This window comes from Paenibacillus sp. FSL H8-0332 (genome assembly GCF_037963835.1).
In the GTDB taxonomy this organism is placed as follows: domain Bacteria; phylum Bacillota; class Bacilli; order Paenibacillales; family Paenibacillaceae; genus Paenibacillus_AQ; species Paenibacillus_AQ rhizoplanae.
The window spans coordinates 5361429-5476771 of the sequence record NZ_CP150145.1; the positions used below are offsets into that span (position 1 = coordinate 5361429).

General features: G+C 53.4%; 88 protein-coding genes (2 of these 88 cut by a window edge). 21 read left to right on the forward strand and 67 right to left on the reverse strand.

What is annotated here, in order from left to right; genetic code table 11:
- From NST43_RS23150 to NST43_RS23170, 5 genes are all read right to left on the reverse strand, one after another.
- Nucleotides 1–77, reverse strand: the beginning of a protein-coding gene (locus tag NST43_RS23150) for an RNA polymerase sigma factor (RefSeq protein ID WP_339219628.1). 481 nt of this gene lie to the left of the window's left edge; the window shows 77 of its 558 coding nt (coding positions 1–77); it begins with the start codon at nucleotides 75–77; the stop codon falls past the left edge of the window.
- A gap of 188 nt (nucleotides 78–265) precedes the next feature.
- Nucleotides 266–1177, reverse strand: coding sequence for a methyl-accepting chemotaxis protein (locus tag NST43_RS23155; protein WP_209987750.1), 912 nt, complete (start codon nucleotides 1175–1177; stop codon nucleotides 266–268).
- Between the two features lie 111 nt (nucleotides 1178–1288).
- Complete coding sequence (locus NST43_RS23160) at nucleotides 1289–1648, reverse strand: hypothetical protein (protein ID WP_339219630.1); 360 nt, start codon at nucleotides 1646–1648, stop codon at nucleotides 1289–1291.
- Between the two features lie 122 nt (nucleotides 1649–1770).
- Nucleotides 1771–1950, reverse strand: a complete 180-nt coding sequence (locus NST43_RS23165) for a YfhD family protein (RefSeq protein WP_339219632.1) — start codon at nucleotides 1948–1950, stop codon at nucleotides 1771–1773.
- A 45-nt stretch (nucleotides 1951–1995) separates the two neighbouring features.
- On the reverse strand, nucleotides 1996–2355 hold the full coding sequence (locus NST43_RS23170; protein WP_209987741.1) for a hypothetical protein: 360 nt from the start codon (nucleotides 2353–2355) through the stop codon (nucleotides 1996–1998).
- A 573-nt stretch (nucleotides 2356–2928) separates the two neighbouring features.
- On the opposite strand from NST43_RS23170, the gene NST43_RS23175 reads away from it, so the two are divergent.
- Nucleotides 2929–7008, forward strand: coding sequence for a S8 family serine peptidase (locus NST43_RS23175; RefSeq protein ID WP_339219634.1), 4080 nt, complete (start codon nucleotides 2929–2931; stop codon nucleotides 7006–7008).
- A 317-nt stretch (nucleotides 7009–7325) separates the two neighbouring features.
- Here NST43_RS23175 and dnaJ read toward each other — a convergent pair whose 3' ends face one another.
- The 10 genes from dnaJ to gpr form a co-directional block, all read right to left on the reverse strand.
- A complete protein-coding gene (gene dnaJ, locus NST43_RS23180) occupies nucleotides 7326–8453 on the reverse strand; it encodes a molecular chaperone DnaJ (protein WP_209987739.1) in 1128 nt (375 codons plus the stop codon).
- 118 nt (nucleotides 8454–8571) lie between these two features.
- Entirely contained in the window at nucleotides 8572–10419 is a 1848-nt protein-coding gene (gene dnaK, locus NST43_RS23185; RefSeq protein ID WP_209987736.1) for a molecular chaperone DnaK, read from the reverse strand.
- Nucleotides 10420–10493: 74 nt separating this feature from the next.
- The gene (gene grpE / locus NST43_RS23190) at nucleotides 10494–11081 is read right to left on the reverse strand and encodes a nucleotide exchange factor GrpE (RefSeq protein ID WP_339219635.1); all 588 of its coding nucleotides are present in this window, start codon (nucleotides 11079–11081) and stop codon (nucleotides 10494–10496) included.
- 49 nt (nucleotides 11082–11130) lie between these two features.
- Nucleotides 11131–12162, reverse strand: coding sequence for a heat-inducible transcriptional repressor HrcA (hrcA, locus tag NST43_RS23195; protein WP_209987733.1), 1032 nt, complete (start codon nucleotides 12160–12162; stop codon nucleotides 11131–11133).
- 287 nt (nucleotides 12163–12449) lie between these two features.
- Entirely contained in the window at nucleotides 12450–12959 is a 510-nt protein-coding gene (locus NST43_RS23200; protein ID WP_209987730.1) for an N-acetyltransferase, read from the reverse strand.
- 74 nt (nucleotides 12960–13033) lie between these two features.
- Nucleotides 13034–14218: a radical SAM family heme chaperone HemW gene (hemW, locus tag NST43_RS23205; RefSeq protein WP_339219637.1), complete on the reverse strand. Its 1185-nt coding sequence runs from the start codon at nucleotides 14216–14218 to the stop codon at nucleotides 13034–13036.
- A gap of 144 nt (nucleotides 14219–14362) precedes the next feature.
- The gene (lepA, locus tag NST43_RS23210) at nucleotides 14363–16174 is read right to left on the reverse strand and encodes a translation elongation factor 4 (protein ID WP_209987723.1); all 1812 of its coding nucleotides are present in this window, start codon (nucleotides 16172–16174) and stop codon (nucleotides 14363–14365) included.
- 225 nt (nucleotides 16175–16399) lie between these two features.
- On the reverse strand, nucleotides 16400–16912 hold the full coding sequence (locus NST43_RS23215) for a hypothetical protein (RefSeq protein ID WP_339219639.1): 513 nt from the start codon (nucleotides 16910–16912) through the stop codon (nucleotides 16400–16402).
- A 30-nt stretch (nucleotides 16913–16942) separates the two neighbouring features.
- Complete coding sequence (gene spoIIP, locus NST43_RS23220; RefSeq protein ID WP_339219640.1) at nucleotides 16943–18316, reverse strand: stage II sporulation protein P; 1374 nt, start codon at nucleotides 18314–18316, stop codon at nucleotides 16943–16945.
- Between the two features lie 193 nt (nucleotides 18317–18509).
- Complete coding sequence (gene gpr / locus NST43_RS23225) at nucleotides 18510–19520, reverse strand: GPR endopeptidase (RefSeq protein WP_209987717.1); 1011 nt, start codon at nucleotides 19518–19520, stop codon at nucleotides 18510–18512.
- Nucleotides 19521–19700: 180 nt separating this feature from the next.
- On the opposite strand from gpr, the gene rpsT reads away from it, so the two are divergent.
- Entirely contained in the window at nucleotides 19701–19973 is a 273-nt protein-coding gene (rpsT, locus tag NST43_RS23230; protein WP_209987712.1) for a 30S ribosomal protein S20, read from the forward strand.
- Nucleotides 19974–20162: 189 nt separating this feature from the next.
- Here the strand turns inward: rpsT and holA are convergent, their stop codons facing one another.
- From holA to NST43_RS23255, 5 genes are all read right to left on the reverse strand, one after another.
- A complete protein-coding gene (gene holA / locus NST43_RS23235; protein ID WP_209987711.1) occupies nucleotides 20163–21182 on the reverse strand; it encodes a DNA polymerase III subunit delta in 1020 nt (339 codons plus the stop codon).
- Between the two features lie 298 nt (nucleotides 21183–21480).
- The gene (locus tag NST43_RS23240) at nucleotides 21481–22725 is read right to left on the reverse strand and encodes an anti-sigma factor (protein ID WP_339219643.1); all 1245 of its coding nucleotides are present in this window, start codon (nucleotides 22723–22725) and stop codon (nucleotides 21481–21483) included.
- Complete coding sequence (locus NST43_RS23245) at nucleotides 22722–23273, reverse strand: sigma-70 family RNA polymerase sigma factor (protein WP_036690462.1); 552 nt, start codon at nucleotides 23271–23273, stop codon at nucleotides 22722–22724. The genes NST43_RS23240 and NST43_RS23245 overlap by 4 nt, the downstream gene beginning before the upstream one ends.
- A gap of 191 nt (nucleotides 23274–23464) precedes the next feature.
- The gene (locus NST43_RS23250; RefSeq protein WP_339219645.1) at nucleotides 23465–23725 is read right to left on the reverse strand and encodes a hypothetical protein; all 261 of its coding nucleotides are present in this window, start codon (nucleotides 23723–23725) and stop codon (nucleotides 23465–23467) included.
- A 543-nt stretch (nucleotides 23726–24268) separates the two neighbouring features.
- A complete protein-coding gene (locus tag NST43_RS23255; RefSeq protein ID WP_209987703.1) occupies nucleotides 24269–24910 on the reverse strand; it encodes a bifunctional 2-keto-4-hydroxyglutarate aldolase/2-keto-3-deoxy-6-phosphogluconate aldolase in 642 nt (213 codons plus the stop codon).
- A gap of 340 nt (nucleotides 24911–25250) precedes the next feature.
- On the opposite strand from NST43_RS23255, the gene NST43_RS23260 reads away from it, so the two are divergent.
- Nucleotides 25251–26210 (forward strand): sugar kinase, encoded by a 960-nt coding sequence (locus tag NST43_RS23260; RefSeq protein WP_339219647.1) that lies wholly within the window; start codon nucleotides 25251–25253, stop codon nucleotides 26208–26210.
- 141 nt (nucleotides 26211–26351) lie between these two features.
- Here NST43_RS23260 and NST43_RS23265 read toward each other — a convergent pair whose 3' ends face one another.
- From NST43_RS23265 to NST43_RS23275, 3 genes are all read right to left on the reverse strand, one after another.
- Entirely contained in the window at nucleotides 26352–27377 is a 1026-nt protein-coding gene (locus NST43_RS23265; RefSeq protein WP_339219649.1) for a LacI family DNA-binding transcriptional regulator, read from the reverse strand.
- Nucleotides 27378–27875: 498 nt separating this feature from the next.
- Nucleotides 27876–29048 carry a hypothetical protein gene (locus tag NST43_RS23270; RefSeq protein ID WP_339219651.1) on the reverse strand — a complete coding sequence of 391 codons (1173 nt, stop codon included), beginning with the start codon at nucleotides 29046–29048 and terminating at the stop codon, nucleotides 27876–27878.
- Nucleotides 29045–29581, reverse strand: a complete 537-nt coding sequence (locus NST43_RS23275) for a sigma-70 family RNA polymerase sigma factor (RefSeq protein WP_339219652.1) — start codon at nucleotides 29579–29581, stop codon at nucleotides 29045–29047. The genes NST43_RS23270 and NST43_RS23275 overlap by 4 nt, the downstream gene beginning before the upstream one ends.
- Nucleotides 29582–29777: 196 nt before the next feature.
- Between NST43_RS23275 and NST43_RS23280 the strand changes: the two genes are divergently transcribed.
- The 7 genes from NST43_RS23280 (at nucleotide 29778) to NST43_RS23310 (ending at nucleotide 39425) form a co-directional block, all read left to right on the forward strand.
- Nucleotides 29778–30815 carry a LacI family DNA-binding transcriptional regulator gene (locus NST43_RS23280; RefSeq protein WP_209987687.1) on the forward strand — a complete coding sequence of 346 codons (1038 nt, stop codon included), beginning with the start codon at nucleotides 29778–29780 and terminating at the stop codon, nucleotides 30813–30815.
- Between the two features lie 199 nt (nucleotides 30816–31014).
- Nucleotides 31015–32634, forward strand: coding sequence for an ABC transporter ATP-binding protein (locus NST43_RS23285; RefSeq protein ID WP_339219655.1), 1620 nt, complete (start codon nucleotides 31015–31017; stop codon nucleotides 32632–32634).
- Nucleotides 32576–34378: an ABC transporter ATP-binding protein gene (locus NST43_RS23290; protein ID WP_339219656.1), complete on the forward strand. Its 1803-nt coding sequence runs from the start codon at nucleotides 32576–32578 to the stop codon at nucleotides 34376–34378. Before NST43_RS23285 ends, NST43_RS23290 begins: the two co-directional genes overlap by 59 nt.
- A 403-nt stretch (nucleotides 34379–34781) precedes the next feature.
- Nucleotides 34782–35141, forward strand: coding sequence for a class Ib ribonucleoside-diphosphate reductase assembly flavoprotein NrdI (nrdI, locus tag NST43_RS23295; protein ID WP_209987678.1), 360 nt, complete (start codon nucleotides 34782–34784; stop codon nucleotides 35139–35141).
- Nucleotides 35128–37212, forward strand: a complete 2085-nt coding sequence (gene nrdE, locus NST43_RS23300; protein WP_339219657.1) for a class 1b ribonucleoside-diphosphate reductase subunit alpha — start codon at nucleotides 35128–35130, stop codon at nucleotides 37210–37212. The genes nrdI and nrdE overlap by 14 nt, the downstream gene beginning before the upstream one ends.
- Nucleotides 37213–37249: 37 nt before the next feature.
- On the forward strand, nucleotides 37250–38209 hold the full coding sequence (gene nrdF / locus NST43_RS23305; RefSeq protein ID WP_339219659.1) for a class 1b ribonucleoside-diphosphate reductase subunit beta: 960 nt from the start codon (nucleotides 37250–37252) through the stop codon (nucleotides 38207–38209).
- Between the two features lie 436 nt (nucleotides 38210–38645).
- The gene (locus NST43_RS23310; RefSeq protein ID WP_339219661.1) at nucleotides 38646–39425 is read left to right on the forward strand and encodes an alpha/beta hydrolase; all 780 of its coding nucleotides are present in this window, start codon (nucleotides 38646–38648) and stop codon (nucleotides 39423–39425) included.
- Between the two features lie 22 nt (nucleotides 39426–39447).
- Here the strand turns inward: NST43_RS23310 and NST43_RS23315 are convergent, their stop codons facing one another.
- From NST43_RS23315 to NST43_RS23345, 7 genes are all read right to left on the reverse strand, one after another.
- Nucleotides 39448–40209, reverse strand: a complete 762-nt coding sequence (locus tag NST43_RS23315; protein WP_339219662.1) for an ABC transporter permease — start codon at nucleotides 40207–40209, stop codon at nucleotides 39448–39450.
- Nucleotides 40202–41128 carry an ATP-binding cassette domain-containing protein gene (locus NST43_RS23320; protein ID WP_339219663.1) on the reverse strand — a complete coding sequence of 309 codons (927 nt, stop codon included), beginning with the start codon at nucleotides 41126–41128 and terminating at the stop codon, nucleotides 40202–40204. The genes NST43_RS23315 and NST43_RS23320 overlap by 8 nt, the downstream gene beginning before the upstream one ends.
- 80 nt (nucleotides 41129–41208) lie before the next feature.
- Nucleotides 41209–41916, reverse strand: a complete 708-nt coding sequence (locus tag NST43_RS23325; RefSeq protein WP_339219664.1) for a response regulator transcription factor — start codon at nucleotides 41914–41916, stop codon at nucleotides 41209–41211.
- Nucleotides 41894–42844, reverse strand: a complete 951-nt coding sequence (locus NST43_RS23330) for a HAMP domain-containing sensor histidine kinase (RefSeq protein ID WP_339219666.1) — start codon at nucleotides 42842–42844, stop codon at nucleotides 41894–41896. Before NST43_RS23330 ends, NST43_RS23325 begins: the two co-directional genes overlap by 23 nt.
- A 29-nt stretch (nucleotides 42845–42873) precedes the next feature.
- On the reverse strand, nucleotides 42874–45582 hold the full coding sequence (locus NST43_RS23335) for a ComEC/Rec2 family competence protein (protein ID WP_339219668.1): 2709 nt from the start codon (nucleotides 45580–45582) through the stop codon (nucleotides 42874–42876).
- A gap of 178 nt (nucleotides 45583–45760) precedes the next feature.
- On the reverse strand, nucleotides 45761–46279 hold the full coding sequence (locus NST43_RS23340) for a dCMP deaminase family protein (protein ID WP_076082103.1): 519 nt from the start codon (nucleotides 46277–46279) through the stop codon (nucleotides 45761–45763).
- A gap of 407 nt (nucleotides 46280–46686) precedes the next feature.
- A complete protein-coding gene (locus NST43_RS23345) occupies nucleotides 46687–47562 on the reverse strand; it encodes a helix-hairpin-helix domain-containing protein (protein ID WP_339219670.1) in 876 nt (291 codons plus the stop codon).
- 138 nt (nucleotides 47563–47700) lie between these two features.
- Here NST43_RS23345 and comER point away from each other — a divergent pair, with 138 nt between their 5' ends.
- Entirely contained in the window at nucleotides 47701–48552 is an 852-nt protein-coding gene (comER, locus tag NST43_RS23350; protein WP_209987646.1) for a late competence protein ComER, read from the forward strand.
- A gap of 140 nt (nucleotides 48553–48692) precedes the next feature.
- On the opposite strand, the gene leuS is transcribed toward comER, so the two are convergent.
- A complete protein-coding gene (leuS, locus tag NST43_RS23355) occupies nucleotides 48693–51125 on the reverse strand; it encodes a leucine--tRNA ligase (protein ID WP_339219672.1) in 2433 nt (810 codons plus the stop codon).
- Nucleotides 51126–51934: 809 nt separating this feature from the next.
- Complete coding sequence (locus NST43_RS23360; RefSeq protein WP_339219674.1) at nucleotides 51935–53002, reverse strand: AI-2E family transporter; 1068 nt, start codon at nucleotides 53000–53002, stop codon at nucleotides 51935–51937.
- A gap of 192 nt (nucleotides 53003–53194) precedes the next feature.
- Between NST43_RS23360 and NST43_RS23365 the strand changes: the two genes are divergently transcribed.
- The gene (locus NST43_RS23365; protein WP_209987637.1) at nucleotides 53195–53920 is read left to right on the forward strand and encodes a glycoside hydrolase family 16 protein; all 726 of its coding nucleotides are present in this window, start codon (nucleotides 53195–53197) and stop codon (nucleotides 53918–53920) included.
- A 279-nt stretch (nucleotides 53921–54199) separates the two neighbouring features.
- On the opposite strand, the gene NST43_RS23370 is transcribed toward NST43_RS23365, so the two are convergent.
- Nucleotides 54200–55780, reverse strand: coding sequence for an extracellular solute-binding protein (locus NST43_RS23370; protein WP_339219677.1), 1581 nt, complete (start codon nucleotides 55778–55780; stop codon nucleotides 54200–54202).
- Between the two features lie 118 nt (nucleotides 55781–55898).
- On the opposite strand from NST43_RS23370, the gene NST43_RS23375 reads away from it, so the two are divergent.
- Both NST43_RS23375 and NST43_RS23380 read left to right on the forward strand, forming a co-directional pair.
- On the forward strand, nucleotides 55899–57647 hold the full coding sequence (locus tag NST43_RS23375; protein ID WP_339219679.1) for a sensor histidine kinase: 1749 nt from the start codon (nucleotides 55899–55901) through the stop codon (nucleotides 57645–57647).
- Complete coding sequence (locus tag NST43_RS23380) at nucleotides 57625–59232, forward strand: response regulator (RefSeq protein WP_339219681.1); 1608 nt, start codon at nucleotides 57625–57627, stop codon at nucleotides 59230–59232. Before NST43_RS23375 ends, NST43_RS23380 begins: the two co-directional genes overlap by 23 nt.
- Nucleotides 59233–59241: 9 nt before the next feature.
- On the opposite strand, the gene NST43_RS23385 is transcribed toward NST43_RS23380, so the two are convergent.
- The 6 genes from NST43_RS23385 to NST43_RS23410 all read right to left on the reverse strand — a co-directional run bounded on the left by NST43_RS23385 (nucleotide 59242) and on the right by NST43_RS23410 (nucleotide 69790).
- Nucleotides 59242–62211, reverse strand: coding sequence for a hypothetical protein (locus NST43_RS23385; protein WP_339219683.1), 2970 nt, complete (start codon nucleotides 62209–62211; stop codon nucleotides 59242–59244).
- Between the two features lie 200 nt (nucleotides 62212–62411).
- Nucleotides 62412–66968 carry a carbohydrate binding domain-containing protein gene (locus NST43_RS23390; protein ID WP_339219685.1) on the reverse strand — a complete coding sequence of 1519 codons (4557 nt, stop codon included), beginning with the start codon at nucleotides 66966–66968 and terminating at the stop codon, nucleotides 62412–62414.
- A 232-nt stretch (nucleotides 66969–67200) separates the two neighbouring features.
- Nucleotides 67201–67410 carry a hypothetical protein gene (locus NST43_RS23395; RefSeq protein WP_036690502.1) on the reverse strand — a complete coding sequence of 70 codons (210 nt, stop codon included), beginning with the start codon at nucleotides 67408–67410 and terminating at the stop codon, nucleotides 67201–67203.
- Between the two features lie 14 nt (nucleotides 67411–67424).
- Entirely contained in the window at nucleotides 67425–67946 is a 522-nt protein-coding gene (locus tag NST43_RS23400; RefSeq protein WP_339219686.1) for a PRC-barrel domain-containing protein, read from the reverse strand.
- Nucleotides 67947–68035: 89 nt separating this feature from the next.
- Entirely contained in the window at nucleotides 68036–69187 is a 1152-nt protein-coding gene (locus NST43_RS23405) for a cysteine desulfurase family protein (protein WP_339219688.1), read from the reverse strand.
- A gap of 132 nt (nucleotides 69188–69319) precedes the next feature.
- A complete protein-coding gene (locus tag NST43_RS23410; protein ID WP_339219690.1) occupies nucleotides 69320–69790 on the reverse strand; it encodes a DUF523 domain-containing protein in 471 nt (156 codons plus the stop codon).
- 101 nt (nucleotides 69791–69891) lie between these two features.
- Between NST43_RS23410 and NST43_RS23415 the strand changes: the two genes are divergently transcribed.
- The 3 genes from NST43_RS23415 to NST43_RS23425 all read left to right on the forward strand — a co-directional run bounded on the left by NST43_RS23415 (nucleotide 69892) and on the right by NST43_RS23425 (nucleotide 73107).
- Nucleotides 69892–70590, forward strand: coding sequence for an SOS response-associated peptidase (locus tag NST43_RS23415; protein WP_339219692.1), 699 nt, complete (start codon nucleotides 69892–69894; stop codon nucleotides 70588–70590).
- 112 nt (nucleotides 70591–70702) lie between these two features.
- Nucleotides 70703–72517, forward strand: coding sequence for an alpha-glycosidase (locus tag NST43_RS23420; protein ID WP_339219694.1), 1815 nt, complete (start codon nucleotides 70703–70705; stop codon nucleotides 72515–72517).
- A 185-nt stretch (nucleotides 72518–72702) separates the two neighbouring features.
- Nucleotides 72703–73107, forward strand: coding sequence for a GNAT family N-acetyltransferase (locus tag NST43_RS23425; RefSeq protein WP_339219696.1), 405 nt, complete (start codon nucleotides 72703–72705; stop codon nucleotides 73105–73107).
- Between the two features lie 6 nt (nucleotides 73108–73113).
- On the opposite strand, the gene NST43_RS23430 is transcribed toward NST43_RS23425, so the two are convergent.
- From NST43_RS23430 to NST43_RS23445, 4 genes are all read right to left on the reverse strand, one after another.
- Nucleotides 73114–73593: a hypothetical protein gene (locus tag NST43_RS23430; RefSeq protein ID WP_209987604.1), complete on the reverse strand. Its 480-nt coding sequence runs from the start codon at nucleotides 73591–73593 to the stop codon at nucleotides 73114–73116.
- Nucleotides 73590–74849: a DNA polymerase IV gene (locus tag NST43_RS23435; protein ID WP_339219697.1), complete on the reverse strand. Its 1260-nt coding sequence runs from the start codon at nucleotides 74847–74849 to the stop codon at nucleotides 73590–73592. The genes NST43_RS23430 and NST43_RS23435 overlap by 4 nt, the downstream gene beginning before the upstream one ends.
- A complete protein-coding gene (locus NST43_RS23440) occupies nucleotides 74842–75039 on the reverse strand; it encodes a hypothetical protein (protein ID WP_339219699.1) in 198 nt (65 codons plus the stop codon). Before NST43_RS23440 ends, NST43_RS23435 begins: the two co-directional genes overlap by 8 nt.
- 608 nt (nucleotides 75040–75647) lie before the next feature.
- Nucleotides 75648–75938 (reverse strand): hypothetical protein, encoded by a 291-nt coding sequence (locus NST43_RS23445; RefSeq protein WP_339219700.1) that lies wholly within the window; start codon nucleotides 75936–75938, stop codon nucleotides 75648–75650.
- Between the two features lie 174 nt (nucleotides 75939–76112).
- Between NST43_RS23445 and NST43_RS23450 the strand changes: the two genes are divergently transcribed.
- Nucleotides 76113–77114, forward strand: a complete 1002-nt coding sequence (locus NST43_RS23450) for a VanZ family protein (protein ID WP_339219702.1) — start codon at nucleotides 76113–76115, stop codon at nucleotides 77112–77114.
- Nucleotides 77115–77222: 108 nt separating this feature from the next.
- Here the strand turns inward: NST43_RS23450 and NST43_RS23455 are convergent, their stop codons facing one another.
- From NST43_RS23455 to NST43_RS23490, 8 genes are all read right to left on the reverse strand, one after another.
- On the reverse strand, nucleotides 77223–77711 hold the full coding sequence (locus NST43_RS23455; protein WP_339219704.1) for a DUF4358 domain-containing protein: 489 nt from the start codon (nucleotides 77709–77711) through the stop codon (nucleotides 77223–77225).
- Between the two features lie 22 nt (nucleotides 77712–77733).
- Complete coding sequence (locus NST43_RS23460) at nucleotides 77734–78882, reverse strand: DHHW family protein (protein ID WP_339219706.1); 1149 nt, start codon at nucleotides 78880–78882, stop codon at nucleotides 77734–77736.
- A 15-nt stretch (nucleotides 78883–78897) separates the two neighbouring features.
- Nucleotides 78898–80304 (reverse strand): MBOAT family protein, encoded by a 1407-nt coding sequence (locus NST43_RS23465; protein ID WP_339219708.1) that lies wholly within the window; start codon nucleotides 80302–80304, stop codon nucleotides 78898–78900.
- Between the two features lie 35 nt (nucleotides 80305–80339).
- Nucleotides 80340–81026, reverse strand: a complete 687-nt coding sequence (locus NST43_RS23470; protein ID WP_209987584.1) for a GDSL-type esterase/lipase family protein — start codon at nucleotides 81024–81026, stop codon at nucleotides 80340–80342.
- Between the two features lie 141 nt (nucleotides 81027–81167).
- The gene (locus tag NST43_RS23475) at nucleotides 81168–82985 is read right to left on the reverse strand and encodes a HAMP domain-containing sensor histidine kinase (protein ID WP_339219710.1); all 1818 of its coding nucleotides are present in this window, start codon (nucleotides 82983–82985) and stop codon (nucleotides 81168–81170) included.
- A complete protein-coding gene (locus NST43_RS23480) occupies nucleotides 82982–83659 on the reverse strand; it encodes a response regulator transcription factor (protein WP_339219711.1) in 678 nt (225 codons plus the stop codon). The genes NST43_RS23475 and NST43_RS23480 overlap by 4 nt, the downstream gene beginning before the upstream one ends.
- A 375-nt stretch (nucleotides 83660–84034) precedes the next feature.
- Entirely contained in the window at nucleotides 84035–84151 is a 117-nt protein-coding gene (locus NST43_RS23485; protein ID WP_339225513.1) for a helix-turn-helix domain-containing protein, read from the reverse strand.
- A 534-nt stretch (nucleotides 84152–84685) separates the two neighbouring features.
- Entirely contained in the window at nucleotides 84686–85105 is a 420-nt protein-coding gene (locus NST43_RS23490) for an Rrf2 family transcriptional regulator (protein WP_036690517.1), read from the reverse strand.
- 276 nt (nucleotides 85106–85381) lie between these two features.
- On the opposite strand from NST43_RS23490, the gene mnmA reads away from it, so the two are divergent.
- Nucleotides 85382–86503, forward strand: coding sequence for a tRNA 2-thiouridine(34) synthase MnmA (mnmA, locus tag NST43_RS23495; protein WP_339219714.1), 1122 nt, complete (start codon nucleotides 85382–85384; stop codon nucleotides 86501–86503).
- Nucleotides 86504–86731: 228 nt separating this feature from the next.
- On the opposite strand, the gene NST43_RS23500 is transcribed toward mnmA, so the two are convergent.
- From NST43_RS23500 to NST43_RS23515, 4 genes are all read right to left on the reverse strand, one after another.
- Nucleotides 86732–89620 (reverse strand): glycoside hydrolase family 48 protein, encoded by a 2889-nt coding sequence (locus tag NST43_RS23500; RefSeq protein ID WP_339225514.1) that lies wholly within the window; start codon nucleotides 89618–89620, stop codon nucleotides 86732–86734.
- Nucleotides 89621–89650: 30 nt separating this feature from the next.
- Entirely contained in the window at nucleotides 89651–92389 is a 2739-nt protein-coding gene (locus NST43_RS23505; protein WP_339219716.1) for a glycoside hydrolase family 9 protein, read from the reverse strand.
- Nucleotides 92390–92748: 359 nt separating this feature from the next.
- Complete coding sequence (locus NST43_RS23510) at nucleotides 92749–94053, reverse strand: replication-associated recombination protein A (protein ID WP_209987567.1); 1305 nt, start codon at nucleotides 94051–94053, stop codon at nucleotides 92749–92751.
- A 206-nt stretch (nucleotides 94054–94259) separates the two neighbouring features.
- Nucleotides 94260–94550, reverse strand: coding sequence for a CD3324 family protein (locus tag NST43_RS23515; RefSeq protein ID WP_209987564.1), 291 nt, complete (start codon nucleotides 94548–94550; stop codon nucleotides 94260–94262).
- A gap of 612 nt (nucleotides 94551–95162) precedes the next feature.
- Between NST43_RS23515 and NST43_RS23520 the strand changes: the two genes are divergently transcribed.
- Nucleotides 95163–97178, forward strand: a complete 2016-nt coding sequence (locus NST43_RS23520) for a methyl-accepting chemotaxis protein (protein WP_339219718.1) — start codon at nucleotides 95163–95165, stop codon at nucleotides 97176–97178.
- A 1051-nt stretch (nucleotides 97179–98229) separates the two neighbouring features.
- Here NST43_RS23520 and NST43_RS23525 read toward each other — a convergent pair.
- The 10 genes from NST43_RS23525 to NST43_RS23570 form a co-directional block, all read right to left on the reverse strand.
- On the reverse strand, nucleotides 98230–100434 hold the full coding sequence (locus NST43_RS23525; RefSeq protein ID WP_339219719.1) for a UvrD-helicase domain-containing protein: 2205 nt from the start codon (nucleotides 100432–100434) through the stop codon (nucleotides 98230–98232).
- Nucleotides 100435–100643: 209 nt separating this feature from the next.
- Nucleotides 100644–101945 (reverse strand): NCS2 family permease, encoded by a 1302-nt coding sequence (locus tag NST43_RS23530; RefSeq protein ID WP_209994235.1) that lies wholly within the window; start codon nucleotides 101943–101945, stop codon nucleotides 100644–100646.
- A gap of 189 nt (nucleotides 101946–102134) precedes the next feature.
- Entirely contained in the window at nucleotides 102135–102893 is a 759-nt protein-coding gene (locus NST43_RS23535; protein ID WP_209994234.1) for a tRNA threonylcarbamoyladenosine dehydratase, read from the reverse strand.
- Nucleotides 102894–102912: 19 nt separating this feature from the next.
- On the reverse strand, nucleotides 102913–104691 hold the full coding sequence (gene aspS, locus NST43_RS23540) for an aspartate--tRNA ligase (protein WP_209994233.1): 1779 nt from the start codon (nucleotides 104689–104691) through the stop codon (nucleotides 102913–102915).
- A 50-nt stretch (nucleotides 104692–104741) separates the two neighbouring features.
- Nucleotides 104742–106001, reverse strand: coding sequence for a histidine--tRNA ligase (gene hisS / locus NST43_RS23545; RefSeq protein ID WP_209994232.1), 1260 nt, complete (start codon nucleotides 105999–106001; stop codon nucleotides 104742–104744).
- Nucleotides 106002–106935: 934 nt separating this feature from the next.
- Nucleotides 106936–107397, reverse strand: a complete 462-nt coding sequence (locus NST43_RS23550; protein ID WP_209994231.1) for a hypothetical protein — start codon at nucleotides 107395–107397, stop codon at nucleotides 106936–106938.
- A gap of 50 nt (nucleotides 107398–107447) precedes the next feature.
- The gene (locus tag NST43_RS23555; protein WP_209994230.1) at nucleotides 107448–107954 is read right to left on the reverse strand and encodes a type 1 glutamine amidotransferase domain-containing protein; all 507 of its coding nucleotides are present in this window, start codon (nucleotides 107952–107954) and stop codon (nucleotides 107448–107450) included.
- A gap of 193 nt (nucleotides 107955–108147) precedes the next feature.
- Complete coding sequence (locus NST43_RS23560) at nucleotides 108148–108303, reverse strand: hypothetical protein (protein WP_209994229.1); 156 nt, start codon at nucleotides 108301–108303, stop codon at nucleotides 108148–108150.
- 162 nt (nucleotides 108304–108465) lie between these two features.
- Nucleotides 108466–108909 (reverse strand): D-aminoacyl-tRNA deacylase, encoded by a 444-nt coding sequence (gene dtd / locus NST43_RS23565; protein ID WP_339219722.1) that lies wholly within the window; start codon nucleotides 108907–108909, stop codon nucleotides 108466–108468.
- 28 nt (nucleotides 108910–108937) lie between these two features.
- Entirely contained in the window at nucleotides 108938–111121 is a 2184-nt protein-coding gene (locus NST43_RS23570) for a bifunctional (p)ppGpp synthetase/guanosine-3',5'-bis(diphosphate) 3'-pyrophosphohydrolase (protein ID WP_339225515.1), read from the reverse strand.
- A 312-nt stretch (nucleotides 111122–111433) separates the two neighbouring features.
- On the opposite strand from NST43_RS23570, the gene uraA reads away from it, so the two are divergent.
- Nucleotides 111434–112744, forward strand: coding sequence for a uracil permease (gene uraA, locus NST43_RS23575; protein ID WP_209994227.1), 1311 nt, complete (start codon nucleotides 111434–111436; stop codon nucleotides 112742–112744).
- Between the two features lie 96 nt (nucleotides 112745–112840).
- Here the strand turns inward: uraA and NST43_RS23580 are convergent, their stop codons facing one another.
- Together NST43_RS23580 and recJ are read right to left on the reverse strand one after the other, a co-directional pair.
- Entirely contained in the window at nucleotides 112841–113359 is a 519-nt protein-coding gene (locus tag NST43_RS23580; RefSeq protein WP_209994239.1) for an adenine phosphoribosyltransferase, read from the reverse strand.
- A gap of 82 nt (nucleotides 113360–113441) precedes the next feature.
- Nucleotides 113442–115343, reverse strand: partial view of a single-stranded-DNA-specific exonuclease RecJ gene (recJ, locus tag NST43_RS23585; protein ID WP_209994226.1) — the 3' portion only. It continues 501 nt past the right edge of the window; 1902 of the gene's 2403 nt are visible here — the last part of the coding sequence; its start codon lies off the right edge, out of view — the gene reads right to left on this strand; its stop codon occupies nucleotides 113442–113444.

Here is a 115343-nt window from a genome sequence, read left to right on the forward strand (position 1 = left end):
GCAGCATCATGCACCATATAGTAGCAGGTGCGATACACCTCCTTGCTGTAGGTCTGGAATAATTCTTTGTTGTCCACTTGAGCGTGCCCTCCTTTCTTGTTTGGATACCTTTATAACAACCCCGGGCTTCAAAAGGTTCATTTTCTGCTTCCCCCATCTGCAGGAAATTCAAAAAAAGCAGCATGTCCGCCCAAAGTTCATGGGTTCCATGTTGCTTTCAGAATGTTATGGAATCAATCAGAGTAACCCTTCAGTCCGGCAGACCTCAGATAATGCTCATCACTTCACGTGCCTGATCGTCCAGTTCCTGCGCTGAGCTTGCAATCAGCGTGAATTCATCCAGCGCCACTTGAATCTGCTGCTGGCTGAGCTGCACATTATCCTGCACCTGGTTCAGGCCCGTGGATATTCTGCCTACCTCTTCCGTTATGGCCTGGACACTGTCCCGCACTTCGGTAATCTGATCCTGCACCATTGCGGACAGCTTTCTTACTTCTTTAGCCACCACATCGAATCCCCGGCCGAATTCTCCGGCATGTGCAGCCTCAATCGCTGCATTCAGGGCAAGCAGATGGGTCTGGGACGCAATATCACGGATTGTCTGCACTACACCGCGGATCGCTGCCGCCTGCTTTTGCAGATTCACCAGTGTTTCGGTATTCTCACTCGACACCTCAGCAATCCTGTCAATACTCAGCAGCAGCTCCTGGCTCCGCTCAATTCCTTTATCCGCACGCTGATTGAGGCTATCCGCCATCCCCTGCATCCGCTCCACGACATGGCTCATATTATTCTGTCTCTCCGTGATATTGGTGGCCACCTTGGACACGCCAATGACATGGGTCTCTGTCTCATCAAACACCGGCATATATGTAGCTTCCAGCCAGACCGAATTCCCCTCTGCGTCCATCCGTTCAATTTTGTCCTGGAAGCTCCGGCCAGCCATTAGATTCTGCCAGAACAACTCATAATCCGGACTGTTCACGAATGAGGGGAAGCATAGCTGCCTATGCTGCATGCCGTACATATCCTCCACTTTATATTTCACTGACCGGGCAAAAATCTCATTGACATAGGCGACACGGCGATCCAAATCGAACCGGATCATAGCAAGATTCTTTTCCAAAGCTTTGACAACCAGTTGGTCTGTAACTGTCTGGTCTGCTAGATTTTCCATGTTGACTGCTCCCTATACATCTCAATTTTTAACTGATATACGAACGGTATTCTCTTATTTCTATATACTCCTATTAACGGCTGTTCGGGCTTTTAAAATGATATGATTTTCTTAATTCCCTATCTTAATCCCCCATACGCTGTCCTTCCGGTATGCAGCTGCTTCCTGCAGCTCTGGAAGTCTCGTATCCTGCGGATAATGCCGCTCCAAATACTGGACGAAGACCTGGCGCAGGCCGATCTCCTTGTCCAGCTTGTTGAATTCATTGGGGTGCTTTTCCATTTCAGCGATGGAAGCTTCCCAGCCTACCAGATCTCCCGCCGCCGACTGCTCTGAGCGGACCTTCTCTGCAAGCCTTCTTAGCTCCCGGTAAGCTTGTTTTACTTTGGAGGAATAGACCTGTTTCTGGTTCAGCAAGGTTAACAGCGCCACCAGCAGCGCCAGTCCCACCCACATAATCACTGTATTCACTTATGTATCCTCCCGGCTTCGCATATCTCTCCATTATACACGCCACAACACAAAAATACCCCACTTGCGCAGGGTATCCACAGCAACAATTCGACTGCTCATCTCTTCTTGACTTCACCGAATTATTCCTTCTTCATGATCTCTTCCAGCTGCCGCTTGTCAGCTTCCCGGGAACGGTCCATGGCCTCTACATCTTCCTGATCTGCTTCAGCTGCTGAGAATTCAACATCCTCGGCCTTCGCCTCATAGAGCATTTTCATTTTTTCGGTTTTGGAAAAGATTTTCGAGTTCTCTCTGTCCATAGCTTGCCATCAAGCCTCCAATGTATTTATCTGATTGTCTAAGCTTCAAATCATTCCGCCAGCTTCCTCAATGAGCGACATCGCCTGACCATGGACAGCCGCATCTACAATAACTGTCAGCAGAATATTTCTGCCTGTCGGTCCGCCATCCCCGCCGTGACTCATCCCGCTCCCGCTCGTATGCGCCGCAGCTAAGATGCCCGTATGGTCACTAACCGCCGTCATCGAATCCATGCCCGCCAGATTGCCGGTAACCGGATTCACTCCCGGCTCCTGCCCGCTCCCCCCAAACCTGCTGAACCGGTCAATGGAAATTTCCTCTGCACGCAGGGCCTGGAGCTTACGGGAGACCCCTTCCGCTTCTTCCGGAGTCTTGAAGTAGGCCAGTATACTTTTTTCAGACATGGGAATTCCCCGCTTTCTGCCTGGTATTCATTCGTTCAGGCTTACTTGGGTATTTTGGATTTTTGGACAGGAATTTATACATTTAGGGTTGGCTGCGACTCCAGAGAAAATTCGGACTTCCACCCGCTGTTGTCTACAGATTTCAAGATTCTGAAGCTACACTTCTAAATTACTGCTCATATTTTTCGTTCAGCATACATGTCAGTATTTATGACGAAAATTGTTTTTTTGTCTGTTATTTTGTATTTTTTTGTCTTCAAAGATTCCTGTAGTAGTTTTAAAAATCTGTTTGTGTCACATAACATTCCACAATAAATGAAAACATTCTCAAATCTCTATAAATTTTGTGTGGATTTTACAAATAACCAGTGGTAAAATCTTCTTAATATTTTTCCTAGTAATCTTGACGGAAATAAACCGGATTAATAGAAAAGGAGAATCCGCCTACTGTCTATAGCAGGAGAGATGTAAGCCAGAACAAACATCATATTGTGGAGGGGATTACATTTGGAGTGGACAAAATTACCTCGTAAGCTATCATTACTAACTTTATCATTAGGTGTGGCTGCAAGTATGATTCCAGGCGCGGCATTCGCCGCCAGCAGCTTGAAGACACCCGTATCAGGCAATCATCTTCCAGCCTTAATTCCAGCGAATCAGTCTTATATTTCTCCACAGATTAACACCAAATCATCAAATCTTGTCCGGGTTATCGTTCAACTCAGCGGTCAGCCTGCCGCCGTCGGCAAATATGCTGCCAGACAAGGAATTACAGCGCTCGCCAATACAGCGACTGAAGCTGCGGTGAACAGCCAGCAGGAAGAAGTACTTGATAAGGCTGAAGCCAAGAAGATTGACCTCACTGTCAATTACAAGTACGACACGATTCTGAACGGCTTTGAAGTCACCGTTCCGGCTGACCGAATCCCTGAGCTGGCGAAGATCTCCGGCGTGTCTTCCATTTATCCGAACAGCACCTGGTATGCGCTCCCTGATCAGACAGTGACCGAAGTGACTTACAGAAACGATAATGCTCCCCTGAAGCAGATTCATGCAGACTGGGCGGCAGACCAAGGGATTAACGGAGCCGGACTGAAAGTCGGTGTGATTGACACCGGTGTTGACTACACGCACCCGGATATTGCCCCGGCTTATAAAGGCGGTTATGACTCCTTCTACCAGGACAATGACCCCTATGAAGAAGTCCCGCTTACTCCGGAAGAAGATACCGAATATGGCGTAGGCTATGCGGGTACTTCTCACGGTACACATGTATCGGGAACCATCATTGGTCAGTATGCAGCAACAGGCGATGTTGCGCAAAAGGGCGTTGCTCCGGGAGCGGAACTGTACGTCTACAAAGTATTGGGGCGCAATCTTGAGAAACCGAACACTTCCTCCGGATCTTCCGCTCAAGTCATTGATGGGATTGAACGTGCGGTTAAGGATGGCATGGATGTCATCAACTTGTCGCTCGGCTCCGATTCCGAGAAGGACGTGAATTCCCCTGACTCCATTGCGATTAATAACGCTGTACTCTCTGGAGTGACTGCTGTAATTGCTAATGGGAACAACGGAGAAGCGGGTTATTTCTCCATGGGCTCCCCGGCGGCCTCCCAATTGGGCATTTCAGTAGGTTCAGTGACCAGCCCTATTGACGCTTACTCCGGCGAATTCAAGGCAGAAATTGCAAACTCGGTAACTTCTGTTACTTACGATACCTACTTTCCATTCCATATGATGGCGTATGAGCTGGCAAATGATGATTTCGCCACTATCATTGGTACTAAGCCAGTACGTGTTGTGTACGCTGATCTTGGAGCAAAAGAAGATTACCCTGCTGAAGATATCAGCGGTTCCATCGTATTGGTATCACGTGGTGAACTGGGCTTTGTAGATAAAATTGCGAATGCTAAAGAGCGTAAAGCTAGAGCAATCGTAATTTTTAACGGAAATGCCCAAAAGGTGGATGGTAAGAGTGAAGCTATTCTAGACGAAGACTACAAAGACCGTAGTGACTTCATCGGTGTGAATTTAGGCAATGGATATCAGAACATTCCTACGTTTGACATCGAAGGCTCCAAAGGGCGCAAGTTAGCCAGAGCAATTCTGGCAAATGGTGATAATCCAACATATTTCACCTTTGGTTCAGAATATAACCATGAAATGACAACTGGTGATACAATGAGTAATTTCTCTTCATTAGGACCGAACTTTGACGGCAATCTGAGCATCAAGCCGGATATTGTAGCTCCCGGTGACGGAGTGCTGTCTACATGGCCAGCTTATGGCAAAGGTCATCCGGAAACAGATTATTCCAAAGCATACAATCGCATTAGCGGCACAAGTATGGCAACTCCGCATGTGGCTGGTTTGGCGCTGCTAATCAAACAGAAACATCCAGAGTATACACCATTCGATATTCGGGCCGCTCTGGCGAACACTGCAACTCCAATCCTTTACGAAGGCTCTCCTGAAGATTTATATCTTCAAGGTCCAGGACGCGCTAATGTTGAAGATGCCATTAACACTCCGGCACTACTGCAAGCCCTGGAGCCAATATCTATTCTGGACAAGAACTTTGTCCCTCAGAACGTAATTAACTACAATCCGTCCACAAGCTTTGGCACATTGCTGCCAGGTTCTGAAGCTACGAAAGTTCTGCAGTTGAAGAATATGAGCAATAGCACGCTCACCTATTCCGCTTCTGTGGAATGGAACTATGGTGATCCCAAGCATGTATCTGCGACTCTAGACAAGTCATCGGTAACTGCTGCTGGGAAAGGTGCCTCCACGTTCAACCTTAAGGTTAACATTGCTGCTGATACTAAGCCGCAAATGCTGCAGGGTAATATTGTACTGAAGGCAGATGGACAACCAAATCTTCCCGTTCTTCACTTGCCGTTTGCAATTAGTGTAGACAAGACAACAGAACAGCCTAGCTGGGGTACAGGCATTCAGGAAGCTGCACTAAGCCAGCCGATTGTCTACACCAATTCAGGTGCAGTTCTGAACTACAAGCTGAAAGCCAAAGATATTAACTACTATGAAGTAAATCTTATTGGCCTGGATGATATTAAGAAAGGCTCCTTCCAGGTATCCACCACAGGATCACCGGATCAATTCTTTGAGCCTGGCAACTATAGCACGGTTATATCATCCACCTATCACCCATATGACCACAATGGTGATCCAATTTTGGATGCTAACGGCAACCCTGCAGTAGCCGGTCTGACTGATGGGGTCTACAAGCTTGAGATTCTTGGAATCACTGCAGAGGACAACACGAAGACACCAATTAAGATCGACTACAACAATGATAAATACTACAGCACCTACACCTCATTCCGCTTTATCACTGTTTCTGACAGTGGAAGCGGCGGAAGCGGCGGTGGTGGAGGTGGCGGTACAGTAGTAACGCCGACTCCTGTAGTGGTTCCAGCTCCTGTGAAGTCCCTTGTTGAAGAAGGGGTTCAACAGGTAACGGTAACACCTCTAACTGCATCGAAGGATGGTGTAACGACAGTAACCGTCAGCGACAGCGATCTGAAGGCCGCTCTGGCCAAAGCCGCTACTGTCAAGACAGCCGTTGTTATCTCTCTTATCAGCATCTCAGATAAGTCTGCTGAACTGAGCCTGACTGCTGATCAGGTGAAATTACTGGCCGCCATTCAAGCAGGCAGCACCATTATCGTGAATATTGGCGGATCTGCTGTAGCCTTGCCGGTATCCTTACTTGCTGCTTCCCCTGCAGGCCAGAGCTTGAAGCTAATAATCAAGCAAGAGCCGGATGCAGCCAGCAAGCTGATTGCAGGTACTCCGGGTGCCAAGGTCATCGGAACCCCGGTATCCTATGAAGCTTCATGGACTACAGCTACAGGCAGCACTTACTTGAACGTTCCAACCAACGTATTCATCAAGCGCACCTTTACTGTACCTGGCAAGATTGAATCGAAGACCGCAGGTGTACTGTTTGAGAAAGATGGACTGGTGACCCCGGTTGCTTCTGTCTTCACACCACAGGCAGACGAAACAACCCTTGTGACAGTAAGCCGTCCTGGCTTCTCCGTGTATGCAGCAGTCAGCAAACCGGCAGCAGCCTTCACTGACATCGCTAACTCCAAATCAGCTGTTGCCATTCAGACGTTGGCCGACAAGCTGATCATCCAGGGAACCTCGGCAACTACTTTTGCGCCGCAGAGCAACCTGACCCGTGCTGAGTTCACAGCACTCTTGACCCGTGCACTGGGCCTTCGTACCGATACCAGCGTAACCTTCTCCGATGTGAAATCAACGGACTGGTACGCTAAGGATGTCGCCGCAGCCTCCAAGGCCGGTCTGATTCTGGGCATCGGCAATGGCAAGTTTGCACCTACGCAAAAAGTAACCCGTCAGGAACTCGCTGTCATTCTGGACAGAGCGGTGAAACTGACAGGCACTGAACTGAAGGCTGTTGCTAATCCTTCGTTCACAACTTACTCCGACAGTGCTAAGGTAGCCCCTTATGCCAAGGACAGTCTGCAAGCTCTGACCAAAGCCGGTATCTTCGCCAGCGAATCAGGCATTGCCTTCAATCCGGCCGCTCCGGCAACCCGTGAGACAGCAGCCGCTGCACTCTATGAATTGCTGAGCAAGAGCGGATTGATCGAGTAGTAGAATAAGCTTAAGAGGCTGTCTCAGTAGTCATTACATGACTACTCGGGACAGCCCTTTTTGTTTGGTTAAGACCCGCTTGAGTACTTGAACAGACGCTGCTACCATAATGTGCATACTACCTCTGATTGTATTTCCTACATTTGATTCTTAGATTTCCGCTTGATAATGCCCATTTAGAGAATTTCTACTGTTACAATGTGCAACAGATTCAAAAAAGAATAATCCCAGCAAAAAGCAGCGCACCGCCTCCAACAATAGAGACGGTGCGCTGCTTTACAAGCTTTTAAAGTCCTTATTTCATGCTATCTAAAAGTTCAGTCTCCCCGGAACGCCCGCTTCACGCGGTCGAAGAACGACTGCTCCTGCTCATGTGTGTTCTCTCCGTTGAAGGAAGCAAACTGGCGGAGCAGGTCCTTCTGCTCATCGCTGAGCTTGCTAGGCGTGACTACAATGACGCGGACATGCTGATCGCCGACGCCGTTGCCGCGCAGATGCGGAACCCCTTTGCCTTTGAGGCGGAAGAAGGTGCCAGTCTGGGTGCCTGCCGGGATCTTGAGCTTCACCTTCTCGGTCAGCGTTGGGATCTCAATCTCGTCACCAAGCGCCGCCTGAGCGAACGTCAAGGGAACCTCGCACATAATATCGTTGTTCTCGCGCTCGAAGAAATCATGATTCTTCACGCGGATCACAATGTACAGGTCTCCGGCCGGACCGCCGCGTGTGCCGCCTTCGCCTTCACCAGTCATGCGCAGCTGCGCGCCGTCATCGACACCGGCAGGGATACGCACATGGATCTTGCGCTGTCTCTTCACTTTGCCTTGACCTGCACAGGTGGTGCATTTCTCTTTGATGATTTTGCCTGTGCCGCTGCAATGGGAGCAGGGACGGCGGTTACGCATCTGTCCAAGCGGTGTATTCTGCACGAATTCCTGTTGCCCGCTGCCATGGCAGACGGAACAGGTCTCCGGCTTCGTACCCGGCTTGGCTCCGGAGCCAAAGCAGGTATCGCAGGTCTCCGTGCGCGGAATGGTAATATCGGTCTCTTTGCCGAACACCGCTTCCTTGAATTCAATGGTCATTGTATACTGCAAATCGCCGCCGCGCTGTGGCGCATTCGGATCACGCCGCCCACCGCCGCCGCCGAAGAACATATCGAAGATATCACCAAGACCGCCGAAATCTCCGCCACCGCCGCCAAAGCCGCCGCCCATTCCCTGATTAGGGTCAATATGCCCATATTGGTCATACCGCGCCCGCTGTTGCCCGTCACTCAGGACATCATAGGCTTCCTTAACCTCTTTGAACTTGGCCTCAGCATCACTGGCTTTATTCACATCGGGATGGTACTGGCGCGCCATCTTGCGGTAGGCCTTCTTCACTTCGTCTTCTGAAGCATCTCTTCCGAGGCCCAGAACCTCATAATAATCACGTTTATCTGCCACTGCTTTCACCTCCGTACATCGTTAATTTCCCCTATATACATGGTAAAAGGAAAGCCAAAACCCGGGATGCCCCGGTCTTGACCTTCCCTCTCACCACATTAGAATTTATCGTCTAAGGTTACCCTTGATTCTTCTCATCGTCAACCACTTCGTAATCCGCATCTACCACGTTATCCTTCTTGGCATTGCCTTCAGAAGCATCCTGACCCGCTTCAGCGGCCTGCTGTTCCTGTGCAGCCTGCTCATACAGTTTGACGGACAACTGCTGTACAATCTCATTCAGCGCCTCTGTAGCGGCAGTGATTTCTTCCAGGTTGTCGGTTTCCAGCGCAGCCTTCACCTTGTCCTTGGCTTCATTAGCTTTGTCGATCTCGGAAGCATCGACCTTGTCGCCCAGATCCTTGATTACTTTATCTGTGGAGTATACGAGCTGGTCAGCACCGTTCTTGGCTTCAACCAGTTCTTTACGCTTACGGTCTTCTTCAGCGTGCAGCTCGGCATCCTTCATCATCTGTTCCACTTCTGCGTCACTCAGACCGCTGGAAGAAGTGATGGTGATCTTCTGGCTCTTGTTGGTACCTTTATCTGTAGCAGAGACATTAACGATACCGTTGGCGTCGATGTCGAAGGTAACTTCGATCTGCGGTACGCCGCGCGGTGCCGGTGGAATCTCGTTCAGCATGAAGCGTCCCAGCGTCTTGTTGCCGTTCGCCATCTCGCGTTCACCCTGCAATACGTGGATTTCCACGCTAGGCTGGCTGTCTGCGAAGGTCGAGAACACCTGCGATTTGCTTGTAGGGATCGTAGTGTTGCGCTCAATCATCTTCGTGAACACGCCGCCTGCAGTTTCGATACCGAGGGACAGCGGAGTTACGTCGAGGAGTACTACGTCTTTTACATCCCCAGTCAGTACGCCCGCTTGAACAGCAGCACCCAGGGCTACTACTTCATCCGGGTTAACACCTTTGTGCGGATCTTTGCCTGTAAGTTTCTTAATCGCATCCTGTACGGCAGGAATACGAGTCGATCCGCCGACCAGTACGATTCTGTGCAGATCAGCAGGCGTCATACCAGCATCCTTCAGCGCTTGACGGGTAGGTCCCAGCGTGCGCTCAACCAGGCTTGCAGTCAGCTCGTCGAACTTGGCACGGGTCAGGTTGATCTCCAAGTGCTGAGGCACTCCGTCAACTACCGTGATGAACGGAAGCGATACTGTAGTTGTAAGTACGCCGGACAGCTCTTTCTTCGCTTTTTCCGCAGCATCCTTCAGACGTTGAACAGCCGCTTTGTCCTTGCTCAGGTCAATGCCCTGCTCTTTCTTGAATTCAGCTACGAGGTAATCCATAACCAGTTGGTCAAAATCATCCCCGCCCAGACGGTTGTCACCGCTGGTAGCCTTTACTTCAAAGAAGCCGTCGCCCAGTTCAAGAATGGATACGTCGAAGGTACCGCCGCCAAGGTCATAGACCAGGATGGTGTGATCTTCGGATTTCTCCAGACCGTAAGCAAGAGCAGCTGCTGTTGGCTCGTTGACAATACGCAGCACTTCAAGGCCAGCGATTTTGCCTGCATCCTTGGTAGCCTGACGCTGGCTGTCATTGAAATAAGCAGGAACTGTAATAACCGCCTGAGTTACCGTCTGGCCCAGATAGGCTTCAGCATCGGATTTCAGCTTCTGAAGAATCATAGCCGAGATTTCCTGTGCAGAATAGTCTTTGCCGTCAATGCTTTCTTTGTGGCCTGTACCCATGTGGCGCTTGATCGAAGCGATCGTACGGTCCGGGTTCGTGATGGCCTGGCGTTTTGCCGTTTCACCGACGATACGCTCGCCGTCTTTCTTGAAGCCTACAACCGATGGGGTTGTACGCGCGCCTTCCGGATTCGGGATAACGACGGCTTCGCCGCCTTCCATAACGGCAACGCAAGAGTTCGTGGTTCCTAAGTCAATACCGATAACTTTACTCACTGTAATGTGCCTCCTCAGAAATAATGTGAAGCCCGGGGCTTCATCCATTTTTTATTATCTTATATAGAACAGAACTACATGCTGACTTTGACCATGGCCGGACGAAGAACCTTATCCTTCAGGAGATAGCCCTTCTGGACCTCTTCCGTCACGATGCCTTCCTCGTGCTCCTCGCTCTCCACCTGCATGATCGCCTGATGATATTCAGGGTTAAATGGCTGTCCTACCACTTCCATGGCTGTAAGTCCTTCAGACATAAGGACTCCCTCCAGCTGCCGGAAAATCATATTCACGCCTTTGATGAACGCTTCAGCGTCTGCACCTGCTGCAGGAGTCGCCAGTGCGCGTTCAAAGTTATCCATTACCGGAAGCAGCTCGGTTACAAGCTTAGACGTTGCGTACTTCGCCAGCTCTTCCTTTTCTTTCTGGGTCCGGCGGCGGAAGTTATCGAAATCAGCCTGCACACGCAAAGTGCGCGCCTGATGTTCATCTGCAAGCTCCTGCAGCTTTCTGTATTCCTCATTGTCTGAAGCCGCCTCGCCGGCCTCTTCAGCCGTAAATGAGCCGCTGTCTGCTCCAGCTTCAGCCTCATCGGCCGCCTGGTTCTCATTCACCTTAGGATCATTCTTCTCATTCATTTCTTGAACCTTTTCCTCTTTCAAGTTGTCTTCACCTCCTTAATATCATTCACGATGGACTAGTACACTCTGTTCACTTATACCAGTGTGCCAGCATCGCTGTCAAATCCCGGGATAGAATCCCCAGAATACCCATTACTCGCGCGTACTCCATACGGGTCGGGCCGAGGATGCCGATGCTCCCAAGCGGCTTACCGTCCAGTGAATAGGTCGCGGTAATCAGACTACAGTTGGCAAAAGCCTCATGCTTATTCTCTGTACCTATGCGCACTTGCATTCCTGTTCCGCCGCTGGCCGGGGTAAGCATTTTGAGCAGGGTAGGTGTCTCTTCCAGCAGATCCAGAATAGTCTTCACCTTATCGACGTCCTTGAACTCCGGCTGGGTGAGCATATTCGTAGCTCCGCTTAGGTAGATACGCTGTTCATGGTCGCTCTCAAGCGCCGTATCCAGCACCTGCATTAATTCTTCATAGTGGGAGATGTGGCGCTGCATTTCTTCACCCAGCTCGGAATAGAGCTGACTCTTCAGCTTGTAGAGCGGTACATTGACCAGCTTGCTGTTCAACAGATTAACGACCTTCTCCATCTCGGATACTGATATCTCCGGAGGAAGGCTTACGGTCTTGTTCTCTACCTGCCCGGTGCTGGTAACGATAATCGCCACAGCGGTCTTGTCATCGAGCGGAAGCAGCTGGAAATGGCGCAATGAAGTATGAAAAACCTCCGGTCCAAGCAGGATGGAAGTATAATTCGTCATATTGGAAAGAATCATTGCCGCATGTTGGATGACCTGCTCCGTAGCATTCAGCTTCTCTGCGAAAAAAGCGCGGATCGTGCCCAGTTCGGCCGTTTCGGCGGAATTCCACGGTACCAGATGATCCACATAATAGCGGTAGCCCTTATGGGACGGGATTCTCCCCGCCGAAGTATGAGGTTGCTCCAGATAACCCAGATCCTCCAGATCGGCCATTTCGTTGCGGATCGTGGCAGGACTGTAGCCCACATCCCCGCGTTTCGAGATACTGCGCGAGCCTACCGGCTCAGCGGAAGAAATATAATCATCGACAATGGCATTCAGTATCATTCTCTGGCGTTCAGTTAACATGTTATTCCCTCCTATCCGGCTGTGGCTCCGATTCGTTAGCACTCTAACGAGATGAGTGCTAACCACTAATACAAAAATACCAAACTGACCTCGGCATTGTCAAGTGAGTTCAGCAACTTGATTGCGCCTATTTTAGTTAAAGCAATATAACATCCATACATCCATCAGGCATCATTGTTGTACGTTGTGCTTGTATCTGCAAAAAACCACTGTTCTCCGGGAAGCTGATGCTTCAGGGTGACAGTGGTTTCTTATTATATAGTTTACCGGGGCTATGGCCCGCCGGATTAGTCCAGTCTCTTCAGCACGGCGATCTCGTCGCAGGCATGCTGCTTCTTGCAGTTCACACAATCGGTCCAGACCTTCTCGGGGAAAATCTCCTTCTGCACCACATCGAAGCCGTTCTTAAGGAAGAAGTCCACGGCATAGGTCAGTGCCATAATCTTCGGGATTCGCTGCCGTCTGGCTTCTTCAACCAGCTTCTCCAGAATCATCGTGCCTACGCCCTTGCCCTTGCCTTCATCACGCAGTCCAATGGAACGGACCTCAACAAGATCACTTCCGAGCCGGAACAAGGAACCGCAGCCGACAAATTTTCCGCCGATCTCGGCGATCACGAACTGGTCGATCTGGCGGGTCAGTGCTTGCCTTGAACGGGGCAGCATAATCCCCTGCCTGGCATACTCCTCTATCATCAGATACAGCGGCTCTACATCTTCCACCGTAGCATTTCTGCATATCACTTGCTGCTCCCCCGCAGGAGAAGCCTTTTGGAAATGATCCGTTTTGACAAGCACCTTGACTCACCCCTCGTTGTTAATATGAATAAATATACAACAGAGTGAATTACAATTCAAGAGGTATTTCAAAATTAAACCTCTGTCAAAGCACCGACAAATTCCCCGAAAACATCGTTGCCAAACAGGATTCCCTGCTTGCTCAGGCGATAGGTGTCCCCGGCCTGCTCCAGCAGTCCTGCCTTCAGCATTTTATGCAGCGGTGCGGCAAAAACAGCCTCCAGCGGCTTCCCGAACTGCGAGCGGAACGCTGCATCCGATACCCCTTCGCGCATCCGCAGGCCGACCATCATGAAATCCTCCATCGCCTCCTGCTCGGAGATCTCAAAGCTGTCCAGACGTGGCAGCCCGCTGCGCGAAGCCTCGTTATACGGGTTCACGCCCTTGATATTCATGTGCCGCTGCCGGCCCACATATCCATGTGCCCCTGCTCCAAGGCCATAATAATCCTCGTTGCGCCAGTACGTTATATTGTGGCGGCTCTCCAGCCCCGGCTTGGCAAAGTTACTGATCTCATACTGCGTATACCCTGCGGCCTCCATAGTAGACATAAGCAGCAAATACATCGCCAGCTCATCCTCTTCATTCGGCAGCGGAAGCTTGTTCTTGTTGAACAGGGTGTGGAACAGCGTGTTCTCCTCCACCTTCAGGCTGTAGATGGAATAATGCGGAAGATCCAGCGCCAGCGCCTTGTCAATGCTCTCTCTGAGCATATCCACCGTCTGGTTCGGCAGGCCGAACATCAGATCCAGCGACAGGTTATCCAGACCAACCGCACGGGCATTCTCCAGACTGCGGTATACGTCGTTCACATCATGAATCCGGCCGATTCCGCTCAGCAGCTCATTCTGGAAGGCCTGCACCCCGAAGCTGACCCGGTTGACGCCGCCTTCCTTCATGACTCTGAGCTTGTCGATATCCGTTGTGCCAGGATTAGCTTCCATCGAGAATTCAATATGCTCATCCCACTGCGGGAAATGCCTGCGGACCGATTGCAGAAAATAAGCCATCTCATCAGGCTTCAGTACAGTAGGCGTACCCCCGCCGACAAAAATCGTCTTGATCACACCAGGAGGCGTATGTTGCACGGTCAGTTCCATTTCACGGTCAAGTGCATGGAGATAGTCCATCACCGGCTGGTCCTTCAGCACATAAGAATTGAAATCACAATAGAAGCATTTATTGGTGCAAAACGGAATGTGAATATATACGGCCTCAGGGGGACGGCCATTGTGTGCAGTGTTCGTAGCTGTATTCATGAGCTGTCTCCTTTGTTCTATTAATATACAGGCCTTCCACAGCACCTGCTGCTGAAAAGCAAGAAGAAACGGCTGCACCGCCCTGCGTAGGACGGCACCCGTTTCTGTGATAAACCGAAAGCTCCGGGAGGAGCTTATATGCTGCTACTCAATCTGAAGCACAGCCATGAACGCTTCCTGCGGCACCTCGACGCTGCCGACCTGCTTCATGCGCTTCTTGCCTTCCTTCTGCTTCTCCAGCAGCTTCCGCTTACGCGAAATATCGCCGCCGTAGCATTTGGCTAATACGTTCTTGCGCATCGCCTTAACAGTCTCACGCGCGACCACCTTCGTGCCGACGGATGCCTGAATCGGCACCTCGAACATCTGGCGCGGGATAATGCCGCGCAGCTTCTCACAGATGACCCGGCCGCGGTTATAGGCGCGGTCGCGGTGAACGATGAAGGACAGTGCATCGACCTGCTCATTATTCAGCAGGATATCCATCTTGACGAGATTGGACTGGCGGTAACCGGAGATCTCGTAATCATAGGATGCATAACCCTTCGTGCCGGATTTCAGCTGGTCGAAGAAGTCGTAGACGATCTCGGATAACGGAATCTCGTACGTAATGGTTACACGGTTGCTGTCCAGATACTCCATATTGACGAATTCGCCGCGTTTGTTCTGGCATAGCTCCATAACAGTACCCACGAAGTCGTTAGGCACAATAATTCCCGCTTTGACATACGGCTCTTCGATGAAGTCAATCGTCCCGATCTCCGGATAATGCGACGGATTGTCGATCTGGATGGTCTCCCCGTTGGTCAGCTTAATGCGGTAAATTACGCTCGGCGCGGTAGTAATCAGCGGCAGATTGAACTCGCGTTCGATCCGCTCCTGAATAATCTCCATATGCAGCAGTCCCAGGAAGCCGCAACGGAAGCCAAAGCCCAGGGCACTGGAGCTCTCCGGCTCGAAGCTCAGGGAAGCGTCGTTCAGCTGCAGCTTCTCCAGCGCTTCACGGAGATCATTATAATCGGAAGTCTCAATCGGATAGAGACCGCAATAGACCATCGGATTAATCCGGCGGTAGCCCGGCAGCGGTTCAGCGGTCGGATTCTTGGCATCCGTCACCGTATCCCCGACACGGGTGTCGCCTACGTGCTTGATCCCGGCCACAATGAAGCCGACATCGCCGATGTTCAGCTCCGGCACAATGGTCATGCGCGGCATGAAGGCTCCGACCTCGATAACCTCAAAGGTCTTGTCGGTAGCCATCATCTTAATCTTGGAACCGGCACGGATACTGCCGTCCATTACACGGACATAGACGATAACGCCCTTGTACGGGTCAAAATGGGAGTCGAAGATCAGTGCCTTGAGCGGCTCTTCCGAGTTGCCTGTCGGCGCCGGAACCTGCTTCACGACCTGCTCCAGTATCTCCTTGATGCCGATGCCTGCCTTGGCGGAAGCCAGCACAGCTTCACTGGCATCCAGCCCGATGACATCTTCAATCTCCTGCTTCACGCGTTCGGCGTCTGCATTCGGAAGATCGATTTTGTTGAGTACCGGAAGAATCTCCAGATTGTTGTCGAGCGCCAGATACACGTTAGCCAGCGTCTGGGCTTCAATCCCCTGCGCCGCATCCACTACCAGCAGTGCGCCTTCACAGGCTGCCAGACTGCGGGATACCTCATAGGTGAAATCGACATGCCCCGGTGTATCAATCAGATTCAGATAATAATCCTGTCCGTCATCGGCACGGTACGTCAGGCGTACGGCCTGCAGCTTGATAGTGATGCCGCGCTCGCGCTCCAGATCCATCTGATCCAGAACCTGCTCCTGCATTTCACGTGAAGTGAGCGCACCCGTATACTCCAGAATGCGGTCAGCCAGTGTCGATTTGCCATGGTCTATATGTGCAATAATCGAGAAATTGCGAATTTGTTGTTGTCGTTTCTGAACGTCAGTCATTCCTTACCCCCACAGACAGCCTAATTTTAATCCACTTATTATAACAGTACGGGCTTCGCCCATCAATCCCGCCAGCCGCTGGAAAAGAAAGAAACCGCCTGGACCCTCTACAATCGCAGGCTGAATCCTGCAAAAAAACACAAAAACGGGTGCGGGCTTCCATCCTCCGCAACCGTTTGTGTCCTAAACCTCATTCCGGCCCGGGGGATTCCGGGCAATTCCCGCTCACTCCTCCGAAGAGTCGAAGAGTGAGACCACCCAGCGGATGCCCTTCTGCGAAGCCTGCTGAAGCAGGCCGGCAGTCTTATCCGCCAGCACATCCACAGTCGGCTTCTGCTCCTCCGGAATCAGAATCTGCTCGGGACTGAGCGCAGAGTAGTCCTTCACCTCCTGCTGCGGGAGACTGCCTGTGCCGCCAGCCGTCTGCGCCGGTGTACCTGCAACCGGCTGCTGGATGGGCAGTGCGGTGTAAGCACCCGTTACAGGATCAATAGTTACGGGCACGTATACATAAGCCTGACCACCCGGGGTCGTACTGGCAGCCGGAACATACGCTGTCCCGGCCGTGCCGTTCTGTCCAGCCGGAAGCTGCCTGCCAGCCGCGCTGCTCCCGGCTGGCTTGCTCCAGTCCGGCAGGATGCCGGAGACTCCCGAACCGCCGCCGAACTGCAGGCCGACCAACAGCCCCACGCCCGCCCATATTCCGACCATTACCAGCTTTTTACCGAACCGTGTCATAGTCTCCGCTCCTTTTCAGCTATAATCCGTTCAGGAACCTGTTGATGTCTCTGCCCCGGTGCCTCCAGACTGCGTACTGCCCTGATCTGGCGCAGCCGCCTTCTCGGCATCCCGGCTGCTCCAGTACACATCAGCAATCGCATCCGCCAGAAGATCCGCCGTCCGCTTCAGTTCATCGGCGCTGTTGTCAATTCCGCCTACCTCAATCAGCACACTGTTCGGGGACAACGTCTGGTTATATTCCCCATTATTCCCGTTTCCGGACGATTTCCCCCATATCCCGCGTGAAATTCCAGGATAATTTTTCTCCAGCAGCTGATGGATTTTATTTGCGAAGGCCTCGTTTTGTTTCCAGTTTTTATTCGCATGCCCCAAAATAAAATACACCTGGGCATAATTTTTACCGTTAATCACGGCCGTTGTTTTGCCGTGCCGCTGCGAATCGCGGTGGATATCAATCAGCTCACTCATCTTCTGATTGGAGGCCATGGCCGATTTCACGGTCATACGTGAATATTTATAAGAGAAGTTCCAGTTGTAGCCCGGTACCGCCGTAGCATAATCCTCCTGCGCATGGACCGTCCCGATCCCGCGTTCTTCCAGTCTCTTGGCAATATAGGAGCCTACCAGCATGACATTCTTGGAAGGAACCGCCGAGCTTGGGTTGTCGTTCTGTGCGCCAAGCAGTGGATTATACGCCTCCCGGGGATGGGAATGATAGACGAGAATACGCTTGACCGAAGTATCTCCCGTGCCGTTCTCGGCATCTCCGCTTCCGGAGTAACCCTCGTCAGGTTCTGTACCGGGCGGGTCTGGAATAGGCGAAGCCTCGGGCTGTACCACTCCTTCCCCTGGACTGTCATGGCCATTACCAGTCTCTGTACCATTCCCTGAATCCGGGAGGGCTCCAGGGTTGCCCCCTGCTCCCGGCTCTTCTCCGGTAGCCAGTTCATCTCCCCCCGGATGATAGTCCGCCGGCGCTCCTGTACTTCCTCCTGAGCCTTGCCGCAGCAGGAAGGGATCTTCGGCAGCTAGTCCGGGCATCTCACGCGAGACCAGACTCTTGGGATCACCGGGATCGACACTGGTCAGCAGCCGGAATACGAAGGAGGTCACCTTGTCCCCGGAGAAGGCTGAAGGCTCCTCGCCCTTCGGCAGATGGGGAACCTCCATGCCCAGCAGCTCCATGAAGAATCCGCTGGACAGCGAAGCAGCGAGACCCTTCATAGAAGGAATGGGTGAAGAGTTCAGCTTTTGCCCGGCCAATCCGCCAGCTCCAAGCAGCATGAACAACACAAGCGAACCTCCGGCCAGCAGCAGCATCGTCCTTCCCAGCGACAGAATATCCATCAGCCGTCCGCGCAGCCGCCCTATATTCCATAGCTGAAACCATTTTCTGTTCATGATTGTTATGTCCTCCTCTAAGCCCTCTGTAATCTCTCATACTCCAAATCTATGAGCGGAAGGGTTATGCTAGAACCACAGAATGAGAGATAGCAGGGAGCATAATAGAGAGGCGAAGCGTCGACACTTGCAAAAAGCCCGCAACCGGCTCTGCCTTGCGGCAGACGGTGCGGGCCAGGTGATAAGTTACAAATCAGTGAGTGTAAGCTCCGACATTGCCCGGATCTACCGCTTCATGCAGTGCAGCGTTAAGGCCGCTTGCCACAATATTGGCGATATCTTCAATGAATTCATCAATCTCCTTGGGGGTAACAATCAGGTCATGCCCCAGAGGTTCGAGCACTTCCTTCACCAGGGCCAGCCGCTCCTGCTCAGAGATATCGTCAAGGAGACCCATGATCTCTTTGGTATGGGCACCCCCGTCAGCCATCTGCCCGAAATGCGTCCGCATCATCTCAAGCACATTGTTGACGATGGTGGAGGCATAGCAGACTGTAGGAACGCCGATGGCGATGCAGGGAACGCCCAGCACTTCCTTGGTCAGCCCCCTGCGCTTGTTCCCTATGCCTGAGCCGGGGTGAATACCGATATCGGCAATTTGGATCGTTGTATTAATTCTTTCCAGCGAACGGGAGGCCAGCGCATCAATGGCAATAATGACATCCGGACGGGTCCGGTCCACAATCCCCTGAACGACTTCACTCGATTCAACCCCTGTCAGCCCAAGCACTCCGGGTGCTATCGCACTCACATTCCGGTAACCGGGCGAGATCTGATCGGGCATCAGCTCATAGAACTGCCGGGTAATCAGCGCATTCTCCACGACCAGCGGCCCCAGCGAGTCTGGCGTCACATTCCAGTTGCCGAGGCCTACGATCAGCACCTTGGAATCGCGGCCGATGCCGATTTTGTCCAGGAACTGCTCGAATTCACGGGCAAACACAATGGAGACCTTCTGCTGCAGACCGGTGTCCCCTCCGCGCAAACCAGGCACCTCAAGGGTCACGTAATTGCCGATGGCCCGTCCGATAGCCTGAGAACCGGCAGGGTCCGCTACAGAAAGCCTGGTAACCTTGATACCATCCGCTTCTTCCACTTCTTCATTAACGCCGGGGATCGGAGCATTGGCGTGCCGCTCTGCCATTTCCTTCGCTTCCACCGCCAAATCCGTCCGTACCGAATACAGCTGAAGATCCAGTTCCATTCTTAGTTCAGCCTCCTTTTGCATATTGCTGATAGTGTGCGAGAGAAAGCCTCTGTTTATACAAACCGCTCTGAGGGAATTACAATGCTTTTTATATTGCTTTTTGCCACCCTTCATGCTAAACTATTTTAAGTTGTGAATCATTTGTTGATTTCGAATGTCTTTCAGGAGGTGAATGCAATGCCAAATATCAAATCCGCGGTAAAACGTGTCAAGACGATCGAGAAACGTCGTGCACTGAACGCTTCCCAGAAGTCCGCGCTTCGTACAGCTGTGAAAACTGCTGATGTAGCACTGACAGGTACGGAAGTTGAAACTGCTCACGCTGCTTTCCAAGTGGCTTCCAAAAAGCTGGACAAGGCTGTTTCTAAAGGTCTGGTTCATAAAAATGCGGCTGCCCGCAAAAAATCCCGCTTGGCTAAGAAATTGAACGCTCTTAAGGCTCAAGCCTAAGCCAAGGGCGACAATCATAACGAGCAATTGAAGAACCTGACCGCTATGCTGCATACGGTTAGGTTTTTTTATGCTCGTTATGTTCATTCATTGAATTCCGCCCTACAATCAAAGAGCCTGCCCGCCCGCGTCTATCACGGGATGGGCAGGCTCTTTGATTAACTACAGGAGATGCCGCCTTCGCTTTATTCAGGCTCCAAGGCGCAGCATGAACATCTCCAGCCCCAGCACCTTATCGATGGCCCCCGTCTTCATCTGATAATCCAGATCGGCCAGAACACTCAGGATCTGCCGCAGCCGCTGGCTTCCGAACTTATGGGCCTGCTCGCCGGCCAGCTTCACTGCATACGGATGCAGTCCAAGCTGGGAGGCAATCTGTCCTTGCGAATAGCTCAGGGCTGACAAATCCTTGACCTGCAGGATGATTCTGAACTGCCGGGCAATCAGCGAAGCAATCTTGATCGGCTCCTCCCGCTGCTTGAGCAGCTCATAGAGCGTATTCAGCGCCTTGTCCAGGCGCAGATTTGCAATATCCTCCACCAGCGTGAAAATGTTCTGCTCAGTCCCCCGGTGAACCAGACTCTCCACTGCTGCCGCATCCACCCGCCCGCCAGTACCGGCGAACAGGCACAGCTTGTCCATCTCCGCAGACAGGCCCTGGAGTCCGGTTCCGCTGCTTGCGATCAACGCTTCCGCCGTCCCCGGCGCAAGGGAGCAGCCGCGTTCGCGGAAGCCTTTCTCCACCCAGCGCAGCAGCTCCTCTGCACCCAGGGGATTGAAGGCCAGCACGGTGCCGGTGGCCTTGATGCTTTTGACGATTTTTTTGCGTTCATCCAGCTTATCGCCGTTCACCATAAATACAATCACGCTGAATTCGGCAGGGTGCTGCATATATTCGCTCAGCATCTCCACGTTATGTTCCAGCTTGGCCTTCTCCTTACCTGCCGTGAACAGGGCCGCATCCCGCACCAGCAGGAGCTTGCGTTCTACCATGAACGGAACCGTCTCCGCCTCTTCAATGACAGCCTGAACCGGAGTTTCGGAGAGATCGAACGGGATTACCGCGAAATCGCGGTCTTCTTTGGCTATCAGGTGTTCCTCCAGCATGGCCGCGAATTCATTCATCCGGAACTTCTCACTGCCGTACAGCAGGTACAGCGGGGAGACCTTTCCTTGCTTGATGTCTTTGGCCGCCGTTTTGGCATCCATCCTGCCACTTCCTTTTTTATGTTCTTGAGTGATACATTCGTACATTTTAACAAAAAAACGGCTGAAAACATAGGCATCTTTATCACGCTGCCCAGCCTCACGGCGCAAGCAAAAACGGAGCAACCTCGGCAGCCAGGGCCAAAGTTACTCCGTTTCAGCGGCGCATCTATATAAACGACGGAGGGAGCAGCTCTAGAAACTCTCCCGGCCGCCGGTCATACCGATGATGATACTCGCAAAGCCTGTAATTCCTGTCCTCTTGCCTTAGCATATTCCGCAGGCCGGAAGAACGTTCCGGTTATTTAACGGACGTTGCCGCGTCCGGGGAGATAGCCGGGCTGGGGATGGATGAAGCAGACGCCGCCGGGGAAGCGGCAGGAGCCGGAGAAGCGGATGGAGCAGGTGTTGCAGCCTCTGCCGGAACCGTGTATACGTTAGTCGCCTGCGTACCATCCTCAAGCTGTGACACATAAGTGAACTGGGTGCCATCTTCTGACCAAACTCCTGAGACCCAGGTGCCTTCTATAGGAAGAGAGGTCAACGCAGTCCGTTCTCCCGCACTCTCTGCGGGCGAGCTGTAAATCACAACCTCTTGGCCTGCCAGCTCAGCCGTATGCTGCCCGTCGGGTGATGTCCACGAGGACTCCGCGACCATCAGCATGGCTCCTGCCTCGTTAGCGGCTGGAGTCGGCGCTATCCGTGCATCCCCCGCAGCCGCCTTATCATCCGCTATATGCTCTTGTGTTGGTGCACTCGACTTCGTGCTTTGGGGCTCCGCCGACCGGCTATCCGCTTTCTTGGTGCTCTTGGGGCGGTCCTCCGGAGGCGCAGTAGCGGCGCGGTTGCTGATCGGAGCTTCGCTTACCGCAGGCACCTTGTCTGAAGCCATACCACCGCCGGCTGCGGCTGGTTGATCAGCACCCTCACTGGGAGCAGGCGGTGCAGATTTCAAATTAACGTCTGCAGATTCACTAGGCGTGGCCTGGTCCATCTTATTAAGATCACTGCTGCTGCCGCTGTTATTCTGTCCGTCCGCCTGCGGGGTATCTGCACTGTCTGCACTGCTCTCCGTACTCAGGCTGGAGTTCGCCGCTCCGCCGCTCATTAATTGGGATGACATATCCACATCCGCGCCCGGCAGGCTCTTCGGCATATTGAATACGGCGATGAGCAGAATCACCGCTGCCGCCGCAGCACCAATGCCTGTCCGCGAAGCCAGTGAAGCGCCCTTGGACTTCTTGCCCCGGGTGCTTGCACGTGTAAAGGGAATAATCTTCGGATCTTCCGGCTCCATTACCGCAGGCTCTTCCGGAACACCACGGTCCAGCAGTTCAAGCTGAGGCAGGATAGAGTCAACCAGACTGAAGGGGGGCTTCACATCCGGAAGCTGCTCCAGCTGCTGGGAGAGCAGCGTCAGCCGGTCCAAGACTTCCGCGCAGGAAGGACAATCGTCGATATGACGGAACATTTCAAGCATTTCTTCCTGACTGAGATCATGATCTAAATAGCGATGCATCCATTCCATCACCTCCGCGCATTTCATCCTGACACACCACCTTTCTGATACTCCTGAAGTCTATTCTGCAGCTGCTGCCGCGCCCGGAACAGGTACGATTTGACCGTGTTCAGAGGCAGATCCAGACAGTCTGCAATCTCGTTGTAAGAAAAATCCTGTAAATAGCGGAGCACGATTACCGTCCGGTGATGCTCCGGAAGCTGGTCGATGGCCTCACGGATATCCTCCGCCAGATAACCCGACATCACTTCGCGCTCTACGTTATGTTTTTTATCCTGGAACACCATTTCGTGTTCATCGATAGAAACGGTAGGCTTCGTTCTCCGGAATTTGTCTATACATATGTTGGTTACTATTCGCTGAACCCATGTTTTGAACTGCGCCTTCTCCTCATAGGAGCCGATCTTGGTGTACACCCGGATCAACGCTTCCTGGGAGGCATCCAGTGCATCCTGTTCATTATGCAGAATGTAGAAGGCCGTCTTATATACATGCCCTTCAATTTCTCGCAATAGGGTGATTAGAGCGTCGCGATCGCCCGCTTGAGCGGCTCTGATGAGTCCCTGCTCCACCACGAAGGTTCCCCCTCTCTATGCAATCTTACTGACGCGCAAGACTGCGAATTTGTTGCAAGCTGTAATCATTTTTTTATAGTCCACAATCCCTACTAAGCATACAAGGGATGCTGCAATCATTCAAATACTCTTTTTATAGAAGTTAGTTACAGAAATGACATGACAAGCCGTCCGCTCCGTACCAGACCTGGCTAGGAAGAAGACGGCTCCTTCAATGTATATAATGTTGTGGCACACAGCAGGAGCACGGCATAATTCTCTCTGAAATCATCATCAAGCACATATACTTCACCCTGCTCAAAAAGTTGCGGATGACTATAGTTACGGTGCAGTTGATAAATCGCTCCCACGCTCACCCTGCAGCCGTGCACTGTAGTTCTGATTCCCACATAATCGGCTTCTTCCATTATTAGTGTCGGGTACAGCTTGCTGCGAAGCTCATCGCCGGTCATGGCATCACCTTTCAGGTCAACTTCTCAAATATTGGCAGGCGCTTAAGCACCCTCCCTATAGGCTAAGTATTGCCCTGATCGGCAGCAATTCCATCATTTACAGCCGCTGTTTATCTCCTCCGCCCGGAGGCTCGTCCAACGGTGAGAAACAGCAACCCTTGAGAAACGGAAGGAGACACAGCCCCCCGGCAACAAGCAAATGGAAAAACGTATCTTAATTCCCTGATTTCCGAGCATGATAGGTAAGAAAGTGGAAAAAGAGCACCTATTGTTATTGATTTTACCCTTTCAGCATAAATCATGAGAAATTAAGTGCTGTTTATCCAACTGCTGTCCCATCAGAGTTCTTCCATTCATCAGCAAGTGTAGAAAATCCAACTACTGCCCGCTTCCTTAGCTCTCACGAACAGTCAAGTGGAAATGGCTTTGCCGTCCTTTAATGGATGGTACCGTTTCAACAAAAAATGCCCTGCCCCATAAGGCAAGACATTTCTATTATAGATGAGTCACCAGATCCGCGAACGAGTCCGGCTCAGTTCTAGGTTACAGGCCTTTGATCTCCTTGAACTTCGCTACATACTGAGCAGCCAGCTCTGTGATCTGGTCATAGCGGCCTTCCTTGGCCGGTGCGGTCAGGTTGCCGCCGATGCCGACAGCGATGCAGCCGTTCTTGATCCATTTCTCCATATTGTTCAGATCCACGCCGCCGGTAGGCATAATGTTGACATGCGGCATTGGCCCCTTAACCGCCTTGACATAGTCCGGTCCGAACGCACTGCCAGGGAACAGCTTCAGCACATCCACACCCAGCTTCAGGGCTTCCTTCATCTCATTCAGCGTCATGCAGCCCGGCATGTAAGGAATGCCGTACAGATTACACATCTTAGCAGTATCCTCTTCAAAAGACGGGCTGACCACAAATTCCGAACCAGCCAGAATAGCAATTCTTGCCGTCAACGGGTCAAGCACGGTACCGGCACCAATCACGGCGCGTCCTCCATATTCAGCCACTAGGCGCTTGATCGCTACATCGGCTCCTGGCGTCGTAAAGGTAACTTCGATATTGTTCAGTCCACCCTCGATACAAGCCACTGACATGGCATAAGCATCATCGGCATTATCCGCACGGATAACAGCTACTACACCAACAGAGGTAATATTCTGCAAGACTTTGATTTTCTTCATGGTAGTTACTTCCTCTCTGATTATATTCCAGTTAAGAATATTTATTTAGATAAACTAATTTATCTTTTTACTAACATCAGGCTTTATCCTGCTAATAAAATAGTAATAATATTGCCGCTAACAGTCAATATATATTTATTCGGGAAGCGGTAATAAACTCTGAACACTCGCCAAAAACACCTATGTATCAACGATTTTCGAACCACATCGGCTATATACCGTACAAAACAAGCCCGCTGAATGAGCATTGCTATATTGTACAAAACCGTTTTATGTGATAATTTCAACTTATATTCTATCCCAAACCATAATAACGTGTTCATTTTAGGAGGAACTATTCATGAATAAACAGCTGGATGCAGTCACCTTCGGGGAGCCGATGGCTATGTTCTACGCCAATGAAGCCGGGCCCCTGCATGAGGTCACTTCCTTCTCCAAGGCGCTGGCAGGTGCGGAGAGCAATGTAGCCACCGGATTATCACGTCTGGAGCATCTGACCGGTTATGTGACTAAGCTTGGCGAAGACAACTTCGGCCAGTTCATCACCTCGGCGCTGAATAAGGAGAAGATTGATACCGCGAGCATCACAACGACCAAAGAATTCTCCACCGGCATGCTGATCAAATCCAAGGTACTGAGCGGAGATCCCAAGGTTGAATATTTCCGCAAAAATTCCGCCGCCTCCAAGCTGAATCTCGCCGACTTCGATGAAGATTACTTCGCTTCCGCCGGCCATCTGCATGTGACCAGCATCTCTTCCGCACTCTCGGCCTCATGTCACGAATTCTCGCTGCATGCCATGGAGTTCATGAAGCAGCACGGCAAGACTGTATCGCTCGATCCGAATCTGCGCCCAACCCTGTGGCCGGACACTGAAACTATGGTTAATACAATCAACGACCTGGCTACCCGCTGCGACTGGTTCCTGCCCGGCCACGGAGAAGGCAAAATCCTCACCGGCCTTGAGACTCCGGAGGAGATTGCCGGGTACTATCTGGAGCGCGGCGTATCCCTTGTAGTCATCAAGCTCGGTCCTGAGGGCGCTTACTATAAGACCTCCGCTGGTGAAGAGGGTTATGTGGACGGCTTCAAGGTCGAGCAGGTTATCGATACGGTCGGCGCCGGAGACGGCTTCGCGGTTGGGGTGATCAGCGCCATGCTGGAGAAGCTCAGCGTAGCGGAAGCCGTGAAGCGCGGCAATGCGATCGGCGCACTGGCCGTGATGTCGCCTGGCGATATGGACGGACTGCCAACCCGCGACGCGCTGGAAGCCTTCATGAGCACAGGCGTTAAGAAATAAACAGTCTCCCCGTAAGGGCGAAACTGTAACAGAAACTCCAAAAAGGTGTCCCAGAAGCCGGCCGGCTTGGGACACCTTTTTGACATGAACCTTAAGCAATAGAATTACAACCACTGCCTGCGCCAGTCATACCGCCAGTTGCTATTCCGGCTTAGCCGGAGACTGCACCGAATCGCCCTGCTGCAAGGAAGGCGGGAATCTGTAGGTGATGGGTATCGCGCTATCCTTATCGTTGATCAATGAGAGCATGATCTTCGCTGCCTGCATCCCCATCTCGTAGGCGGGCTGGCGGATCGTAGTAATATCAGGATTATAAATCCGGGCAAATTCCGCATCGTCAATGCCGATCACTGACAATTGTCCGGGGATGGAGATGCCCTTGCGGTTCGCATATTTAAGAATCTCGCCCAGCACCAGATCATTGGCGGCAAGCAGCGCTGTCGGCGGCTGAGGCAGCTGTAACAGCTCGTCCAGAGCAGAAGCGATATCTTCGCGTGACACACTGCGCATATACGAATCCTGCAGCGGCAGACCTGCTTCCTCCATCGCTTTTTTGTAACCACTCATTCGCTCCTTGCGCGGGGTAATCGCATGTACGCCAAGCGGCAGGGATAGAATAGCAATCGCTTCATGGCCGTAGCTGCTCAGCTCCCGGACGGCTGTCTTCACCGCCATCTCGTTATCTAGCAGCAGGCTCTGGGTAGTGATTCCGTCTACCAGCCGGTCCATGAACACCAGCGGATATTCCGCTTCAATTAACCGGGTGTAGGGTGCAGGCTGATCACCAGCTGGAAAAATAATCAGGCCATCCACCTGCCGGGCGACCAGGGTCTCCACATAAGTATTCTCCTTATCGGCGTTCTCGTCCGAGTTGCAGATAATCACCTGTATCCCATGGCGCTGCAGCTCATTCTCAATGGCCCGGATACACTGGATGGACAGCGAATAATCTATATTGGCCACAATAATGCCAACCATATGCGTGCGGTTCTGCTTGAGGCTGCGGGCAAGTCCGTTGGGCTGGTAGTTCAGCTCATCGATAACCTCGGCAATGCGGTTTTTGGTCGCCTCACTCATATACTTGAACCGTTTATTCAAAAATTGCGAGACTGTGCTTTTCGATACGCCCGCCTTTTGGGCCACATCCTCAATAGTCAGCTTCTTCATTAATCCCGCTCCACTCTTCTATATCGAACCCCAGAAGTAAACACACACTAATTTTACTTGGAGATATTATCAAAATTATAGCTTTATTTTAGTAAATTATCCATATGATTAGATTGAAAATACGAAATAAGTAGATACGGCCTCTAAAGCGTGAGACAAATACACTAAATGGCTGGGCCGCAAGATGGTACCGGACTGAGACGCGCTTATTTCCCCGAAAAGCAGCATTAAAGCAGGCTTGCGGACTCCAGTGCTCTTATTTACTGTTACTCACCCGATTAAGACGCATTCGCACTACAATAAGAGCCTTGTAGTCCGTAAGCGTGGTCAAATGTGCCAAATCGAGAATATAAAGGCTTCACAGTCCGCAAGGGACATAGATAACAGGCAAATTGGAGGACTCCCTGCCTTCACAGGAATTCCTCCATCGACCGAATGGAACATCTCATGATTAGCAAACTATTCCAGCACACATCCTGCACCTTTACTCTAAGATGATCATTTTTCTATTGAGGAGGCATCAATTTTCACACCGTATTCCTCATACCACCAGTCGTAGAACCACTGGCCGCCCGTCTTCATATCAACCTCTGTGCTCCGCTGCTCTCCGTTAACTTCGTAATGGACAATGGTCACAAGATCTTTAGAATCAAGGGTAAGCGCTCCATAATGGAGCTTGGAGGGTCTTTCTGCATTTTCAGTAGTGATTTCGCCCGAAAGTACCTGAGCACTGCCAGTTGCAATATCATACAGCTTATTATGCTGTATGTAACCGCCCTTTCCATCATTGGTATAGTAAACAACCAGAAGCTCTGCTTTATCGGAATTAAGAGCCATGAAGGACTTATAGACTTGAGACGCTTCATCTGTGATTAGTAATTCTCGGGGAATAGGAATCTTCCCCTCGCCAGCCTGTCTGACATCCATCACAAACAGCTTAGCTCCTGACCTTTTCTGATTCTCTCCAATTTTATAGCTGCCGCTGAAATACAAAAGATAATCTCCAACTCCAAATAAACCTCCCAGCGACAAATATGACTGCGCACCTCCTGCATACAAAGGAAAGACATACAACCGCTGTGCTGAATCCGCAGATAGCTCTGCATGCCCTTTTGGAGTCAAATAAAGAGTATATGGCTCTGTATTGTGTGTGTATTTAGGCTTTAGGTAGTCAACCATTGGCGGCGGAGGCGACCAGACGATTCCGGCGGAAGTCTCAACAGCCATTGCAGCACTCTTATTACGGTCTAGCGGTAGGGGCATATAATACTTAAGCCCGCCTAGTTCAAACTCTGCCGATATCTTGTACAGGCCCAGTCCTTGCGGAGAAGCCGAAGGAGACACCGACGGCGTAACTACAGCCGCTCCCGAGCTTGGCTTGAAGAGCGAGGCCAGCCTCCCTGTCGAATCAAGCCCGGCTCCCGGGCCAAATGGCCAGACCAGTGCGCCAAGCAGCAAGATGGCTGCCAGTCCGCCGAGGGCGGCCATACGGCTGAAGCGGCGGTGTAGTCCGCTTGTACGGGTAGAGGTTTCATTAGCAGCCTCTTCAATCCGCGCCATGAGCTGTGGCGTGAATCCCGGCTCTACAAGCGGGTTGCGCCCGGCTCGCTTATACCAGTCCTTCTCCCCGCTCATCACCTTCACTTGTTCATCCTCATATCTCGTCTTCACAGGTCTTCCTCCTTTATCGCCGTTCTCACTTTCTCTCTGGCCCGTCCCAACCGGGATTTGACCGTGCCTTGCGCAATACCGAGCAGCGCGGACAGTTCAGCGACCGACAAATCCTGCTGGATATCCAGCACCAGTATCTCCCTGTACTTGTCAGGCAGCTCCATGATGATCTCCCAGATGCGGTTCGCGTACTGATTGCCGATAGCCTCTTGTTCTGCGGACAAGGCGCCTCCCTGATCCTGATGGCTTCCCAGCGGAGTGAATCTCCGCCAGAAGCTGCTCTTCCGTAAGCTGAACGCGGTGTTGCGGGTAATGGTAAGCAGCCAGGTTTTCAGAGTGGACTGCCCCCGGTACTTGCCGATGCTCTTGTAGGCCTTGAGGAATACCTCCTGGCTGATATCATTCGCCTGCTCTCGGCTGCGGGTTAAGAAAAAAGCATAATTCCATACATCCGGTCCGTAAGTCTCCATCATCTCGCGAAGCGATACCGATGAGGCACAGGTCATGCTATACATTAGTTCTTTACTTTGCATGTTCTCTCCCCTCTCGCCCAATAAGACTCACGCGGGCAGAAATGGTTCCCAAGGATTCTTATTTTATTTCCAAAATGTATGATGCAAAAAAACATGAACACGATCGCTCTTAAGTTTACGTTAAAAAATAAACTTTTTTACGTGGTTTTTTCGTTTTTTATCGTAGATTCAAAATTAGTGGGTGATTATAATAACAGTGCCAGGAACAATATGCTGCGGCAGCACGATAAAGAGGGGGATTCTTCTGAAGACAAAAAAGGTAACCATTACACATATTGCCGAGGCTATGGGACTCTCACCCGTATCCATCAGCCGGGCACTCAGCAATCAGGCAGGCATCAGCGATGAGCTGAAGGCAGCTATTGTGAAAAAAGCGGCGGAAATGGGCTATATCAAGCCCAAAAAGCATACGCCTGCACGAATTCTCGTGCTGCACCAGAAGCCCTATTCGCATGATAACAGCAATTTCAGCTATATGGTACAAGGGATTGAGCTCTTCTTACAGAAGGCGGAGACGGATTACAGCATCGAATTTCTGGATAAGGACCATCAGAATAAGCTGATCCTGCCTTACCGTCTGAGCCGGGGCTTCAAGTTCGACGGGGTGATTCTGATCGGCAGATTTAATCTGGAGTATGCCGCCTTTATCCAGGAGCAGATCGCGAATCTGATCTTCTATACCGGCTACTCTCCGGCCTATGACTATGACAGTGTATGGTTCAGCTTCCTTCATGCGGGCTATAAGGAGTGCAAATATTTGCTGGACCGGGGGCACCGCCGGATCGGCTTCATTGTAGACCAGGGTACCTACCGCAATAAGGAGATGAAGACAGGCATCATCTCCGCTCTGGAGGAGCATGGGGTGGCTGTGGAGGAGGAGCTTTTTGTACAGAGGGATGAGACTCTTCGCACAAGACTGTCCAAACTGATTAGCGGCGGTCAGCTTCCAAGCGCCTTCCTCTGCGATCATGACTTCACCGCGGTCGAGCTGATCCGTGAGCTGCAGGAGTATGGCATCAAGGTCCCTGGAGAGGTGTCGATTCTCAGCATCGGCAATAGCGAGGTCTCAGCCTTCTCCTTGCCAGCGCTGACCACAATGGATCTGAATATTGATTATTCATGCCGCACCGTCGTCGCCACGCTCCTCAAACGAATCGCCGAGCCCGGCAAGCCTGCGGAGAATATCGCCATTCTAGGCACACTGGTGGAGCGGGATTCTGTACGTGAGGTGTAAACTGTAACTTTTGGAAACTCGGGTACTTTATTTAACAAGGGTACTGTAAAGGTGGGGAATCGATCGATGAATTCATCTGTATTACTGCGTTTCTTCAAGTCGCGCAAGCTCAGCTACAGTATAGGCTTTGCCTTCATGTTCGCCGCTTCCTTCATTCAGACGTTATTTCCCAAAGTGTTGGGGGGGTGCGGTCGATCTGATGAAGGATAATGGTTTTGAGCCGGAGCAGGTGCTGACCCGGGTGCTGTGGATGGTGCTGATTGCGGCTGTCGTCTTCCTCTGCACCTTCCTCTGGAGAAACATCATTATCGCGAACGGCCGGAACCTGGAATGTTACATACGGGAGGAGCTGTACCGGCATTTCCTCAGACTCTCCCCCGGCTTCTTCAGCAGCCGCAAGACCGGCGACCTGATCGCTTATGCCATCAATGACATCTCAGCGGTGCGCATGACCTTCGGTCCGGCCACGGCTATGTCTTTTAACGGAATTGTTATCTGTATCTCCTCGGTCTACTTCATGTTCGCGTCAGTCAGCCCCAGTCTCACCCTGATTACCCTCTCCCCGCTCCCCTTCATCATCCTGCTGATGCTCTTCAGCGGCCGCAAGGTTAAGACCCGGTTCCGGATCGTTCAGAAACAGTTCGGCACTGTCTCTGACAAGGTTCAAGAGAATATTTCCGGCATCCGCGTCATCAAGGCTTATGTGCAGGAACGTCCGGAAATGGAGAAATTCAGTGAGCTGAGCAGCCGGATGAAGCAGGCCAACCTCGATCTGATCAGAATCTCCGCCGCTCTGCCCGCGATGGTCGAGTTCGGCTTCGCCGTCTGTTTCGTAATGAATCTGATGTTTGGCGGCCGGATGGTGCTGCGGGGAGAGATCAGTATCGGTGACTTTGTCGCTTTTAACGGGTATCTCAGCCTGATTGTAAGTCCCATAGTGTCGATTGGCCGGATCATCACCATTGTTCAGGGCGGGGTCGCTTCCCTCGGAAGACTGAATGACATTCTGCGGGTTCAGCCGGAGATACTGGAGTTGCCCCACGCTGTACGCACGCAGCCGGAAGGCTCCCTGGAGCTGCGCAATCTGACTTTCTATTATGAAGGCTCTGAGGTTCCGGCGCTGCAGGATATCTCGCTTGTTCTGCCTAAAGGCCACACACTGGGCATCATCGGCCGCACCGGCTCCGGCAAAAGCACCCTGGTCTCCCTGCTCTTCCGCTTCTTTGGCGTGAAGCCGGGGCACATCCTGCTGGATGGACGGGATCTTAACGATTATGCGCTGGATAGCCTGCGGGAAGGACTCGGTGTTGTGCCGCAGGATACCTTCGTGTTCGCCGCTTCCGTGACGGACAATATCGTCCTGTTCAAAGACGGCTATACAGACGCGGATGTGCAACATGCCGCAGCGCTGAGCCAAATCGCCGCAAGTATCGAGAAGCTCCCGGATGGCTATGATACCCAGCTGGGTGAACGCGGCGTGAACCTGTCCGGCGGGCAGAAGCAGCGGCTGGCCATTGCAAGAGCGCTGATCCGGAAGCCGGCGGTTCTGATTCTGGACGATGCGCTGTCAGCAGTCGATGCCGTAACGGAAGGACAGATTCTGAACAGCCTGCGGCAGACCCGCAAGGGCAAGAGCAATATCCTGATCTCGCACCGGGTCTCAGGCATTATGGAAGCCGACGAGATCATTGTGCTCGATAAAGGGCGTATCGCCGAACGGGGCACCCATGAGCAGCTACTGAAGAAAGGAGGGATGTACTATGACATCTATACCGGACAGCTTGACGAAGAAGGAGTCTGCGAGACGGAAAAAGTCTGAAGCGGGCGCTATGAAGCTGCTGCTGCGGTTATCCGCCCCTTATAAGTTCCAGCTCCTCCTTGCATGTCTGTGCGTGGTGATTGTAAACGGAGCTTTCCTGATCCAGCCGCTTATTCTACAGCGTGTCATCGACCACTTCCTGATTGGACGCGCCGCTCAAAGCGGATTGGATTCGATTGGAGGCTTAGCGCTGCTCTATGTGGCGGTAGCTTCGGCCGGGGGAATCTTCTCGTATCTCCAGGCGCTGATTGCCGGAAAAGCGGGACAGAGCCTGATCCATGAGCTGCGGGTACGGGTATTCTCTATCATTGAACGGCTACCGCTTCCGTATCTGGACCGTACCTCCTCCGGAAGGCTCATTACGCGGGCTACCAACGACACCGCTGAGATCAGCGAATTATATACGGATGTGGTCATCTCACTGGTCAAGGACGTACTGCTGCTGCTGGGGATCATCTACGCCATGCTGCTGCTAAGCCCGCCGCTTACGCTGGTTTCGTTTACCGTCATTCCCGTGATGGCCTTCCTGGTCCTCTTCATTAAGAACAAAATTAAAAAGAACTTCTTCCATATGAAGCACTATATCGGACAGATTAACGGTTTCTTTGCCGAGAGTCTCTCCGGGATGCGGGTCATTCAGAGCTTCCGCGCCGAAAAGGAAAAAGAGGATCAATTCCTGAAGCTGAACGGGGAATATTTCAAAACCACCCTGATTCAGGTGCGCCTTAACAGTGTACTGAAGCCGGCTTCGGATATGTTCCAGAGTCTGGCCGTTGCCATTCTGGTCTGGTACAGCATTGGCCGAATCTCCGGCGGCACCCTGCAGATCGGCGTACTGTTTGCGTTCACCACGTATATCAGGCAGTTCTTCGCGCCCATCTCCGATCTGGCTGACAAATATACGTCTATACAATCTGCCCTTGTATCCACCGAGCGCATCTTTGAGCTAATCCGTGAGGAGGACCGCCTGGAGCAGCCGGACCGCGGCTTGCCGATGGAACGCCTGCACGGTACCATTGAGTTCCGCCATGTCTGGTTCTCTTACAATGATGACGACTGGGTGTTGAAGGATGTAAGCTTCGTGATCGGTAAAGGACAGACTGCCGCCTTCATCGGAGAGACCGGAGCGGGCAAAACGACAATTATCAGCCTGATCAACGGCTTCTACCGCGTGCAGAAAGGCGAAGTTCTGATTGACGGCGTCAATGTGAACGACATCCGGCTGAATGATCTGCGGCGGAACATTTCCGTCGTCCTCCAGGATGTTTTCCTGTTCTCCGGCTCGATCCGCGACAACATCACCCTCGGTGATGACATCGCGGAGGAGAGCGTGCAGGAGGCGCTACAGGCCTCCTGCGCAGAAGAGTTCGTGCTGAGTTCGCCTGGAGGCCTCGACGAGCCTGTAACCGAGCGGGGCGGCACCCTGTCCGCAGGCCAGCGCCAGCTCATCTCCTTCGCCCGGGCGATCGCCCATAATCCTGCGATCTTCGTGCTGGATGAAGCTACCGCCAACATCGACACGTATACTGAGAAGCTGATTCAGAAGGCGATCGACAATGCGGCCAGCGGCAGAACAACACTGATTATCGCCCACCGGCTATCCACCATTGCCGAAGCGGATCTTATCCTTGCGATGAAGGAAGGCCGGATCGCCGAAGCTGGCTCGCCCAGCGAGCTGCTGAAGCGTGGCGGATATTACGCCGAGCTGCTGGAGGAGAGCAGGAGTCATATTATGACCTCCTGAGGCATTTTAAGCAGGGGGGATGGCTGACAGCCTATTGCTTGGGAGATGGTCTGCGCAATTATTCGGGTGTCCCTTGGCTGAGAATCAGCGGCTGCAATGGATGGTTCCTCGTCCTTGAGGAACCCAATTCCCGCAGGACAGAGGCCTAGCAAAATGCTTAAAAAAAATACTAATTAATTATAAGAGAATAGAATGCAGGCGGGGCGTGGGATTGGCGGTTTTCACCGGCAATTTGAGAGGCTGGAGAGGGCTGTTCATCTCTTGACTTTTCAATATATGGTAGTAAAATGATTAAACGTTACTAAATATAGTGTATATAAGTGAAAAGCCAATAAATCTAGTGAAATGGCCCATCATCATTTGTCAAGTAGAATGGGCTACATGTTATAGGAGGTTAGAGACCATGTTGATTGCTTACGATTCCAAGACCGGCAACGTTAGAAGGTTCATCAATAAGCTGAAGCTTCCCGCTGTTCAAATCGAAGAGCATATGATGATCGACGAGCCTTACGTGCTTGTTACATACACCACCGGATTTGGACAGATTCCAGCGAAGGTGGCTACGTTCCTTGAGCAGAATCATTCCAGACTCAAGGGTATTGCCGCGAGCGGCAACAAAAACTGGGGTGAGCTATACGCGCACAGCGCAGATCTGATTGCACAGCGTTACAACGTACCTGTTGTCGGCAAGTTTGAATTGTCGGGAACATTTGGTGATGTACAGCGCATAAAACAGGAGGTGGACCGGGTTGCGGCATATTGAACTGAACAACATGTTGATGAAGAGAGACGAAAGCGGCTTTTTCCAATTGGATAAGGACCAGGAGGCAGTAGCCGAGTTCATGCGGGATGTGGAGCGGCGCAGCCTGACCTTCACAACTACCAAAGCGAAGATTGATTATATGATTGCCAATGATTACTACGAGGACCTGTACGACCGTTACTCCGCTGCTGAGATGGAGGATGTCTACCGGATCGCCCATGAATATAATTTCCGCTTCCCTTCCTATATGGCGGCTTCCAAGTTCTATACAGATTATGCCGTCAAAAGCAATGACCGTAAGCAGTACCTGGAGCATTATCCGGACCGCGTAGCGGTAGTGGCTCTGCATCTGGGACGGGGCAACGTGGAAACTGCCCGTACACTGGCCCGCTCGATGATGGAACAGCGCCTGCAGCCGGCGACACCAACCTTCCTCAATGCCGGCAAAAGCCGCCGCGGGGAGATGGTCTCCTGCTTCCTGCTGGAGATGGACGATTCGCTGAATTCGATCAACTATGTGCTGAACACCTGCATGCAGCTGTCGAAGATCGGCGGCGGTGTTGCCGTCAATCTGTCCAAGCTGCGCTCGCGCGGTGAGACGATTAAGGGTGTAGAGGATGCAGCCAAGGGTATCATGCCTGTCCTGAAGCTCATGGAAGACGGCTTCTCCTACGCTGACCAGATGGGTCAGCGCAAGGGTTCGGGCGCGGCTTATTATAATATTTTTGGCTGGGATGTACTCGAATTCCTGGACAGCAAGAAGATTAACGCCGACGAACGGACACGCCTGAAGACGTTGTCTATCGGCCTGATCGTGCCTAACCGCTTCTACAAGCTCGCACAGGATAATCAGCCGCTGCATGTGTTCGCTCCTTACACAGTCTATCAGGCGTATGGTACGCACCTGGATGACATGGATCTGGACGTAATGTATGACACCCTGCTCGCTGATCCGCGCGTGAAGAAAAGAATCGCCATGAGCGCACGTGACATGCTGACCAAAATCGCCATGATCCAGCTTGAATCGGGCTATCCATATATTATGAACAAGAGCAATGCCAACGCTGCTCATGCCCTGCGGAATGTGGGTCAGATTAAGATGTCCAACCTGTGCACCGAGATTTTCCAATTGCAGGAGACTTCGGAGATTAACGATTACGGACAGCAGGACGAGATCCGCCGCGATATTAGCTGCAACCTGGCTTCGCTGAATATCGTGAATGTGATGGAGCACGGCAAGATCCGTGAATCCGTCCACGAAGGTATGCTCGCACTGACGGCTGTCAGCGATATGACAACTGTCTCCAACGCTCCAGGCGTGGCTAAGGCGAACAAAGAAATGCACTCCGTGGGTCTGGGCGTAATGAACCTGCACGGTTATTTTGCCAAGAACAAGGTGGCTTATGAGAGTGAGCAGGCCCGTGATTTCGCACGCACCTTCTTCATGACGATGAACTATCATTCGATTGAGAAGAGCATGGAGATCGCCGCCGAGACAGGTGAGACCTTCTATGGCTTCGAGCAGTCCGACTACGCCAGCGGCGTATATTTCGAGCGCTATATGACTACAGACTACCGTCCGGTTACGGCAAAAGCGCAGGAATTGTTCCAAGGCATCTATATTCCTACTCCTGAGGACTGGAAGCAGCTGCGTGAGCAGGTTATGCAGAACGGATTGTACCATGCCTACCGTCTGGCGATTGCGCCGACCGCAAGCATTTCGTACATCCAGAATGCCACCTCCAGCGTAATGCCGATTGTAGAGCAGATCGAGACCCGCACCTATGCCAACTCGACAACCTACTACCCGATGCCTTACCTGCGTCCGGACAATGTGTTCTATTATAAATCCGCCTACCAGATGGACCAGTTCAAGGTGATTGATCTGATTGCGGAAATTCAGCCCCATATCGACCAGGGCATCTCGACGGTCCTGCATGTGAACAGTGATGTAACGACCCGTGAGCTGGCCCGCTCTTACCTATATGCGGCGCATAAAGGGCTGAAATCCCTGTACTACACCCGGACCAATAAACTGTCTGTCGAGGAATGCCTGTCCTGCTCTATCTAAGAGCGGGCACGGGTACAGAAAGGGAGAATATACGATTATGAGCGCAATCCAAGCCGTGAACTGGAACCGTCCCGACGACGATTTCTCGCTGATGTTCTGGAATCAGAATATTATGCAGTTCTGGACCGACGACGAAATTCCATTATCCGATGACAAAATGTCCTGGCTCACGCTGAGTGAGATTGAAAAGGACTCCTATATGAAGGTGCTGGGCGGATTGACCCTGCTGGATACGATTCAGGGCGGCGTAGGTATGCCGCAGATTATGGAGCATGTGGACGGCTTGCAGCGCAAGGCGGTCCTCGGCTTCATGGGGATGATGGAGCAGATTCATGCGAAATCCTACAGCAGTATTTTCACCACACTGGCTTCCACCGAGCAGATTGACGGGATCTTCCGCTGGGTGGAGGACAACACGTTCCTGCAGTTCAAGGCCCAGACGATCTCGGAGTATTATCAAAAGATTGAAACGAAGAAAGACCTCTATCTGGCGATGTCCGCATCGGTTCTGCTGGAGAGCTACCTGTTCTATAGCGGCTTCTTCTACCCGCTCTATCTGGCCGGACAAGGCAAAATGACCTGCAGCGGCGAGATCATTGACCTGATTCTGCGCGATGAGAGCATCCACGGCGTATATGTCGGCGTGCTTGCCCAGGAGATCTTCGAGGAGTTGTCCGAAGAAGACCAGAGCGATGTCTACCAGACCCTGGTGGGTCTGCTGCGCCTGCTGCACGCGAATGAGGAGCAATACACTGAGCAGATCTACGCGCCGATTGGTCTGGTTGAGGAAGTGAAGACGTTCCTGCGCTACAATGCCAACAAGGCGATGATGAACCTCGGCCATGATCCGCTGTTCGATGAAGAAGAGATCAACCCGATCGTGCAGAACGGGATCAGCACCCACACGAAGCAGCATGACTTCTTCTCGAAGAAGGGGAATGGGTATGTGCGGGCTATGAATGTGGAGCCTTTGCGGGATGAGGATTTTAAGTTTTAAACTTGTACATTCCGATTCCGGGATAGTCGTGGCTCCAGAGAAGTTTTGGACTTCCGGCCGCTGTTAGGTTTGGATTTCCTGATTTTAAACCGCTGTTCGCGGTAGAAATCCAAACCTAAAGGCGAACGCTATCGCTCCTACAGTTCCAAAATTCCCTTCCACCACTCGCCCTTTATTTGTAATTAACAAGTTCAACTTATTGGATGGTATGTAGAATAAGCACCCGGCAGCTTGTCTAAGCTGCCGGGGATTTTTTTGTGATACACCTTTTCTGTCCCCTCAATGGTCCTGAGTAAACATCGAAACCCAAGCTCCACTCTCCCCTGAAACGGTACCGTCCCCAAAAGGAAAGCAAAGCCGAATCTATATATGAGACCATACGGGTGTTGAGACGTAGGAGTAGGGATGGTTATTTTAGAGGAATGAGGTGTGCGGAGTGGCTATACATATTCAGGAGTACGGAGACCCGGATGGGGATTGTCTGATGGTCTTCCTGCATGGCGGGGGCGTGAGCGGGTGGATGTGGGATAAGCAGGTGGCGGCGTTCGCTGGTTATCACTGTCTGGTCCCGGATCTGCCGGGGCACGGGTTCAGCCGGGAGGATAAGGAGTTCACGATCCGCAGCAGTGCGGAGGAGCTTCTGTTGCTCATTGAGGAGCGGGCTAAGGGACGAAAGATTGTTGTTACCGGATTCTCGCTGGGCGCACAGGTGTTGGTTCAAATGCTGGGCATGAGGCCGGAGCTGATAGATCATGCCATCATCAACAGCGCATTAGTGCGGCCGATTCCCTCTGCCAGCAGGCTGATCGGCCCGGCGGTCAGGCTCTCTTTTCCGCTGATTAAGTACAGATGGTTCGCGAAGCTACAGGCCAAGACGCTCTATCTGGATGAGGAGTATCTGGAACGGTACATTGATGAGAGCCGGCAGATGGAGCTGAAGACACTGATCCGGGTGCTGGAAGAGAATATGTCGTTCCGCATTCCAGCCGGGTTCAGTGAGGCCGCAGGCAAAATACTGGTTACTGTAGGTGAACGTGAGAAGTCTGTCATGAAGTCATCCGCCCGGGATCTTGTGGCAGCGAATCCCCGCTCCATGGGCGTGGAGATTCCCCGGATCGGACACGGCCTCTCTCTGGCGAAGCCGGAGCTGTTCAATAAGCTGGTCGAGGCCTGGATTCAAGGCGGGGAGCTGCCCGGGGAATGCAGAAGAATTTGATTCCCTCAGGCACGGAGTGACGCTAGGTTAGATCCTCCCTGATTTTATACCGGACAGCGACATAGCTAAGGAATAGAATCGCCGCAATCGCCACTCCAAACATGTGAATCAGGTCAGCCGTGCTTCCTAAATCCTTGACCCGCACAAGCGTGTTGATCAGCAGATATTTTGTCAGATGAATGTCCGTAAACAGCTTTTCCAGTGCCTCCATTACCATCCCGATCACATTCAAAGCCAGAACGATGCTGGCACTTAAGCTAACTAACAGGTTCCGGGTAACCATAGCTATACAAAGAATCAGCAGCGAGAACGCCCAGTGCAGCAGGAATTGGCCCGCCAGCAATGTAATGAACGTCCCCGGGTCTCCCATATCTGTCTGGTCCCATAACAGTTTTCTCGCGATTCCGTCTGCAACCAGCAGAGTCAGGAACATCATCGCCACGAAAAGGGCGAGAATCGTCATTTTGGAGAACACGGAGTGGCTTCTGGCCTGCCGCATGGAGATATAATTCTTGGAGAAGCCGGAGTTCCATTCGCTCATATAGAAATAGATCGTGAACACGGCGATATAGATCAGCATCCAGGAAGGCGGCTGCGAGATGGTATACTGGATGAATTCGCTCTCGGTTAAGCTGCTGAGTATCGGATGGCCCTCCACTGGCTGCTCATATTGCTTCATCATATAGATGCCGAAGATCTGAAAAGCACAGAACAAGAGCAACAGCAGGTACATAATCTTGTTCCGCGTGAAGCGGTAAAGGTCCATTTTGAACAGGTTAATCATGGCGTTCACCTGCACTTTCCGTGCGTTCCAGGAAATACTGCTCCAGGCTCTGCTTATGTCTTGAGATGGAATCCACCATTATCCCATGCTGCGCCAGTTCCTGGACGATCTGCCGGATGCGGATATGCTCGTCGTATACATACACCGTCCGGCTGTCCACCACTTTGTATTGTGTAATCTTCAGCTCGCGCTCCAGCACCGGGAGAGCCTCCCGGGCTTCCTCCACGCTAATCTCGATCCGTTCCTCACAGCGCTGCTGCAATTCTTCCTTGGAGATCACCTCGGCAAATTCTCCCTGATGGATGATGGCATACTTGGTGGCGATTTTGGAGAGCTCCTCCAGAATGTGGCTGGAGATCAGAATCGTCAGACCCGCTGCGTTCAGCTCCAGGATGAGCTCCCTGATCTCTACAATCCCCTGCGGATCAAGCCCGTTAATCGGCTCATCCAGAATCAGCACATCGGGACTTCCGAGCAGAGCCACCGCGATTCCCAGCCGCTGCTTCATGCCCATGGAATAGCTCTTAACTTTGGCGGTATTCTTAGGGTCCAGTCCTACGAGCCGCAGTAATTTCTCTATCGTGGTATCCCTATCACTTAGACCATATGCAATGGCGAGCAGCTTCAGGTTCTCATAGGCCGAGACGTTCGGGTATAGCCCGGGCTGCTCAATCAGCACCCCCATCCGCTCGAAAAAAGACTGGTCCCCCGCCGCCGCACGGTTGAAGAAATGCAGCTCTCCCGAGGTCGGGTACACGTGTCCGCTGATCATTTTGAGCAGGGTAGATTTGCCCGCCCCGTTCTTCCCGATGATGCCGACAATCTCTCCTCTGTAGATTTTGAGATTGGCATTCCGCACTGCCGCTTTCGATTGGTACATCTTGGTCAGTCCGCATAGTTCAATGATGCAATCTGTCATGTCTGCCACCTCCTTACCCTAAGTTAACAGGATGAAGACTAATAGTTCGCCAACAAAAGGTTAAGAAAGTTCAAAGTTCATCATGGACTCAGCCGGAAGCCGATGCCCCAGACCGTATCGATATAGGCTTCGTTGTCATGCGATTTGATTTTATTACGGATATTGCTGACATGTACCGTTATTGTCTTATCCTCGCCCAGATAGATCTCCTCCCAGGCCAGTTCATAGAGATCCTGCTTCGTGAACACACGGGAGGGATTCCTGACCAGCAGCTCGACAATCCGGTATTCCTGGCGGGTCAGAGCAAGCACGCTGCCATGAATCCTGACACTGTAGGCCGTGCAGTCCAGTACCAGATTTTTATGCCTGAACTCCTTCACCGGCTCACCGGCAGCTGTCCGCTGGATATGGACATGGATGCGGGCAATCAGCTCCTCCAGCTCAAAGGGCTTGGTCACATAATCATCAGCGCCCAGCGTGAACAGATCCAGCTTATGATCCAGCTGATCCTTGGCTGAGAGGACAATTACCGGAACCCGGCACTTCATCTCCTCACGCAAACGGTGCATGAACGCCTCGCCGGACAATCCGGGCAGCATCAGGTCCAGCACAATCAGGTGATACTCCTGCTCTGCCAGATTCAGCATCCCTTCACTACCAGAATAGGACTGGGTGCACTGATATCCTGCGGCGGTAAGCCCGTCATGCAGAATTGCGTTAATATGCTCGTCATCCTCAACGATGAGAATTCTTCTGCGCTGCCCGCTATCCTTGAGATGGGTGCTCATCGCTATGCTCCTCCCCCCTTTTTGAGAATCCGATTAATATACTGAAGGTATCCGCTGTACACCCGGCCTCAGCATGCCCGTTCATTTTCTCCATCAGCGCCTTCACAATCGAGAGTCCAAGACCTGAGGAATGCCGGGTACGCGACGGATCTTCTTTGTAAAAGCGGGTAAATATCTTCTCCGTATCCACCCTGCTGCCTGCCTTAAGCCGGTTGGTGAAGCGTATACACAGCATCTCTTGCCTGTCTTCAACCTCTATGGCCAACTGGCCTTCGCCATGGATGAAATAGTTGCCGATGATATTGGTAAAGATTCGTTCCAGCGCATGGATATCCCCCGTCACCCGGGGAGAATACTCCGGCAGCCGTAGCTCGGGCTCACTCTCCGATCCGGCGAAGGCATCGATGAAGGTGAACAGATTCCGCTTCAGCACCTCCATAACGTCTACAGGCTGCAGCTCCAGGCTGTATTCGGGATTCTGCAGCTTGGTATAGAGGAACAGCTCATCCACCAGCTTGATAATCTGCTGTATTCTCGACTGGGCAAGCGCTACGTAACGCCCCTTCTCCTGCTCCGCCTCTGTCCGCAGCGCTAGTTGAAGGTAACCATCCAGCGAAGTGAGCGGCGTCCGGATATCATGCGACAGACTGGTAATCGCCAGATTCATCTCCTGATTTTTGCGGCTGAACTGTTCTCCCATCGCTCGCTGGCGGCTTAACAGGTTATTGCACTTCCGCACCAGCCTGCCGATCTCTCTCGGCTTCAACTGTGTAGCTACCAGCTTACGGGATTCATGCTCCATGATAAAAGACAGCTGGCTGCTGATCTGGCTGACCTGTCTCCGGTAATTCAGCAGGTAGACTGTCTGGGCAATCAGCAGCAGCAAGAGTCCTGCCAGAACAATAAGGATACGATCAACTCCTCTCATATGGTTTTATTATATACGATTACAGAGTCTTAGTCCGGGGCGGGGGTGAGCTTGTGGCGTACGGTGATGCCCTCCTTGCCCACTCTGAGCTGAATCTCCCCCTGCTGGTCAGTCCGGTAGATTCCAGTGTTTGCATCTGCCAGCCGTTCCAGCACACCGCCATTGGGATGTCCGTACAGGTTATTCACACCGGCTGAGATGACAGCGGCGCCGGGGGTCCAGAAGGCGAGCCAGTCTGCGCTGGTGGCGGTTTTGCTGCCGTGGTGGGCGACCTTGAGGACGTCGATGGATCTGCCTTGCCGAATACCGGATTGACTTGCGGAATGTAGGATTGCTTCCTCTGCCGCCTGATCCATATCTCCTGTGAAAAGAAAGCTCCGACCGTTCATCTCCAGCCGGAACACCACCGATTCGTGGTTCTGGTCCTCCACTTCCTCCGGCATGGTCTGTCGATCCGCTCGCGGCTCCGGCCAGAGGAAGTTCAGCCGCGTGGCCTCGTCCGGGACCAGCGTCATACCCTGCTGCACCGGATACATCCGGACACCCGCGTCCAGTGCAGTCGCCATCAGCTTGGTGTACGGCTCCGTGGCAGCTAATGTTCCGTTAAACAGCATTGCCGATACCGGCATCCCTTCCAGCACAGCCTGCAGCCCTCCGGCATGGTCCTGATCGCCATGCGTCAAGATAACCGCGTCCAGACGGTGGATACCCCGCTGCTTCAGGAGCGGCAGCAGCGTCTTCGCCCCGACCTCGAACGGGCTGCGGCGGATGCGCCATTCCTCCCGGTTGCCGAAGCTCACGGTCCCGCCGCCGTCCACGAGGATATGTGCTCCGCCCGGCGTGGTGATCAGGCTGCTGTCCCCCTGACCTATATCCAGGTAGCTGATGGAACCGGAGCCGTCGCGTATAACTTCGGCGTTATAGCCTTTGTAGAGCAGAATGGTCAGGCCTACAGCGCACAGTATAGCTGCGGAATTGCTCCAGCGTGCTGAACCCGGTTGCGGATAGCCTTGGAAGGCCAGCGCGGCTCTTCCGCTGTTCGCAGCCCCTGCCGAATTCAGAACGTTATTGCGGCCATTGCTGCCAGCTCTGGCACGGATGTTACCACGCGCTTCCGGCCTCTCCACCTCCGCCAGCGGGCGGGTCTCATCATCCATGAACTGGGGAACAAGCATGGCCTCAGTCCTCCGTTTCAACATGTGTAACAAACCATATAGCAGGCAGTAGTAGAGGCAGATCCACAGGATTGACGGCGAAGCCCAGATCATTACCCCGGCGGTGATTCCGTTCACCCACTCCACTGCCGCAAAAGTGATATTATTCAGTATCTCTGCAAGCTGCGCAGTCAGGAGGGCGCCTGCATTCCAGACCCGCCCAAGGAGCAACGCCAGCGTTCCTAAGGGAAGCACCAGGAAGGTGATGAACGGAACCAGCAGCAGATTGGCGGCGACGGACAACAATGAGAATTGGTTGAAATAATAGATCGTCAGCGGAAACGAGACCAGTTGAGCAATAATCGTTACGGACAGACTACTGCCTAGCCAGCCCGGTAACCGCCTAAATAGCGACGCAGCGAGCGGTGTGTATACCATGAGTCCTGCTGTCACCAGAAAAGACAGCTGAAAGCTGACACTAAGCAGCAGATAAGGGTTCCAGATCAGCATCATCAGAGCGGATGCAGCCAGAATGTTTAGCCCATCCTTGAGCATGCCGAGCCTTGCCGCCAGCAAGGCAATCATGCTCATGATCCCGGCGCGGATCACAGACGGTCCAGCCCCGGACAGCAGCACGTAGACCGGAACCAGCAGCAGGGTCACCGTCAGTGCGGTTTCTCTGGTCAAGCGGCAGCGGCGCAAAAGAACCAGGATTACTCCGACGTACACCGCCACATGCATCCCCGAGATGGCGAGAATATGAGTGAGCCCGAGCTGAGAGAACTGTCTGAAGGTCTCCGGGTCCAGTTCCTTTTGGATACCAATGACGAGGCCCTTCATATAACCCGCATGAGGTTCCTGAAATAAGCGGCTCATTTCTGCACCGAGCACGGATCTTGCCTTATCATTCCAGCGCAGAATAGTGGACGGCTCCCACGAGCCTTGGGAGTTAACCTTTACACTGGCTGTTCCTGTTCCTTTGAGCAGCCAGTGGATCTTTTGGGTGAGCAGATAGGCACGGTAGTCGAATCCGCCGAAGTTACGCGCTATCTGGGGCTGTATCAATTCCCCCTCAATGACCACCCGGTCTCCGCGCTGCCACAAGGCAGCCTCAGCTATCTCACTCTCCTCCTGGAGCTTGATAAGTACGGTTACACGCTCACCTTCAGCCTCCCTCTCCGCCGCTCCCGCTGCGGCAGACTGTTCACCTTGCTGATGTAGTCTGACACTGGACAGCTTCGCGACAAAATCAACCCGGTCCCCGTCCCGCTCCACCGGAGAAGCAATAACGCCAGCGGCTGTTACATAGGCCTCATTCACTTCGCTCACAGGGTGCCCCAGCACCTTAGGCAGCAGACTCACATTGCGTACCTCACTGTATTCCCAGTATAGGGCTGCCACAATCAGTGCTGTCACTAATACCGCAGCCGTCCTCAAGCGTATTCCGCCGCTCACCGCCCAGACTACAGGCAGCAGCAGTAGCCCTGCGAGGCAGAATAGCAGACTGCGGCCAGAGAACAAACAACCTGCGGCACTTCCCGCCACCCAGCAGACCGTGAAGCTTAAGAGCGGCCTTCTGTTCATTGTTTTTACTCCTTCCTGATTATATTTCCACGCCAAAAAACCTCTGCATACGCATACATACTACATGCGTGTACAGAGGTTCTTCCTCTGAAACTTGTCCTTATTCTGTTCCTGTATGTTTCCTCTCCGGTTCGTTCCACTATGACGGAATTCCGCTGTTCTACACCCGTATACGCTGTTATTCAGATACCGAAATCATCGTTTCCTTAGGCGGCTCATAGTTCTCCAGTTGACGGAACACAATGCCTTTGGAGGAGAGCATCGCCTGTACCTTCTCCATATCTTTCTTGTAAGGACGCAGGTAGACAATCTCCACGATTCCGCTGTTAGCCAGCATATTGGCACAGGTCCAGCAGGGTTCATCCGTCACATAGACTGTACTGCCTTCCCGGTCGCTCCGGTCTGTGAACAGCAGCAGATTCTGCTCGGCATGGATTGTGCGGATGCAGCGCTGCTTTTTGACCATTGTCTCTACACCGTCAATCATCTCACGCTCGTATTGCTCAGATACCATACAGCCTGCTTCCGAGCAGTCAGGAACACCCATCGGTGCACCGTTATAGGCCGTACCCAGCAGCTTTTTCCCCTGCACCAGCACCGCGCCGACATGGCGGCGGGGACAGCGCGAACGGGTGGAGACCATGCAGGCAATATCCATGAAGTATGTATCCCAGTTCTTGCGGTAAGCCACAGTCATCAGCAATCTCCACTTTCTCTTCAATAGTTGTTCATTATTGTAGCATACCTGGCTGCGTTTTCACTAGGATATTGATAGCCCGCAACAACCTACATTTCGCCTATCTCTCGCTTAGATCTCCCGTCCCGCCACTTCTACACCTCATTTGCTCATCCGTAGAGTGGGGTGTGATTGCACTTCATACATCAGAAATTGCATTCTCAGCTCTTAAGTAACGTTCTGCTGCACTTCATACAATTGATTCTCTCATTTAGTCTCCAAAGACCCTCTTTTGCAAAATTCTAATGTACGAAGTGCAGCAGATTCAGTTTTTAGGCGGATTGAGGTCTAATCTAATGTACAGAGTGCAATTGCAACTTACTCTGTCTCGGCAGATAGGCTATTCGTGGACAATCAGGACGGCAGCCTTAAAAAGCCACCAGCGGCTTCAGCTTCTCCAGCAGCTTGGGACCGATGCCCTTCACCTTGCCCAGCTCGTTCGCGCTGCGGAACGCTCCCTTGCTGCTGCGGTAGTCGATAATCGCCTGCGCCTTCTTCTCCCCGATGCCCGGCAGGTCCATGAGGGCTTTGGTGTCGGCTGTGTTCACATTGATCCGGCCGTCAGCCGCTGCCGGGGCTGCAGTGCCAGCTGCTCCAGCTCCAGCTGATGCAGCCGCCGTTCCACTTGCACCGCCGCTTCCTGCCGCTCCTCCGGGTCCTCCTGAGTCCGCCGCACCCGCACCCGCTATCCCAGCACTCGCCGCTCCAGCGCCTGCTGTTCCACTACCGGTGACTGCACCGCCAACAACTCCGCTACCTACCTCGCCTACAACATTACCGCCAGCAACTCCATTACCTGTCACACTCCCGGCAGCTCCTGTGTCCACTGTTGCACCACCCGTAGCTGCGTTGCCAGTTACTCCATTTTCCACCGCACCTACCACACTCTCGCCAACCGCCCCATCCCCCGTCTTACTAGAAACTGCCGCACTCCCGCCAGCCACTCCACTCCCCACCGTACCACCACCAGCTACCTCACCACTCCCCCCCGCACCGCCACCAGCTACCTCGCCACCTTCTGCTTTACTCCCTGCTGCACCAACCGCACTCCCACCATCAGCCCCGCCCGCCGCACTCCCGCCGTCAGTCCCTTCGTCCGCCACTCCCAGCGCCTGCGCCATTCCGGCGTTCAGCGTCGACCACCCGGCGATGCCGGTTTCCTGTGCTCTGTGGTCTGCGGCCCACACCAGACTGCCGCCCAGCAGCGCGGCGGTGATGGCGCAGATGATCATTCTTTTATCCATCAGGTTGTCCTCCCTCATCGAACTGGAATTTTATTCAAAAATTCGATTAAAACCTGTCATTGGTCCAAGTCTGGCGTGCATACATTTAACGAAGAGTATTCCTGTAAGCCAGCAGCATAAGAAAGGAGGTACCACAGGATGAAAGTGGGATTTATCGGAACAGGCAGCATGGGAAGTCTGCTGATCGACACCTTCCTTCGGTCGGGAGCCCTTGAGCCATGCGATGTGATGGCCAGCAACCGCAGCCCGGGCAGGCTGATGGAGCTGAAGAAGCTTCATCCCGGAATCACCCTATGCTCCGGCAATATCGAAACCGCCTCGGAGAGCGATCTTGTGTTCCTGTGTGTCAAGCCTTTGCAGTTCAAACGGGTAACCGATGAAATCGCCCCTTATCTGCGCAGCGACCAGATCGTTGTATCGATTACAAGCCCTGTGCAGCTCTACCATCTGGAATCGGCCCTGCCCTCCAAGGTCGCCAAAATCATTCCCAGCATCACCCATTCCGTCCGAGGCGGGAGTTCGCTGTGCATTTTCGGAAGCCGATTAAATAAAAAAGACAGGCTGCTGCTGCTCCAGTTATTCTCCTGCATTGGTGTTCCGGAGGAGATTCCTGAGGGTCATACGCGGATTGCCTCAGATTTCTCCAGTTGCGGTCCGGCCTTTCTGAGCTATTTCCTGGAGCGGTGGATTGAAGCGGCTGTAGAAGCAACAGGCATCGACGAAGCCCTGGTCACCCGGCTGGCGGGTGAGATGCTGCTGGGTACGGGCAAGCTGCTGACGGAAGGCTCGTTCACCCCGCAGGAGCTGCAGGAACGGGTAGCCGTCCGTGGAGGCATTACCGCGCAAGCCCTGAATCACTTGCAGACCAGTCTGGAGGGGGTATTTGAACGTCTGATTACCACCACACATGACAAGTATGATGAGGATGTGGAAAAGCTCGACGAGCTGTTCGGGCTGAGCAGTATCGCGCAGAGCCGACTCGACCGCTAGCAAAATAGTATCCATTAGCAGGGCCATTTCCTCCATAGGGCAATCAGCGGTCCCCTCCACCTCCGCAGAAAGCGCCCCGAAACCAAGAAAGCCCGCAGCACGGAAACCTCCGTTGCTGCGGGCAGAATTGCGTTCTTCGCTTAACCCACTACGATATTTACCAGCTTGCCGGGAACGGCAATGATTTTGCGTACGGTTTTACCTTCGACAGCCGCCTTCACATTCGGCAGGGCCAGGGCGTGGTCCTGCATCTCCTGCTGGGCCATATCTGCCGGAATCAGCGCGCGCTGGACAATTTTACCGTTCACCTGCACTACGATCTCAACCTCAGCATCTATGGTCAAGGCTTCATCATAGGCCGGCCAGGCGACATAGCTGATGCTTCCTTCATGGCCCAGCAGCTGCCACAGCTCTTCGGCAATATGCGGTGCCAGCGGGGACAGCATCTGCACGAACTGTTCCGCCGCTTCGGTGGACAGGCTCTCCTGCTTGTAAGCATCGTTGATGAAGATCATCAGCTGGCTGATCGCCGTATTGAAGCGCAGATGCTCGAAGTCCTCAGTAACCTTCTTCAGCGTCTTATGCCAGGTGCGCTTGAATTCATCACTGCCGCCGCCTGCTGTAATCTTCGCGCTGAGGCTGCCGTCTTCATTCACGAACAGGCGCCATACGCGGGAGAGGAAGCGGTGAATGCCTTCGACACCCTTCTCGTTCCAAGGCTTGGTGGCCTCCAGCGGCCCCATGAACATCTCATAGACGCGCAGGGTATCTGCCCCGTAAGCTTCCACGATCTCGTCCGGGTTAATGACATTGCCGCGCGATTTACTCATCTTCTCGTTGTTGTTCCCCAGGATCATTCCCTGGTTAACCAGCTTGTGGAACGGCTCCTTGGTATCGACTACGCCGATATCATAGAGTACCTTATGCCAAAAGCGGGCATACAGCAGGTGAAGCACCGCATGCTCGGCTCCGCCGATGTACAGGTCAACCGGCAGCCATTCCTTCTGCTTTTCCGGTGAACACAGCTCCTGATCGTTGTGCGGATCGATATAACGCAGGTAGTACCAGCAGCTGCCGGCCCATTGCGGCATAGTATTAGTCTCGCGACGGGCCTTCATGCCGGTCTCGGGATCAATTGTCTCCACCCATTCGGTCACATTCGCCAGCGGGGATTCACCGGTGCCCGAAGGCTTGATGGCATCCACATCAGGCAGGAGCAGCGGCAATTGATCTACAGGCACGGTCTTCATCGTGCCGTCTTCCAGATGCAGAATCGGAATCGGTTCGCCCCAATAACGCTGGCGGCTGAACAGCCAGTCGCGCAGGCGGTAGGTCACTTTGCCCTTGCCGCTGCCCTTCTCTTCCAGCCAGGCGATCATCTGAGCGATTGCTTCAGTATTGGACAGACCGTCGAGGAATCCCGAATTGACATGCGGACCGTCACCGGAGTAGGCTTCTTCTTCGATATTGCCGCCCTGCACCACTTCGATGATGTTCAGGCCGAACTGCTTGGCGAATTCCCAGTCGCGGGCATCATGGCCCGGAACGGCCATAATTGCTCCGGTTCCGTAGCCTGCCAGCACGTAGTCGGCAATCCAGATGGGCACCTGCGCGCCGTTCACCGGATTAATGGCATACGCGCCGGTGAATACACCGCTTTTCTCCTTAGCCAGATCCGTGCGTTCCAGATCGCTCTTGCGGGAAGCCTTGTCGCGGTATTCGGCAACGGCTGTCTTCTGCGCCTCTGTGGTAATAGCATCCACCAGCTTATGCTCTGGTGCGAGTACGCAATAGCTTGCTCCGAACAGGGTATCGGGACGGGTAGTGAACACTTCAAGCACAGCCTCATGCCCCTCAATCGCAAAGGTCACCTCAGCACCGGTCGATTTGCCGATCCAGTTGCGCTGCATATCCTTGATGCTCTCTTCCCAGTCCAGCTCCTCCAGATCCTCCAGCAAACGGTCGGCGTATTCGGTAATCTTCAGAATCCACTGGCGCATCGGTCTGCGGACAACGGGATGGCCGCCGCGCTCGCTTTTGCCGTCGATGACTTCTTCGTTCGCCAGAACGGTTCCCAGCGCCTCGCACCAGTTCACCGATACTTCGGCCACATAAGCCAATCCACGGTTATACAGCTGGATGAAAATCCACTGCGTCCACTTGTAGTAACCCGGATCTGTCGTGCTGATCTCGCGGTCCCAGTCGTAGGAGAAGCCCAGCGACTTGATCTGGCGGCGGAAATTGTCAATGTTCTTGAAGGTAATATCACGCGGATGCTGGCCGGTATCCATTGCATATTGCTCGGCCGGAAGTCCGAAGGCATCCCAGCCCATCGGGTGCAGCACGTTGTAGCCGCGCATCCGTTTGAAGCGGGACACGATATCGGTGGCGGTATAGCCTTCCGGGTGGCCTACGTGCAGTCCTGCGCCGGAAGGATAGGGGAACATATCCAGGGCGTAGAACTTCGGCTTGCCTGATTCTTCACTTGTCTTGAAGGTCTTGTTCTCGTCCCAGAATTTCTGCCATTTCGGCTCGATGGTCTGTGCGCGGTAACCCGTATGATTGTCGCTCATCTTGTGCTCCTCCTTGGAGTGTTGCTGTATTAGGTAACTCTATTGTAAAAAAACACTGTAAATAAGGGTCACTGCAGAAAGTTTTGGGCTTCCGCCCGCTGTTATACTCGGATTTCTGATTATAAGCTTCAAGGTAGAAATCCGAGTATAAAGGCGGCCACTAACGTTGCTATAGCTCCAAAATTTCTTTCCGTTCCTTTATATTTACATAAAATCTGTAATAACCAATTCACTTGCCCAGTGCAACAGCAAAGCCCAAGAGCCGCCCATGATTCACCTGGCCGTAAAAACCACGGCAATCTACCCGCCCATGCTTCACCGGGCCGGGAGACGGAACGAGTCAACATAATCGCCCCTGCCTGCTCAGGACCAGCTGCTCCGCCGGGCTAACCGCAAAAAAACCTCCCATCCCTAGCGTATAATCGCTAGGGACGAGAGGTATGAATTCCCGTGGTACCACCCTAGTTAGCGGCGGACATTCTTTGTCCGGCACTCACTTTGACACCCTGTATCGGGGGTGAGGCGACGGCGGTTCACTCGCTGGCCCGTCTAAAGGAACCTGCGGCTCGCGCCATTACTCGGAGGTGAGTTCACTGCGGCCCGTTAACCGGCTCGCACCTGGGGTGCCGGCTCTCTGCAATAACGGTCTCACGAATTAATACTCCTCTTCATCGCACTGCTATGATGACTCTTCTTATCGTAATATTCACCACATTATAACCAAAAGATACATGTACCGTCAATCCTTTCACCCGAAGTAGCGCAAGTCCCTCCGGTTCCTGCAAGTGACGGGATGAATTACGGCTGCTTCACGCTGGCCTTCTGCGGATATAATAGCCGATGATATGCTGAATGACCACCTTGGCGGCAGCGAAGAAAGGGACGGCCAGAATCAGTCCGATCATTCCTGCGATCTCGCCGCCGACCAGCAGCGCGAAGATGATCAGCAGCGGATGCAGATGCAGCTTCCGTCCTACAACCTGCGGAGAGATCACGTTGCTCTCCAGCATTTGGCACAGGGTATTCACCACCGCCACCAGCAGGACAAGGCGCCACGACAAGGTTGAGGCCATCACAATAGCCGGGGCCGCCCCCAGAAACGGACCCATATACGGAATAATGTTGAATACCGCGACAACACAGGCGAACAGCAGCGCATAAGGCATGCCTATAATCGCGTAGCCGATATAAGCGAGCACGCCGATGATGATGCAGACGAGAAACTGCCCGCGGATATAGTTGCCGAGCGCTTCATCAATGTCTTTTAACAGCATCACAATCGACTTGCGGCGCGAACGGGGCAGACAGGATACCACCATCCGTTCGAACACCTCGAAATCCTTCAGAATATAGAACACGAGAAAAGGCACAATGAATGCGTTGAACAGCAGGCCAATGGTCGAAGCGATATTATTAAGGAAGTGGGAGATGCCTTCGGCCAGGCGGTTCTCCAGCTGATAGAACCAGTTATTCATTCCCGTCTCCACCCCGGGCGGAATCAGTCTGGAATTCATGCCCTTCATTAACCCCTGCGCGTGCAGCGTCATCTCCGGCAGATGCTCGTTCAGCTCCTCCAGCTGTTCAATGAACATCGGGATCAGGTTGATCAGAATCACCGCAAGCGAGGTCAGGAACACCGCATAGATCAGCAGGACGGCTACGCTGCGCGGCATTTTTCTCCGGGAGAGCATGGTGACCACGGGATTCAGTACATAGGAGATAATCATGGCGGCCAGGAACGGGGCCAGGATCGCTTTTAGAAACAGGAATACCCCATTCAGCATCGGACGGAGCAGCCAGACGAAATATAGAATAATCAGTGAGAGCAGCACGCCGATCATCCAGCGGAGCCATTTACTGCGGGACCACTCCTCCATAATACCCCTCCTGAACGTGTACAGCCCTTAACCATCATGCCATATTAGTATGTGTGGGAGGGGAATGAAATACTCCGCTCTGCAAAAAATTGGTTTTTTGTTATTTTAATTCGCAGGTTGGTATAGTGGCCGGGTTCAAGGTTCGCTACAATCATATTGTAAAACGCTTACATTATGAGGAGGGTATTGTATATGAGGAGAAAGCTACACAAGTTATTCGGTGCAGGAATGACCCTGCTGCTTGCCGGTCTGCTGACAGGAGCTCCGTCCGTTTCGGCGGCAACCGTCTTTAATGAGCCTCTGACTTACTTCAACCCCGCAACCTGGCAAAAAGCAGACGGCTACTCGAATGGCTCCATGTTCAACTGTACCTGGCGTGCGAATAACATCTCATTCACCAGTGGCGGACAGCTTCGTCTGGCCCTGACCAGCCCCAGCAACAATAAATTTGACGGCGCGGAGTACCGCTCTGTGAACAAGTACAGCTACGGCAAATACGAGGTCAGCATGAAACCGGCCAAGAACAGCGGGATCGTCTCCTCCTTCTTCACCTACACCGGACCCTCAGACGGCACACCCTGGGATGAGATTGATATTGAGTTCCTTGGCAAGGATACCACGAAGGTTCAGTTCAACTATTACACGAACGGTGTTGGCGGACATGAGAAGATTGTTAATCTCGGCTTCGATGCTTCCCAGAGCTATCATACGTACGCCTTCGACTGGCAGCCGGGTTATATTAAATGGTATGTAGACGGGGTCTTGAAGCATACGGCAACCAGCAACATCCCCTCCCGGGCCGGTAAAATCATGATGAACCTCTGGAACGGAACGGGTGTGGATTCCTGGCTCGGTTCCTACAACGGGGCGAACCCGCTGTACGCCTATTACGATTGGCTGAAATACACAAGCAACTAACTTGCAGGCAGGTGATGGACCCCGGCGATGCGCAAGCGGCATCCGCCGGGGTTCTTTTGTCTATGCGGATCATGGCAGCTCATCTTCAATATTTGTTATCCCAATCGCCACATTGGTATGGCGGCTGCGGCCGTCCTTCTGTACGATATATAGAAAGAATACCGCACAAAAGGAACAGATTTGATGGAGCCGCCGCCAGGCAAACAGGCAGAGGCCTTGAGGCTTATCTACGACAAGAAACCGCCTTATTATAGAGGCGGTTTCTTGTCCCTGCGGTATTTATCGGCTGCTGCGGTCCCAGGCATTGACCTCCATGGTTTCGGTAAGTCCGCCGTAGGTGTTCCACTTGTGCACGAATTCGTCGAATTCTTCAAGCGGGCTGTCCGCGAAGATGATTTTGATGAAGCTTTTCTGCTCCAGCTTCTTCAGCAGCTCGCCGTCACGCTTCATCGTCGCTGTCGGAGGTCCCGTGAACTGCTCCTTGCGGGAAGCCTCCTTCTGGCCCAGCAGCACAGGGGCAATGTCCTTCGGGATCTCCCGGATGACCCCGGAGGGAATCCGGGCCCCGTCGAAGGTCAGCGTGTACGAGGCTACCCGGATGCCGCCCAGCGGCAGCGCCGAAGACTCGGCGCTCGGCTGGCCGCCCGCCATGGACCAGTCATAGCCCTCCGCAAGGCCATGGGCGAACTCGCCGGTCGAGGTAGCGTATGAATCGAACAAATAATTCTGATACGTAAAAAAGATTTCAGGATGCTTCATCTGCTTATTGATCAGGATGGCACCGTTGACAGGCAGGGTCCCTCTTCTCATGGTGAGGCCGCCCGGCCCCGAAGGGATGGCAATTGCCCGGACACGCGCCTCAGCGTCACTCTTGGTCAAGGAGGACAGGGGCCAGCCGCGCATCCAATAGGGTCCGGCAATGATGCCCGCCTTGCCGGAGATGAACTGGTTCGCCGCTCCCTCTTCATCCAGCCAGGCACTGTCAGCGCTCAGATAACCGCGCTGTACCCATTGCTTCATGAGCTGGACAGCCTTCCTTGCCCCGGGCTGGATGGAGCCGTATTCCAGGGTGCCGTCACTCCGGCGGTTCCACTGCTCAGGAACCGTACCGTAGGCGCCGAACACCCAGCTGCTGTCTCCCATCCAGGTGCTGGCGCCGTTGCGGAATCCAACCGACAGACCGTAGGTATCCTTGATTCCGTTGCCGTCCGGGTCCCGGTTGACGAAGGCGTCCATGACCTGCTCCAGCTCATCCAGGGTCTGCGGGGCTTTCAGATGGAGCTTGTCCAGCCAATCCTGGCGGACCCAGAGCAGCGGATCGGAGTTATATTCATAATCCATAATGGGAATGGCATACCGGTGCGCGCCGCGCACGAAGGGGTTCCATGCCGAAGCATCCTCGGCAACAGCCTTCTTCCACACCTCGGACGCATGCTGCTCGAACAGGTCGCCGACTTCCATGAATTGTCCTGAATCAATCAGCTCCTGGATAATATCGGCATCTCTGGTCGTTACGATGTCGGGCATATTGCCTTTGGCCAGCTCCAGCCTCAACTTGTTGGCGTAGGTCTCTGAGGTGCCGGAGATCGTCCAGAGATAACGGATACGGATGCCCAGCCGCTTCTCGGCCCAGACCGTATGTACGTTATGCTCCAGGCTCTCCCCTTTGATAAAGTTCAGGTTGGGGTTCACAGAGCCGACCGTATACAGGTCTACCGGAGGATCATATTTGCCTTGCTTAACATCGAAGTGAGGGGCTGTACTCTGCGGTGAAGCGGGCGGCTGACTATCGCCAGTGCTGTGCCAGGAGCACCCTGACAGGATCAGGAGCAGCAGGAACAGCGGTGAATGGACCTTCATGAAACCACCTGCTTTTCGTAGAGTTCGGTGTGACGAACAGATTGTATTGTAATCGACCTCATGATCTTATGATACACTTCTCCATATTACAGCAAATGTCTTGAAAAGGATGATCTTTATGGTGGCATGGCGTCCCAACCTGTTCATTAAAATGGTAGCAATCCTGCTCTCGCTGATTGCCGCTACACTCTTGTTCTACGGAATGTCCTACCGTAAGGATGTCGGAGTCATTACCAGTCAGATTAAAACCACCGACCTGAATCATCTGGAATTCCTGACCCAGCAGATGGATGACAATATCAACCAGCTGGCGGGCAGCATGTATGCCCTGCAGAGAGATCCCACCATCCGCGATTATGAGCAGATTACGCAGCTGGGCCATCTTATTGATCCCGCCCAGACGATTATGACGGTGCTGGAGAAGCTGTCCCTACAGACCAGCTCCAGTACGTGGGAGAACCGGATTGTCTTGTACAAGCCCTTCAGCGGGGAGACCTTGGGCTCGGATTCCTCGCTGTCCTTCGATGTCTCTGTCCTGCACAAGCCGCTGCCGGCAGGCTGGGAGTATATCTCGGCGGACAGGGCCGGCGCAGAGGCAGGCTTCCGGCTGCTTTTGTCGGACCCTGCCCAGGCAACAAGCCGGCCGCGCGAGGCGCAGCTGCTGATGTCCATGTATTTACCAGTCTCCAATATTGAACGGATGTTCGAGGCCTACCAGTCGCAGAACACGGGGGACACCTTCTTGTACCATCCAACATTCGGGGTCATCCTCTCGCGGAGTTCGGACCGGCAGATGGCGGAGCAGGTCACCGCGGCACTGAATATCACGGCCGGGAAGAGTACCTCCGATATCTTCAACCTTAAGCAGGGCAGCTTCCTGGTCAGCTCAGTGCCCTCCTCGGCCATCGACTGGCAGGTCGTGCATTATTCACCGCTGAAGGAGATTCTTCAACCGATCCGCAGCAGCCGCTCTTCCTTCCTGACAGGATCGGCTATTCTGCTGGTGATGAGCCTGCTCTTCTCCTTGCAGCTCTACCGCCAGGTGCAGCGTCCGGTGAGCCTTCTGCTGCGTTCGCTCAACCGGATGAAGGAAGGGCGCTGGTCTACCCGCATTCATACCCGGACCAATCAGGAGTTCACGCTGCTTAATGAGGAATTCAATGACATGGCCGAGAAGATTCAGTCGCTGATCGAGCAGGTCTATCTGGAGCAGCTCCGGGCCAAGGATGCCCATCTGAAGCAGCTTCAATCACAGATCAATCCGCATTTCCTGTACAACTGCCTGTTCTTCATCAAGAGCAAGGCCGCCATAGGAGATACGGAATCCGTCGAGGCGATGGCACTCAGCTTGGGCGAATATTACCGTTATATTACCAGGGTCGACCATTCCCTCACCACCCTTCAGGATGAGCTGAAGCTGCTGGAGAATTACCTGAAGATCCAGAATTTGCGGAAGCAGCGTATCCGCTACGAGATGGATATGGAGACTGAACTGCTGGACCTGAACATTCCGAGGCTGCTGATTCAGCCTCTAGTAGAGAATAGTATCATCCATGGCATTGAGCGAAAAATCGGCCCCGGCTCCATCCGGATCACCGGCCGCCATACCCGGGAAGCCATTCTCATTACCGTTGAGGACAACGGCGCCGGTATGACAGAGGAAGCCATTGCCGCGCTTCAGGCGCGTATTAACGAAACCACGCGTGAGGATGGAGGCTGCGGGCTATGGAATGTCCAGCAGCGTCTCAAATTACATTACGGCGAGGCTTCCGGCCTGATGATTGCCCCTTCACCGGAAGGCGGTCTGATAACAACTCTCCGTATGGAGAAGAAAGAGGAACCTGATGCACCAAATTCTATTGGTTGACGATGAACCCTATGTGGTCGATGATCTGTCCATTTCGATTCCCTGGGCGGAGATGGGCTTCGGACAGGTCCACAAAGCTTATTCCGGGTATGAGGCGCTGGAGCTGCTCCAGCGTTATCCCATTGATATTGTAGTCACAGATATCAATATGCCGGAGCTGTCCGGCACCGAGCTGATTGCCGCCATCCGCAAGCGCTGGAAGCATGTCCGGGTGGTGATGCTGACTGGCTATGCGGAGTTTGAATATGCCCGCAAGGCTATTGAGGAGCAGGCCAGCGCCTATCTGCTCAAGCCGATAGCGAACGACCAGCTGATCGCCGTCATCGGCAAGCTCCAGGAGAAGCTGCGCAGTGACTGGGAGGCCTGGTCCTCCCACCAGCGGACGATGCAGACCTTCCGCGAGCATCTGCCAATCCTGCGGGACCGCCTGCTCGGGGAGCTGCTGCAAGGTCGGAAGCTGCCCGGGCCGCAGCTCCAGGAGCGGCTGGACCAGTTCGACCTGCCGTTCAGGGCGGGACTGCCAGTCTGTCTGGCCGTGGTCCGTCCCGAGGAATTCTTCCGGCGTCAGGATATGCACAGCATGCTGCTGTTTGAATATGCAATCATTAATATCGCCCAGGAGCTGTTCCAGGACCGGTTCCTGATCTGGTCCTGCAAGGATGTTCATGATTATCTCGTATTCCTGCTGCAGCCCAGGGAGGATGTTGAACACGACGGCAATCCGGGAAATGGGGTGGCTCAGGCTGCCTATCAGCTGCAGAATCATGTCAGCACCCTGATGGGAGGCGGCCTGTCCGTGGTGACCACCGGCTGGGGCGACTTCCCGGATCAGGTCTACACTCTCTATCAATCCGCCATCTCCGCAATCCGCCAGCATATCGGCAGCGAGACCGGCATCTATCTCGATACCACGGATAACAGCAGCTCCCAGCCCGTGGAGATTCTCCAGCCGCTCTATGAGCCTCCTCTGCTGTTCCACATGTTCGAAGCGAACAACTGGCAGGGCATTGAAGACAAGCTGAACGCTATTGTCTCGGAGCTGGTCCACAGTCCGGAGCGGTCACTGGAGCATATCCAGGAAGCCCGTCTGCACTTGGAGACGGCCTTCTATTACTTCGCCCACAAGAATAACAAGCTGCTGAGCGAGATTGTCGGCAATCCGCTGCTGGAGCAGGCTCCCTTTCAGACGCCGGACAAGCTGCGGGAGTGGGCCATGGAGGTTATCCTTCTGCTGAGAGAGCATACGGATTCCGAACGGCGGAACAGCCGGACCGTACTGATCCGCAAGGTACATGAGTATATCAACCTCAATCTGCACTATGTCTCCCTACAGGCCATCGCCGACCATGTCCAGATGCATCCGGTCTATCTCTCCAAAATGTACAAGCTGGAGACCGGCAAGCGGATCAGCGACTATATCAGTCAGGTAAAGATGGAAAAAGCGGCGTATCTGCTAATCCATACGCCGCTCAAAATTTATGAAGTTTCCTCGGAGCTCGGGTACTCCAACGCCCATTATTTCATTAAGCTCTTCAAGGAATATGCGGGGATGACCCCGCATGAATACCGTGACCGGGCGCTGTAATTCCGTCAGTTACGCGAAGGTAAGCTCTACCTCATGGGCGAAGCCGTCATCTACGGCCGGTACCAAGCCGTTCTCCAGTACCCGGCCGTCCAGCGTCAGGCGGGCTGCCCCGTCCTGCATGCGGTGGAAGCCCTCCGGCTTACGGACCTGAATCCGGTAGGAGGAGCTGCCCAGCTTCAAGGTATAGGTAAGCTCCGTCTGCTCTTCCCGCAGCACCGGACTCAGTGCTATGCCCTGCTCCGTATATTCAATACCCAGCGCTTCCATCAGCGAGAGGGTGAGCCAGGTCGAGGTGCCGCTAAGCATTGGACCGATGTTCTCACCAGTCTCGCTGTTGTTGTATTGGGTGCAGAACCGCGGATTCCCGCAGACGGCAAACGGATCATCCATCGTCTTGAACGGCATAATCCGGTCCAGCAGCCAGTAGCCCAAGCGGGAGAGCTCGGCAGCCAGATCCGGACTGGATACTTCCTTGGCCCCCTTGAACATAGCCGCAGCAGCCATCATGCAGGCATGCTTGAATACGCCGCCGTTCTCGCGGTCACCCGGGAAATATTCATCCGAAGCCGTGTGCGTGGATACCCGGCCCAACGCCACCGGCGAGACCAGCTTCATGCCGTAAGGCGTCATCAGATGCGCCTTCATAGTGTTCAGCATCACCGCGATCTGCTCCTCATCCGCACAGCCCGCCAGAATGCTCCAGCTGAACGAATTCAGGAAGTACGAGCCGTCCTTCGCCGGATCGGAGGACATCCCGTCTCCGGCAGCGCCGAGATACGTATATTCTCCGTTCGGATAGCGGTTGAACAGCACACGGGCGAAGAAATCCCCCTTCCAGGCATGCTCCTGGATGCGTTCCCGCAGCTTAGCTCCGAAGCCCGTCAGCTCATCTGCATACGCCTGCTCGCCTTTGCGGGCGGCCAGGGCGGACAATTCATCAACCGCTACCTTCAGCAGGAAGGCGTTCATGACGCTCTCGGAATAATCACTCTCCAGCGAATCCCCGAAGACACCGCCAGCCTCCAGCTGCTTCCGGTAGAGTGCTTCCTTGACCGGGCCGTTCAGATAGGTGTCATCGAGCTTCAGACAGTCGTTCCAGTCTGCGAAGTCGAGCAGCGGCAGGCCGTGGCGTCCGATCGAGATCTGTCCGGAATAGACAATAATCGCCTTCAGGGTCTCGAATACCGGCCGTTCTGTATCTGTGCCTGCTACCGGACAAGCCTCATCCAGGAACTCCGCATCCCCGGTCAGCATGACATAACGGTAGACAGCCTGGATCAGCCATAGCGCATCATCGGACCATTTGCCCGGCTCTTTGCCGGCCCAGAAGAAATTGTGATACGCATACCCCAGCTCAAATACCATGCTGGTCCATTCTTTCAGCAGGCTCTTGACGAGGCCGCCCCGGCCCATCCCGACGAAATAATACATCGAGGCATACATATCCTGAATTTCACGGAAGCCGATCTCCCGGTAGCCCTTCTGGGTCTGACAGAAGGAGCGGGAGACAAAGCTCTGGTAGAGCACCTGAAACGGCAGATTGCGGTTCACGAACTGGTCGAAATCCGCGTCCCCGGAGGATACCTGCAGGAACCTGGAGTAATTCCGCACGAACTTCAGGGATTGTGCCAAGGCTTCTTCGGCCGCGCTGCGGCTTGTGAAGCGGGCGATCAGCGCGCCTACCTCTTCCTCCAGTACCGTATCGCTCCAGGTTGCTCCGCTCTTGTCGGAGACAAGGCCCGTCAGCTGGTCAACCGCTGTCGTGGCTCCGGCAGGAACCTGAATATCGCCCGCTACCGCGAAGAATCCCGGCCCCTTGCGGTGCAGAATGCTGCTCAGCTTCAGCGCGCCGGATGGCCGGTGGAGTGAGCCGGTGCCGACGAACTCATTGTAGCTGACGCAATATTCACGCGGCAGCACCGGTCCGTCTTCCCCGTGGATAATCATCGTGTGGAAGCGCAGATCATGGCGCCCGCCTTCCGGGTAATAGTCAGGGCTGATTGCAGCCACGGCACCATCAGCGTCCTGCAATACGCCGCCTTGCATAATAACATTGCTATACAGCACATCCTCGAACAGAGCGCCCGGTGCTGCCGAGCCGAACATGCCCGTATACACCAGACGAAGCTGGCGGCTGATCTCTCCATGGTTCGTAATCGTAACCCGCTGCATCTCGGTCGCCAGCGGCAGACCTTCAGCATGCGGCAGAATGAAGATAGTACGTGTAATCTCAAGTCCGCCGGACAGGCGGTACGTGATGATGGTTACATTCTGTGAATGGCGGCAGACCGCCGATTCAATGCCTTCTCCGCCCGGATCAGCGGAATAGAAGATCTGTTTCCCGTCCTCAAACAGATAGAATTGACGGTTGGCCGGGAAGCCGTTCTCCTCCTGGCGCATATCCCAGCGGGTCGCCAGCACCTGGGTAGCCGCATGGGAACGGAAGCTGCCGCCGCCCAGGCGGTCGACCACGCTCTTCGGTGTAGTCTGAAGCGGATGAGGGAACTCCAGACGGTTGCCCAGCAGCAGATTGACCGCGAAGTGCGGCCCCGGAACGGGGGAGCGCAGGTCAATCACATGCTCGCCTTCAGCGTTAAGGGCACCGGCCCAGCCCGGTGCAGCCTGAAGCTGCGCCAGCGCCGCGCTTGCAGCCGCCTCCGGTATAGCTGTTGTCTGTTCCTGTCTTCCGGCATGGCGGATATGCAGGGACAGTGCCGTACCTGTATCATTCACGGTGAACAGCGCGGATGCGCCAGCCTCCTTCGGCAGCAGCGCTGCCACCTCCGGGAGCTTCAGCAGCTCCTGAATGGCCGGCAGCCGGAGCGGAAGGCCCGCTACGCCAACAGCCCCGATGCACTGGGAATCCGTGAAGACGGCGCTTAGCTGCCCGCCTGCATCCATCCGGTCTGCGAATGCTTGTCTCAGGATATCCTCAGGTGAAGCAGCCGCTGCTCTTGCGGTATTGAATTTCAGCATCATGAATGGTTCTCCTCTTTTCCTGTTTTCTATTGGACGATACTCATTCCCTGTTATGTATACTCATTGGGCCGAAGAATTGGGGGAAGGTTCTTAACAAGCACGGAGAACGGTTGCCCGTCCTCCATGTAATGATTATAGAAGTGTCTGCGTCCAGTCTAAATACCAAATCGTAAGCCTGAATAACAAAATCCAAAGCATGTTCAAGGTGCCGCTGCTGTTCCGTTATTCGTGAGCACAATATCATCCACGTTCACCGTCAGATGCCCGGTGCCGCCATCCTTAATATCTCCAAGCTCGAAGGAAATGCGGCCGATGGAGGTGCTGCCTCCGGCAACATCGAATTCTACGGTATATTCCTGATAATCGCTGCCCAGATCAACAATTTTGCTCGTATATCCGTGCCAGTTGTAGTTGTCCGCCACATCCAGCCAGCCGATGCTGATATTCATTTTGCGTTCAGCTGATGCCTTGGCCTTGAAGGTGAGTGTATAATGATTGCCTTCGTTGTAAGCGATTCCCTCATAAAAGACCTGCCGGTCCCAGGTGTTCGTTCCGGTGGAGCCCACCTTGATCTGCAGCGCTTCATCCACATTATCAATAGTTAACTCCCCGTTGTCGGAGGAGTAGCTGCTCCAGCCCTTAAGCGGCGCCGAGAAATCGCCGTTTGGAATCAGATTCTCCCCGTAAGCCTCACCATCCAGCACCGGGCTTACCTGAAGCAAGGAGATATTGCCCAGGTTGACCGTATGCGCTCCGAGCTCTTCGGAAATCTTGCCCAGACTGAACTGGAGCACCGCTGCGGAATCCGTTGCCGGGGCAGTAAACAGATATTCATAGTGTCCTCCGGCTTCGCTGAGTCTCAGCCCCTGTTCCAGATAAGGAGTCCAGTTGCCATCGTCAGTCCCGTCATGCTGAACCAGCGCTTTAATATCCCGGGCCACCGAAGCATCCGCATCGAAGCGCAGCAGATATTTCTTGCCCTGCTCTACCGGGATGCCCGTTTGCTTCACCTGTGCATGCCAAGCCTCCGTTCCCGTTCCGCCGAGGCTAACCTGCAGTTCTCCATACACCGCCTTCATTACAGTGCTCTTCCCCGGGTCATTGTCATCCCAGTCCTTCTTGTATAGCGTCCAGTTGTCGGTGGAAGCATCCTTGAAGCTGCCGTTCATCACCAGCTCACGGGACAGATCCAGCCAGGCCAGATTGTAGCCGCTGCCGCCAAGACGGATATAATAGCTTCCCGCAGGCAGCGCAAGCGGGGCTCCAACGATCGCCCGGTAGGATTGAAGACCTCCGGTATTGCCAACTGCCGCGCTGTAGACAGATTCCGTCACCACATTCTGCTTGCTGGCATCCAGTACTGACAGCGTAAGCTCGGAATCCGCGAGCACACTAGATACGCGGGTAACCGGAACAATGCTTCCTGCCTGAGGCAGTACCACCTTATATTCCACATAGTCGCCCTTATCCATATTCGTGATATCCTTGCCGCCTTCACCGCTCGGAATCAGGCCGGTTCCTGAGGCTCTCCAGAACTGGTCTCCCCGCAGGTGCAGGTATTTAGTGAGCACTGGCGGATCGGTCATCCGTACCAGTCGCACATTGTCAATCTCGGTCTGCCCCACAGCCGCGCCCAGAAGGAACGATAACGCAGCTTCTGTGCCGGACCCGCCGGACAGCTCAATTTCTGCTGTATAGCTCTTCCACTCCGGTGTCAGAGTGAAGGTGGTTCCGTCAGGATAGACCGTCTGTCCACCGCTGCCCGCCAGCTTAATGCCAAGCGGCTGCGCCTCGGCCGATCTCGCATCGAAGGCAAGCTGGTAGACGGCTGCTGCGGACACAGGAATTCCTGCCTGGGTCAGCGTCACATCCTCCGGCGATCCTCCGGCCTTCTGCACATCCGCCCGGAACTCCCGCTTCATCATCGGCAGAGCAAGTGTATTGGTTACACTGGCCTTCGCCGCTGCTTCCGAGCCCTGCTTAACGGCAAAGCTCCAATATCCGAGCCGTGCTTCTCCCAGATCGAAGCCTCCGTTATAGATCAGGTTGCCGTCAGCAAGCGGAGTGCGTACTACCGGCGGCGCTTCTGTTTCTACCACCCTTACATTCGCGAAGTAGGCGGATATGTTGTTCAGACCCAGGTTAAACTCAAAGCGGGCATTATTGTCCGAAGCCTTCGCCATCGTAAAGCTGTACTCATACGGCTGCCAGTCCGGTGTAAGCTGGAAATTGCGCTCCCCGGAATACGCCGTCCATCCGCCGCCGAATTCGGTCAGCTTGCTCATAAGCGGCCGGGCTGCGTCCGCTTTGGCATCGAAGGTTACCTTGTAGGCTTTGTCCCGCTCCAGCAGCAGCGGCTTCTGCGCAAGCTGAATGGAGTAGTTCTGGGTTCCGGCCTCATGGACAGCAACCTTCACCGCCTTGCCCTTATCCTGATCCTCAATGACGGAGACGGTTCCGCTTCCGCTCTCATTCTCAATCAATTCCCAATATTCCGGCTGACCCTGGGCTGCTACAGTACCCTTGAAGTCCCCGTTGTAGATCTGATTGCCGTCTGCCAGGGCAGGACGCTGCGGGGTTGACAGTCCCGGATCTACCGGCCGCTTCCCTGTTACATCCGGCCATTGATCCAGGTTCTTGTATTTGTAGACCCGTACGTAGTCTACATACATTTTATCCGACTTGAAGTCGGTCTTCGGATTGCCCGGCCAGTCGCCGCCCACGGCCAGATTCAGAATCATATAGAACGGCCGGTCAAACGGAGCAGGGTACGTATAGTAATCCGGCTGGCCTTTGGCCATCGTTCCCCAGTCACTCGTCTCAAAATACATTTTATCGTCCACATAATACCGGATCAGGCCCGGAAGCCATTCCAGCGTGAAGTCGTGATAATCATCAGCGAAGGTCTGACCTTCGGGCAATACATAGGTTTTGGTCTGGCTAGTTTGCGGAATGTCATAGTGAATTGAGCCATGGACCGTTCTTGGATACAGATCTGCCCCAGGCTTACCGGCAACCGGTCCCGTCAATTCCATAATGTCCATCTCGCCGCTTCCCGGCCAAGGTCCATACTGCGTCTCATCATCGGTTGGCATCATCCAGATGGCTGGCCACATGCCCTGTTGAACCGGCAGCTTGGCCCGTACGGTGAATTTGCCGTAGGTCCAGTCGCCCTTCATCTTGGAGGTCAGCTTGCCTGAAGTATAATTCTTCCCCCCGTAAGCCTGCTTCCGGGCTTCCAGCTCCAGTACGCTCTGCCCGCTCTCTGTGGCAAGCGAAGCATTGTCCGGGTGATAATATTCCAGCTCGTTATTGTACACCGTGCCGGTATCCTGCACATTCCATTTCGCCGCATCAATGGTCTGGCCGTCGAATTCGTCATTCCAGACCAGCTCCCATGGATTGTTCTGGGTTGGCGGAGTCGGGGTCGGCGTTGGGGTTGGTGTGGCAGCAGGCGTTGCTGTTGGCACCGGTGTCGCAGGTGAAGGTGTTGGCGAGGGTGTGTCACCACCGCCTGCATTCCCGCCGCCGCCCGCTTGGGCTGGGGCAGTAGTAGCCTTGGCACTTGCCTGCGCTGTAGCTCCTGTGCCGGACAAGTCCCGGAGCGTCTCGCCGGTCTTGAGCGCCTGGCCGTTCAGCAGCACACGGTCCGCCTGGTTCTCAAGCCGGCCGATCTGCCCCCGGCTCACGATCTCTGATCCGGCAGCGCCTGCGCCGATGACCACAGCCTCTGCACGGGAGCCCGCTCCGATCTCCACCTTCGCCGGCTTAAGCAATTCAATCCGGGCCGCGGTGCTGCCATCCTCCAGTACCATTCGTACCAGGGTGGTAAGCTTGTTCAGCTTGATCTGCCCCAGGGTGGATTGGCGGAACACCACCGAGTGGCCGCCTCCTCCTGAGATATGGGCCGTTCCCTGTACCTTGATGCCTGAGAAGGCAACTTCCTCTTCTCCTACTCCGGCCGTCACGTAGAGATTGCCGCTGACGGTTCCTCCTTCGAGCTGCACATTCGCCCGGTTGACAATCACATTGCCGGACACCGCTCCAAGCTTCTGGCTTCCCTCGCCGGAGCTGATCCACCCGACCATCCGGCTCAGCAACTCGGCCAGCTCGGCCCGGGTCATCTGCGCCTGCGGATTCAGCTTGCCGTCTGCATCGCCGCGCAGGTAACCGGCGCCAAGCATCGCACTTAAGGCTTCCCGGGCGTAGCCGCTGACCGCTGCCGTATCAGACTGCGCAGCCAGCGCACCCTGAGAGCCCGCCTCCAGCGTGAACGCCCGGCTCAGCATAGTCACGGCTTCCTGGCGGGTAACAGCCGCTCCCGGCTGGAACCGGCCGTCCGCGTAGCCTTGAACAACACCTGCGGCATTCACGCGGCTTACATCCTTGCCATACCAGGAAGAAGCGCTTACATCACTGAATACAGCACTGCCTGAATCCGTGTAACGGAACACGCGGCTGATGATGGCGGCCATCTCTGCCCGTGAGACCGCTTGTCCCGGTCTGAATTGTCCTGCCTCGTCTCCCTGCAGAATTCCTGCCGCTGACAGCCTGTTCACTGCAGCTGAAGCCCAGTGCTGCTTCATATCGGCGAATCCTGCCGCCGCCCGTGCTGACTCTGCCCGGCCTGTACTTGCAGACAGCCTGTCTGCGTCTTTTCCGTTATCTGCCTGTGCTATTCCTGTAGTTCCCGGAAGCTGAATCCCTGACAGCAGCAATCCGGCAATCAGAAGCTTGGATATTCCTTTGCGGTACATCTGAACACTCCCCCTCGTGTAGAACCTTGTTGAATTCTGGACTCGCGCCAGTCGATTTCAGTATAGGGTCCGCATCCCGGAGACGACATACCAATTCCTTAGCCCGTATAACAAAGATGCAACTTTCGTAGTGACGACAAAAAACCCAAATACCGGGCGGCTTCAAAAGCCGCCCGGTATTTGGGCACGGCGAATCTATGTAACTGTTAGCCGGTTATGAATCAGGCAATGCTCAAGAGGAGGCGTGGATTTGCGGGAAATCCTGTGCAACCTCTTCACCCGAGAACAGATCGTCAAGCGAGCTGAGCGTGCCATCCTCTTCAACCTGATAAACCGACATTTTCTCGCCGTTGACCGTAAGTTCGATGAAACAGCCCCAGCAATAGAACTGGTGGGAGCCGATCTTGCCGATATCCTTGGAGTTGCAGTTTGGACACTTCATATAATACATTCCACCTATCCGTTAACAATATTAATGGCTTTTTGGAGCCGTTCTTCACTCATCGCGGGGACCAGTACCGAATCCTCCCCGATAGACATCTCTTCAGAACAAGGCAGCCATTTGCGGCCTTCGATCAAATCAGTTACAAGCCCGTCACTGATTTCCAGCGCTACTATTGTGTTTCCCAACTTTTGGTCAAAATAAACATCCGATATTCGCCCAAGCACCGTTCCCGATGCTGTAAGCACCTGCCTGTCCTTCAATTTGTTCTTTCCCAAGAGGAAAGTGTAGGATATATGGTCAGCGTCGACCTTAATAATCGACTCTTTATTGCGGATCATGACAGCATCTTCGCCATAAGCGGCAATATTATCCCATGCCACAACTTTCACATGACTGGAGAAAAAAGATTTACTTTCCAGTTCAATACCCGTAATATTCCAGTTTGAATCCAGTCCGATATCGATTATTTCACCGACTTCAGTACCCTCTTCAACTTCATACACAGTGAGGCCAATCATATCTTGAAGCTTCATGGTATCCCAAGTCCCCTCACCTTAAGTATTGCTTACGGGTTCCCATGGGCCGGAGTACCTCTTAAACGGCTGCCAGAATGCACGGACGCCTAGTCTCTAGTACGCAGCCGGCTCAAAACGGTTCCAACTTTTTGGGCAACAACCTGCATTTCTTCATTAGTATTACCCAAACCTGTACTAAAGCGAATCGCTGAGTTCAAAAGTTCTTCCGGAAGCTTCATTGCCCGGAGAACATGCGAGATTTCCAGCGATCCTGATGTACAGGCTGAGCCGCTGGCCGCCGCAATCCGTTCCATGTCCAGGTTCATCAGCAGCACATCCGTTCTGGCTCCGGGAAAGCTGATATTCAGAATGCCCGGAACCGAATGCTGTTCATTTCCGTTGATGACATATCCGCCTGCTCCAGCGTGCTTGTCCAGTCCCTCCAGCAGCGCTGCGCGCAATTCTAGAGCCTGCTCGTGATGCTCCGGCAGCCCTTGTACAGCCATTTCTACTGCTCTAGCGAACCCGGCCGTATGTGCCAGGCTCTCCGTGCCCGCCCGCCGGCCGCGCTCCTGAAGTCCGCCATGCTGTCTTGGCGTAAGCGGCGCCCCCCGCCGGACGTACAAGCCTCCAATCCCCTGCGGACCTCCGATCTTGTGGGCCGAGAAGCTCATATAGTCGACCGGCAGGTCGCGGAGCACCAGGGGCAATGTTCCCAGAGCTTGTACAGCATCTACATGCACAAGCACACCCCGTTCGGCCGCTAATCTGCCAATCTCTTCTATAGGCTGTACAGTTCCCACTTCATTATTCACATACATTATGCTAATCAGTACTGTATCCTCGCGCAGAGCCGATTCCACATCCTCCAGAGAGACACGTCCGGTAGAATCAACAGGAAGATAGGTGACCTCGAAGCCCTGCCCCGCAAGCTCCGCGCAGGTATGCAGCACTGCATGATGTTCGACCGCTGTAGTAATGATATGTCTACCCTTGGAAGCAGAAGCATAAGCTGCGCCGAACAGAGCGAGATTATCGCTCTCCGTGCCTCCGCTTGTGAAGACCCACTCCTCAGGGGAACAGCCCAAAAAGCCCGCGATTCTATCGCGCGCCCCATTTATAATTCTCTTGGCAGACCGTCCGAACTGGTGCACACTGGACGCATTGCCGTACTCGTTCAACAGCATATGATACATAACCGCTGCCACCTCCGGATGAACCGGTGTTGAAGCGGCGTGGTCCAAATAGATGGGTTTCATAACGAAATTCTCCGCTTCTTGGAATTCAGGATTTGCTTGCAGAACTACTTAGATTATACTGCTGAACAGCTTGTTTTACCACCTGTTAATAAACACAATATTGTAACATTTGTCCATGCTCAGCGCCCCGGATCAGCCCTCTAATTCCGGCAAACGCGCAGCAAGCTCCTCCTCGGAGATCACTTCAATACCATGCAGCCGTAAAAGAGCTGTGGTCACCCCTTCTCCGGGGATTTTCCCGCCTGCAAATTCTCCGTTATAGATCCAGGAGCTGCCGCAGGAAGGGCTGTTCTCTTTAAGGACAACAAGCCTGGCAGCTAAGCTGTGTGCCTGCTCCAGCGCGGCATACGCGCCCTCTATATACATTGCTGTTACATCATTCCCTGCTCTGTCAACCACCCGGGCCCGCCCCTCCAGCACATCCCTGCCGTTGCCGCCTATAATCTCTGCCGGTTCTCTCGGGGTAGAGAAGCCGCCCAGCAGCTCGGGACATACAGCAACCGCCTGCCGGCTGTCCAGCAATTGCCTGATGCCCTGCTCCAGACAATCGGTTCCGTTATATCTGACCTTCATTCCTGCCAGGCAAGAGCTTACGATAATCAATGCCGCTGTCTCCCTTCGCAATCTTCCGTCTCATCTTATATAATGCTAAGGCAAGCTGTTCGGTCTGTAAACCATTAACTATCCAGGGAGGGATGAACCAAATGTGCGGAAGATATACGATCACCGTAACGCTGGAGGAGCTGATCGCCAAGTATTTCATCCGGGAGCACCCGCTCATCCAATATGCACCGAAGTATAACGCGGCTCCGATGCAGCATATTACCGCGGTCATTCATGACGGCACACAGAATAAGCTTGGCGAACTCCGCTGGGGACTGCTCCCTTCCTGGTCCAAGGAAGACAAGAACGCTGCCAAGCTAATCAATGCCCGCAGTGAGACCCTGCTGGAGAAGGCTTCGTTCAAAGGACTGGTGGCCTCCCGCCGCTGTGTGATTCCCGCAGACGGCTTCTATGACTGGAAAATCCAGGAAGGCGGCAAGCAGCCGATGCGGATTACGATGCGGGACGGGAAGCTGTTCTCTATGGCTGCTCTGTACGATATCTGGACCGGTCCGGACGGAGGAAGAATCTCCACCTGCACGATCATTACCACCGCCCCGAACCGTCTCATGAAAGACATCCATGACCGGATGCCGGTCATTCTGGATGCGGACGGGGAAGCGCAGTGGCTGGAGCGCAGCAACCGGAATATTCCCGCCCTGATGAAGCTGCTGCGGCCTTACGATGCGGAGCAGATGCTGGCCTATCCCGTCTCCGCAGCCGTGGGCGATGTCAGGAGTGACTACCCTGAGCTGATCCGCAGAGCCGGGCCGGAGCCGGTGCAGGGCACCCTATTTTGACTACGGCCCTGGAAGAAATATCTGCTGTTTGAAACCTCCGGTCCAAGGGTATTAACTAAGGCTCATACCTCATAATATCCATCTACAATACGTATCCCAGGAGGAATTTCATATGGCTCTCAGCAGACAAGCAGTGTCCCAACCCTCATCCGGCTCCTCCATCGCGCTTGAATGTCTCTATCATTCTTCGCAGGGGAGATGGGCATATGCCTATAACGAGGACACCTTCCACTTAAGAATCCGCAGCAAAAAAAATAATGTAGACCGGGTATTCGCGCTGACCGGCGATAAATACGACTGGGAGCAGCATCATCAGGAGCTGAGTATGCGCAAGGTGGCTACTGACAGCTTCTTCGATTACTGGGAAGCAGAGATCTTCCCCGAGTTCAAACGTTTCTCCTACGGCTTCCGGCTGGAAACCGATCAGGAAACGATATGGATGCTCGAATCCGGCTTCTTTACAGACGGGCTGCCTGCGCCTGCCGGAGGCTACTACGAAATGCCTTACCTCCATGAGGTTGACCTGCTCCAGGTTCCCGAATGGGCGAAATCTGCGGTCTTCTATCAGATCATGCCCGACCGGTTCGCTAACGGAGATCCGGCGAATGACCCCGAAGGGACGCTCGAATGGGGGGCACCGCCCACCTACGACAGCTATTTTGGCGGTGACCTGCAAGGGATGATTGATCATCTGGATTATATTGTGGAGCTTGGCGTAACGGCGCTGTATCTGACCCCGATCTTCCAGGCTCCCAGCAACCATAAATATGACACCGTTGACTATGGAACGGTCGATGCAAACTTCGGGGATCTCGATAAGCTCAAGCAGCTGGTGGACCTGGCCCATTCCAAAGGGCTTAAGGTGGTCCTCGATGCCGTCTTCAATCATACCAGCTCCGAGTTCGCACCGTTCAAGGATGTGCTGGAGCATGGAGCGGACTCCAAATATGCAGGCTGGTTCCATATCCATGATTATCCCGTTCAGGTGGTGGACGGCAGGGCCAACTATGATACCTTCGGCTTCTTCAGCGGAATGCCCAAGCTCAACACTGCCAACCCGGAAGCCAGGGATTATCTGCTGGATATCACCAAGTTCTGGCTCAAGGAGGTACACATCGACGGCTGGCGGCTGGATGTAGCCAATGAGGTGGACCATGTGTTCTGGCGGGATTTCCGCAAAGCGGTCAAGGAGATTAACCCGGAAGCGTTCATCATCGGTGAGGTGTGGAGCGACTCCCTCAGCTGGCTGCAGGGCGATCAGTTCGATTCGGTGATGAACTATCCCTTCTCTGACCGGCTGCTGAAGTTCTTCGGAGCGGACAACGACATGGATACGGACACCTTCGCCGCGCAGATCTACGGGTTGCTGATGCGGTACCCCTGGCAGGCGAATGAAGTGCTGTTCAATCTCCTGGCGAGCCATGATACCCCGAGAGTGCTCACCCGGCTGGGCGGGGACAAGCGGCGGCTGAAGCTGGCGATCACCTTCCTCTTCACGTTCACCGGTACGCCCTGTATTTTCTATGGAGATGAGATCGGAATGACCGGCGGAGATGACCCGGACTGCCGCAAATGCATGATCTGGGAAGAGGACCGGCAGGACCGGGAGCTGCTGCGCTTTTATCAGAGCCTCATTGCTCTGCGCAAGGAGCACGAGGTGCTGCGTACCGGCCAGTTCCGCTTCCTGCTGAGTGATCCGGGCAGCCCGGGCCTGGTGTATGAACGCTGGAATGAGCACACCCGCTTCACGGTCTGGATGAATAATTCCGCTGAACCGCTGACGCTGACGCAATCACTGAGCGGCGGTGCTTGGCGGGATGCCTTGAGCGGCGAGCCTGTGGAGCAGGATGGGCAGAAAATCCGCATGACGCTGGAGCCGCTGGAATATCGGATTTTGTATAGCGGACAAGCTGGCGGCGAAGCCTGATTACCTGCGCACCGGCACAATGTATGCTGTTTTTGGCATACATTCGGGCCAATCAAAGACAAGCCCCGAGAAGGGGCTTGTTTGTTTATAGCTGTTTGTTACACCGAACCGGGTTACCAGTAGTGATATACTTTTGTAAAAACAATCGTTCTTCACACACTATTCAATGACAGGAGAGCCGCCGCATGAACATTAGAACCGCAACCGAAGCCGATTATGATTACCTCGCAAGCCGTGACCGCCATATCCTGAACTCACTTCTTCTCTCGAAAATAAACCAGCAGGAGATTTACATTCTGAGCGAGGACGGGCTGGACATTGGCTGGCTGCGTTACGGCTATTTCTGGGACCAGATCCCTTTTATGAATCTGCTGTGGATTGATGAGCCTTATCGCGGATCAGGATTCGGCAGACAGGCGGTGCAGCACTGGGAACAGGCGATGCAGGCCATGGGCCATAAGCAGGTCATGACCTCCTCGATGGCGAGTGAAGAGGCCCAGCATTTCTACCGGAAACTGGGCTACCGCGACTCGGGCTGCCTGCTGCCGGACAACGAGCCGCTGGAGATTCTGTTCACCAAAGCGCTGTAGCTGATACTAACTGCTCAAATGCTGGTTCTTCAGACCGGCTCCCAGCTCCGCTGTATACCTGGTCAGCCGCAGGCTGATCTCGGTGCGCATCACATCCCGGGTAAGTCCGAAGCGTTCCTGATACCCCCGGCAAAAGATTTTGTAATACACCAGGAACTCCTCCTGCTCATCGGCCAGCACCCGGATATTATGCTGCTTCAGCTCCTTCTGCAGCTGGTAGGTATCCTGCATAATACGCTGCTGAATCGCCTGGCCGGCGATCATGAAAGCCCGCTTAAGGATGCTGCTCGACAGCTCAAGCTCCTTGAGGCTTTTACTCACCATCGTATCCAGGTAAGGAAGCAGAATGAGGTCACGCACCATCGTCCGCTCCTCTACCGTAATCATTTTCCTGCCCTCTGTCCCCTGCTTCTGTTCATACTGCTGGACATGCTCTGTCATTAACATTTTGGATTTCCACCGCTCATTTCCGTCTAGCTTGCTCATTTATAGTGCCCCCCAATCTGCTGCGCCCGTTCCAGAGCAACCCCAGACTCCAGCAAAGAAGACGCGCGGATCAGCGCCCCGCTTCCGTACCGGTTCTTGATCTGATCAATAGCCCGTTCTCTGTTACTGCTCCGCATCCGGTCGTCGAACAAGGTCAGCTGCATCACGCTGTCATCCGTCAGCTGGGATATAGAGATAGTCAACCGGCTTATCGGCAGGCCGCTCCAATGATCCACGAATAGCCGGTAGGCTGCCGCTGCCACCTCATGGGTTAACGACGAAGGCTCCGGCAGTGTCGTCTGCCGGCTGTAGGTATTCGAGCTGTTGCCGTCTGTCTCTACTACCGCAACGGACACCACCGCTCCCATGTACCGGTACTTCCGCGCCCGCCGGCAGACCTCGATCACCAGCTCCAGCAGCACCACCTCTATCTCCGGCAGGCGGGTATACAGATTCCAGCGCAGCGCCTTCCCGTGGCCGACAGACTTCATCTCCTGGCGTATCCCGGTCACCACCGGGCTGGGATCGATACCGCGTGCGGTCTGCCAATAATATTCCGCTTGAATATCGCTCTGCTTGCCCAGAGTGGTGCGCATTCTCCGCTTCAGCTCGCCCAGCTCCATCCGGGCAATATCTCCAATAGTCGTAATGCCCATACGGTAGAAATTCTTGGTCATCCGGCCCGCCACCATGAACATTTCATGCACCGGACGCGGCCATAGCTCGGTCTCCAGATTATCATAATCCAGCCGGAAGATTCCGCCCGCCTTCTTCTTGGCGAAGTTATTGGCCATTTTGGCGAGGATTTTGGACGGGCCGATGCCCACCCGGGTCCACACTCCGGTAGATAACAGAACATGCTGCTGGATCGAGTGAATCATCTCCGGCAAATCCCCTCCGAACACACGCAGAGAGCCGGTCACATCCAGGAACTGCTCGTCGATGCTGAACGCCTCCACCAGATCGGTATATACTTGGTAGATCTCGGAAATGAGGAGGGAGACCGTAATGTAGGTCCCCATCCGCGGACGGATGACTACGAGATCCCGGCATTTCGTCAGGGCTTCCCCCACGCGTGATGCGGTAGTTACGCCATAGGATTTCGCAAGCGGGCAAGCGGCCAGGACAATCCCATTCATCCGCGACGGATCACCCACAGCAACAGGCTGATCCGCATACTCGGGATGGGCGGCCTTCTCCACGCTGGCATAGAAAGACTGGCAGTCAGAGAGCAGAATGATCCGGTCCTTAGGCATACCTCCGCCCCCGTACCGGATGCCACGACAGGATGTTCGCGGTCAGGAATACGCGGGGCTGGCCGGTGCTCAGACAGGTGGCGCGAATCCGGCCGTCCCGGATCCCGCGCACCTCAATGGTCCGCTGCGTAATCTTGCCCGCTTGGTCCAGATAGATCATTTCTATAGTTTGGCCGATGCTCATCTTCATGATTAATCGCCTCCGGGCTCAAGTAGGAACATTTGTTTGTATTATAACCAGGATTAAGATTTTTAAGCAATGGTAAAATAGAACAGGTGTTCTCTTTAAGATAGGATATGCTGATGCGGGGGTAGTTAGAACCGGGAAGGAACATTTAGAGATAAAGAAAAGCTGGAACAAACAGGAATTTTACCGCATTCCCTAGCTGGAACTGAAACCCAAAAGGAGGTAATATTGAATAATGTCATACCCCTTCAAAGGAGAACGTCCATGCTTCTAAAAGCGAGTCTCCAATGGACTCTCATTTTCGTTTTTTTGTTAGGCCTGGCCGCCTGTAGCAAGGGGGATAATGTTTTTAAAGGGAAGGTACACACAGTAGATGTAGAGAATACAAGAATCTTGGTAATCGCTCAGTTGAAAGAAGAAGACTTGAGTAAGAATTACAAGGAAGTTCTAGAAACTAATATGTATTCTCAAGCCATTTGGGATTGTAAAATCAAAAATTGAGCAGTGAAGCCCCCAAGTAAGGGGCCCCAGCCGGCTTATTTGATTCCTTTGGTCACGCCGAAAGAAAGAGGCATTCATTATTAGAATGTCTCTTTTGGTTTTTTGTTCTTTTACCCAGTCGAAACGCCGGAGAAAGTCACAGGTCCTGTAACGCTGGCAGTATTGAGCAGAATATTGGTGCTGTTATTGGCTACACCTAAAGAATAGGCATGATAACCTGCCGGAACATTTAAATCCAAATATGAAATCGTAACCGGCTGTATTGCGAGTACGGCGAGTCCGCTTGCTCCTGCGTTAAAAATCGGCTGGCTATCCCGGTATAACGTAAAAACTACATTCGGGATGCCAATCGTAGTCTGAAAACCAATGGTTGCATTGAGCAATACATCCCCATTTGCCACGGTAGCTATTCCAAACTCGGCTAATATCAAATTTTGGGCCGGTGAGAGAATTGGAATGGACAGGGAAAGCTGAACGCAAAGCCACGCCTTGCTTGGACCGGTGAGGAGAGCTTATACTTCCTATGCCCCCCTGCAAGGGACACTACAATAACCGATAAAGAGAGGTCACACATCATGTTTCAAGGCAAAAAGAGCACCGCCGTCTGGATCGGCCTCTGGCTGTACATAGTCCTCACCTTATTTTTCTTGTTTGTCGGCTTCAACCGTTCATCGGCTCTGCCGGAGACGGGCCCCCGGTATCGCCTGGCCTTTGACGGAATTCCGTTGCAGTTTCCGGGCGACGGTTATTCGAATATTTGGGTCTTTAACCTAGGCAACTATCTGGCCTTCGTACCGTTCGGCCTCGTAATCCCGCTGCTGGTCCGCTGCCGCTTCCTGCCGTTCCTCTTAGTCTTCTTAGCAGCCATTACCGGGGTAGAGCTGATTCAGATGGTAACCCATTTGGGTGCGTTCGATATCAACGATATCGTCATTAATACGCTCGGTGCGGCTGTCGGCTACGGCGCCCAGCGGCTGATCCGCCGCGACCGGACAACGCCAAGAGGGCTACTCAAGCTCCTGTCGTCAGGCGCTATCTTGACGTTAATCGTCTACTCCGCCGTGAGCGGTATCAATTATTATCTGGATCATGGCCGCGGGGAGATCCGAGCGCTGGACCAGCTCCCTATTGAGCAGGGTGAAATACGGTGGGAAGAAACGCTCAGCAGCTTCACTGTAGCGCAGGAGCAGATTGAACCGGCGCTCAATCTCTATAGCCCTGATCATCCGGGACTCCACGAGTTCTCCCTGCGCCTGGATGGACAGTATAAGGAGTTAGCCGGGAATTTTGGCGTCCCTAACGATGCTATACCTGCTAAGGGCAGCGGCACCAGCAGCCTCATGATCAGCGCCGACGGAGAAGAGCTTTACTCCCTGGATGTGAATATCGCACCGGGCGAGAATCAGCCCCTGTCTTTTCAGGTGCCGCTTGAAGGCAAGCAAGAGCTGACCCTTACAGTCAAAACCGATGCTGCCGACCCGCGAACCCATGCGGTATTGTGGGACCTTACGCTCGTAGAGGCCAATGCCGGACAAAAGCTGGCAGCGCAGCTTCACCGGCTGCTGGGCGGGGAATAAAATAAATAGGCCCGCTAGCCGAATTGTTCCTGCAGATAGTTATCGGGTATACAAAGGGTTCCAAGCCGTGGATGGCCCGAGGGGGTCTTTTTCGCCTTGGGTATGGGATTATTTAAGAGCTTCGCTAAACGCACTTTCGATTTGTTCGGCATCCTTGGAGACCGTAAACAAAATATATCGGCCCTTGACCTTTAATACATGCTTTTCGACGAGGTAAAATTGCTCGGGACGGTAGTCTTTCAGCTTGACCTCTTGAGCCCCGATTCTTTTCATGATTTTTTCCTTAACGCTTTCCGCTTGATGCTCTTGTTTCACTTGGATCACAGCCAGTTCCTCCGCTTCCACGTTCGATTCTGCCGTATACAGCACAAAATCCTGAACCTCATCTGCATCGAGATGGTATAGCTTCTTAAGCCTGTTCATATCCCCTTTTTCCATATTTTCCATAGAAGCCGCTTGCTTGATGTGCTCCTCAATGGTATGGACGGGAACGTCTTTGGCGCCTTCCTTCTTACTGGAGCATCCGATCAGAATGCCACATAAGATCATGACGGCAGACAGGACAACCAGGTACTTCATTTTCAGTCCAGCAAGCATCGTTACTGACCTCCTATTTGCATTATTCTACAGAATCCGCTATTGATTTAATGGATGGATCTTCAAAAAATGTAATGATATTATACAAAATCAACATGTCGCGGATTTGCCGGTCTTCCGTAAGTTTCAGTACATCCCCCTCATAATATCTGAGATCTATCACATCAATTTCGCTAAAATGCGTGGTTAAAAAAGGGATCAGGCTGTTTGCATACGAATCCTTAACAATAAGCAGCCTTCTTCCATCTGGATTGCCGGTTGTTATGCGGATCAAGCCATGATTCCCATTAAAAAATACAGTGTATTTATCCTTCTTGGTGAGATTTTCCATCACGTACATCGAATCCGCACTTTGCTGTTCGTCGACATAATCCACGGAAATGTTCCCCGGTGTTTTTGGATCATATAGCTCAATGGAATCCGGCTGTAAGTGCCTAAACCCGCTTTTCGAATACAAAGATCCATAGAACTGACTGGTGACTTGATGAATGTTGAAATCGGCTTCGTGCTTGGGTGTAAAACCCATTGGCGCGCCCAGCTCCCGGTAGGCAAGGAAAGCGCCTTTGGTCGTCCAGTGATGGTCTGTTTTGTAATAGATCGGCTGCTCTTTGTTCGCCTCCAGCGCGGGGGAAACATCGATCCATTGAATGTCCCCGAGATCAGAAGCCTTTATCTTGTCCCAATAGACCCTCTCACCACCACCGGAAGCATAGGGCGGCAATTTATCCTCAAGCACGGCAGCGGCTGTCGGCACGAGCATCATATGTTTGCGTAGACCAGGCGTAGCCTGATCAAATGCTTGAACGGCTTTCATCTTGTCTTCCAAATCTCCTTTTTCGGGAGGAGAAAATTTTTGAATCAGGTACCCGTCCTTGCCGATGTATACCCCGTTGCTCTCTTTTTTCCCCAATCTCTGGTCCGCATCGGATTTTAGTCCAATCCAAAAGTCCCTCTCCATAAACTGATCCGCTATATACGCTTCAAATTCTAAAGCAAACTTGCCTGATCCTAAGGTTTGAAGCGAGAATGCCGGGAGCTGCTGCAGCATCCGGTTCTCTGATTCGGACAATACTTTACCCGGGGTCAGAGAGTTGATAACCAATACCGCTCCGGTAAACATCAGCAGTAGAATGGCAAGTGCGCGATAATAGACCTGATCGTACTTCTTCAAATAAAATCACCTCTATTAAAAACGAAAGTATAAGAATGGATTGTACGTTGCATTGACCAGATATGCTGTTGATGCCACTATGAAGAGGACGTAGACGGCGAAAGCGGCAAGCGTGCCGGATCGGGCAAACCTGGTTCTGATATGGGTCAGTGCTGTACGGGGATACGGCGTGGCACAAACCACCAAGAGCAGCAGCAGCAGGGCGTTCGTCGACAGATCATAGAGCGACCGGTTGTCCACGAACCCATGTGCTCCAGTGCCAAACATCGTTCCGATAAATGTCATGGCTGCAGGCAAATGTTCAAATTCGAAAAATACCCAGCCGATGATCACGATCATCAGGGTGTAGACATGGCTTACAAAGGCTGGAAAGCGCTGAAGCTGTTTCAAGAGAAACCACTTTTCGATGGTGACAAAAAGACCGAAATATAAGCCCCAAATGATAAAATTCCAGCTCGCTCCATGCCATAATCCGGTTATAAACCATACAACCGCCAAGTTTCTCAGCTGCTTCAGCATCCCCACCCGGTTCCCGCCGAGCGGGATGTAGATATACTCACGGAACCAGGCACCGAGCGAAATATGCCATCTCCGCCAAAATTCCGTGACGCTTCTGGAAATATAAGGATAGTCAAAGTTCTTCATAAATTCGAACCCGAACATTCTGCCCAGACCACGTGCCATATCCGAATACCCGCTAAAATCGAAATAGATTTGAAACGTGAAGGCGATTATGCCGAGCCATGCAGAAAGTACCGATAGTTCTCCCGCAGGCACCCCTTTGACACTTGTCCACAGCAAACCGATATTGTTGGCAAGCAATACTTTTTTCGCAAGTCCTCTGATAAACAGTTCCGCCCCTTCGCCAAAACGGTCCAACGTTACTTTACGGTGAACAAGCTGCCCCGCAATATCTTCGTATTTCACGATCGGTCCCGCTACAAGCTGCGGGAACATCGTCACGTAGGTGCCGAAGGAGATCAGGTTCTTCTGAACACTCACTTTCCCCCGATAAACGTCGTTAACGTAAGACATCGTCTGGAACGTGTAGAAGGATATTCCCACCGGAAGCGGAAGATCTGCTGCCTGCAAGTGCAGGTTGAACAACGAATGGATAGTGTCGCAGACGAAACCCGCGTATTTAAAGAAGCCAAGAATCCCCAGGCTCCCAATCATGGACAGGATCAATACTCCCTGTGCAATCACCTTACGATGCCTGTAATTATCGATCAGGATCCCGTTCACATAGTCGAATACCGTCGAGAAGATCATGAGGACAATGTAGACGGGCTCGCCCCATGCATAGAAGATCAGGCTTGCGGCGAGCAGAATAGCATTTCTAATCCTCATGGGCGAGATATAGTAGATCAGCAGGGTGACCGGCAGAAAGAGGAATAAAAATATAAGGCTGCTAAAGACCAATCCCCGTCACCTCCCGATCTTCACCTGGCCGCATGTTATTTCACCCGGTCTTTCAGCAACTCGAGCATACGTGTGTAAAATTCTGGTTTAAAATGAATGCCGTCCGAACTATACAAATGGGGGCTATCCGCAAATATGGAGGATAAATCGGCAAATCCGACCTGCTTCTTGTCCGCCAGCTCTTTTAATCCTTGGTTGTAATCGTTGATATTTTTGTAGCGTGGTTCCACTTGTTCAGCTTCCGGCGTAACCGGAGTAACCGGTAAAACCGTTACGGATGCCTTCGGAAGCTTCTCCTTGATGCTGTCGATCAATTGGGCGTAGAAATCCAGTGAATACTGCTTGGGGTTATCGGTAATTTGCGGCGGCAATAGAATATCGTCGGAGCCCAGCATGATCAATACATGCTGCGGATTCCGCTCTGCCAGCTTATCGACATCTCCACTCATCAGAGATAGCTCGGTAGTCTTTCCGGCACCTGCCACTACATTGAACTCGTCCAAAATATCATGGTAAGATAGTGCCTCTGTAATCGAATCTCCCAGAAATACGCTGTTCTTAAATATCGTTTTATAGGAAGTTTGGTTTGACTTCTCTAAGGGAGCTGCTTCATTAGCTTGTGGCTGAGACGTCGCGTTTTGCGGATGTTGCCCATTCCCGCATGCTGCCAAGGTGAGTGTGGTGCTGCCTATAACTAGCGTTGATATGATTTTTTTAAACATGAACATCGTCCTCTCTTCATCTAAAATTAAGTAAAGAATAACAGGGAGAGATGCAGAACAAGTGCAGAGGAAATCAACGTCATATCAAAAAATGACAAAAGAAAAAGCGCAGAACCAAGGTCTGCACTTTCTTCCGTATTCCTACGCTTTTTTATTCAATTGAAAATAAAACATCACTCCATCGGAGGTATTGTTAACGCCGTAAGCCGCGCCGTGCATCTCCAAAATTTTTTGGGAGATGGCAAGACCCAGCCCCGTCCCGCCGGTCGACCGGTGGCGGGAGGTTTCCCCGCGGTAGAAACGGTCCCATATTTTCCCGAGCTGCTCGTCCGGGATATGGGCACCTTTATTTTCGATACAAATTTGAACGGTGTCCCTCTCTTCCGAGGTGGTTACGAGTATAGATTCATGCTCCGGCGTATACGAAATCGCGTTGGTAAGGAAATTGACGATGACCTGCTCTATACGACGCTCGTTCCCCTCGACTAGGGCAGGTATAAGCGAAGTGCTGAGAAGCAGCCGCTTGGCTTCAAAGTCCGGCGTTAATTTAGTGCATACCCGCTCGATAAGCGTATCAATATAGAATGAACCGACGTCCATTTTATACGTACCGGATTCATATTTTGCCAATTCCAGCATATCCCCGATCAGCACATTCATCCGGCTGACTTCGTCTTCCATCGCCGCAAAATAATGATCCCGCTTATGGCTTGCCACCCCGTCCTTCAAAATGGCAAGGCAGCTCTGAATGACGCTTAACGGAGTCTTCAGCTCATGGGATACGCCGGATATAAATTCTTTTCGCGTATGCTCCAGCTGCTTTTCCTTCTCGATATCCTGCTCAAGCTGGAGAATATGGGAGTGCAGGCGCTCGGAGAGCTCGTTGATATTGCCCGACAAGTCTCCGATTTCATCCTTCGTTGTGATGGGGATTTTCTCCGAGAAATCGAGGTTTGCCATTTGCCGGGTGGTACGGTTGATACGCAGCAACGGCCGGGCGATCTGACGGGAGTAGTAAAACGATGCTAGTAGCGCGAGCAGCAAGGTCGCAATAATGATATACACGTAGTAATCTTTTATGATTCCTACGGCTTCATTAACAGGCTGCAGCGACGTCATCGCGAACAGGTATGTGGGATTTCCGTCGCGATCTTGGGTCCGGTCCACGAAAATTTTGTAGCTCACGTGATTTTCTTCAACATCTACGATCTGTTGTGCGTTCGTGACATCCTTAAAGTCGCCGTACAATAGATCCGCCTGGAAAGCTTTGATACGGTCCAGAAACAAGTGATTGGTGTACCGCGAGACTCCCGCCCCTTCCGGTACCCGAACTTTCGTAATGGTTCCTTTGACCAGAAAGGAGGAATATTGCTCACGATATTGGACCGCGCTCAATCGGCCTAGTACCTCGTACTCCTTGCTCACCATCTGATGATTCTCCAGCCGGCTCTCATCTCTCAGATTGGAACTGTTCCTTCCCATCCGCTGGATCACTGGCTGGTTGTTCATGATCAAGCCTTCCATGGCGATCATCCCCCCTTCTTCAATCCAGGGAGTGAGGAACGTTTGACTACTGCTGAAGTCCTCTATGTTGATGAAACTGTATAGAGGTACGGTTATCGTTGTGTCAGAAAGCGCCGGTTCTTCCGAAGGCTCCAGCTTAATTTCCATGAAGAAATCGCCGGCATACTTTATATTTCCGCGGATGTCCAGAGCCGCGATCCAGGTGTTATGCTTTTGAAAAAAGTCTTGCTCCAGCTTGGCCATCTCCTGCGTGCCCGAGGCCTGATTCAGATAGTCTTGTTCATAAGCCTGAAGCGCCGCGTTAACGTTCTCCACTTTTTGATGAACATAAAACTGTTTGAAAAATACGGTTTGCAAGGTGAAAATAACGGCGATCAGGAACAGGCACAACCCCGCTGTCAACAGGAACAGCTTCAGAACAATCCCCTTTTTCATAGCTCGTCCTCGAATTTATAGCCTGAACGCACAACCGTAACAATCTGTTTGGCATGTCTCCCCAGCTTGGAACGCAAATTGCGGATATGGCTGTTGACCGTACGATCATCGCCCGCGAAATCATATCCCCAAATTTTCGTAATCAGTTGCTCCCTGCTGATGATGATCCCTTTGTTTTTCAACAGATAGGCCAATATTTCGAATTCCGTATGCGTTAGACCGGAGCTTGTACCGTCAATCGAAACGGTTCGGGATGGAAAATGGATCGAAATACCTCCGCTGGACAAGGTGTCGCTCTCATGCTCGCGGGTATGCCTGCTCCCCAGCAGCCGCTTTGCCCGTGCCAACAGGATTGAAGGGCTATAAGGCTTGGTTACGTAGTCGTCAGCGCCAAGCTCGAACCCAAGCAACGTATCGTCCTCATCAGAACGGGCCGTCAATAGGATGATCGGCACATTCGACGTCTTGCGGATGCGCCTGCACACGGACCATCCATCCAGTTCAGGCAACATGATGTCCAGTAAAATCAAGTCCACCTCATGTTCTTGAAATAACGAGACCGCTTGTTTCCCATCGACGGCCTCAATCACACGATAACCCTCTTCAAGCAGATAATCTTTCATGATTTCGCGTAAAATATTTTCATCTTCTACAATCAATATCGTTTTTGACATATGATAACCTCACCCTTTTTTGTAGAACCAGGAACGCACAGCTCATAGAATTGCCAAGGTACACCGTTAAGTTTACCCTATGCAGATAAAGATCATATGCAGATGAACTGCAGATCGAGTGAATAACCTGACTACATAATACTTAGGTAGACTATATAATAATTCAGCCCTGCCAACTAGGATAGTTAGCGTGTAGGGTTGTCTGAGATCCAGAACAGCATCATTGTCTATATCTACAGGAAGCTAAGAGAAATGAGTTGAAACCTTACAGGGATTGGGTTTATCTCATTTTAGATCGAGTTACAGCTAAAAGGGAAAACATACATCTACAAAACATTTTACGGTAACAAAACACAGCAAAAGAGCCGTCCGGGATTACTCCTGTGGCGGCTCTTTTTCATAAATCAGTATTCCCTCTATCCCGCATTCAAAATAATCACAGAGTTTGGCCAGTAAATCGCTTGGATAGTGCCTCAGCTCATCATTGGACATTTTTCGGATTGTTTCAAATCGATTAAGCGTGTTGATTTCCAAAAAAAAGGGACAAAAAAGGCCGCCATTTCGGGTAATGGTAAGTACGACCAAACCAAACCGAATCACCCTCTGGGTGAAGGTTGCTGGTGCCTTCTCTCACCGGTCGCTTGTGAGGAGCAGTATTGTTGCACTTTTTGAAGGATTCCTCTAAAAATGTTACGGACTACGCTATATTGTTGTATTATTTGCACAAATTTCAGTGTTTAGAGCAAGTTAGTGCTGGATTTGTTGCATTTCGTGCAGAATTTCAGCATAGACCGCTTCTACGGGGCAGTATTGTTGCAATTCTTGCAGGATTTCTCTACAATGTTACAGGCTGCGGAGCCTGAGGTCCATCCCTCTTCGCAGCAGCACCGATTGTATTCGGTTTTCATATACATTCCATCTGCTCCTCAACCTTATCCACAACAAAAGAAAATCATAATTTCCTCGAAAACAATAAAAAACAAGTCTCTCTAAATTTCTAGAGCAGACTTGTCAAAACTACATCAATTATATATAGAACATGTAATTGTCCGCCTGGCTCTCTTCCTTGAAGTTGATCAGGTCGGATAAAGTGGTGGAGTCCAGGACGTCGGCGATGCTGTCGCGGATGCGCAGCCAGAGGTCGCGCTTGGCCGGGTCGTCTTCTTCGGTGAAGTCTACCGGGGAGATTGGGCCTTCCAGGACGCGGATGATGTCTCCGGCGGTAATGGTGCTGGTCTCGCGGGCCAGTATATAACCGCCGTAGGCTCCGCGGATGCTCTTCACCAGGCCTGCATTGCGCAGCGGGGCGATGAGCTGCTCGAGGTAATGCTCGGACAGTCCGTTTTTCTCGGCGATGCTCTTAAGTGAGGTAGGCCCTTCGCCGAATTTCAGGGCAAGCTCCATCATAATGGTTAATCCGTAACGTCCTTTGGTTGATATTTTCAAAGGGGCACCTCTTTCGGTTTAGTTGCATATCAATGTATTCCGATGTTTGCTCTCAGCTTATGTTATCATATCTATGGACACATTTGGAACAGCAAACGGCAATAATTCGCGATTTTGTTCGCCACTGGTGGACAAATTGTCAATTTCGGGCCGTTTTTCGCTATATTCTATAGCCTACGTGTCCTCGTTTGGGGTAGACAGGTATGTTATAATACACAATGAGCCGGGTGTTCAGTGAGAACGCCGGTATTTTGTGTACAGAAAATGGTGATCACGATGACAAAAGCTAATCAGGATATCCGGGTCGTCGTCGGGATGTCGGGCGGAGTGGATTCCTCCGTTACAGCGCTGCTGCTGAAGCAGCAGGGATATGACGTCATCGGCATCTTCATGAAGAATTGGGATGATACCGACGAGTTCGGCGTATGTACGGCCGAGACCGATGCCGAGGATGTGCGCCGCGTCTGCGAGCAGATCGATATTCCTTACTATACCGTTAATTTCGAGAAGGAATACTTTGATAAAGTCTTTTCCTATTTCCTTGAAGAATATAAGGCTGGCCGGACCCCGAATCCGGATGTGATGTGTAACCGCGAGATCAAGTTCGGCGAATTTCTCAATAAGGCGCTGCAGCTTGGCGCAGATTATGTCGCTACGGGGCACTACGCCCGGGTCGTAGAAGAAGACGGCCTGTTCAAGCTGCTGCGCGGCGTGGACAACAACAAGGACCAGACGTATTTCCTCAATGCGCTGAACCAGTACCAGCTCTCGAAGGCCATGTTCCCGATCGGGCATCTGCCGAAGCCGGAGGTACGCCGAATTGCCGAGGAAGCCGGACTCTATACCGCGAAGAAAAAAGACAGCACCGGCGTCTGCTTCATCGGAGAACGCAATTTCCGCGAATTCCTCAGCCAATACCTGCCTGCCCAGTCAGGCAATATGGTCGATGTCACTACGGGCGAAGTGAAAGGCCGCCATGACGGCCTCATGTACTACACGCTGGGCCAGCGCCAGGGGCTGGGTATCGGCGGCTCGGGGACAGGCGAGCCCTGGTTCGTGGCCGAGAAGGATCTGGCAAGCAACACCCTGTATGTGGTGCAAGGCGAGAAGCACATCAGCCTGTATTCGACCAGCCTTATAGCCTCAGGGGTGAACTGGATCGATCCGGATACCCTTGGCGATACGCCGCTGAAATGCACCGCCAAGTTCCGCTACCGCCAGCCGGATCAGGGTGTTACGCTGACGAAGCAGGCCGATGGAACCGTCCATGTGGCCTTTGATGTTCAGCAGAAGGCGATTACGCCCGGACAAGCCGTCGTCTTCTACCTGGGCGAGACATGCCTTGGCGGCGGAACCATCGAGACGGCCGACAAAGTCGCGCCGCTGGCGCAGGTGTAACTGCGGTCCTTCCAAGGAGCTGCCCTAATCAGGACAAATACCCTAACAGGTGAACAGCGCTCTGGTGCTCAGCCCAATGTATTCGGTTTTTCGCGTACATGCTTCTTAGTACATTCAAAAAAGAACCTTCAACTCCACACGCTGTGGTTTTGAAGGTTCTTTTGGCTGAAATTATACGGGGCAATGCTCAGGTTGATTTACCTGGCTTTGAGGCAACAGGCTTCAGCCTTATTGCGGCTGAACGCCCCAGACCCGTACACCGTTCAGATACAGCGGCACCCGGTTCCAATCTGTGAACGACGTTTTGGTTGCATCATAGGAGTAATCGTCAGCCTCATTGTAATTGCTCCAGTCAGTCTTGTTAATGCGCAGTTGAATCTCGCCGGTATTCGCACCTGCTGCCAGACTGCCGGCGCCGGCACTGAAGGAAATCTCCAGATAGTGGTCTGCGCCTGTAACTGCTGAATCAAGCTTCACGAAGCTGCCCAGCACATTGCTGCCGCCAAGGGCAGCGTAGTCGACATAGAACTGCTGTGCCCGCTCGCCGTCAATCGTGTAGTAATACCGGACCTTAACCTTGCTGAGGTCTACCGCTGTGGTCCCGTTATTGACAATCCGCAGCTGCGGACGGAACTGCGCGTCTGTGGCGTTCGTATCCGTTGTACGGTATTGAACGACCAGATTCCCTACGGCAGGCGTAGCGGTTGGCACGGTTGTCGGTGTAGCCGTTGGTGCGACTGTCGGTGTAGCGGTTGGCACAGTTGTAGGTGTAGCCGTCGGTGCGACTGTCGGTGTGGCTGTTGGTACTGTTGTCGGTGTAGCTGTCGGTGTTGCTGTCGGAGTAGCCGTTGGCGTAGTTGTAGGAGTAGCTGTCGGCATAGGGCCACTGCCGTTATTAATTAGCCGGTCATATTCGGCATAGGCTGTAGCCATATCCACCTGTGACCAGAAGCGGTGATAAGTGAACTCAGGTGCGCCATTGTCCCAGGTCTTAGTGGTTTTATTGTAGGAGGTATTGTATTTGCCTTCGAGATAACTCCACTTGGGATCATTTTTGATATCCGGGAGAATATCGGTGTAGCTCGCATACACTCCATTGCCGCCCTTAGCCGGGTCAGATGGCACTGTCGCGTTCCCCGGAATGGTATTGCCCTGGCCGAAGGTACCGCTCCAGCCTGCCGGGAAATAGACCTCTTTGGTGAAGAACCGGAAATAATCGGCACGCTTCTCCAGAGTGGTAATTCCAAGTCCGTCATTGTAGCCCCAGGCGGTATCCAGCATGGACTTAGCCAGTTGCGAAGCCGTTCCGCCGAGCGTAGTATAGTTGCCATGCTCTGCTTTGTTTCCTGCGGCGAAGAACGTGAGGGCTTTAACATAACTGCCCAGTACGCCCGTATCCTGCCCCGGGTCTTTGGTCACTGCCTTCAGGCTGCTGTTGCCGTTAAAAGAACTGAAGCTACTCCAGGTATCCGGCTGGCCGTGCCACTCCACATTACCCGGAATCCAGAATTCGCCGGGTGCGGATACGGTGGCAACCTGCGGGTTGGCTCCGCCCAGAATCCGGTTGCCTTGCTGGTCCAGATAGTAGCCGGCGGCATCCGTTACCGGACGGCTGCCCGCAAAAGCATAATCCGTAGACCAGTCAATCCAGTTCTCGATAACCCGTTTGGCCATTTTGAAATTAGCCGAGGTGGTATCCCCGCTGGAAGCCAGGATATAATACAGCTCTGCTACGCGCTCCATGCTCCAGGACTGCATCCCGAACCAGTTGTTGGATGGCGGGTCCTGATAGACAGGAGCCTCGTCGTAAAGCATGCCGTAGAATGTGCTGGCCCCGGCGGGATAAGCGCTGTAAGAACCGCCGTAGCTGTTGGTTGCGCCGCCTGCAATAGCTCCTTCAGAGGATTGCAGCCAGTTGTAGAATTCCAGTTGACGAGTCAGCGATTTGCCCCAATCCGTTCCGGCTGTTGCGGATGATGGAATCAGTCCTCCGGCTGCGGTGGACAGCGCATAGGCTGCAACCACATTCTGGTACCCTTGGTGGGCATGGCTGGCGCCGATTCTCCAGGCCCAGTCTCCGCCTGCTCCCAGACCGCCGCCCCAGGAGGTATACCAGGCCATCAGGTACTGGTTGGAATCTTTACCGGTTCCCGGCTGAGGTGAACCGCCCGCAGCACTGCCAACCTTCTGGAAGTACTTATCGTACATGCCGTAACGGAGGAAGTCGCCCATTTTCTTGGCTTTGTTCAGATAGACCGTATTGGTATAGCCAAGATCCTTGGCCCAGTACATGGCCTGCACAGCGCGTGCATCGGCGTCTGTAGCATTCGTGTAACGCCACTGCGCGGAAGGCGCACTATTTTCCTTGGTGAACAGGCTCATGAAGCCTTCATTCGGCTTGCCGAAGGTCTTGTTATCCTGTGAAGGATGGGAGACCGCCTCCCACACCGATTCCTGCACGCCGCGCTGGAAGGTGTTCACATAGCTGGCGGTATGCGTAGGATTCAGCAAGTTGCCGAAGCCATACCAGTTGTCCACATCCACCAGCCAGTGCATCAGATAGGTCTGGTTATTGCCGTAGGTGGACTTCAGCTCTGCATCGAGCGGGTCCTTACCCGGAGTGTACTTGCCGTTCAGTGCGCTTGGATACTGATCCGGCTGAGGAAGCTCTGAGGCGTAGGTGGCCGGGCTGTTCGGGTTGTAGCTGCTCATGGTCGGCTGCTCCTGCACGCCGTCGCCTTCATTAATCGGAATGATGTATTTCTCCATGTTGTCCCAGGCCGATTCGAGCTTGCTCCAGTCCCCGGTATTATGGCCGTACAGCACTTCAAGCCACATCCAGTAGCTATAGGCCTCGGAGGTAGTCATATGCCCATAGTTGGGCGCCTCGCTGAGCAGGGTCTCTACCGCATGATACGGGATGCCTTCAGCCGAGAAATACCCGCTGGCCGGGTCCTTCAGCTGGTCATACAATTGCAGGAATCTGGTCTTCTCCACCGATGCCGCCTTGGCGGTTCCCGGGCTGAAGTTTAAGATTCCGCCGGTGAGGGAAAGGGTCAGAACGGCAGTCATGACTATGGAGGCCGGTTTCTTGAATGAACTTAGCTTCATTTTCATCATTTCGGCATACTTCCTCTCTGGTATGGTTTAGGGTTCGAGGCCCCAGACAAGTGTTCCTGCACGGTACAGAGTGACTTTGTTCCAATCCGCGAAGGTCTGCTGGGTTCCGCCATAGGAATAGTCGTTGCTCTCATTGTAGGCCGTCCAATCTGCCTTGTTGAAGCGTACCTGAAGCTCCCCGCTGTCTGCTCCTGGCGCCAGGCTTCCTGCTCCTGCCGCAAAAGAAATCTCCAGATAAGAGTCGGCCAGGGTAACAGGAGCACTAAGCTTCCCGAAGCTTCCGTTCAGGTTCCCGCTGCCGACAGCAGCATAGTCACAGTGGAATTCCTGCGGCTTGTCCCCGTCAACAGTGTAATAGTAACGCAGCTTCAGACCGCTCAGCGAAATGGCTTCTGTGCCTGTATTAACAATCCGGAACTGGCTGCGGATCTGTGAATCGCCAGGACTTGTGTCATTGGTACGGTACTGCACGCGTAAGGCTCCTGTCGTTGGCGTGGTGTCCTCGCGCGGACGGGCCGTAGCCTGTACAGACGCTGTACTCTCCCCTACGCTGTTCGAAGCGGTTACCACATAATAATAGTCCACTCCGTTCGTCAGTCCGCTGTCGCTGTAGACTGCTGAAGTAGCCGTACCCACTGTAGTGTACGGTCCGCCGCTCACCAGCGAGCGCTTGACTGTATACTTGGATGCACCGCTGACCGTATTCCAGCTCAAGGCCACACTGGCATTGCCAGGCACAGCCTGAAGGCCGGCCGGACGTCCCGGAACCTGCGGTTCACCTGGTGTTCCACCGCCGGAAGGCAGCTCCCCGTATACTTTGACGCCTGCATCGTATACCGGGATATACGGGTTCTTCGTTCCCGAGGAAGCATTCGCAGCCACTCCCTTGAAGGAGAAGTCATTGCTGTTGTCCCAGAACGTCGTGTTCAGCGGTGCTGCAATCCGGAACTGAACCTCCTTGCGGTAAGCAGACTGTCCGCCCGGATAGATCGGGGTGCCGGAGAAATCTACTTTGGTGTAATAGATATGGTTCGCTTCATCATAAGGCAGCAGCTGTGAGACAGTGGCTCCCTGGTTATAGCCACCGGCCTTAACAGTGATATCGCCGGGACCATATCCCGCCGCAACAGCTTCGCTGATGTCCAGATAGTAATTGAAGGACAACTGGCTGCTCGAGCGGGCAGGCCATGCTGAACGGTTATTGAGAACCGCGCGGATCTCCACAAAATTGCTGCCGCTCGCATTCACGGAAGTTTCCGTGAACATCTCATCCTCACGCGTTTCGGCCGGCGGGAAGTTCGCAAGCGGGCTCTGCCCCTGTCCGTGAAGCATCATCATCCGGGCCAGAGAGCCGGTAAAGGCTGAATTGTAATCGGTTGCAACTTCATTAGAGACATAATCGCTGATCGTATCGGTGTAAGCATCGGTCTTGGAGGGTCCGCCAACGAGTGCGCCATAGAGCACATGCCGGTGGTTGGCCGGAGTGGTCTGGCTGTCGCTCCAGGAGCCGTGTGAGGTGCGGTGGTGAGGATGCTCAGGTGCATTCGCGCCGAAGCCGATCACATAGCTGCTATTGCGAGGATTATCGCCCAGCATATAGTTAATCTGGCGCTCTGCGAAGGCCTGGGCGGTATTTTTTTTCACCGGATCAGTAACCCAGTCTGCATAGACAAAAGCCAGAAAAGCATGGTTGGCTGCATAACGCAGCGCCCCCCATTGATCCAGATGGGCCAGCCCGCCTGGAGTATACGCTACCCGGTCAGAGGTGCCGTTCACCCCGGTCGTCCAGAACTGCATATTGCGTTCCGTGGACTGGATGAACTTGGGATCATTCGTAATGCGGGACAGCAGGAGCTGCGCACCGTAATGCTTGTCATCCCAGGATTGGGTCCATTGATAACCCCAGTCTCCGGCTTGATTCGTGCCCCACAGATTGCTGGCGGCGACAGCCTTGTTCAGATAACTCTGCTCGCCGGTCGCCATATACAGCCAGACGCCGCCCCAGCTTAATTCATCGGCATAGCTGCTCCAGGAATTGTAATACTGCTTGGCGTCAGTGATGGTATCGGAGTAAACCCCCCGGTACGTATCAGCAAAATTGTATAATTGCTTGGCATGCAGCAGGAGCTTGTCCGCATAAGCGGCATCTGAATCCCTGAAAATAATGGAAGCCGAGGCAAGGGCGGCGGCAGTCTCGGCAGCCAGATCCGAGCCGGGATGGGCAGCATCAATCTTGTAGGACGGGCGCGCCATAGGCATGACCTCCGCCGGTCCCCACCAGTTATGGTCTGCCGTACCGTTACCTACCTGTCCCCATAGCTCATTCGGCGCAGTATGCGCTTTCACAAAATAGTCTGTGGCCCAGCGGATATTGTCCAGAATCTCATCAAGCTGCCCGGACTGCACGTAACCATCCTTGTATTCATAGACCGACCATGCCAGCATGGTCGCAGTATACGCCATCGGAAAGCCGAATTTGACATGATCCCCTGCGTCATACCAGCCTCCCGTCAGATCATGGCCGACATCGGCACCATCCTGCAGCCCCGAGTCACCTCTCCATTCCACGCGGTTGTTCGCCGGCAGCTCACCCGAACGCTGTGCCTCATAGAAATAGATCGATTTTTGCAGTGCCTCTGCATAATTGACTCCGGCGGTTGCGGCTTCGGTGACAGACGGGCGAACAGCCGTCCCTGTTACAATCGTGCAGGCTAACATCAGGCTTAGCGATGCGATACAGCCGGTCTTCCGTTTACTTTGACTCATCCTTACTCATCTCCCTTCGATTGCTTACTTGTTCAGTCCGTCAGGACTCAGGCACGCACAAATACCTCCCCAGTGTCCATAATTAGACATAGTATTTGGGCACGTTCCATTTACCACCTCCATATTACAAATTAAGGTAAATCCCCCCTACCTACACATATACCACATACAGTAAATTAATTCTATATATTTACATTATATTTTTCTGAGAATACCGGTTTTTTTGTAAAAATATTTCCATTTCCATCATATTTACAGCGTCAAAAAGAGCAGCCGCCTCCAGTTATGGAGAATGACTGCTCTCTATTTGTAAAATGTACAGTTGGCTGGAGCAGACGGAGCGAACTTTCATCGAAGCCCTACTGCCCGCGCCGCAGCTGCTGGTTATGGCGGATCTTGGCCTCGTTGCCCTGCTCGGTAGCCTGATAGAAGACCTTGCGGGAGATTGCCTTCGGCAGATAGTCCTGCTTCACATAGTGGCCAGGGAAATTATGCGGGTACTGGTAGCCCTCATGCCCCAGCTGGGCCGCACCTTTGTAATGGGTATCCCGCAAATGCAGCGGCACCTCGGCCGACTTCAGATCCTCCAGACTGTTCATGACGTTGGCGATAGCGGTCACTACCCCGTCTGATTTCGGACTCTCTACGGCGAATAGAATCGCCTGAGCGATATTCAGCTTCGCCTCCGGCCAGCCGTTATTACGGTAGGCATCCAGCGCACTAACTGCCTGGACCATCGCCTGCGGGTTCGCCAGACCGATATCCTCACTGCTGGCCGCGATCAGACGACGGATGAAGGTCATCGGGTCCATGCCAAGCTTCTCCACCGCGTAGAGAAACCAGAACAGGGCGGCGTCACTGGAGCCGCGGATGCTTTTGTGAAAAGCAGACAGCACATCGTACTGCGTCGATTCGTCCGCTTTGACAATCGGGCGGCGGATCGACTCCTCCGCTACCTCCAGCGTAATATGCACGCTGCCGTCACGCTCAGGGGCCGTAGTCATCGCCGCCAGCTCCAGAGCATTCAAGGCACGGCGGATATCGCCGTTCGCCATGGCGGCGATATGCAGCAGCGCGTCTTCATCTGCCTTCAGATCCATGAAGCCTAGCCCCCGCTGATCGTCAGCAAGCGCACGCTTCATCGCGATCAGGCTATGCCCGCTGGTCAGGGACTCCAGCTGGAATAAGGTCGAGCGGCTCATCAAGGCCCCGTTCACATAGTGGAACGGATTCTCCGTTGTCGCACCGATGAAGGTAATCGTGCCCTTCTCCACGGCCGGCAGCAGCGCATCCTGGCGGGAGCTGTTGAAGCGGTGTACCTCGTCCAGGAACAGAATCGTCTTCGAGCCGTACAGCGCCTTATTGCTCTGTGCGCGTTCAATGACCTCCCGCACATCCTTAACCGAAGCCTCCACCGCATTCAGCCGCACGAATTCACCTTGGGTGTGATGCGATATGATATGGGCCAGAGTGGTTTTGCCGCAGCCCGGAGGCCCGTACAGCAGGATAGAAGAGACCTGGTCCGCTTCAATCGCTCTGCGCAGCAGCTTGCCCTTGCCTACAATATGTTCTTGTCCGATATATTCATCCAGATTACCGGGCCGCATCCGGTCTGCAAGCAGCCGTCCGCTTCCCTGATCTTCACCCTGCGAGAATAAATCCATTCCTACACTTCCTTGCTATCATCTAAGATTTAGATAGAATACATACACTTCTCCTATCATACCATACCTGTGCTGGACGCAAGTGGAAATGGCTTTGCCGTCCTTTTAGGGGGGGAATTCTTTTATTTTTAAAAAGAGCATGACCCCGCCGCCACCGGCGGGAGCCATGCTCTTTGTTCTATAATTGAACTCATATAAGTTCTAAACTAGCGGTTCATCGCCAGCCGCATTTGCCGCATTTTTGAAATGATCTTGCGGATGCTTTCTTCGGATAAGTGATATCTCTTCTGTAGCTCGTTCACCGAGCAGCCGCTGCTGTGACTACAGAAGATCTCTTCGTTGCGGGCAGCAATCTCTTGCCGGGAGCCGCTGTTCTCGCCCCATCTTACCCGTTCTTCCGCTTTCTTCGGGATGTATAACAGCTCACCCTGTATGTAACCCTGCAGCTCTTCGAGCAGCCCCGGGGGGAGCACATCCTTTCCATTGACGTAACTCACGTTCAATTTCCTCCTTCAACAGGTGTGTTCCGTTCAGTCCGATCACTGTGCTGTTCTGAATAATCATTCCACCTGCCTCCTTTCTTCTCCTCAAATTTGGTAAATCACCTAAATTCATTATATTAAACCCTGCGGTTATCGTCTACATTCATTATGGATCAGCGATCTGTCAGTAATTGGTCAGTGTCATTCTATATATTGTAGTAGCCGGAATTACATATCCGCTCGTGTTCGCTCGTTATACATAAGGAGGCCTCGCGGCCTCCCGTTTAACAGGTCTCCGTCTTAGACGGAAACCACCTCGTATTCTGAAAACATAATCTTCAGCCTCCTTCCAGAAGTAATCTTGCCCGGCCGGACACTTATTATTAAGCCACAGGCCGCCCCGGGTTACAAGTTCAAGAATAGTTATAATCGTTCTCCACCTGAAGGCTGGCACGCGCACTCCTTTGGAAAGAGGAAGAATTCCAGAAGAATTAGAGTTAATTTTTTTGACGAAATACTAATTATTTAGTCGATCTCTGTCGAAATATATATTAAAATATCTAGTTACTTCGAGATATGGAAATAAATTTTAACTACCATCCATTCAGAAATTCAGGAGGAACTACCATGCCAACACCGAAAAAACCCCTTAAGCGCCTATTCCGTATCACGAAGCTCAGAACTGAACTGATGCTGCTTATCATTACAGCTATTGTGCTGCCCTCACTGGCTCTGGTGGCCATATCGACACAAACCTCAGAATCGGCTCTGCGCTCCAAAATGGAAGACACCACACGCTCAAGCATCCACCTCCTGGATAAAACACTGTCGCAGCTGATCCTGCTGGAGAGCGCCGGGGTGAATGAGCTGGCATACGAGATGAGCAGCGCCGGGCTTACGAACAATTCTCCACAGCTGCGCAAGCTGATTGACAGCTTCAAGCTGGAGCACCCTGAGGTAGATATCGTGGCGATAGGCAACGAGGATGGAAAATACATGTTCGCGCCGGATTCCAAGCTGGACAATTATGATCCCCGCGTACGCGACTGGTACATAGATGCACTTAAGACCCCGGAGACAACATCGGTGATCGATCCCATTTTCTCCAAAGTAACGAACAGCTACATTCTGCCGATCTCCAAGGCTTTTCCGGATGGTAAGGGCGTGGTTACGATCAGCATCAGCATGAAGGAGCTTATGGAGCTGGCGAAGAATGTCAGTCTGGGCGATAGCGGATATGTCTTCATCCTGGACGGCAATAACAAGGCGATCTACCACCCTGCCATGGAGGTTGCTTCGGAAGCCACAGGCGCAATGACAGCAGGAATCAAGCAAGGTCCGGCAGGTAAAATCTCCTACAAAGATGCTGCAGCCGATACGCAAATGGACGGATATTACATTACCAATGAGCTGACCGGCTTCACCTTGGCCGCAGTGCTTCCGGAGAGTGAATATACGAAGGCGGTCTACCCGATTCTGTACAAGTCAGCTATCGTTCTGGTGGTTGCGCTGCTGCTTGCCGCAGTGATTACCTTCCTGATTATCCGCCGGATTACCGGGCCGGTAGAACGCCTGAATCGTTCGGCCAAGCGGGTAAGCGAAGGGTATCTGGATGAATTCGTCCAGACCAGCCGCAGGGATGAGATCGGTCAGCTTGCCGGCAATTATAATGAAATGGTCTCTTCGCTGCGCACGATGGTGCAGGAGGTTGCCGAGACCTCCGGCCAGCTCGCCGCTGCCAGTGAACAGCTCACAGCCAGCACGGCCGAGAACAGCAAGGCGGTCGAGTATGTGACGGAGCTGGTCGAGGAATCTACCCGGGGCGTGGAGACCCAGGCCTATGCTTCTGCTGAAGTCGCTACAACGATGGAGGAGATGTCCACCGGTATCCAGAAAATCGCTTCCGCTTCAGAGGCGATTGTGAGCGCCGCTATACTTACGGAAACGGATGTCTCCACCGGCAGCTCCAGAATGCAGCAGGTCGGGGAACAAATGAAGACGATACGAGAATCGGTGCAGCAGTCCGGCACCCTGATCGCAGAGCTTAACGGCTTAAGCACCCGAGTGGCCGAGACCAGCACGGCGATCTCCGCCATTGCCAAGCAGACCAATCTCCTGTCGCTGAATGCCGGCATCGAGGCGGCCCGGGCCGGAGAACACGGCCGCGGCTTCGCCGTGGTTGCCGGTGAAGTGCGCAAGCTATCGGAGGCCACGAATAGCAGTGCCGGGCAGATTCAGGAGACCATCTCCGAGATGGTGGGTCTGATCGCCAGCGCTTATGATGTGATGAAGCATAAGGTGGCAGAGGATGTGGAGCAGGGCATGGCGCTTACTTTGGAGGCGAGCGAAGCCTTCCAGCAGATCGAGCAGTCCACCCGGCAGGTCGGTGAGCAGATTCATGAGGTCTCGGCCATTACGGAGCAAATGTCGGCCAGCAGCTCCGAAGTAGCCGCCTCCGTCCAGGAGATGGCCACCATCGCCCGGGCTGCACTCGACTCCTTCCAGAGTGTAACCGCAGCTACCGAGGAGCAGCTTGCTTCGATGGAGGAGATCACCTCCTCCTCTGCGGCGCTCTCCGGCATGGCTGCGGATATGCAGGGACAGGTGGAGCGGTTCCACTTCGAGCCGAAGGGCAAGGCTTAAGCCCAAGGGGAAGGATATGTGGTAGATAGTATCCGGCTGATGCTTCTGAGGACGATTGGTTAGCTTAGGGAGACGGCTTGGGGACGGACGATTGGTTAGCTTAGAGAGACGGCTTGGGGACGGACGATTAGTTAGCTTAGAGAGACGGCTTAGGGACGGACGATTAGTTAGCTTAGAGAGGCGGCTTGGGGACGGACAATTGGTTAGCTTAGGGAGGCGGCTTGGGGACGGACGATTGGTTAGCTTAGGGAGGCGCTTGGGGGACACTCCGCTGTTTAAGCGGCAGAATCCACTCAATCTTAATCCATGATGGAAGAACTTATGCGACCCGTGAATTCTTTAAGCAACCTCCCCATTCGTCATTCAACATTCGCCTACCTCTGTCGGCATCTGGCGTAATAAGGTTCACTAGTGCTCCTCATTGGCTCATTTGGATAGCGTCCAGTAAATTCAGGTGCACTAGTGCTCTTCATTTCCTCATCTGGCCCGTATCCGGTGAATTCAGGTGCACTAGTGCTCTTTATTTCCTCATCTGACCCGCATCCGGTGAATTCAGGTGCACTAGTGTTCCTTATTTGCCCATTTGGGCTGCGTCCAGTAAATTCAGGTGCACTAATCCCTTTGATCTCACCAGCTGCCTGATCTCTGCTGAATCAGAGGGACTTATCCCTTTGATCTCACCAGCTAGCCTGATCTCGGCTGAATCAGAGGGACTTATCCCTTTGATCTCACCGTCTAGCCTGATCTCGGCTGAATCAGAGGGATTTTTCCCTTTGTTCTCACCGTCTAGCCTGATTTCAACAGAATCAGAGGGACTAATCCCTTTGATCTCACCGTCTAGCCTGATCTCGGCTGAATCAGAGGGATTTATCCCTCCAATCTCACCAGCTAGCCTGGTTTCACCATGTAGTCTAGTTCACCAGCAAGCCTACTCTCACCATGTAGACCATCTAATCGACCTCGGTGTACCAAAGAAACCTCTCCTGTGAAATGGCAGATTCCATTTCACCAAAGAGAGGTTTCTTTTCGTTTTTTAAGATTGCACTACGCCTTAGTTCCCTTCAAGCTCCGGCCAGCCGGAGACGGTCTCCTCTGCGTTCAGTTGAACGTAAGGCGGCAATTCGCCGCCCCGCAGCAGCCACAGCTCATGCAGGGCACGTGTGCAGCCTACATACATCAGCTTCGCATCCCAGGCCGCCGCTCCGTAATGGGCGTTGTCTGCATCTGCCAGAATGACGGCATCGAACTCCAGTCCCTTGGACAAGTAGACAGGCAGGATCGACAAGCCGCCGCGGTATTCCGTGATGCTGCCGTCAATCAGATGAAGATCCTCGAACTGCGTGGCGAGCTCAGCGTACAGCACAGAGGCTTCCCGCAGGCTGCGGGTTAATACCGCTACTGTGCGGTATTCGCGCCCGGAGAGCTGCGCCAGCGCGCTCTTGACCGCGCTGAGCCGCTTGTCCGTGCCTGAAGCCGTTCCCGGCAGCACATCCTCCTCATAGGAGATCAGCCGCACAGGATTCCCGCTGCGGAAGACCGGAACGGCCAGCAGCTCACTGCCGACGCCCGCCGACAGAATGCCGTTAGCGAATTCAATAATTTCCATCGTTGAGCGATAGCTTCGGGTAAGTGCGTGGTATGCGGTGTATTCTTCAGCGAACAGCGTCTGCATCTCTCTCCACGCATGTACTCCCTTGTAGGCGTGGATGCCCTGCGACAAGTCCCCCAGAATGGTGAAGGAATGTCCCTTCACATATAGATCCAGTACGGCAATCTGAAACGGGGAGAAGTCCTGCGCTTCATCGATTACGATATGGTCAAAGCGCTCGATACCCTCATTGCCATTCAGAAGATAATGGATATAGAGCAGCGGAGGAAGATCCTCTTCGCGCAAAACCCCCTTCTTCAGCTCCTTGACGGTCTCCTTCAGCACGGCGGGCGGAATCTCTTCCGGTGCTGCTGCCGGCCAGTCCTCCGGCGCTTTCGCCGCCCGGAAGATCTGCTTGTAGATGGCGAGCGGCTCGTATTTCGGCCATTTGGCGCTGTAAGCCTTCTCGCGTGCCGCCCCCTTCTTCTTGCGCTCCTTCAGCGCAGCCGCTGATGGACTCTTCTTAAGCTCCATCTCGATCCAGCGGTGCAGCCGCGCCATCACGCGCTCCTTGCGCTTCGCCGGAGGATACGGCGCATATTCCTCGTTGTGCCAGCGCAGAATCACCTGGCGGCTCAGCACCGCCCCATCCCAAGGGCTGAAATCGCCCTCCGGCACAGCGCTGGTCTCCAGCAGCTTGACGCTGGATTCAATGACGCTCATCAGCACCGTCGAGCCTTTGAAGCGCCCGGGGGTCTCCTCCGTGATGACCGGCATCGCTCCCGCCGTCTCGAACCAGCGGCTCATGACCTCCGAAGCATCCTGCTCCGGCAAGTCCACATCCAGCACCTCGGCCGCCCAGTCCGGGAACGTGCTCTGGGCAATGTTCCCCACGCCCAGCTCCGGCAGCACATCTGAAATATAGTCCAGGAACATGCGGTTGGGGGCAAAAATTATCATTTTCTCCGCCGAGACCTGCTCCTTGTATTGATACAATAAGAACGCCAGCCGGTGCAGCGCAACGGTGGTCTTACCGCTGCCCGCGACCCCCTGGATGATCAGCGCCGTGTTCTTGGCCGCCCGGATAATCTTGTCCTGCTCCTCCTGGATCGTGGAGACGATGTCCCGCAGCCGGTTATCCTTGTTCTCCCCCAGCCGGTAGACCAGGAATTCATCCGATACCGCCGGTGCGTCGCTGTCACGGTTATACGTATCCGCCACCCGCTCCAGGATCTGCTTGCGGATCACCACGTTACGCTTGAGATAGACCAGCCCTTCGATCAGCCCCTCTGGTGCTTCATACGAGGCTGCTTCCGTTCCTCCGGTAAAAGAATAAAACAGGCTCGCCACCGGTGCCCGCCAGTCAATGACAAGCGGACGGTCGCTTACCTGCTCGCGGTCTACGCCGATTTTGCCGATATAGAGTGCCTTGCGGTCTTGCTCGTCATTGCCCTGAAAATCAAGCCGTCCGAAATAAGGCTCCTGCCTAAGCTTGGCAAGATCTTTGCGCCTCTGCTCCCTTGAATCCTCCAGCACTTGCTCCGTATAATCGTGTCCTGTGTAGACCGGAGTTCCGCGCAATCGTTCAAGGGTAGAGTCAATCTCTGTCAGCGCGTGGTTCAGCCTGTCTTCTTCCTCTTGATAGGCACTTTGAAAGTTGTCTTCCAATTTCAGTTACCTCCTAAAAGTTTTGCGGGCATTCGCTTCCTGAATCTCTCCGAGCAAAACTCGCTCCAGAAGCATGCACCTTAAGTTATGTGAGCTGTACATCATAACACAGCAGAGAGGGGAAAGCCATATTTTTCAAACTGCTGCCCGCGCTGCGAATAAGCGGAAGCAGAAGGGGAAGCAGCGCTCCCCCCCTCCCGCCTTTGCCGTTAGCCCATCAGCGCATGCAGCACGAAGTTCGCAATGAACAGTCCGGCAATGCCGTACAATGCAGGAGGAACCTCTTTGCCTTTGCCGGTAGCCAGCTTCACCAGCGGATAGGTGATGAAGCCAAACGCCATGCCGTCCACGATGCTATAAGTGAAGGGAATCATCACCATGACCAGGAACGCCGGGAACAGCTCCGTCATGTCGCTGAGATCCATCTCGCGCACACTCTGCACCATCAGGCCGCCGATAACAATCAGAATCGGCGCAATCGCGCTGTCCGGCACATAAGCCAGCAGCGGGATGAACAGGAAGGTCGCCCCGAACAGCAGGCCGGTGACGAGTGAGGTTAAGCCGGAGCGGCCCCCTGCCGCAATTCCGGCGGTGGATTCGGCAGCGGCGACCACCGGACTGCTGCCGAACAGACCTGCCGCGATGTTGGCGAGCGAGAGCGCCCGCAGACTGCTTTTGAAGCGTTCCGGGCGTCCTGCCATCAGCGTCTGGGAAGCGATCAGGCCGATATTCTCAAACACCACAATCAGCAGCAGCAGGAAAACGGCAATCCAGAAGACGAGGCTGACGAATCCGCTCCAGTCCATACTGGCGAACACGCTGCCGTAACCGCTGAACACATGCCCCGGCTCGGTATTCTTCGGCGCATGGGCGGCTCCCAGCAGATAGGCAAGCCCTGTGCCCACGAGCATACTGATCAGCAGACCGCCGCGCGTGCCGCGGATGAACAGTACCAGCGCCAGCAGCAGGGTCACCACCGAAGTAATGACGGCCGGATCACTGAAATGCCCGATGGCGACAAAGGTGGTGGCGTGGGCAATGACAATCCCGCTTTTTTGCAGGCCGATGAAGGTCAGGAACAGCCCGATGCCAACCGTTATCGCATGCTGCAGATTATGGGGAATCGCGTCGCTTAGGATACGGTAGAGAGAGGTGAAGGCCACAATGGCAAACAGCACACCCGTCACCACCACAACGGCAAGCGCCTCACGCCAGTCCAGCTTCATGGAATGCACCAGCGTATAGGTGAAAAAAGCGTTGATTCCCATACCCGGAACGACGATGATCGGTGTTTTGCCGCCAAAAGCCATCAGCAGGCAGCCTGTCACCGCTGTCAGCAGCGTGGCAACCATCCCGGCCCGCAGCGGCATGCCTGCATCTGCCAGGATCGCCGCGTTCACCATCACAATATATACCGAAGCGAAATACGACAGGATGCCGGCCGCCCATTCCTGCTTCCAGTTGTCGCCCGGTTCCATTCCCACACTATTCCGCCAAATATTCGATTTCATGTAACAACCTCCACTTAAGTTCATCTCATGTGATGTCAAGTATCTCCATCTAAAAGCCGTAAAATATCCCCACAAAGTGAGGGTTTGCTTCGATGTTTACTCAGGTACTTTGCGGGGGGCCCCAAAACATACCGTAATAAAAGGGCATATAGCCGGAAACCGGCTACACACCCTTTTACCTGATAGAATTCATTCAAATGTAATGCCGCCCGTTTCGAGCAAATCCCGTACCGTTACACTGACCATAATCAGGCCGACTACAGGAGGTACAAAAGAAGTACTGGCCGGAGGCTGCTTCGCCTTGCGCCGGTCCGGCGCATTCGCAGGCACAATCTGCTCCGTCACATCTTCTCGCGGCTTCATAGGCTTCTCGGTGGAGAAGACCACCTTCACGCCCTTCTTGATGCCTTCCTTGCGCAGTCTGGTGCGGATCACCCGGGCAATCGGGTCCATGGTGGTCTTAGAGATGTCGGCGACCTGAAAGCGGGTCGGGTCCATCTTGTTGGCCGCGCCCATGCTGGAGATCAGCGGGATCTTCCGGGCTAGACATTCCTTGATCAGGTGAATCTTATAGATAATCGTATCCGAAGCGTCAATCACATAGTCCAGCTTGTATTTGAACAGCTCCTCATACGTCTCTTCGGTGTAGAACATATTCAGCGCAATCGCTTCGCATTCCGGGTTGATCAGCTTGATGCGGTCCACCATCAGATCAGTTTTGTTCTGGCCGATGGTCGTCGTGAGCGCATGAAGCTGGCGGTTGATGTTGGTGATATCCACCGAATCCTTATCAATCAGGATAATCCGGCCGATGCCGGTCCGGGCCAGCGCTTCCGCTGCCATAGCGCCAACTCCGCCGATCCCCAGCACAGCCACTGTGCTGTTCTTCATGATCGCCAGGCCTTCCGGCCCGATCGCCAGCTCTGTACGCGAGAACTGATTCAGCATGATGTCAGCCTCCTATGATTTATTTCTTTTCTTTCTCCGGTTTCGGTGCCAGCTTGATATGCAGCTGCTCCAGTTGTCCGGCATCCACAGGGGATGGGGCATCCATCAACAGGTCCGTTGCACTTGCCGTCTTAGGGAAGGCAATGGTCTCACGCAGGTTCGTGCGGCCCGCCAGCAGCATAATCAGGCGGTCGAAGCCAAACGCGATGCCGCCATGCGGAGGCGTGCCGTATTCAAAGGCATCCATCAGGTAACCGAACTTCTCATAAGCCAATTCCTGCGTGAAGCCGAGCGCATCGAACATTTTCTCCTGAACGTCACGCTTGTAGATACGCTGGGAACCGCCGCCCACCTCGTAGCCGTTAAGTACGATGTCATAGGCCTGCGCACGGATCGCGCCGGGATCGGTATCGAAGAGATGCAGGTCTTCGTCCATCGGGCGTGTGAACGGATGATGCTCAGCCACATAACGCTTCTGGTCCTCATCGTAGCCGAGCAGCGGGAATTCCGTTACCCAGGCGAATTTGAACACACTGTCGTCGATCAGACCAAGCTGACGGCCAATCTTCAGACGCAAGGCGCCAAGCACATCGGCTACCACCTTCTTGGTATCAGCGGAGAAGAGCAGCAGGTCGCCATCCTCGGCACCTGTGCGTTCCTTCACGGCAGCGATTTCTTCCTCGGAGAAGAATTTCACAATCGGTCCCTTGAACTCCCCGTCCTTGACTTGAATCCAGGCCAAGCCCTTGGCGCCATAACGGGCAGCATAAGGTCCGAGATCGTCAATCTCCTTACGGGTCCATGTGCCGCAGCCCTTGGCGTTCAGACATTTCACTTCTCCGCCCTTCTCGATCACGGAAGCGAATACCTTGACGCCGCTGGATGCCACGATATCATTCATCTCTACCAGCTCCAGGCCAAACCGCAGGTCGGGCTTGTCAGAACCATATTTGCCGATCGCTTCGGCATACGTCAACCGCTGGAATGGCAAAGCTACCTCAACCCCGATCGTCTCCTTCAGCAGACGCTGCATGAGCTTCTCCATCATCGACAGCAGCTCATCCTGCGGCATGAATGAGGTCTCAATATCGAACTGCGTGAATTCCGGCTGGCGGTCAGCGCGCAGGTCCTCATCGCGGAAGCAGCGGGCCATCTGATAATAACGCTCAATACCGCCGACCATCAGCAGCTGCTTATAGATCTGCGGGGACTGCGGAAGCGCGAAGAATTCCCCTTCATGCACACGGCTTGGCACGAGATAGTCACGTGCGCCTTCCGGCGAGCTTTTGGTCAGAATTGGAGTTTCCACATCAATAAAGCCTTCGTTGTCCAGGAAATCACGGAAAATCTTCGCTGCCTTAGAACGGAGCAACAACGTCTTGTGCATCTCTGGACGACGCAGATCCAGGTAACGGTATTTCATCCGCAGCGATTCATCCACTTCCACCCCGTCTTCGATGAAGAACGGAGGGGTCTTGGCGGCATTCAGCACTTCAATATCTGTAATCTGCACTTCAATCTCCCCGGTCGGCAGGTTGCGGTTCACGGTTTCATCGTCCCGTTTAACCACCTTACCCGTTACGGCCAGCACGTATTCACTGCGGACCTTATCGGCAATCTGCAGCGCTTCTCCGGAATAGTCAGGGTTGAATACGATCTGTACAATCCCTGTGCGGTCGCGCAAATCAATGAATAGCACGCCTCCAAGATCACGGCGGGTCTGCACCCAACCGTTCAATGTTACTGTCTCACCGATGCTCGCTGTCGTTAATTGTCCACAGTTATGGCTTCTGGTCATCTTTTATCCTACCCCTTCATGTTTAAAATTACATATGCTCGCCTTTTCGCCTAATTCTGAATCAGCGCTTGCGCCAGCTCGTCCAGCTTCACAGTCCGCTGCTCGCCGGTCTCCATCGACTTCAGTGCGATGACGCCATTATTCAGCTCATCTTCGCCAAGTATCGCCGTATACCGGGCCGACATGCGGTCTGCCGACTTCATCTGTGCCTTCATCTTGCGTCCCAGGTAATCGCGCTCCGCAGAGAATCCAAGGCTGCGCAGACGGAACAGCTGCTTCGTGATCTCCAGATCTGCCGATTCGCCCAGTGCGACAAAATACACATCCAGCGGCTTCGCCGCTTCCAGCGTCACACCCTGATTCTCCAGAATCAGCAGAATCCGCTCCAGGCCAATCCCGAACCCGATGCCCGGCTGATCCGGTCCGCCGATCTCCTCGACCAGACCGTTGTACCGGCCGCCGCCGCCCACCGTGTCGATGGAGCCGATGCCTGCCGCTTTATACTCAAACGCTGTGTGCGTATAATAATCAAGGCCGCGTACCAGGCGGGGGTTGATGCTGTATTCCACGCCCATCACATCCAGGTGCCCTTTCACCTTTGCAAAATGCTCCGTACACTCTTCATCCAGACTGTCCAGAATGGAAGGCGCTCCACCGAACTTGTCCTGATCGACCTTGCAGTCCAGCACGCGCAGCGGGTTGCGCTCCATCCGCCGCTGGCAGTCGCTGCACAGGCTCTCTCTCATCGGTCTCAGGAAATCCAGCAGCTTCTCGCGGTATGCTGCGCGGCTGGGTGCGTTGCCGACGGAATTCAGCTCCACCCGCACATCCTTCAGCCCCAGATCAATGTAGAACTGGTACCCGAGCGAGATGACTTCAGCATCAATCGCCGGGTCCACCGCGCCGAAGGCTTCGATACCGAACTGATGGAACTGGCGGTATCTGCCGGCCTGCGGACGTTCATAACGGAACATCGGTCCGATATAATACAGCTTGCTGACATCCGGCTCCCCGTATAGCTTGTTCTGGACATACGCGCGTACCACGCCTGCTGTCCCTTCGGGACGAAGCGCCAGATCGCGGTCGCCCTTGTCCTTGAAGGTATACATCTCACCTTCTACAATATCCGTTGTTTCACCGACTCCGCGCTCGAACAGCCCAGTGTGCTCGAACAGCGGGGTACGAATCTCCCGGTAATTGAAGCGGCGGCACAGCTCTCTTGCCTTGGCCTCCACTACCTGCCATTTCTCTACTGCACCCGGAAGTACATCCTGCGTACCTGTAGGTTTCTCGAATCTTTCTTTAGCCACAGTCTATCCCTCCTGAAAATAACCCCTAAAAACAGCAAAAAATCCCTCATCCCTGTTCAATTACAAACAGGGACGAGGGATTATCATAACCAATAATTCACCCGTGGTACCACCCACATTCCGGGCTTAGCAACTTGCTCTGCGTAAGCTCCGCTCAAAGCGGTTAACGCCCGCCTACGCGCAATCGGCTACTGACTGTAGGCAATCCTGCTGCCTGCGTTCGCCGTGCGTTCTCGGGGAGGTCATTCGTCCGTTCATCAACAGAATCCTTACAGCCGTGCGGATCAGCGTGTGTCCTCCTTACCTGGACGACAGCCATGATCTGCGGGATTCCTCTCTGGGGTTGTGGGTTACGGATTACTTGGTCCCGTCATCAAAACAATATAAACTTACCTATACTGTTAGATTCTACTGAACCACTGCGCTAAAGTCAAGGATTGAATAAAATAAGCTGCCACCAGCCAGCGTTCCTTCAGCCAAGAGGACTGAGATTCCGCTATTGGGGCAAAAAATCCATAATCACGCGTTAACCGGACTCAGATTCCGTTATGCACCTGCATATGCCTCGTTAATCGCTCAAATTAACATAATAACTATGTTGCTTGTAATCCCCTAAAAACAAAAAAGTGACCTGCAGCCGATTGCTGCAGGTCCATCATCATATATTATAAAAAAGGGGGTCATGCTTCTATTATAAACACGCTATATTAAGGAATCATGAATGTAGTGTTACAGTTGCATTACAGAAAAGAAAGCGTTTCACCAATCCGTCCAAATCTCCGCTGTCATGCTCATCCATAGGTTACACCATCACTCTATTCCTGTCTACATCATCCTGCCGTCCTCCCTTTAGGCTGCATATAAAACAGCTCCAGCCTCTCCATAACGGAGGGCTGGAGCTGAAAGGATACCGGCGGCGATACCGCAGTCTTTTTTAATCAAAAATCTCCACATAAGCCTGCTTGCCGCGCAGAACCTCTACAACCTCGTTGTAATGATTCTCGGCTACCTTGAGATCCATGACATAGTGCAGGTGCTCCAGGTCACTGCTTGTCAGCTCTTCCCCTCTATGCACTTCGCCCTCCGTACGTACTTCATCGGCGCGTACTTCATCCGTACGTTTCAGATCATTATCTGTCACAACAGCCGGGACAATGGCCGCACCGGACCCCATACCCGTTGAACCTCCGGCAGCGTACACGCCCCCGGCACCTGTTGAAGCGGTATTAGTGGAGCCCAGCGGGATCAGAATGTTGCGCCGGTTATTTACTCCATTATCCAAAGGGTCCGTTAATGCTGATACCTCAATCCCCTCTACACCGTACGGAATCAAAGAAGTCTTAGCACCTTCCGCTGCATCTTCTGTACTGAAATAGGCCTGGATTCTTCTAGTCATTGTAAATCCCTCCCATAAAGTTATATTATGCCAAACGGGTTATGCATGTATTACAACACCTTAAGCAGCTCACGCACAAAAGCGGGCTCATCCTTGGGTGTGCGTGAAGTAATGTAATTGCCGTCTACGACGACCTCTTCATCCTTGAACTCCGCGCCGGCATTGATCAGATCATCCTTCAGCGGCGGGTAGGAGGTAAGCGTGCGGCCTTGCAGCAGTTCAGCGCTGATCAGAATCTGCGGGCCGTGGCAGATAGCGGCAATCGGCTTGCCTGCACGGTCAGCATCCTTCACGAATTGCAGAATATCCGGGTCAAGACGGAGATTCTCCGGCGAAGATCCGCCTGGAATGACTATTGCATCATACTCTGCGGCTGTGACCTCGCTGATTGCTTTATCGGCGGCATAGGATACGCTTCCTTGTTTGCCGAGCAGGGTCTCATTTTTCTTCAGACCGATGATTTCTGCCTGATGTCCTGCCTGTAGAACTTCTTCGTAAGGAACCTTCATTTCAGAATCTTCAAAGTCATTGGCGAGCAGAAAAGCTACTTTACTCATGAGATCCTTATCTCCTCTCTAGGCTGCTGTCGTCTCGTCAATCTATTACCCTCATTCCCCCGCTTTATAACGAAGCCTAAGCAGTTCCCGTAAATTCTGTTCCGTCCCTAATGCCTCCGCGCCAAGTGGAAACGGCTTTGCCGTCCTTTAAGACGGTACCGTTTCAACGAGAAATAGCCTACCTTCTCACCGGCTAGGTACGCGGCAAAAGACCGCGGCCTCTGCGCTGGAGCCCCTGCGGCTCCTTCGGGTCCCCGGCTTCCTTGGCTGTCGCTGAAGCTTCGGTCATCGACCCGGCCATATGGGCCTGAATCGTGTTCCACATCCATGCTTTTGGTGCTTGTCTCATTCTGTTTGCTCCCCGCACTTATGAATAATGGTGCATCATTCATAGTCTATCCAGCTAGGGCTGCTGCTATCCCGCTTGGCTAACTCGAAGCAAAAAGACCCCACCATGTGGAGTCCCGTGATGTATTTTTTACAGTTAAAGCTGCGTCTGCCGCATTAAGTCCTAACCCTTGCTGTCCAGCAACAGCGTAACCGGTCCCCAGTTGGTGAGGGCGACATCCATCATCGCTCCGAACACGCCGGTCTCTACCTGTAGCCCTCCGGCACGCAGCTCTTGGTTGAAGTAGTCGTAGAGCCGCTCAGCTTCAGCCGGAGCCGCGGCTGCCATGAAGTTGGGTCGTCTGCCCTTGCGGCAGTCCCCGTACAGCGTGAACTGGGAGACGGACAGGATGGCCCCGCCGGCCTCCGTCACACTATGGTTCATTTTACCGCCCGCATCCTCAAAAATCCGCAGTCCGGCAACCTTGTCCGCCAAATACTTGGCATCCTTCTCTGTATCCTCGTGGGTTACGCCGACCAGCAGCAGCAGGCCCTCTCCAATGGCTCCGGTTACTGCACCATCCACCGTCACACTGGAATTCTTGCAGCGCTGCACAACGACTCTCATCTCATCCTTCAGCTCCTTGCCTTAGCACCTACTGCATAATACGGTTAACGGTATACACATCCTTGACCCGCTTCACTTTGTCGACCACAGACTGCAGGTGATCGGTATTGCGGATCAGAATCGTCATATGGATCATCGCCATCTTGTTCTTGTCGGAGCGCCCGGTGACCGCTGAAATATTGGTCTTGCTCTCCGATACCGCCTGCAGCACTTCATTCAGCAGCCCGTTGCGGTCATGGCCGGTAATCTCAATATCGACGCTGTAATTAGCCTCCATACTGCCTTCCCACTCCACTTCAATCACGCGGGCTGCTTCCTCCCCGTCCATCTCGTTCGGAATGTTCGGACAATCCTCACGGTGCACCGATACGCCCCGTCCACGGGTCACATATCCGATGATATCGTCGCCCGGCACAGGATTACAACATCGTGCGAAGCGTACCAGCAGATTGTCGATCCCCTTGACACGGACCCCGTTGGTCGGCTGGTTGCGCTTCTCTCCGCTGGATTTGATCGCCTTCATCTCGGAGGTAAGCTCCAGATGGCCTGCGGCCTCCTCCTGGTCCTTACGCAGCTTCTCAGTCAGCTTGGAAGCGATCTGAGCGGCGGTAATCCCGCCGAAGCCGACCGCCGACAGCATATCCTCCACATCATTGAAGGCGAACTTCTTCGCAGCCTCCGACATTTTGTCCTCTGTCAGCCAGTCAGAGACCTCCACATTCAGGCGCTTCAGCTCGCGTTCGATGGCCTCCCGGCCCTTCTCCACGTTCTCCTCGCGCTTCTCCTTCTTGAACCATTGCTTGATCTTGCTCCGCGCATGCGAGGACTGGGCAATCTTCAGCCAATCGCGGCTCGGACCGTACGAATTCTTAGACGTCAGAATCTCCACGATATCCCCGGTCTTCAGCTTATGGTCAAGCGGTACGATACGCCCGTTCACCTTGGAGCCAATCGTCCGGTTCCCGACCTCGGTATGGATGCGGAACGCGAAATCCAGCGGCACCGAGCCGGCCGGCAGCTCCACTACCTCACCCTTAGGCGTGAATACGAAGACCAGATCGGAGAAAAAGTCCATTTTGAGCGATTCCACGAACTCTTCGGCATCCTTCGCTTCATGCTGCAGCTCCAGAATCTCGCGGAAGAACGGCATCCGGTTCTCGGGATTGACGTTGTTGTTGCTGCTGCCTTCCTTATACGCCCAGTGGGCAGCGATCCCGAATTCGGCCGTGCGGTGCATCTCCCAGGTACGGATCTGGACCTCTGTCGGCTCTCCCCCCGGACCTACTACGGTTGTATGCAAAGACTGATACATGTTCGCCTTGGGCATAGCAATATAGTCCTTGAAACGGCCAGGCATCGGCTTCCAAAGCGTATGAATAATGCCCAAAGTGGCATAACAATCCTTAATATTGTCGACGATAATGCGGATAGCCAGGAGATCATAGATCTCGTTGAACTGTTTGTTCTTGGTGTTCATCTTGTTATAGACACTGTAGATGTGCTTCGGGCGTCCCGAGAGATCTCCTTCGATGCCCATTTCATCCAGCTTGGCGCGGATGCGGCCGATGACACTGTCAATGAACTGCTCGCGTTCTGCCCGTTTCTTGTGTACAAGATTGGCAATCCGGTAATACTGCTGCGGATTGAGGTAACGGAGCGCAATATCCTCCATCTCCCACTTGATCGCAGAGATCCCCAGCCGGTCCGCAATGGGACAAAAGATCTCCAGCGTCTCATAAGAAATCCGGCGCTGACTCTCTTCGGACTGGTATTTGAGCGTACGCATATTATGCAGACGGTCCGCCAGCTTAATCACGATCACCCGGATATCCTGGGCCATAGCGATGAACATCTTGCGGTAGTTCTCGTTCTGCTGCTCTTCCTTGGAGCGGAAGCGGATGCGTTCCAGCTTGGTCAGACCGTCCACCAGCATCGCGCAGGTATCGCCGAATTGCGTGCGGATCTGTTCCAGGGACACCGTCGTATCTTCCACAACATCATGCAGCAGCGCAGCAATAATGGATATCACATCCATTTGCATATTGACGACAATATCTGCGACCGCCAGCGGATGCAGAATGTATGGCTCCCCCGATTTACGGACCTGCCCGTGATGAGCCTGATCGGCGAATTCATAAGCTTCACGGATGCGGAGAAGATCTTTTTCTTTTATATAGGCGCCAGCCTTTTCGGTTAATTGCTCTATGCCCATTCTCGTCGTATCCGTTTCCCTTCTATAATAAAATGAACCTGCAAGCATGCAGAATTTGCAGGTTCCATACGTTCCCGGCTGCATTACGCTCAGGTTAAAGTTGTCTATAATTATGACGCTTACGAGGGATTCCGTCAACACTTGCCATAGCGTGGCATTCCTGTCAGGTAAAGGGTCAAGAAAAGACAATTTTGTGGCACGGGTAAAAATGTTGTTGTAAAAACCCGCCGATCTATTTAATCTAGTAAAGGCGGTTTTTTATAAGAGTAGAATGGTCAAATCAAATTAGATCAGAAAGAGAAGTGAACTCCATTGCAACGCGAAATTCAAGTTAACGAAAGACTCCCCTGGGGCCCGGGCTTCCTCCTGAGTCTTCAGCATCTGTTCGCCATGTTCGGCAGCACCGTGCTTGTTCCCAACCTGTTCGGGGTAGATCCCGGCATGATCCTGCTGATGAACGGTATCGGCACCTTGCTCTACATACTGATCTGCCGCGGCAAAATCCCTGCCTATTTGGGTTCAAGCTTCGCCTTCATCTCTCCGGTCCTGCTTGTGCTGAAAGAACATGCCGGCGATCATGAGCGCGGATATTCGCTTGCACTGGGCGCTTTTATCGTGACTGGTGTTATATTCATTCTTGTGGCCTTAATTGTACGTTATGCCGGTACCGGCTGGATTGATATCGTCTTCCCTCCGGCAGTTATGGGAGCCATCGTAGCGACGATTGGACTGGAGCTAGTGCCTGTAGCCGCACGGATGGCCGGACTGATTGCTCCTGAGGGTGTAGCCAGCGCGGACTGGACGCCTGACGGCAAAGCCATTACCCTGTCGCTCGTCACGCTCGGTGTTACCGTACTCGGCTCCGTGCTGTTCCGCGGCTTCCCCAAAATCATTCATATCCTCATCGGTATCGTTACCGGTTACGTACTTGCTTATATATTGGGTCTGGTGAATACAAGCGCTATCTCTCAAGCAAGCTTCCTCTCCCATCCCACCATCATTACCCCATCCTTCGACTGGCAAGTGATCCTCACCATCATTCCTGTATCGCTTGTTGTCATTGTGGAGCATATCGGCCATCTGCTGGTCACCAGTAATATTGTCGGCAAGGACCTGACCAAAGATCCCGGACTGGACCGCTCGCTGATGGGTAACGGGATTTCTACGGTACTGTCAGGATTCATGGGTTCTACGCCTAATACCACTTATGGTGAAAATATTGGCGTTATGGCACTGACCAAGGTGTACTCGGTATATGTTATCGCCGGGGCTGCCGTCATCGCCATCGTGCTGTCGTTCTCCGGAACGTTCTCCTCAGTCATTGCCAACATTCCGCTGCCGGTTATGGGCGGTGTATCCCTGCTGCTGTTCGGTGTTATCGCGGCGTCGGGTCTACGTATCTTCGTCGAGCAAAAAGTCGATTTCTCCAAAGCCACCAACATGATTCTGGCTTCACTGGTACTGGTTGTAGGCATCAGCGGCATTTCGCTTAAGCTGGGCGGTGTAGAGCTGAAAGGGATGGCACTGGCGACTATTGTCGGAATGCTGCTCGCTTTGCTGTTCAAGATCATCGAAGTTCTCGGCTTGTCCAATGAACAGGAAGCTGACAAATCGGCACATTAAGTGACTCTCCTCTGTTAAAATATCAAAAAGCGGCCTGCTGTCTTCATTCGACAGCAGGCCGCTTTATATTTCCCGGGAAAAGTTACCCGGGGAGAATTAATCCTCGTAAGTCAACAAAGTCATGACTTCAACATTCGACAGCTTATCCCGTCCAGCCAGGGCTGTCAATTCAATCAGGAATGCAGCACCGACCACCTGGCCGCCAAGCTGCTCTACCAGGTTAACAGAAGTAGCAATCGTCCCGCCTGTAGCCAGCAGATCATCTGCAATCAGTACCTTCTGGCCCGGCTTGATCGCATCGGTATGCATAGCGAGAGTATCCTTGCCGTATTCCAGATCATAACCTACTTCGATTGTCTCATAAGGAAGCTTGCCGCTTTTGCGGATCGGCACGAAGCCTACACCCAGCGCATAAGCCAATGGAGCGCCCACTACAAAGCCGCGCGCCTCCGGTCCGGCAATGACGTCGATCTCCAGATGGGCCACCAGAGCTTTAAGCTCATCGATGGCTGCACGGTACGCAGCGCCGTCCTTCAGCAGCGTAGTAATATCTTTGAAGCTGATTCCAGCCTGGGGAAAATCCGGAATTACGCGAATATTGTTTTTGAAATCCAACATCATCATCTCCTAAAAGTAAGCGGGAAGCTTCCCCGCTGAAGTTACTCGAACCAAATGACCCGGGCAGCATGCGCAGCCGTTATGAGGCACCTAAACGATGCGACAGCATGAATTCCTGCAACTCACTGCGGCTGCCTTCCATGAAATACTGCTCCATCTCCGCTGTCTTGCCCAGTCTGACGAAATGCTCTGATGTGCTCAGACTCTTGGCGGCAGGCTGCGGGACAAAGGTGATTGTGCCGCCGCTGCGCTCAATGAAGTCAAGCTCATCGAATACATCCAGCATTCTGCTCACCATACGCACACCAAGCGCCGACTGGCGGCTGAGCCGCAGCAGCACTTCATGCTCAGGAGTTGGAGACGCAGCGATCGTGGCAATCCATTGATATAACGATTTGAAATGATCTCGCGTAGGAACCTGCAGCCGGTCACGCCCGTCGCGGATCGAATGCAGCAGGGCTATATTCTCCGTCTCGGGAAAAGCAGTGAACAGCGCTTCCAGCTGCTCCGGGGACTCCGGCATATCCAGCACACAGAGCAGCGACAGTCCCTCTTCGTCACGCGTACCCTCCGGCTGATGTACCGCCGAGATCCCGCCAGCCTCATCGTATACCCAGAGGGACATGCCCTTCAGATCACGCAGCGGCGTTGTCCAGCTGTTCTGGAAGACCGCTGCACTCTGGCCCAGTCTGCTGCCGCTATAGGTGCGGAGCAGCTCCTGAATATGTGCAGCCTGCTTGACGGCATCGGCTGCGCCCCGCAGATCGAACAGCTGCGCCTTCGGCACTGCAAGATCCTGCAGCATCAGCTGAGGCTTGCGCGAGCCGTTCCATTCATTGATGGACAGCTCTGCCAGTACATCCACGACTGTGCCGTCCGGAAGCAGCTCAGCCAAGGGACCTTTGCCAAAAGCCACAGCTTCAATCGTCAGCTTGTCCTGCTGGAGCACAAGCTTCAGGTGCTTGCCCTCCTGGCCCATCTTCCGTGTCTCCTTCACAACCGCACCGCGCAGAATGAATCTCGGCAGCGGATTGGCCATGCCGAACGGCGCCAGCCGCTCCAGCTCAAGCGCAGCCTGGAGGGTCAGATCCGCAATGGATACCTCACCGTCCGCAGCCGTAACAGCTACGAAGTCCTCCGGGGTCAGAATAGACGCAGCATAGCTATTTAGGGCCGCATCGAAGGCTTCCAGCTTGCCCTGCGGCAGACTCATCCCGGCAGCAGCCGGATGTCCTCCGAAGTGGTCCATCAGCCCGGCACATGAGGACAAGGCCGCATAGATATCGAGGCCCGGGATGGAGCGGGCAGAACCCTTGCACATCCCGGTCTCCGGATGAATGTCCAGAATAACGACCGGTCGGTAATACCGCTCCAGCAGCTTGGAGGCCACAATGCCGACTACGCCGACATTCCAGCCCTGGTCCGCCAGCACAATAATATCCGGCAGTCCGCTCCGGCTAATTCTCTCCTCCAGCTTGGCTGTGGCTTCGGTGACAATTCGCTCTACAACCAGCTGGCGTTCCTTGTTCAGCAGATCCAGCTCTCCGGCAAATTGTTCAGCCTCTGCCGCATCCTCCGTAGTCAGCAGTGTAACTGCCCGGCCTGCATGATCCAGCCTTCCGCTGGCATTAATGCGCGGAGCCATCCCGAAGGCGATATTCACCGCACTGACGGTGTTCATCGTAATCCCGCCCACCGAGAGCAGCGCCCGGATGCCCGGAAACGCCGAATTCCGCATGCTGCTGAGGCCTCTGCGCACCAGACTGCGGTTCTCGCCCAGCAGCGGCATCAGGTCCGCCACCGTACCGATGGCGGCAATCTCACACCATTCCTCCGGCACTTCGCTGCCCAGGAGCGCCTCAGCCAGCTTATAGGCCACCCCTACTCCGGCCAGACCCTTGAACGGATACGGGCAGTCCGGCAGCTTCGGGTTAATCAGAGCATACGCCTCAGGCAGCAGCTCCGGCGGCTCATGATGATC

Bases quoted from the DNA above. Each gene is read 5' to 3' on its own strand.
- NST43_RS23155 (WP_209987750.1), bottom strand. From the start codon at position 1,177: ATGGAAAATCTAGCAGACCAGACAGTTACAGACCAACTGGTTGTCAAA.
- NST43_RS23165 (WP_339219632.1), bottom strand. From the start codon at position 1,950: ATGGACAGAGAGAACTCGAAAATCTTTTCCAAAACCGAAAAAATGAAA.
- NST43_RS23170 (WP_209987741.1), bottom strand. From the start codon at position 2,355: ATGTCTGAAAAAAGTATACTGGCCTACTTCAAGACTCCGGAAGAAGCG.
- NST43_RS23175 (WP_339219634.1), top strand. From the start codon at position 2,929: ATGATTCCAGGCGCGGCATTCGCCGCCAGCAGCTTGAAGACACCCGTA.
- hrcA (WP_209987733.1), bottom strand. From the start codon at position 12,162: ATGTTAACTGAACGCCAGAGAATGATACTGAATGCCATTGTCGATGAT.
- hemW (WP_339219637.1), bottom strand. From the start codon at position 14,218: ATGAATACAGCTACGAACACTGCACACAATGGCCGTCCCCCTGAGGCC.
- lepA (WP_209987723.1), bottom strand. From the start codon at position 16,174: ATGACTGACGTTCAGAAACGACAACAACAAATTCGCAATTTCTCGATT.
- NST43_RS23215 (WP_339219639.1), bottom strand. From the start codon at position 16,912: ATGACACGGTTCGGTAAAAAGCTGGTAATGGTCGGAATATGGGCGGGC.
- spoIIP (WP_339219640.1), bottom strand. From the start codon at position 18,316: ATGAACAGAAAATGGTTTCAGCTATGGAATATAGGGCGGCTGCGCGGA.
- gpr (WP_209987717.1), bottom strand. From the start codon at position 19,520: ATGGAACTGGATCTTCAGCTGTATTCGGTACGGACGGATTTGGCGGTG.
- rpsT (WP_209987712.1), top strand. From the start codon at position 19,701: ATGCCAAATATCAAATCCGCGGTAAAACGTGTCAAGACGATCGAGAAA.
- holA (WP_209987711.1), bottom strand. From the start codon at position 21,182: ATGGATGCCAAAACGGCGGCCAAAGACATCAAGCAAGGAAAGGTCTCC.
- NST43_RS23240 (WP_339219643.1), bottom strand. From the start codon at position 22,725: ATGAAATGCGCGGAGGTGATGGAATGGATGCATCGCTATTTAGATCAT.
- NST43_RS23250 (WP_339219645.1), bottom strand. From the start codon at position 23,725: ATGACCGGCGATGAGCTTCGCAGCAAGCTGTACCCGACACTAATAATG.
- NST43_RS23255 (WP_209987703.1), bottom strand. From the start codon at position 24,910: ATGAAGAAAATCAAAGTCTTGCAGAATATTACCTCTGTTGGTGTAGTA.
- NST43_RS23260 (WP_339219647.1), top strand. From the start codon at position 25,251: ATGAATAAACAGCTGGATGCAGTCACCTTCGGGGAGCCGATGGCTATG.
- NST43_RS23265 (WP_339219649.1), bottom strand. From the start codon at position 27,377: ATGAAGAAGCTGACTATTGAGGATGTGGCCCAAAAGGCGGGCGTATCG.
- NST43_RS23275 (WP_339219652.1), bottom strand. From the start codon at position 29,581: ATGCAAAGTAAAGAACTAATGTATAGCATGACCTGTGCCTCATCGGTA.
- NST43_RS23285 (WP_339219655.1), top strand. From the start codon at position 31,015: ATGAAGGATAATGGTTTTGAGCCGGAGCAGGTGCTGACCCGGGTGCTG.
- NST43_RS23290 (WP_339219656.1), top strand. From the start codon at position 32,576: ATGACATCTATACCGGACAGCTTGACGAAGAAGGAGTCTGCGAGACGG.
- nrdI (WP_209987678.1), top strand. From the start codon at position 34,782: ATGTTGATTGCTTACGATTCCAAGACCGGCAACGTTAGAAGGTTCATC.
- nrdF (WP_339219659.1), top strand. From the start codon at position 37,250: ATGAGCGCAATCCAAGCCGTGAACTGGAACCGTCCCGACGACGATTTC.
- NST43_RS23315 (WP_339219662.1), bottom strand. From the start codon at position 40,209: ATGATTAACCTGTTCAAAATGGACCTTTACCGCTTCACGCGGAACAAG.
- NST43_RS23320 (WP_339219663.1), bottom strand. From the start codon at position 41,128: ATGACAGATTGCATCATTGAACTATGCGGACTGACCAAGATGTACCAA.
- NST43_RS23325 (WP_339219664.1), bottom strand. From the start codon at position 41,916: ATGAGCACCCATCTCAAGGATAGCGGGCAGCGCAGAAGAATTCTCATC.
- NST43_RS23330 (WP_339219666.1), bottom strand. From the start codon at position 42,844: ATGAGAGGAGTTGATCGTATCCTTATTGTTCTGGCAGGACTCTTGCTG.
- NST43_RS23335 (WP_339219668.1), bottom strand. From the start codon at position 45,582: ATGAACAGAAGGCCGCTCTTAAGCTTCACGGTCTGCTGGGTGGCGGGA.
- NST43_RS23340 (WP_076082103.1), bottom strand. From the start codon at position 46,279: ATGACTGTGGCTTACCGCAAGAACTGGGATACATACTTCATGGATATT.
- NST43_RS23345 (WP_339219670.1), bottom strand. From the start codon at position 47,562: ATGGATAAAAGAATGATCATCTGCGCCATCACCGCCGCGCTGCTGGGC.
- comER (WP_209987646.1), top strand. From the start codon at position 47,701: ATGAAAGTGGGATTTATCGGAACAGGCAGCATGGGAAGTCTGCTGATC.
- leuS (WP_339219672.1), bottom strand. From the start codon at position 51,125: ATGAGCGACAATCATACGGGTTACCGCGCACAGACCATCGAGCCGAAA.
- NST43_RS23360 (WP_339219674.1), bottom strand. From the start codon at position 53,002: ATGGAGGAGTGGTCCCGCAGTAAATGGCTCCGCTGGATGATCGGCGTG.
- NST43_RS23365 (WP_209987637.1), top strand. From the start codon at position 53,195: ATGAGGAGAAAGCTACACAAGTTATTCGGTGCAGGAATGACCCTGCTG.
- NST43_RS23370 (WP_339219677.1), bottom strand. From the start codon at position 55,780: ATGAAGGTCCATTCACCGCTGTTCCTGCTGCTCCTGATCCTGTCAGGG.
- NST43_RS23375 (WP_339219679.1), top strand. From the start codon at position 55,899: ATGGTGGCATGGCGTCCCAACCTGTTCATTAAAATGGTAGCAATCCTG.
- NST43_RS23380 (WP_339219681.1), top strand. From the start codon at position 57,625: ATGCACCAAATTCTATTGGTTGACGATGAACCCTATGTGGTCGATGAT.
- NST43_RS23385 (WP_339219683.1), bottom strand. From the start codon at position 62,211: ATGATGCTGAAATTCAATACCGCAAGAGCAGCGGCTGCTTCACCTGAG.
- NST43_RS23390 (WP_339219685.1), bottom strand. From the start codon at position 66,968: ATGTACCGCAAAGGAATATCCAAGCTTCTGATTGCCGGATTGCTGCTG.
- NST43_RS23395 (WP_036690502.1), bottom strand. From the start codon at position 67,410: ATGAAGTGTCCAAACTGCAACTCCAAGGATATCGGCAAGATCGGCTCC.
- NST43_RS23400 (WP_339219686.1), bottom strand. From the start codon at position 67,946: ATGAAGCTTCAAGATATGATTGGCCTCACTGTGTATGAAGTTGAAGAG.
- NST43_RS23405 (WP_339219688.1), bottom strand. From the start codon at position 69,187: ATGAAACCCATCTATTTGGACCACGCCGCTTCAACACCGGTTCATCCG.
- NST43_RS23415 (WP_339219692.1), top strand. From the start codon at position 69,892: ATGTGCGGAAGATATACGATCACCGTAACGCTGGAGGAGCTGATCGCC.
- NST43_RS23420 (WP_339219694.1), top strand. From the start codon at position 70,703: ATGGCTCTCAGCAGACAAGCAGTGTCCCAACCCTCATCCGGCTCCTCC.
- NST43_RS23425 (WP_339219696.1), top strand. From the start codon at position 72,703: ATGAACATTAGAACCGCAACCGAAGCCGATTATGATTACCTCGCAAGC.
- NST43_RS23430 (WP_209987604.1), bottom strand. From the start codon at position 73,593: ATGAGCAAGCTAGACGGAAATGAGCGGTGGAAATCCAAAATGTTAATG.
- NST43_RS23435 (WP_339219697.1), bottom strand. From the start codon at position 74,849: ATGCCTAAGGACCGGATCATTCTGCTCTCTGACTGCCAGTCTTTCTAT.
- NST43_RS23440 (WP_339219699.1), bottom strand. From the start codon at position 75,039: ATGAAGATGAGCATCGGCCAAACTATAGAAATGATCTATCTGGACCAA.
- NST43_RS23450 (WP_339219702.1), top strand. From the start codon at position 76,113: ATGTTTCAAGGCAAAAAGAGCACCGCCGTCTGGATCGGCCTCTGGCTG.
- NST43_RS23455 (WP_339219704.1), bottom strand. From the start codon at position 77,711: ATGCTTGCTGGACTGAAAATGAAGTACCTGGTTGTCCTGTCTGCCGTC.
- NST43_RS23470 (WP_209987584.1), bottom strand. From the start codon at position 81,026: ATGTTTAAAAAAATCATATCAACGCTAGTTATAGGCAGCACCACACTC.
- NST43_RS23475 (WP_339219710.1), bottom strand. From the start codon at position 82,985: ATGAAAAAGGGGATTGTTCTGAAGCTGTTCCTGTTGACAGCGGGGTTG.
- NST43_RS23480 (WP_339219711.1), bottom strand. From the start codon at position 83,659: ATGTCAAAAACGATATTGATTGTAGAAGATGAAAATATTTTACGCGAA.
- NST43_RS23485 (WP_339225513.1), bottom strand. From the start codon at position 84,151: ATGTCCAATGATGAGCTGAGGCACTATCCAAGCGATTTACTGGCCAAA.
- mnmA (WP_339219714.1), top strand. From the start codon at position 85,382: ATGACAAAAGCTAATCAGGATATCCGGGTCGTCGTCGGGATGTCGGGC.
- NST43_RS23500 (WP_339225514.1), bottom strand. From the start codon at position 89,620: ATGAAAATGAAGCTAAGTTCATTCAAGAAACCGGCCTCCATAGTCATG.
- NST43_RS23505 (WP_339219716.1), bottom strand. From the start codon at position 92,389: ATGAGTCAAAGTAAACGGAAGACCGGCTGTATCGCATCGCTAAGCCTG.
- NST43_RS23510 (WP_209987567.1), bottom strand. From the start codon at position 94,053: ATGGATTTATTCTCGCAGGGTGAAGATCAGGGAAGCGGACGGCTGCTT.
- NST43_RS23520 (WP_339219718.1), top strand. From the start codon at position 95,163: ATGCCAACACCGAAAAAACCCCTTAAGCGCCTATTCCGTATCACGAAG.
- NST43_RS23530 (WP_209994235.1), bottom strand. From the start codon at position 101,945: ATGAAATCGAATATTTGGCGGAATAGTGTGGGAATGGAACCGGGCGAC.
- NST43_RS23535 (WP_209994234.1), bottom strand. From the start codon at position 102,893: ATGCTGAATCAGTTCTCGCGTACAGAGCTGGCGATCGGGCCGGAAGGC.
- aspS (WP_209994233.1), bottom strand. From the start codon at position 104,691: ATGACCAGAAGCCATAACTGTGGACAATTAACGACAGCGAGCATCGGT.
- NST43_RS23550 (WP_209994231.1), bottom strand. From the start codon at position 107,397: ATGACTAGAAGAATCCAGGCCTATTTCAGTACAGAAGATGCAGCGGAA.
- NST43_RS23555 (WP_209994230.1), bottom strand. From the start codon at position 107,954: ATGAGTAAAGTAGCTTTTCTGCTCGCCAATGACTTTGAAGATTCTGAA.
- NST43_RS23560 (WP_209994229.1), bottom strand. From the start codon at position 108,303: ATGAGACAAGCACCAAAAGCATGGATGTGGAACACGATTCAGGCCCAT.
- dtd (WP_339219722.1), bottom strand. From the start codon at position 108,909: ATGAGAGTCGTTGTGCAGCGCTGCAAGAATTCCAGTGTGACGGTGGAT.
- NST43_RS23570 (WP_339225515.1), bottom strand. From the start codon at position 111,121: ATGGGCATAGAGCAATTAACCGAAAAGGCTGGCGCCTATATAAAAGAA.